The sequence below is a fragment of the Chitinophaga sp. 05T412 genome, from assembly GCF_056396465.1.
This window is the reverse complement of the sequence record NZ_JBFTLN010000007.1, coordinates 346,030-454,397: the sequence shown is the minus strand read 5'-3', so window position 1 is coordinate 454,397 and position 108,368 is coordinate 346,030. Positions and strand designations below refer to the sequence as shown.

The window sequence follows — 108,368 nt, the reverse complement described above, 5'->3', positions numbered from 1 at the left end:
GTTTATGGCTGAGGAATGGCAACAGGATTACAATATGGAGAGACCTCATAAGTCACTCGGATATCTGTCGCCTGTAAAGTATGCCCAAAAGCAGCTCGAAGCCAAAATCTCTAATCCCTAGTGGCCTAGTTTTAAGGGAAGCTTACATCACCTTTGGGGCTTAACCTAAAAGTCACATATTCTTCATTGTTGTATTCGGAATATTCTTTAGAGGTGGTAATTCTATGAAGAAAGAAAGGTTGAATCAGAAAACAAGTATCCATATGCATAGTTTTAGTTACTTAGAGTCTATTAATATGAAAAAAAATAATGTAGTGGGAAGTAAAATTAATTCTAGTTTGGTTTAGTAGTAGAGTTAATTTATTGACTAAATAGGTCCATTTGTGTAACATTTTCTTCAATACATTTCTCAATATAGTAGTCTAGCACATTTATTTCTTTAGATGTTAATGTATAGCAGAAATCACCTTGTGGTTTATTGGTCCAGGTTGCATCTCCTATTTCCACCAATTTTCCTATCGCGTTTCTTATCMAATCTTTCTTCGGGAATTCTGGTTGGCCTGATGTGTAAAGGGGGGACTGTATACATTTAAAAGAATAGGTACTACGAAGCATGTGCGTAACCTCTGTTACAGAAGAATTGATATTTATTTTTGTCTTTTTTGAAAGTTTTTTGTAGGTACCTTCTCCACATGATTTGTCAATCATGCACTCATAAATTAAATACAATAGGAATGACAAATGAGGTTCGACATCACATATTTTATTTTTGAATATTCTGAAAGGCAGCTCTCAAAGGGGATTTGCACGCCGTCATACATTTTGGAGTTTAAAGTACTTTGGCTCAGTTTTCCGTGCTCAATTCTGAAATGAAAGTATTCTTTGCCCTGGCTTGAGCGATTGAATTCAATAATAGCAAATGATTTGGTCAGTTTCTCGTCATCAGATAATGAATTTAAATAGTAATCCACTACTTTCCTCGATCGAGATTGATGGACAAGTAAAACGATATCATAGCTATCCACTTTGTCTTCTTTTGATGGCCAGCCATTTACTATGGAGTCATACTTTTTTATTTGATTGAAAATGGAACTCCAATGTTCTTGATTTGAGGGAAAGCTGTACTTAACTTCACCTAAGAGGCCAACTTTATCAGAAATTACTATGCMCAAATCAGGTGTGACGAATGTTTTCTTCTCTAAGTCAGAGAATAATTTCCTTCCTTGAAATACTACTAGTTCTTCGCCTTCTTTGTTCAATTCAAATCGGTAAGTATTCAAAAAGAAAATTATTGCGTAGACAGTTGTAAGATATTCATCATTTTTATTTTTTATGTCTTGTATTACTTCTTCTTTAGTTTTTGCTTTCATAGTTAACTATCTTTCCCTCTGCGTAATTGTCAAAAATATGAGTGATCAAACGTTTTAAGCTAATAATAGAGCATCTTAATTGAGGAGTTATCAGTATCTCATTGTGGCTTAATACCCACAAGTCAAATGAGCTGGCATCCATATAATCTATTATTGTTAAATGTATGTAAGGATTGCCATGGAGTGTAGAAATAGAAGCATTAGCCATCGTATTCAAGGATTGAATAAATTTTATATTGCTTTCTTTTTCGCTAAACACATTTGTTGAATATTCTATTTTCAATGGACGAATATCTAGTGTTTGATTGTCTCTCCTTGCTCGGTTTTGGAAAAGATTAATATATGTCTCAATTAAGCTACAGCTTGGAGCAATAAGCTTTTCATATACTCTTATGAAATTCTTCTCAGTCCTTATTGTGCCTCTTCTATCTACAAATGTTGTAGATACGACATTTCTATTTCGAGATGCTTGAAACTGAATTGATTTAAACCAGCCATTATTTTCCTGCAACCAATCATAGGCATCTTCCAGGCTTGAATTGTTCCATGTTACGGTGGACATAGTTCTCTCTTCATGGTACCTTATCCTTTGGGATRCACGTTTTATCTTAATATCGGTTGACGCGCTATAGATTTTGTAGTCATCTATTAGTTTTATTAAGTCAGTACTATTAATAAACGGGAAAATTATTTCGCTATAGAAGGATCTTATAAATGGTTTCAGGTTTTTATGGAAAAACTCACTTTCCTCTATTGTAATGATAAGATAAGTAAACTTGTACTGTGGTAGTTTAAGTAAGGCGAAGGTTCCTTTGCTTTTTAATATGCCAGTACTTCTGTCAAATGACTCTAATTCAAATATGCTTAGGTTTTCTTGTTGTTTTATTTTTTTTATAATTCTATTTGGATAATGACCGTTGGTAAATAGGGTATCTATATTATTTACACTGCCAAAAGGTATTATGCTGATCGTCTTTCCTTCATTATCAGAAATTCTATCAAGGAAAAGAAGGAGATCTGAAGAGTTTGGAATGTCAACAAGAGATGTACTAAACATGAGCTATTTTGAATATACTTAATTGTCAACTAAACCGGACAAGAGTAATTTAATATTTTTCTGCTGAAATACAAAATTGATTAGGTTCTTTATTAAGTTGTTTTTGGGGGGTAAGTTGTCCTGATAAGATGAAAATATGTGGATGTCATTTGATAATACTTCCACACATCTCTGAAATTCGCTTGATGTTCGATTGTGTCATAATTGGTTTTGGAATTTCTTGTTTGATTGAATTTTGCAAAAAACAGGTTGTACCAAAACCTGTTTTTTTGCTCTTTCCCCCTGAAGTCGGAAATCTCGTTAGCTTATTTAAAAATAGCCCATAGGGGGCAGGAGGGAAGAGTAATTCGTCAGATCATTATTGTATATCTGGTTTATTTCCTTCCGTGAAAGATAGATAGCGTCTGAGAAAGGTTGCTCCCAATGTTAAATGGTCACATTTACAAAGCCTTATCCTATCAGGATGTCTTGTTGAGGAATAATAGTCCTCTTCGGACACCTATTTAAAAAAGTTGCCCTCTGCATATAAATCGAAATCAATTTCGAGATTTAAGGCACTTATACGCTTTATGGTATTTTTATCAATCATTGGACCACCAAGCATCGTATTACCGTTATGAAAGTTAATAATTACTTGGATATGTCCATTTGCATTGTTTCCTAGATTGATGATTCCTTCTTTATCCTGTTCTAAAAGGTCCAACAAGGTTTTTAATTTAGTTTCAAACGTATTAGGATTGTCATTAACAAGAAGTTCCATGCAACTGAATTTATATGAAAGCCCTCCAAGCTTTCTTTTATCACCTTTATTCCAGCCATTAGATGGCGTCAATGTTGTCATTACACAGAGTTCTCTGTAGTCAAGAACTTCAGAGGTTGCTCTGAAATAAACGGAATAATTCGGCTCAATTTCTACCCAATTGACTGAAATTTCTGGTTTTATTTTGAGATAGATAGCTAGATGAAATTTTTGAGCAGTTATTGGGAAGTATACTATGGCCGTACCTTTTTCGTCGTCAATCTCTATTTTTTCCACCTTGGGTTTATTACCTTCATAAGTGACATCGTKAATTTCCAAGAGCTGTTTCGTGGTACCAAATTCTCTATTTTCGATTTCTTCTATTGCCTTTTGAATAAGGTTATTAGTTGTCATATTCTTTTATGGGTTAATGCTCAATATAAGAATAAATGCAAAATTGGTAACCTAATAAGTTACTATGTTTTGATTCAATATATAGTTAAAAAAATATGTTTAATTCAGCATTTTGGAACTATGTTTTTTTAGCTCTGCACAGTCGATCGCCTTTATTATGTTTTTGGATATAAAATAAGCTAATCTAATCCATAGGGATACAAATTCGGACACGGTAGCTTTTAACCCCGTTAAACGTGCTTTTGGTAGAGATTTTGATATAGTTTCAAGGGGTCACAACAAAGAATATCAAAGAAAATTAAAGCCGCTTAAATCGTACGATTTAAGCGGCTTTTCTGTTTTTGGACTCCAAAGGTTTATCACTCAAAATCAAGGTGAATGGTAACATAAAAGGTTACACCAGCAATACTTAAATTACCATAACCTTTCTCCATGTAATGCTTCACCTGCAACTATCATATTTATGCCGCGCCCACCACACAAGCTGCGATGGTACTTCTTTCATCGATCCCTCTAAAGCCCTTCACTTTCTTTACATTGAGCTCCATCTATTCTGCCATCCATCCACGTGAAACTGACAACGCCTATTGCTGCGGATAAGGCGTCGTAAAAGACAATCCACCGAAAAATTCCCCATTAGTAATTGTAACGGATTTATTCCCTGTCTCATTAAACAGTTTTCCCGAAAATGTTCCTTTGAAATAAGTAGGTGCAATATCTGTGACTTTTACGCTTCCTTGTCTTCCGGTAAAAATGTAATCGCTCGAATAGGTGGTAGTACCGTCTTTATAGGAGATATTGGCATAATCCGTATTATTTTCATTAGGAATAAAATCATATACTTTACCAATCTTCCTCACGGAATCGGTAGTTAACGCTACGGAGATTCCCTTTTTCGAATCATCTTCTGTTTGGTCATTGCTTAAACGAGCATAGACCCCGATTCCGTAACTTCTTCCATCGAATATTACCAGGTTAGGAAGGATGTTTTTATTTATCATATGCTTAACTCCGTCTACGGTAAAATTCACAAAATACGCGTCGGTATAGTCACAGCTGGTCACATCGTTGCCGGTTACCTGGTAACAGAGATTCACCGATGGGGTAGCAGCGGCCCACTGTATACCAAATAGCGAGAGGTCAGATATATTGGCCAGGAAGAAGGCCGCATTTAATCGCCCAATAAAGGTTTTTATTTTTCCAACAAAAAGATTATTAAAAGCATCACTGCTGCCTGTAGTACAAAGCACGATATCATGTGACTTATCAAGGGTCATTGTCATTGCTGTCAGAAATGCTGTCCGAACGGTTATGCCTTTGATATCGTCAATAGCAGAAACAATATCATTCACGACATTAATAAAGCAGGCCGACTTCCCCGCTTCAAGCCCATTTATTTTGGGTAAGAAGCTTTTCATGGTCATGGCGGAAATACTGAAGATATTTTGCGTCAATGCAGTCCTGTATTCCGGGCTTCCGTCGGACTTGCCAACTAATCCAGTGCTTATTCTAACGGAGTATGTTCCATCTCCTGGAAGCGTATAAGTAGTACTGGAAGATTTTTGAAATACGAATCCGGTACCGTTGATGACGTCCCCGATGGAACCAGGAAAAAGAGGAATGCCGGCCACTATACTATGATAAATGCGCTCATTATCTTTATAAATGCCGACAGCAGTATTATAGCAGGTTTTGCCTTTATTGCCGAATGTGAGGTCCTTGCCGGATTGGGAGAATTCAATAGGGTTGCTGAAGGCAGTTTTGACGTTCGATGCTTTTAGTGAATCGGGATTGAAGTTGGCAGGCGTTAAATCCTGCAAGGTTTTTCCAAGGTCTGTATAGAGCTGTTCATTGCTGTTTTCAAACAAATCGGTACGCGCAGCAAGATTACTTTTAACATCCGCAACAAGGTTCGCAAAGTGGGCGCTGCGCAGCACTTGCGGAATCACCTGCTTTTTGCCGTCTTCGGAAAGAAAAAGCATCACGGGGGTATTCATTACCAATGCCAGCGCTGTAGTTGTTATGTTGATCGTTTTATCGCTGCTGGCAGGGTTGTTATAACCCATTAACAACGCATGTCCGGCATTATCCGTTACTATTGAACTAGACATTGCCGCTGTGTCAACAACTATATTGTATTGGCTGCTGTTTACTTTGGTTACAGCATTCGATGTATTTACGGTTAGGGAATTAATATCCAGATTAATATCAGCTGGAAGCACAATGTTTCCGCTAATTGTTCCTGTTGCCTGAGGAGGCTTATCGGTGTCGGAATTTGGTTTGTCTTTTTTACATTGAACACAAAGAAAGATTGCAACAACGAGAATAATGGCTGATTTGAGTTTCATGGAGTTTTATTTACGTATGGAAGATCTAAGTAAGTATCCGGTAAAATGCATCTCGTGCGCTATTACAAAGGGGGGGATCTCTGAAAAAAACAGATGTATTTTATTGGTTGTATATTTTATATGCTACGACAAGCAAACCCCAAATAGGGTGACTAAAAACAAAAGATAAGAAAAAAAATACTTCAGTTGATTTTTTTCGTGGATTTCACGTAGGATTTTTTAAATGAAATGTATTTATATTTAATATATAAAGATTAATGCAAGTTATCTATTCTCTATAAAATCAACTAAAAGTCGCTTACTTTTGCGCAAGTAAAAGCATCGACAAATATTTATTTGGGATCACTGCTATTTGCGCCAGTTCAACATCTATACAAATGAAACTATATTCAAAATCAGTAGCAGTATCGCTGTTCTTGCTCAGCTTATTCATGCAAGTTAGTGCCCGCACCTTCTCAGATACTACAGATGTATTAATGATCTTAAAAGGCGATGTGGTGCCGGACGGTGCCAGGAAAGTGGGTAAGATAAAAGTAACCGATGGCGGTTTTAAAATCAACTGTKGTTATGAGCAAACCTTGGAGCAGGCAAAAGCCCAGGCCATAAAGGCGGGTGGCAACATCATTAAGATCACGGAACTGAAGTCTCCTGATGGATTCAGTACCTGCTACCGCTTGTTGGGGGAGACTTATTACCATCCTGATATTCCCGGCGTGAGGGCTGCCAGAATCAAGGCTTTCGATTCAACTATGCGCGTAGCCCTTCCTGACACCGCTACCTACGCTTTATTATACCTATATCGTCCGGATATGGGAGGGGGCATTTCGTACAATGTATTGTTGGATGATTCAGTAATATGCCGGATGAGAAATAGTTCCAGATATCTTATTAAAGTTAACAAAACAGGTCCTGCCAAAATATCTGTGCGGACAGAGTCCCGGGATGAGGTATCCATAAACATCCAGCCAGGAAAAGCATACTTCGTGAAATGCTCAACACTTCCTGGTGGCTTCCTCATTCGGGCGAAACTCACTATTGTTGATGCCTATGAGGGGTTTCAGGAGTTTAATTCGGTGACTGAAAAGCCTAAATCGGAGAAAACGGATGAAGTATATTAGCCATCACGGTTGTATGCTGGTATTCATTCCGTAAAAGCATAGGTATAAAATAAAGTTATAAGAATGATACATTCCTTTTTAATGATTGGTCAGTCAAATATGGCCGGTCGGGGTTATGCGAAAGATGTTCCGGTGATCTATGATGAGCATATTAAAATGCAGAGAAATGGATTATGGCAAAATATGCACGAACCTATCAATATTGACCGTCCGGGTTCGGGCGTAGGGCTGGCCGCCTCATTTGCGGCTTTATGGAGGCTGGATCATGCACAAGATGATATTGGACTGATTCCGTGTGCTGAAGGAGGAAGTAGCCTGGATGACTGGGCTGTTGGAGGCGCACTCTTTGAGAATGCGCTGTCTCAAGCCAGGCTTGCCCAGCGAACAAGTGAACTCAAAGGTATCTTATGGCATCAGGGAGAAAGTGACTGCTCTCCTGACAAGGCAAAAGAATATGCTGAAAAACTGTCTGTAATTATCAGTGCACTACGACAAGAATTAAATATTCAGGAAGTTCCTCTTATCATTGGCGGTTTAGGCGATTACTTATCAAACGGACTATTTGGGAAGTATTTTGCCGCGTATCCTTTGGTTAACCAGGCATTGAAACACTTTGCGGAGTCTCATTCAAATTGTTATTTTGTAACGGCGCAGGGACTTACTGCAAATCCTGACGGTATCCATTTCAATGCCGTGTCGCAAAGGATATTCGGGGTTAGATATTATAATGCGTATCGTGATTTAAAGCATATTTTCGACCCTATAACGGATGAAGATAATGTATTGTCTGCCATCTATGACCGGCCTTATACCAAGACAGAAAAGATCAAGCTGTTGGAACATGAATTTACGATCGGGAATATTGACGGTAATGATTATTTGCAACAATTGGGGGCACTAGGATAAGGTTAAAAGAATAATATCTCCTACTTTGAGGAGCACTGTTTCTTTGAGATTTTGTATAATTTACCGAAACTTCCATCATTAAATAGCAATCACTCAAATCGTGAAGAAGAAACTGAAAGTAGCTGTATTGGCTGATGTTTCCCGGGCTTATGACCGGGACATGTTAGCCGGTGTTACTCATTTTAACAAGATTCACGATAAATTTATTTTCTTCCCCTTTACACCTAAATATATTCAGCATAACGATCAGGCTGCATTGATAGAACGGGTAATTGCCTGGAAACCTGATGGCGTTATCACCAGAGAGATTGATGGGTTTGAGAAGCTACTCGACCTGGATGTTTCATTAATCATCGCTCCTCATACTACCTTGTATAAGAACAAAGTAAATTTATGGGGGCACCATTGTGTAATAGGCAATGTGGCTGCTGAATATTTTATATCAAAGGGCTTCCGGAACTATGCCTTTTTTGGATTTAAGAACTTTCAATGGTCTTCGGAAAGGGAGGCGGCATTTGTTAACCGGGTCAGCGAAGCCGGATATAATGTGCAGTCGCATATTTTTGACAGCAAGGCTTCTTTGTGGGAGGACTTGTCCGCTAAGTTAACGGAGTGGCTACCATTGCTGGAGAAGCCATGTGCTGTATTTTCTGTTGCTGATGAATTGAATATCCACCTGCTGGCGGCAGCAAAAGAACTGGATTTTAAAGTGCCGGATGAATTATCAGTACTGGGGGTGGATAATGATGTGCTCATTTGCGATATGGCCAATCCAACGCTGTCCAGTATTGAGCATCATGTGCGCCAGGCAGGGTTTGAAGCGGCTATGGCGCTTAGCCGGTGGATGGAATACGGCGAGAAACCTGCAGGCGATATTATTGTGGGTGGAGCAACGGTGATTACCAGGAATTCTACCAGCGGGTTGGCAATAGAAGATGAACAGACCCGCAATGCCCTTCATTATATTGCCACTACTGCTCCTTCAAATGATATATCAGTTGAGGACGTAGTTAAGGTAACGACGCTCTCCCGACGCGGGCTGGAGAAGAAGTTTCAACAGTTTCTAAAATCCTCTATCCTTGATGAAATCAGGAAAGTGAGGATCATGAGAATTAAGTTCCTACTGGAAAATTCTGATCTTACTATTCAACAAATTGCTGTTGATATGAATTTCAATAACTCCGACAATATTACCAGGTACTTCAGGCAGCACGTAGGACTAACCCCAAGGGACTACCGCAATCAATTCAGGTAAGCAGAATATATCGCTATATTCGGCTGTGCGCAAAATGACAGTTTTTATTCGCATTATGACATGCGTTGGCGGGATTGTGTTTCATAATTTGCCGTACAGATAGTTTCACGTTTATCGCATACAGGATATTAGGTTTTAATAAGGGCGCCTATGTCTCTATAAATTACGTTATGGAAAATTTAGTAACAAACAGTGCCGCCCGGGATAGTGATATGGCTGTAACAGGAAATGAGATGACCCACGGAAAAGTCAATATTCGATTCGTTCTCCTGGTAAGTATAGTGGCGGCACTCGGTGGTCTCTTGTTTGGCTTTGATACGGCGATCATATCCGGAGCAATACCCTATATCACTTCTTATTTTTCATTGGATGAGTATTGGCTGGGATGGGCTGTTGGCGCTGTATTGATAGGTTGCGCCGCCGGAGCCATGGTGGCGGGCAAGCTGGCAGATCAGTATGGCCGCCGATATACGCTCATCGTATGTTCAATATTGTTTGCCATTTCCGGTATTGGCGCGGGCTTGTCTACCAGTCTGTTTATGTTCATCATTTTTCGTCTGATCGGTGGTATTGGTGTAGGCGCGGCCGCTATGGTATCGCCCATGTACATTGCTGAAATGGCTCCGGCAAGCTGGAGAGGCCGTCTGGTGGCATGTTATCAGCTTGCCATCGTATTTGGAATATTGATCGCATATTTTTCCAACTATATTTTTGATGGAATGGGTGCCGATAACTGGAGATGGATGTTCGCCTCTCAAGCTGCTCCTGCATTGCTGTTTTTTCTGATGTTATTCCTGGTTCCTGAAACTCCCCGGTGGTTGATTATGCAGGGAAGGAGGGAGGAGGCTATAGGGGTCTTAAATAAAGTATCCGCTGCCGGGTTAGTGGAAGCGGAGGTGGAGTTAATCAGCAAAAGTTTTGGGGCCGACAATCGTGCTACGTTAAAACAATTATTCAGCAGCAACTATAGACAGGTATTGTTTGTAGGTATTCTTGTTGCCGTTTTTCAACAGGTGACCGGTATCAATTCTATCATTTACTACGCGCCTGTAATTTTTAAAGAAACGGGACTGAATAGTTCTTCTTCATTAATGCAAACAATCATTATTGGCATTGTCAACATTCTGGCAACTTTTGTTGCTATCGGGCTTGTAGATAGGATAGGGCGGAAAAAGCTGCTCCTGATAGGTGCATTGCTGATGGGGATTTCACTCGCGGCTATAGGTCTGTGTTTTCAGTACCGGTATTTTGATCATTACATTGTACTGGTGTTCATGTTATTGTATGTGGCATCTTTTGGCTGTACGTTGGGCGCAGTGGTATGGGTTTACCTGGCAGAAATATTCCCCAATTTAATCCGGGGGCTGGCACTATCTGTTGCTACGCTGGCTTTATGGTTGGCGGACTTTCTGGTTACACTCACCTTTCCCATTATGACGAAGCATCTGGGAACATCTTACACGATGTTTTGCTATGCTGTTTTATGTGTGTGTGCCTTTATTTTTATGTTTCTCCGGGTGAAGGAGACCAAAGGGCGTACACTAGAGGATATCGGGACTATGTTTACTCAAAAATAATTCAAACTATGAATAGGGATCATGCAATGGTGAACGGCGGCAAGGTAAGCCAGGAAAATATTGCATTCTATGCAACTTACGGCTTCCTGGTGGCGGATGCCTTGCTGTTTGCAGAAGAAATTGACGCATTGCGAAAGGAGACGATGGCTATTTTCCGTGGTGAACGCGGGCATGTAGAGGGACTGATGGCCGTAGATGAAGCGGAAAGTGGAGAGGATATTTTAAAAAAATATGTCGCGATTCATTTTCCACACAAGATTTCAAGCGTTATACGCGATAGTTTGTTTCATGAGCGAATCATCGGTATTCTGTCCAACATCGTCAGCCCTAATCTGAAATGCATGCAATCCATGTTGTTTGTGAAAGGGCCGGGAAAAGCAGGACAATCCTGGCACCAGGATGAATACTATATTCCCACCCGCGACAAGTCGCTGGTAGGAGCATGGATAGCCATTGATGATGCCACCATAGAAAACGGTTGCCTGTGGATTGTTCCCGGAAGACCAGGCTTCATTATGCAGCGTGTGAAAAATGACAACCATGAATATGCAGATGTAGATACGGTGGATGTGTCGGCATATAGTGATCAAATGATACCTGTGGAAGTCAGTAGTGGTGCAGTCGTTTTTTTTAATGGGTACACTTTGCACAGCTCACAGAGGAATAAGACAACGGATTGTTTTCGTACTGCTTTGGTAAACCATTATATGAGTGCAGAATCAATGTTGCCCTGGGATCAGGATGGAAAGTTGGCGTCAACAGAAGATCTCAGGGATATCATTCTTGTGGCGGGTGAAGATCCATATGCCTGGAAAGGCATCATAGATGCCAATCAACCATATTTACGACCCGAAATTTTAAGAATCAAAACAAATGATTTGTAAATGATGAAACCGGTTGAATTTTATTGTCCAAGATGGGGAAGTGAAGCACAATCTATAACTTCATTCTGTAAAAAGGCGAAAGAGGAAGGCTATGATGGCATTGAGTATGGTGTTCCGATTACCAGTACCACCGCTGAGTTGGATGAAGCCTGGAATGCAGTGGAGAAGCTGGATATGAAAATCATCATCCAGCACTACGATACTGCGGAACCTGATTTCTCCCGCCACTATGATCGCTATTGCGAATGGCTCCGGAAAATGGCGCCTTATCCGGCAGTTAAGATARATTCGCAAACCGGTAAGGACTATTATTCGTTTGAACAGAATTGTAAATTAATTGCCGCTGCTGCTACTTCGAATAAACCGGTGCTGCATGAAACGCACCGGAATAAGTTTACATTCGCCGCTCATATCACCCGCACCTACCTGGAGCAGTTACCTGAACTCCGGATTACATTGGATGCCTCGCATTGGGTATGCGTGGCGGAATCGTACCTGGAAGATCAGGAGGCAGCTATGCAGCTTGCAACAGAAAGAACAGATCACCTTCATGCCAGAGTAGGATACCCGGAAGGGCCGCAGGTACCCGATCCTAGAGTAAAGGAATGGGAGTATGCCCTGAACCGGCATTTGTACTGGTGGGATAAAGTAGTTGAAAGAAAGAGGCTGGAAAATGAAATTTTGACCATTGCACCTGAATTTGGGCCATATCCCTATATGGTTCACGATCCGGTAACAGGACGGCCCATCACAGACCAGTGGATGGTGAATGTGTACATGATGAATTTTCTAAAAGAACGCTATTGTTAGTTTAACAACATAAAGTTGTATTGTAAAATTTGATCCAAATAGGGCAAAGTATGAAAAGATTAATAGTTGTGCTGTTGTTGACTGCGATTGTAATGAATGCTGGTGCACAGCAGGCAGCTGGTCATCAGGGCAGGGAATATCATGTTGCGGTAAATGGGAACGACTCAAATGATGGTAGTATTAGTAAACCATTTAAGAGAATTATGGCGGCTGCTCGTGTGGCGATGCCAGGCGATGTTATTACCGTTCACGGAGGCGTATACCGGGAAGAAATTGCACCGCCGCGTGGTGGTAACGCAGAGAACGAGAGAATCACTTACGCGGCGGCAAAAGGAGAAAAAGTAGAAATAAAGGGATCAGAAATTGCCAAAGGTTGGAAGAAACTTACCAATGATACCTGGGAACTGAAGCTGCCCAATAACTTTTTCGGGGAATTCAATCCATTTAAGGCGCTCATCAGCGGCGACTGGTTCACGCCAACGCCAAAGGAAAGAAAATACCACAGAGGCGCCGTTTATTTAAATGGCAACTGGTTAATGGAGGCTTCGTCCGCCGACGAGGTCATGAAGGCAGCTGATAAAAAGAATCAGTTGTGGTGGGGAGATGTAGACAGTGCTACTACCACCATCCGTGCCCAATTCAAAGACGTGGACCCCAATAAGGAGATGGTAGAAATCAATGTCAGACAAACTGTATTCTACCCTGATAAACCTTTTATCAATTTCATCACAGTAAGAGGTTTTACTATGGAACAGGCAGCCACTAATTGGGCGCCACCTACCGCGGGACAAATGGGGCTGATTGGAACGCATTGGAGCAGAGGCTGGATCATAGAGGATAATACGGTGCAATATTCAAAATGCGTAGGCATTTCGCTGGGTAAGTACGGAGATGAGTTTGATAATCGTGATACCGAATCAGCGGAAGGCTACGTGGGCACTATTAAACGTGCGCTGTCCTTCGGTTGGAACAAAGGTACCATTGGTGGCCACCTGGTACGGAATAATCATATTGCCTACTGCGAGCAGGCTGGTATTGTAGGAAGCATGGGTTGCTCATTCAGTACCATTACCGGCAACAGTATTCATGATATCCATGTACGTAAGTTGTTTACCGGCGCGGAGATGGCAGCCATAAAATTTCACGGCGCAATCGACGTACAAATTTCGGGGAATCATATCTATCGCAGCTGCCTGGGACTCTGGCTGGATTGGATGGCACAGGGGGCGCAGATTAAATCAAACCTGATGCACGACAATGAAAATGATATTTTTATTGAGGTATGTCATGGACCTACTTTAGTGAGCAATAATATCCTGCTATCCAAACAGAATGTTTACCTGAATTCCAGCGGTGTGGCCTTCGCTCATAATCTCTTCAGCGGCGGGATAGGCGCTATCAGTTATGACGGAAGATTAACGCCGTATCAGCTTCCTCATTCCACCTTTATGGCAAATCTGCATGATAATCCCGGCGGAGATGTACAGTTTCTCAATAATCTGTTTGTAGGACAGGCCAATGTAAGCCAGTATTCCGACGCCTTTCTGCCAGTTGTTTTCAAAGGTAATGTGTATACTAAAGGTACGGTTCGGGCTACCGGCCTGAAAGGGGAGAATAGCAAAGGGGAGATGAATGAAAATGCAAAGCAGCTGCTGAAGCGTTATAAAGTGCAGCCAGCCGTAGAAACAGCTGCAGTGGTGAGGAACCAATTTGATTCGAAAGTGTTCCTGCAAGAGAAAGGGAAGGATTTTTTCCTTGAAATTTGGACAGATAAAGATTGGCTTTCGCAGAAGAGAACGGCTGTAACCACCACCACGCTTACAAGGGCCATTGTCCCGGGTCTTCCTTTTGAAAATACGGATGGTTCCGCACTGCGTATAGACACCGATTTTCTGGGGAAGAAGCGGAATGCCGTAAATCCATCACCCGGGCCATTTGAAATAACAGGCACAGGAAAACAAGACATAAAGGTTTGGTAAGCACGCGTCGAAGAAAGTAAGTCACGCGATCATGTTTAGATGAGCTGCTGTGGCATTTTATTTTAGTCGAATAGTCTTGATTAAAAACATTTTTTTGTATTGGGAGGGAGATGATTGACGATATTGTTTAAACTTTCTATGAAAGAATGCCATGCTTCCAAACCCGCATGAATAGGCAATTTCAGAAACAGACAAGTTACTGTCAATAAGAAGTTTGCAGGCCATCGTAAGACGGTATTCTGTAAGATAGGTAGAAAATGCCTTTTTCATTGTTTGACTAAAAAACCTGGAGAATGATTCCTCTCTCATGTTGCACAAGGCAGATACTTCTAAAAGGGTGATAGGTTCCTGATAATGGGATTTAACATAGCTGATTATTTTTTCGATTCTCTGGTTGGTTTGTGTGTTGAGCTCATCGGCGAAGCTTAGTTCGCAAATGCTTTGATATGCCGGGGATTGGGATAGTTCTCTCAACAAATCCAGCAACAAGATGTACCTGTTGAGCGGAGCCGAATGAACAATGGTAAGGAGTCGCTGTTCCAGGCCGGCGAACAAGCTGTTGTTGAATAGGATACCACGACTGGCACGCGCTAATAATTCAGTAATTGGTTGGAATTCCGGCAGATCCGGAAATAGGTCATCTTTCCACTGAATGACTATTGAATGAGCCGTATCAGGGTGGCTATCCGGATTTATCCAGCAGTGGGGTACATTCCCTTTAAGGAGTATAAAATCGCCGGCGTCAAAGGAATTTATCTGGTTCCCAACATACCTTAAACCCTTGCTGCTTTTGATGTAGGTTAATTCATGCTCTGGGTGTACATGCCAGGGGGCATCGAATGCCTTGTCCTGGTATTCAAAGGCATGGATGGAATACCCATCGGGGGGTGAGATATGTTCGAACTGCGCTTTCATATACGTGATTATTCTAATTTCTTCTGTAATGACAAAATAGGATACAATTTGGTTATAATAGTTGCCTCTTTTTAAAAGAGGGCAGGTTAATTTCGTTTTGAATAAAATTAAAAATAAAACCCGAAACATATGGACTTGTCTAGAGATCTTGCTGATTATAACTATCTGGTATCGGATTTATTTACAGCGCCAAAGTCCCTCGAAGAATGGGAGACCTACAAGCTAACAACCGAACAAGTGTCTTATTTTAACGAGTATGGCTATCTCTCAAATGTCAAATTGCTCGAGGAATGGCAGGTGGATTGGCTGAATCGGGAGTTGGCGGAGATTCAGGATACGAGACATCCCAAGCACGATTTGTTTTATGAATTTCATTCGAATGAGTCGACAGATCCTAATACAGTGATTTTTCATTCCCTGGGCCATTGGAGGATTACGCCCGGTTTTCACGATATACTTTGGAACCCAAGATTTGTCATGGCGGCAAGTCAGTTGCTGGGAAATGTAGCCGTCCGGTTTTGGCACGACCAGTTATTTTGCAAACCAGCCAAACATGGAGGTGTAGTGGCGTGGCATCAGGATTATTCCTATTGGACGAGAACCGTTCCAATGAATCATTTAACATGTTGGGTGGGCCTTGATGATGCTTCCATAGAAAATGGCTGTATGCATTATGTTCCGCGAAGCCACCATTGGGGGCTGTTGGAAAGGCCCGTCTTAACAGGGCAAATGGATGATTTGAAAGGAATGTTGAGTGAAGCGCAAAAGCAGGCATTTCATCCGGTTCCGATAGAAATGAAGAAGGGATATGCTTCGTTTCATCATCCATTGCTGGTGCACGGTTCCTATGAAAATTTTTCGGACCGTAGCCGTCGGGCATTTGTATTGAATGTTTTTGCCGATGGGGTGGTATCTGATACTGAAGAATCAGTATTAAAAGGAGTACCACCCATAGGAACAGGGCGCAAAATGGAAGGGAAATTTTTTCCGATCATCTATGATCCACTCCATTTAGCTAATGAAAACAGCAACCCTTCAATCGATATTGGTCACCGATAATTATTCCTTTTTTACTTTATCATAAAGCTAAAATCATTAATTGCATCCTTATCTTCTGCACTGTATTCCACTTCTTTGCCGTATCCATCACTTCTACAGATATGGTTGGGTTTATGGGACGAGGGGTAAAAGGTGTAAATATTGGGAATAGCCTTGGTAGCGCTCAGAGCCTGGTTTTGATCTTCAAAGAAGTATTCTGCAAATCCGTAATTATATCCTGTCTTTCCATAAAATAAAGATATAACGGAGTCTTTGTTGAAGTTGATTTTAATCCACTTTTCTAAATTGTCGAATTCCATAAACTCTCCTTCCAATATAACGGTGTACTTGTACTGAGATAACATTTCCTTTCTTGCTATATTGTCATCAGGGTCAAGATCCGAAATGCCATATTCTAAAAGCATGTCCTGAAAAGAACTGATTTTCATAGTTGTGTATTTTTAGTACGCAATATTTTTTATAGGTTTTATATATAGTTATAAGCCGTCTGTATTCAACCAGCACATGATTGGCAATTTAATGATTCATAATGCTGCAACCCCAAAAGGGCCGTTAGCACGTTTTAATTTCTATCAAATGTTTTCGGAATTACATTTCTTATTTAGGGTAACAATTTATCAATGCTATTTAATAAGTACTCCTTGTAGCTTTTCGCAATGGTGATTTTATGTTCGCCAATAATTAACTGATTATCTTCCATATAGTCTACATTTCTCAAATTCACAATATTTGAATTATGAACTCTTATAAATTTATCCGGCAAATTCTCAATAAGGTCTTTTAAAGATTTATAGTAGATATACTTTTGTTATTGCTGACAAATATCGCCACATAATTCCCCAGGCCTTTTATAAACAAGATATCGTCAAAACTTAATTTGATTAATTTTTTGTCGGCTTTTATGAGGCTAAAATAGATGAAAGCCTGGATGAGTGCAAATTACCTGTTTATTTTGATCAATGGTGTTGGTTCCAAATCAGCCCCCATTCCCGGGCCCTGTTAAGCAGCGAAACAATATTATTCACTTTTAATTTCTGCATCAGACTACGACGATGACTATCCACCGTCACTGCGCTGATGAAAATTTTTTCCCCGATCTGAGGAGAGCTGAGCCCCTGCGCAAGCCACTGTAGCACTTCTTTTTCGCGACGGGTGATAGGTGGCATCTCTGTGAGTGCATCAGCTGCCAGGCCGTTCAGCACCTGTTGTACGCCTTCTCCAAAGTAAATGCCACCGGCAGCCACAATCTGAATGGCTTTCTCCAGTTCTTCCATAGGCGCGCTTTTGAGTAAATATCCGGAAGCACCGTTGTTGAACATACGTAGTATTACGCTTCTTTCGCTATAATTGCTGAGTCCCAGAATACGCAGGTCAGGCGCAGCTTTTCGGATGTTGGCACAAAGGTCTACGCCGTTGCCGTCGGGTAGGTTCACATCGAGCAACAGCACAGATGCCGGCGTATCCTGTATCATTGCCATTGTTTGTGCTGCATTGGCAGCGGTACCGGCAATACGGAAATCGTTTTTGGTCCGCAGAAAAGAGCGGAGCCCTTCTGTAATCAGCGGATGGTCGTCTGCAATCAGTATATCTATCATAACCTGCATTCTATGTTGATCACTGTTCCTGTATTTTTTCGGGAGATGATCTCTGTTTTACCATTTAAGTAGTCCACACGTGCCCGCACATTGGCGAGTCCTGCTCCGGTATAGGCTGCGGTGGTGTCGAAGCCGGTGCCATTGTCTTCTACCGTGACGAGCAAGAGCCCATCTTCCAGGGTKACCTGTACCAGCATCTCAGTAGCAGCCGCATGGCGCACCACATTGGTGGCCAGTTCCTGGATGATCCGGTAAATCATCAGTTGTATCGTGTTGTTGGAAAGCTGTTCCAGCCCATAGTGATGGAACTGCACCACGGGGCCCGACTGGCGAACGGTCTCAAAAAAATCTTTCAGCGCTTCTGTCAGCCCATATTTTAGCAGTGTTTCCGGCATCATGTTCCTCGAAATTTGTCGCAGGTCAGCAATGGCGTTTTCCAGGCTGCGTGCGGAAGTAGCTACTGCCTCCGTGGAAGGTTGGTGGGTGATCTGGTCCAGTTGCATCTTCACCGCCGTAAGTGTGCCACCGAGGCCATCGTGCAGATCACGTGCCAGCCGAAGCCTTTCCTGTTCCTGTCCTTCCAGCATAGAGGTATAGGCCGTAATGCGTTGTTGCTGTCTGGCCCGTTCCAGTTCCTGCCGGATGATTTTTCTTTTGTTGCGGTAGTAGAAAATGAAGAAAAGGATACCGAGTAAGGCGAGGCTCATCAGACTGCCGAAGAGCAGTTGCCGGTTGCGTGCTTCTTGTAGCTTCTTTTCCCGCGCATCACCGGTGGCCTGGAGTGACAGTATTTTCTTTTCCTGCTCCAGTGTACGATGCCGGACTTCGAGGTCATTGATGCGTAGGTCCATTTCCTGCTGCTGCAAGCTATCTTTCAATGGTTGGTATTGTTTGTATAGCGAGAGTGCCTGCAAAGGATGGCCCAGCTTGTCTTCCAGTTCGGCCATATCTTTCAGGCCGCTGAGTTGAAAGTAGGGGAGCTTATCTTCTTCTCCCATATGCCGGAGTGTGGTGGCCGTTGCTAGTGCAGCCTTCCACTGGTGCTGTGCTTTTTGTTGCAGTAGCAGGGCGGTGTAATAGTTGAATAGATTGGGCCGGTCACCGGATTTGTCGATGACAGTACGGGCCTGTGCCAGCAAGGAGTCTGCGGAGTGGTAGTGGCCGGTGCGACTGGCATACATGGCGGCATAAATATMGTAGGTACCCCATTGCCGCGATGCGGGCATCTGGTCCAGCAACAGGCGTGCTTTATGGAGCCAGGGCGGCATCGCAGCGATGCTATCCATTTTGTACAACAGGGATGTCATGTCGATATATGAACCGGCAGTATTTTCTTTGGCGCCGCTTTGTTCTGCCATGGCGATGTTGCGCAGCATATAACGATAGCCCTGTTCATATCGGCCGATGTTAATTAGTTTGGAGGAGATGTTATGCAGACATACGGCCAGCGCTGCGGAATCATGCAGCGCTTCAAATTCGGGGACCAGTGAAGTAAGCAGCGCCAGCTCGCGGTCGGCGAGGCCTTTCCTGCCCAATGCCACTGACAGGTTTCCGGAAATTTTTGCGCTTGCCCTGCGGGCGATGATACTGGTGTCGTTTTCCAGTAGCTGCCGGGCTGCTTCAAAGTGGGGGATGGCTTCATCAAGGTGATTGGCGCGCATGAGGATAGTGCCCTGCATAGCGGTGGCTTTGGATTGATGCAGGTGGTTGCCGCTGCGGCGACTGACGGTTACGGCTTCCTGTACATATTGTAGTGCGCTGTCTGTGGCGCCCGCGCGGGAGCAGGCGTCTGCCAGTTGAATAAGCACACTGGTGCGGCTGGTGTCTGTGGTGGCACGACGCAGTTGGTCGGGTGCTTGCCGGCCCTCAGCAGGACTGGTTAACCATAAAAGTAGCAGGACCGTGGTTGAAAATTTTTTCATGGTCGCAGGATTGAGGGCAATAATACAAATATAGCGGGGAGGGTGCACATGCGGCGCAGAAATTCCATAAAATTAGGGAGACGAAAATCCGTACATCTACCAATTGACCTGGGAGGGGAGTTAACAGACCTTTGTAGGGCAGCTCTTAGGGCTGTTAACCCTTCAATGCAACTGATATGAAAACAACCATTCTTTCATTTGTCTACCTATGTTTACTGGTTACGCTGGTGGCTTGTTCCAAAGACAAAGGTGGTGGAGCTGCGGGAGGCGGGCCACAAGGCACGTTGTATTATGCTTCGTTTAAGGGGTTTATGAAAATGAATCTCCGCGGCGGGCAGCAGCAACAGCTGCTGGACATCGCCAGCATGTCGCATCAGGAGCGGTTCGATATCAGTCGCGATGGTAGCGAAATAGTGACTTATGAGGAAAGTCTTTCTTCCAATCAGGTGGCCTTCACTATTTACAGTACTGGTGGCCAGGTGGCGGCATCCTTTCAGGTGTCGCAGTATGTCAACGGTGTGCCGCGTATATCTCCGGATAAAAGTAAAATAGCCGTGATCTGGCAGCCTGCAAGCACCTATCCACGGAAGTATGTAGCTGTCTTTACCCGTAATGGTCAGCAGGTGGCCGGTTTTGAAGGAGCAACAGATGATGCATGGGCGCCGGATGGCCGTCTGGTACTGACGGCGCCGGGAGGCTTTTATCTCAGCAATCCGCAACTGACCAGTGCTTCCCGTATTGCAGATGTGAGCCGGTTTCCGGATGTGCCAGGGCAGTTGGATGTTAGCCCTGACGGTAGTTCCATACTCTTCACCAGCAACTATCATATCTGGACGATGAATATGGATGGTAGTGGCATCCGGCAATTGACAACCAGTGATGTGAAGGAGTGGTATCCTTCGTGGTCTGCTGATGGAAAAAAGATATTCTTTACCCTGGACTGGAGTGGTAACTGTAAAGAGGTACGGATGATGGACCTGCCAGGGCAGACTATTTCCATCGATCCGCACTCCGATGCAGTGGCGCCCCGTATTCTCTCTGGCGGTAATCGCCTTTGCAGTGCCAGCCGGCCGATGGTGAGGTGATTGCTACTTTAAAAAATTCTGCAGGTAATTCAGCAGTGTTGTTGTCTGCATCATCAGCGTAACATGCCCCTGGCCTGGTGCAATAGCCAGCTGCGATTTAGGCATTGCTCCGCTCATATCCGCGCTAACAGCTCCGCCTAATAATTTATATGTTTTGATTAATTCAATTTTATCCAGGCCATCATTATCGCCGGATATAATCAATACCGGGGCGGCAATTTTTGCAATATTGGCATCGCCTAAGTCAAATGGTACGCCGGCGGAAGCAATCATTTGTTCCAGGAACTTTGTCCAGGCTGTTTTATCGGGTGCTACGGCGTCGTATGCGGTTTGCATAGGCGAGTTGGCGAAGAGTGCCGGCTTCATGTGTTTAAAGGCATTATTTACTTCAGGCAGCCAGCCACTGCTTTTATAAGTAGCGGAGATGATGACTAATTTTTTTAATCGTTTCGGGCTTTGTATGGCGAACTGATAAGCGATGGTGCCTCCGAAACTATATCCTACCACATCGGCGCTGTCGACTTTCAGGTAATCCATTACTTTTTCTACGTCACTGGCTAAAGTGGCATGTGATAGTGGCCGGTCTGAATACGGTGTATGTCCGTGTCCCTGCATTTCAATGGCGATTACCTTCCTTGTTTTCGCCAGCTCAGGAATGAATGGCCCCCAGTTGCMACCAATGGTCATGAAGGCTCCATGAAGTAGAATGATAGGCGCACCTTCGCCATATACTTCGTAATAAACTTTGATGCCGTTAACAGGCGCATAACCACTGCTGGAGGGTTTGATGTTTTGTGCGTTTGACGGGAGTGCTGCTGACATAACGAAGAGGATTGTTAGTATTGATTTAAATAAATTTTTCATATTGTAGTTGAATTTTATTGACAAGACAAAGATGTCATTCATTTCAGAATTTTATCCGGTGTGATAGCGACAACTTTAGGGGTGAATTGCGACGGGGAGGTGTCGTCAGTGGGAGATAGTTACTGTGAGGGCATTAATCCCTAATAAAAAGGCGCCTGCTAATCAGCAGGCGCCCTTACGAGACAAGCGTTAATAGTCATGTCAGGATACTACAAATTCTTCTAACGCATTTGCCAGATCACTGGCTATCGAATTGTGGTCCCTGCTTTCAATCCGATGTTTAGGAATAAAGTAAACCAGCTCCTTATCTTTGAAAAGAGCAATGCTGGGGGAAGAAGGGGGGATGTCGGCGATATAAGTCCGGAAGCGTGCGGTAGCTTCCAGGTCTTGTCCGGCAAATACACTCACTACCCTGTCTGGTTTCTTGATAGACTCGTCTTCCATTAACTTTCTGATAGCAGGACGGGCCATGCCGGCTGCACAACCGCATACGCTGTTGATGACAACGAGAGTAATGCCATTTTGATCCATGGCTTTGTCTACATCTTCCGGAGTCAGGAGCTCCTGAACGCCAACGGATGTAATTTCTTCTCTAAATGGTTTAATTAATAATGGAGAGTAAGGCATAACATATTTTTTGAGGTGAAAAGATGGCGGATAAACCGCTGTCGGAATTACAACAACGCACAACGTCAGAATGTTTGGTGGGAGATGGAACTACGTTATCCGTCTATTTATTGACCATTATTTAATTTGGAATCCAAATAATTTTCCTATCTTAATATTCTCAAAATTAACCAGACAAGTCATGTTGATAAATTCTTCTCCCTATTTTATTTTCTCATTCAAAATACCATAAACCATGAAAACCGAAAACAGCACAAATCCGTACCAGGCTGAACTGGCGGTACAACTCTGCAACGTTGCCGGCGACATCAATCCGGTAAAAGACATCGGCCAGCTTGTGCCCGGCTGGAAAATAGTCTGGACTACCGGAGATTATACAAATCCCAATTATTCCTTTGTGGCGGTAGATCCTACAGGAAACACATACGTGTTGATCACCCGTGGCTCCGTTTCCAATGGCCAGGAGTTCTCCGACTGGGATATCTTTGTTGACTGGATACTGGAAGACCTGAATGACGTACTGGTACCGTGGGGATTTACTGAAATAAAAGGGGCGGCCATCAGCGCCGGCGTTAATATTGTATTCACCGGCATGTTGTTGGAGAGAAATGGACTGGACAATGGTAAACGCCTCCACGAATTTTTGATTGAAAATACGACTGCCAAAGGTAAGCAGCTGATCATTGCAGGCCATAGCCTGGGTGGTAATTTATCAAAAGTATATGCGTCTTATTATGTGGGAACATTGATGCTACTGCAGCTGCCAACCGATAATGTATCTCTCGTCACTTTTGCAGCACCTGCATCCGGTAACAGTGAGTTTGTCAAGGACCTGGAGAATAAAATTCCTTCCGCATGGCATTACAGGAATCTCCATGACGCAGTTCCTGCTTTCCCAACAGAGCAGGGCCTGATCGACACCAGCAATTCGTATATACCGGCACCCCTTGCTGCCGCTTGTAAAATCGGTGATACGAAGGTAACCCTGCAGGAAGTTTTCCTGGGACTGGCAGCAGAATTCAAGGATTGTGATTATCAGCAGGCAACAAAGAACTACATTACCTTCAAAACACCTTTGTTCCCTCAATTCCCGGATAGTAGTGTGAAGAGTTGGCTCGGACAGGCGGGTATGCAGCATCAGCTTTATAACTATGCTAATTACCTGGGCGTAACGTTGCCGGTGGTTCATTCGCAAAATCCTGTGGCGGTACCGCAGGCACTTTAAAACAAATTTTTCTGAAATAATGTAAGGGCGCCTGCTATGTTGATGTAACATACAACAGGCGCCTTTCTATCTACATGTTTATTTAAGCAACTGAATAGATCCTGGCTTTATTTTATGTACAGACAAATAGATCAATCCGTCGATATGTATACTTTAGTTTAATGATGCTATTATTAAAAAAATTAACTGCGGTTTTATCGCATTAGTAACTTATACTTTTGGTGACATGAAAACTTCTTTGTAGTTTAACCTTTCTTTCCACCTTTTTGAACTGCATACATTGAGATAGCGCTAACCTGGAGTTAGCGGGGCGACAGCCATACCCTCATGAATCCGTAGCACGTCTGGTCACGATCCATTTTTTTGCAGCTAAAGACATGATTTCCACCTGCATCGTGGGAGTCATGCAAACCATGCATTGTCACGATTTATTTATTCAATACCGTTTTTTATTAAAAACAAGCTTATGACAGTTAATGTTTTTGAATCATTTGAATCAAATGTGCGGAGCTATTCCAGGTCATACCCGGTAGTATTCCATAAAGCTAAAAATGCTTTTCTCTATGCACAGGACGGAAAACCTTATATTGATTTTCTGATGGGAGCAGGGGCATTGAATTATGGTTATAATAATGACTTTATTAAATCACGGCTGCTGGAATATATGCAGCATGATTATATTATGCAAGGCCTGGATATGTTTACAGTGGCCAAAAGCGAATTTATCAGTGCTTTTAATGACTTGCTGTTGAAGCCATTGGCACTCGATTACAAATTCCAGTTCTGCGGCCCTACCGGTACCAATGCGGTAGAAGCGGCGCTTAAGCTGGCGCGTAACTATACCGGCCGTTCCAATGTCATTTCTTTTATGGGAGGATATCATGGATTATCGCAGGGGAGTCTTGCGATTACCAGCAATGAGTATCACCGGAAGGCTTCCGGCATAGGACTACATAATGTGACGTTTATTCCTTATGATAGCCATCACCCGCAGCATACAGACAGCCTGGCTTATCTGAAGATGATCCTGGAAGACACACATTCCGGTATTGAGAAACCAGCTGCCGTTATTCTTGAAACGGTGCAAGCCGAAGGTGGCGTAAACGTAGCATCCGCACAGTGGTTGAAAGCATTGAAGCATATTTGTGAACAACACCAGATACTATTCATTTGTGACGACATCCAAATTGGCTGTGGCAGGTCAGGTGATTTCTTTTCCTTTCAGCGTGCGGGTATTACGCCGGATATCGTGATCCTGTCAAAATCTTTAAGTGGCTATGGCCTGCCCATGGCGATGCTGCTCATAAAACCTGAACTGGACATCTGGAAGCCTGGAGAACATAATGGTACCTTCCGTGGATATCAGCTGGCATTTGCAGGAGGTAAAGCTGCATTGGAATTCAGACAATCTACCGGGTTGGAAACAGAAGTAAAACGTAAATCTGCCTATATCCGCAATTTCCTCGGGAAGCTGGCAACAATAGATGAAAGGATTCACATCAGAGGAATTGGAATGATGTGGGGCATAGACTTTTCTTCCTTCGAGGACCCCTTACTAACTAAGAAAATTGCAAAAGACTGTTTTGAAAAGCAATTGATAGTTGAATGTGTAGGAAGAGAAGATAAAGTACTCAAACTATTGCCTGCATTGACTATTGAAGATGAGGTGCTGGATGAAGCATTGAATATAATAAAACAATCGGTTACACATCATATTGCTGTTTCCGGTAAACGGTTAAAAGGTGTTGTATTATAATTAACAGGAAGTGTTATGAATGTTATCCCTCGTTAAAGGAATATGAACATTTTGTTTTTGTTTATTCCAATTCAATATTTCATTATCTTTATCGTACATTTTTTTCGGAGCATAATTTCTCAGCGATAGTGTAATGGTTAATCCAGATGAAACCCAGGAAAACGAAAGATAGTTACTATCCGAACACTCAAATAATCAATAATTTTTTAACTGAAACCCAAATACTGATTACCCGACAATCTGCCGTATAAGGCACTTGCGCCCGGCTGCTACCTGCAGCCAGGATTCCTTTTACATTACTGATGCCGTGTGAACCAGGCCGATAGTATGGCTTGTTGTGCCGAAGCTTTGTGCCCAAAGGAGAGCGTTAGCTCTGCTGCGGATCGTTATTCGTATATACGTTATAGTTATAATACAGCTGATCGGAAAGGTCAACTGTAAACGGAGAAAACATGCCTGCTCAAATCATAATTTATTATCCATGAGTGAAAAAAAATTTTATCTAAAGCCCAACGTTGTTTTTGAACCGTTAGTTGACAGATGGTATGCCTGGAGCCATTTAATATCTCCGGCTACTACTGCCATGAATGTATTAGGAAGACATCTTTCTATTATCGATTCTTTTATCATGGCGCCATCTATCCATGTAGAAGCAGTAGCGAACCCTAAAATGAAAGGCGGTCCATTTATGGACATCGCAGCAGAAAAACTGGAAGCAGTGAAATCGCTGAAAGCTGAAACCCTCAGCCGTCAGGAAGAAGTGATTCAGTTTGCCAAAGCGGTGAAGGAGTTGGATAAGTTGCTGGTTGCGGAAGCCAGCGGGTTTGGGCTGGAAACATTATATGAAAAAGTACCGTCGTTATTAAAAGGGTTGGTAGAATTATATTATGACCGTAACAACAACGCTGATTTTCGTTTCTTTGAATCCTTGTTATATAAGAGCAAATTTTATAACAAATCAGCCCAGAGTATGGCTTTCTGGATTACGGATAATGATCACCGCCCGTTTTGCCTCAGTACTCCCCGCCTGGACGATGCCCATGTATTACATCTCCCGATACCTTTTGAACATGCAGGGATTGATGCACTGGCTAAAATGAAGCGTACCCCGCAAACCATCAGCTATATCAGAGATATATTAAATGTTGCACCGGAACAGGAAGCATTGTTTAATAGCTTCTTTACGGAAACCCCTCCGCCTGTGTATAAGAAATATACCGGCGATAAAATTCGCATGCGTTACTTCGGTCATGCATGTATCCTTGTAGAAACAAAGGATGTAAGTATCCTCGTAGATCCACTCGTAAGCTACTACGGATACGATTCGGACCTGGAGCATTTCTCCGATGCTGATTTACCAGATGTAATAGACTATGTGCTGATTACGCATAATCACCAGGACCACGTTTTATTCGAAACATTACTGCCGCTGCGGCATAAAATCAAAAACCTGATTGTACCACGTACCTGCAGTGGTAAGCTGGAAGATCCGGACCTGAAACTGATGTTTAATAACGTTGGGTTTAATAATGTAGTGGCAATAGACGAAATGGAAACCATTGAATTTGCAGATACGGCCATTACTGGTCTTCCTTTTACCGGAGAACACAGTGACTTGTGCATTCTGACAAAAGCCTGCTACCTGGTGCAGATCAGCGACTTTAAGTTGTTGTTTCTGGCGGATTCCCGGATCGTTGAATCGGCATTATATAAACACATTCACCAGCAAACCGGTGATGTGGATGTCATGTTTCTGGGAATGGAATGCGATGGGGCGCCACTTACCTGGTTGTATGGCCCGCTGATGACTAAAAAAATCACCCGCGAACAGGATGGTAGCCGCAGACTGGCTGGTTCTGATTGCTCCAAGGGGATGGCATTGGTAGATATCTTCCGCCCAAAGGAGGCATATGTATATGCGATGGGGATGGAACCCTGGTTGGAATTTATCAGCAGTATTCAGTATACAGATGAATCTAATCCTATTATTCAATCTAACAGACTCGTGAAGCTCTGTCAGGAAAAGGGAATTGTAGCGGAGCGGTTATATGGGGAGAAGGAATTACTGTACGAACGTAAGGAAGCCCTTGTTGCAGCGCAGCAATAGACCCATTCAGCGATTGCGCTATACTGTTCACAACAAAAATGTATCACAAACACAGATTATAAATTGCCGTACTTTATGGAGAATTTACCGCAACCCCAAACGTTGTCCGAGATATTATTGCGGATGAAGGATGTTAAAGAAAAAGGTGTCACTTTTATTTCGGGGAGTAATAACGAAGAGTTTCTTTCTTATCAGCAGTTGTATACAAAGGCGGTATCCTGGCTGGGGTTTTTGCAGGACAGAGGGTTGAAACCCGGTGATGAGCTGGTATTACAGGTAGAAGACCATAGAACATTTTTACAGATCTTTTGGGCCAGCATTCTGGGTGGTATTATCCCGGTGCCTGTAGCAGTAACCTACCAGGGCGAGAATGCACAGAAGCTGTTTAAAATACGCTCGTTTTTAAATAACCCGACCTTATTTATCAGTGAGGCTCACCACGAAAAATTAACCACGATTGCATTTGCAGATAATACTGTTGAAGAACATCGTTTTGAAAAAGTATTGTTTACCGAAGCGCTGGAGGGGTATACCGGCGCTGGAACCATATATCCGGCAACACCCGATAGTATTGCGTTTCTGCAATTTTCCTCCGGTTCTACCGGTAACCCCAAAGGGGTGGTGTTGACGCATAAAAATCTCGTCACCAATATTTATGCCGCGACGTCTGCTCAGCAGGTCAATGAAAACGATAGCCATCTTAGCTGGATGCCACTCACACATGATATGGGATTGATTGGTTTCCATCTTTATCCCATGGGCATCGGTGTAGATCACTATCTCATGCCTACTGATTTATTTATCAGACATCCCTTATTATGGCTGCAGAAAGTGTCTGAACATCGTGTAACGATTACTTGTTCGCCCAACTTCGGATATAAATATTACCTGAATCAGTTTACGCCTGAAAAAGGAAAAGGGTTGGATCTTTCCTGTGTAAAAGGTATGTACAATGGCGCCGAGCCTGTATCGGCCTCATTGTGTCGCACGTTCATAGATACGCTTCGGCCATTTCAACTGCATCCATTGTCGATGTGCGCTGTGTATGGACTGGCGGAGGCAACGCTGGAGGTGACCTGGCCCGGCTTACGCCAACCACTCAGAACGATCCATGTTCATCGGGATGCCCTGACACTAGGGAAATCTGTCACCATACAACGGTTGAATGAAAATTTGAAAGACAGCACGGAAATCGTAAATGTGGGACATGTGATTGATGGCGTGGCTATGCGGATTTGTAATGAGCAGGAAAGGGAGCTGGAAGATGGCCATTTGGGTATCCTATGGATAAAAGGAGATGCGGTAACCAGTCGTTACTACAACAACGATGCTGCTACCAAAGCAACCATCTCAAAGGATGGATGGCTGAATACCGGCGACACAGGATTCATCCTGGATGGTGATCTGTTCGTCATAGGCCGGGTGAAGGATATCATTTTTGTGAATGGAGGCAATGTGTATCCACATGATGTAGAAACAAAGCTTGAACAGCTGGATGGCATAGAAACCGGTAAGGTAGTAGTTTGTGGGGTACCGGATGAAGAAACAGGGTCTGAAGCGGTGGTGGTATTTCTGTTACACAAATCTTCTGTTAAGAAATTTCTACCTGTGATTGGTCAGGTAAAAAGATTTGTAGCTGCCAAACTGGGGCTCGATGTAAAACATGTGCTGCCGGTAAGAAAAGTACCTAAAACAACCAGTGGTAAAGTAAAACGTTACCTTTTTGCGGAGGACTACCGGAAAGGCGTATACGATGAAATTTTGCGCGAAATAGCGCTGGAGGATAGACAAGAGCAGGAAACCATAACACTACCGGTTGCAGCTCCGGCTGCGCCGGTTGTTAGTCAGCAGGAGGTGACTGTTATCCGTCAATGGCTGATACAGTGGCTGCAACAGCGGCTTAAGCTCACTGCCGCGGATATTGCTGCAGAAAGATCTTTTGCGGAGTATGGTGTTACCTCTATGCAGGCCGTTTTACTGGCTGCGGATCTGGAAACCTTATTAGGTGCACCTATTGACAAAACGGTCATCTATAATTATTCTACAGTAGCTACGTTGTCCCATCATCTTGCAGCTACCGGAAAAGTGCCGGTTACCGGAAAAAACGAAACGAATGATGCCCGTAAAGTAACAGACAACCGGATTGCGGTAGTAGGTATTGGTTGCCGTTTTCCCGGCGGTATAGATACGCCGGAAGCTTTCTGGGACTTATTGTATGAGCAGCGTAGTGCCATCACCATTGTTCCGCAGCAGCGCTGGAATGTGGATGATTATTTTAGTGCGGATGAAGATGCGCTGGGGAAGATGTATACCCGTACAGGTGGTTTTATAGATCAGGTAGATCAGTTTGACCCGTTGTTTTTTGGGATCTCTCCAAGAGAAGCCGCTGGTATGGACCCTCAGCAACGTTTATTGCTGGAAGTTTGCTGGGAGGCCCTGGAGCATGCCGGTATTAAGCCATCTGCTTTGAGGGGAAGCGATACCGGTATTTTCATTGGTATGGGTACCGATGATTATCAACAGATGGTTCATCATCATACGCCGCCTGCGTTATTTGAAGATGCCTTCAGTAGTCTGGGATTAGAAAGAAGTGTTGCAGCAGGGCGGTTAGCGTATGTACTGGATTTTCATGGTCCGGTGATGCAGTCAGATACCGCTTGTTCCTCTTCGTTACTTAGTATACACCAGGCTTGTCAGCACCTGTTGCTGGGCGAATGTTCGCTGGCGCTTGCCGGTGGCGTAAACCTGATGCTGACACCGGATACTACCATCCGCTTATGCCGGATGAAAGCATTGTCGCCTTCCGGTCAATGTAAAACTTTTGATGATAGTGCAGATGGTTATGTGAGAGGAGAGGGCGCCGGTATTGTTGTGTTAAAGCGCCTCGACAAGGCCGTGGCAGATGGAGATAATATTCTGGCAGTGATCAGTGGTTCGGCGGTGAATCATGATGGCGCCAGCAACGGGCTCACGGCTCCCAATGGCATCGCACAACAACAGCTGATAGAAAAAGCATTGGAGCAGGCCGGCGTTGCGGCACATACGGTGCAATATGTAGAAACACATGGTACCGGCACTAAACTAGGAGATCCGGTAGAAGTACAGGCGCTTCAAGCGGTTTATGGCCGTTCCCGTCCAGCAGACCAGCCATTGCTGGTGGGGGCGGTGAAGACAAATATCGGACACCTGGAAGCAGCTGCTGGTATTGCCGGGTTTATAAAAACGGTATTAAGCCTGCAACATCAACAGTTGCCGGCCATATTGAATTATCATACGCCTAACCGCTTTATTCCCTGGAAAGATATTTCCGTGAAAGTGGTAGATAAGCCGGTAGCCTGGGAACCCGGCAGTGATGGCAGAAGAGCCGCTGTCAGCTCATTTGGATTAAGCGGTACCAATGTACATGTGCTCCTCGAAGAAGCGGTTGTTACTACGACTGTTCAACCCGAGAAAACGCTGCGACCCGCCTATCCCTTGTTATTATCTGCTAAAACACCGGCAGCACTGAAGGAACTGGCTAACAAATACGATGCGTTCTTAGCATCGTCGGTGGCTGATATAGCTGACATCTCTTACAGCAGCGCATTCACCAGGGATGCTTTTCCTCATCGGGCTGCATTGGCGATTACCGATAGGCAACAGGCGCGGGAGCAGTTGCAGGCATTTATTGCCAGCCCTTTTACCAGTCAGGTGGTAACAGGAAATACGCTGCAGCCACAAGGGCAACTGGTATGGTTGTTTAGCGGCGGAGGCTCCCAATACTGGGGTATGGGGCGTGACCTTTATGAAAATAATTCCATCTTCAAAAATATTATTGATCACTGTGACGGCTATCTGAAAACCTGCTGGGGCATGTCTTTAACGGATCTTTTATATAAAAAAGATAAAGACGAAGCCAACAGGATTTTACTACAGATGACCTATTTCCAGCCAGCTATTTTCGCGATTTCCTGCGCATTATCTGCCGTATGGAAATCATGGGGTATCACCCCGGATATTGTAGCAGGGCATAGTGTAGGCGAATATGCTGCCGCTTATGTAGCCGGCGTATTTAGTTTGGATGACGGCCTGAAACTGGTAACAGAAAGGGCCCGGTTGATGCAGTCAGTGAAAGAACCCGGCGCAATGGCTACCATTTTTGCTGCGGAAGCGATGGTGTCAGAAGCGATCAGGCCTTACGAAAATGACCTGACTATTGCCGCTGTAAATGGTCCGGCGCTGACTGTTATTTCTGGCAAGAAAAAAGCGATTGGTGCTGCGTTGCAATCCCTGCAGGCAGCGGGCGTCAACGGCCGGGAACTGCTGATTGCACATGCTTCTCATTCTCCGTTGATGGAGCCGATGCTGAAAGAATTCCGGGAGGTAGCGGAAAAGATCACGTATCATCCGCCTTCCTTGCAGCTGATATCAAACGTAACGGGTAATGTGGTGAGCAATGAAGTCACCCATGCCGATTATTGGTGCCGGCATATTGTGTTGCCGGTGCAGTTTTTCAAGAGTATTCAAACCATTAATGCCCTGGGAGGCCAGGTGTTGATGGAGTTAGGACCACAGCCTAACCTGCTGTCGATGGTACAGTTATCAGCGGCTTATGAGGAAGATTGCCTGTTGCCTGCCATGCACATGGACAAGTCTTCCTGGAGTACCATGTTACGCTGTCTGATGTCACTCCATACAAAGGGGATACCGGTCAACTGGTCTGCGTTTTACGATAGCCCCGGTTACCAGAAAGTATCCTTACCCACTTATGCATTTCACCGGCAACCTTACTGGATTGATGTGGAAGCAACCATCCCATCTCTCCCTGCCCCTCATACACATAAATCACCGGCTATGACGGAAACAAAACAAGCACCTGCTGATCAGCGTGCAGCTATATTGGCGGATGTAGCTGGTATATTTGGTAGTCTTCTTAAAATGCCGCCAGCAGACATTAATATTTATACCCGTTTCCTGGAGCTGGGTGCAGATTCACTGATATTGGCCAGCGCGGTACGCAAAATAGAAAAGAAGTATGGCCTGAATTTTACGATCCGCCAGTTGTTCGAAACAGTGACTTCCCTGGATCTGATGGCCGTTTATATTCTGGAACATTCCACCAATTTACCTGCGCCGGAAGTAGCGGTTATAGCAGCACCTGCAGCACCTGTGGTGAGTACAGCGCCTTCAGCGGCATTGTTACCCGCAACTAACCTGCCCGTTGCCACTGTTAATGCAGATCCTTCCCTGACACAACGTCTTTTTAATATCATGGAGCAGCAGCTGCAATTGCTGTCTATGCAGCTGGGAGGTGCGCAGTCACCACCCGCAGCAGCGTTGCCGGTATCTGTTCCCGCACCCGCATTCCAGAAGAATATCCTCCCTGACAACACAAAGGGAGCATTGCCACAAAACGGGACGATCAGTGAAGCGCCTAAAAAGCATGCGTCCATCTTTCCTAAGATGGAAAAGAAGCCCGGACAAACTGGTTATACCGCCGCTCAACAGGAATACCTGGATGCTTTTATAAAGCGGTATAATGAAAAAACAAAAACATCCAAAGCTCTTACACAGCAATACCGGCCAGTGCTGGCAGATAACCGTGCTTCAGCAGGGTTCCGTTTCTCCACAAAAGAATTAGTATATCCGATTTTGGCAGCCTCCTCGCAGGGCGCTACCATTACGGATGTAGACGGTAATAAGTACATTGATCTGGCCATGGGTTTTGGGGTAGATCTGCTTGGGCATTGTCCGCCTGCAGTGATGAAATCCCTGCAGGAACAGTTGCAACAAGGGTTTCAACTGGGGCCGCAAACACCGCTGGCAGGACAAGCCGCTACGTTGGTAACAAAGCTGACCGGAATGGAGCGGGCCAGTTTCCATAACTCAGGAACAGAGGCGGTAATGACTGCCATCAGACTGGCACGTACGGTAACAGGAAGAAAGAAGATTGCGGTGTTTGCAGGCGCTTATCATGGCCATTTTGATGGTACCCTTGCTGCACCGGAAGATCTGGAAAGAACCCATGCAGGCGTGCCCATGGCGCCGGGTATTATGGAGAATATGGTGGCAGATGTGCTGGTATTTGATTATCATCATCCGGATGTAGTGGAACATATCAGGGCGCATGCACATGAGCTGGCAGCCCTGGTGGTAGAGCCGGTACAGAGCCGCCGTCCCGGATATCAGCCCAAAGCATTGCTGCATGAGTTACGCCGTATGACGGCAGCAGAAAATGTAGCCCTGATCTTTGATGAAATGATCACCGGCTTCAGGATTCACCCTGGCGGCGCTCAGGCACATTTTGGTGTACGGGCAGATCTTGCCACGTATGGAAAAATTGCCGGCGGCGGATTACCTATTGGCATTATTGCCGGCAGCAGCCGGTTTATGAGCGCATTAGACGGTGGTATATGGCAGTATGGGGATGATTCTTATCCGGCAGTAGACACTACTTTCTTTGCAGGTACTTTCTGTAAGCATCCGCTGAGTATGGCTTCCTCGCTGGCATTGCTGCAGGAGCTGGAACGGAGAGGACCGGCTTTACAGCAACAACTGAATATACGTACTACCCGTTTGGTACAGGATATATCTACCTTCTTCGAAGAAAATAACGTGCCGATACAGGTACATAGTTTTGGTTCGCTCTTCTATTTTGCCATCAACACTAACATGGATCTGTTCTTCTATCACCTCCTGGAAAAAGGGGTGTATATATGGGAAGGACGTACCTGCTTCTTATCTGATGCACATTCAGAGGAAGACATCGATTTTATTGCCAAATCTATCAAAGATAGTATCCGGGAGCTGCAACAGACGGGCTTTTTACCTACGCCTGCTGCTACCATCGAACCGGTATCTGCACAGGTAACGGCAGAGATGTTGAATAGCGGACCGTCGCCAGTGATGCTGGAACAGCGGCCGGCACGCATCCCCGTTTCGTTTAGCCAGGAACGTTTGTGGTTCGTGCATTTGCTGGAAGGCAGTGTACAATACCACGTTCCGATGTTGTTAAAGATAAAAGGCACACTGAATACAAGTGCGCTGCGTTATGCGTTGCAGGATATTGTGAACCGTCATGAGATTCTTAGAACCGTGATAGATGCCAGTGGTGATGAAGTAGCGCAACATATACTTGATAAAAACCGCTGGGGGCTAGGAATAACAGATGTAGATTTTGATCAGGAAGATGCCAGCGCTTTGTCTGCCTATATTACTCCGCTCATAGATCAACCTTTCGATTTGCAGCAGGATCATATGCTGCGCGGTGAGTTGTTGCGTTTTTCAGCAGAAGAATATCTGTTGGTGCTGACTGCACATCACATCTCTTTTGATGGATTATCAGCCGACATTATTTTATTGGAATTGCTGGAATTGTATGAAGCCTATATCAACGGCAGCAAGCCCAATTTAGCGCCACTCCGCTTTCAATACGCCGATTACGCCATATGGCTGCGTTCTCCGTTGGTGACCGGCCAGCTGGATGAAAAACTCAACTACTGGAAAGAAAGACTCGCCGGCGTGTCGCCAATAAATTTACCGCTTGACTATGTACGGCCTGCGATACAAACCACCAACGGTGATATTGTAAGATTGCCGCTGGACAAGGATTTGATCAACCAGGTATTAAAGCTTTGCCCGCAACAGGAGGTAACGTTATATATGTTATTGCTGGCCACTTTTAAAGTGCTTTTATATCGCTATACCGGTCAGGAAGATATTTGTATCGGCAGCCCTACCGCAGGCAGAATGCACGAAGACACAGAGGCGTTGGTCGGTTTCTTTGTAAATACGCTGGTGTTGCGTAGTGACCTGAGTGATAATCCTTCTTTCGCAGCATTGTTACAACAGGTAAAACAAACGTTGTTGTCGGCCTATGAATACCAGGAAGTCCCTTTTGAAAAAATAGTTGGCGCCGTAGTGAAGAACCGGGAGCAGGACAGAAACCTTTTACAGCAGGTGATATTCGGATTGGAGAAAACCCCGGACTTTACTGCATTGAAACTGGGTGATACAACGTTGTCGCAGCAGCCACTGGGCAGAACCACCACAATGGCGGACCTTAATTTTTACATACTGGAAAATCCGGATGGTTCACTGGTGGCCAATATAGAATATTGTACAGACCTGTTTAAGAAAGAAACCATTACGCGGATGCTGTTGCATTATGAACAGCTGCTGCGCGCAGTGGTGGTATCGCCGGAGGAACGGATTGGGGCATTGCCGATGTTAACGGTAGTGGAACAACAACTATTGACGGCAGGATTTAATAATACCGCCACGACTTATCCAACGGACAAAACAGCCATTGCATTATTTGAAGCACAGGCTGCCCGTATCCCGGATGCTGCTGCATTGCTGTTTGAAGATGCAGCCCTGAGCTACCGGCAGCTGAATGAACAGGCGAGTCAGCTGGCGCATCACCTGCAGCATAATGGTGTGAAAGCCGGTGCACTGGTACCGGTTTGCATAGAACGATCCCTCGGTATGATTGTCACTATACTGGCGATTATGAAAACCGGCGCCGCTTATGTGCCCATTGATCCGGACTATCCAACAGACCGTATCAGTTATATGCTGGATGATACCAGGGCGAGTGTGCTGGTCAGTTCCAGGGCTTGTGCCGCGAAGCTGCCGGTAAAAGATTTTTTGCGCATTATTATTCTGGAAGATGAGTTGGAGTTGATAACAAAGCATCCTGTTATTTCACCGGCAACCGTACTCCGGCCGGAAGATCTGGCTTATGTGATTTATACTTCCGGTTCTACCGGTAAGCCCAAAGGTGTAATGATTGAACACCGAGGTTTGGTGAACCTGGCATTGAGCCAGCAGGAAGCATTACGATTGAAAGAAGGGACCCGTTCACTGCAGTTTGCGTCATTAGGTTTTGATGCATCCTGCTATGAAATATTCAATACGTTATTAAGTGGTGGTACACTTGTACTACCTACTAAAAATGATTTGTTGTCTGCAGAAAATTTTGCAGCATTGGTAAATAAACAACAGGTAGAAGTAGTTACGCTGCCGCCTTCGTATCAGCATACTATCAAAGATGTACTGGGACCGGTTAAGACCATTGTGTCTGCCGGTGAAGCCATGATGCTGGAAGATGCAAAAGAAATGATATTGGGGGGCATCAGATTGATCAATGCTTACGGGCCCACTGAAAACACGGTGTGTACCAGTCTTACCGACCAACCTATTCTTGAAAATGATGTAGTAGTCATCGGTAAGCCCATTGCCAATGTGCAGGTGTACGTGCTGGATATCAATGATGGTCTGGCGCCGTTGGGCGTTGCGGGTGAGATATGTGTTGGCGGTGCTAACCTGGCGCGTGGTTACCTGCACCGGGAAGAGTTGACGGCAGAGAAGTTTATATCTCACCCATTCAGCAAAGTACCCGGCAGCAGATTATACCGGACAGGTGACCTTGGTCGCTGGTTACCCGATGGAAATATTGAATACCTGGGTCGTAAAGATGACCAGGTAAAGATCCGTGGCTATCGTATAGAGTTGGGTGAAATAGAAAGTGTGATGCTGAAGTGTGCCCTGATCAGCCAGGCGGTAGTATTGGCGAAAGCGGATGATACGGGCAATAAACGCCTCATCGGTTATGTAGTCCCCAATGGTGAGTTTGACAAAGCCGGTATCATTACTTACCTGAAAGATTGGTTGCCGGACTATATGATTCCGGCGTTACTGATTCCGCAGGATACATTCCCGGTAACGGTAAATGGAAAAATCGACCGGAAGGCATTGCCTGATCCGGATGTAACGGAGTCACGCAGCAGTATATACGAAGCTGCCCAGGATGAGATGCAACAAGCTATGGCGGGTATCTGGCAGGAATTGCTGGGCGTAGAACGGGTAGGGATACACGACAATTTCTTTGAGCTGGGAGGTGATTCTATTATCATCATCCAGGTAGTAAGCCGGGCCAGGCGTTTGGGATACATGCTGCAGGTAGGAGATCTGTTTACCAATCCCACTATTGCAAAAATTTCCCGGCTACTGGCATCACAACAAAGTATAGCGGAGGCGCCGGCAGAAACGGAACAGGAAGGTAGTATCGGACTATTACCCATACAGGAGTGGTATTTCGGGAAAAATAATACCGAGGCGCATTACAACCAGAGCATCTTACTGACGGTAGATAAAAAAATAGTACCTGCACGGATATCAGCCGCCATCGCGGCCCTGACGCGTTATCATGATGCGCTCCATTATACTTACCGGCATAACGGGGAGGGATGGGAGCAGCTGGATGGCGCACAGGAAGGCACTTTGGAGGTGATAGATCTGCAGGCGATAGCACCGGAGAAACTGGCAGAGCACATACAACTGCATGGAGAAAGCATACAGGGAAGTCTGGATATAAAACAGGGCAAGCTGTTACAGGCGGCGCTGCTGCTGACTCCCGCCAGTGAATCACATAACCGCTTGCTGTTGGTGATTCATCACCTGGTAGTAGACGGTGTGTCCTGGCGTATTATGCTGGATGATCTTCAGCTATTACTAAAGAAGGCCACTGTAAATAATGAGCTGGAAGTATTGGGAAGGAAGAGTAGTTCTTATCGTCAGGCTTATGAAGCCTTGCTAAAGTATAGCCGGAAAGACAGGTTGCTGAGTCAGCAAAGTTACTGGCAGCAAATAGTACAGGGATACGTTCCTTTACGCACAGCTACTGATGATGAAGGTGAGATCACGATGGCGGATACCGGTTTGCATGTAGTGCGCCTTAACGCCAGCCAAACACAACGCCTCCTGAAGGAAGTACCTGGTGCTTATCATACAGAGATCAACGATATTTTATTAGCGGCGCTGGCGCTCACCTTAGCGGAATGGAACAGCAGTGCGGCAGTATCCATTGGCCTGGAAGGACACGGGCGGGAAGATGCCCTGTTAGGTATTGATACCAGTCATACTGTGGGTTGGTTTACCAACTTATATCCGGTACTCCTGCAGCTCCCTGCAGACAGTTCACCGGGTAGCCTCCTGAAGGACGTAAAAGAACAACTCCGCAAAGTAGCCGATAAAGGGATGGGTTATGGTGTGCTGAAGTACATCAACAAAGCAGATGATCTACAGGGCAATGATCCCTGGGATATCACCTTCAACTATCTCGGGCAGCTGGATAACATCACTAACGTGAATGGCTACTTGAATATAGCGGAGGAAGCAGCCGGCAGCATGACGGGAGCGGACTATCCGGTACAGGATAAATTATTTATAAACAGCATTGTACAACAGGGTGAACTGGTGATGGAATGGGGATATAGTGTCCTGCATTTTGCACCTGCTGACATAGCAGGGCTGGCGGACAAATATTTCCATCATCTGGACATCCTGATTGCACATTGCGTGTCACAAACGGAATCTTATTTTACCCCGGGGGATTATGGATTGAGTCATGATATCAGCAATGAAGCGTTGGACAGGTTCCTGGATACACCGTACAAAGGTGCACCCAGACGCAATCAGGTAGCCGGCTTATACCGGCTCAGTGGTTTGCAGGAAGGTATGCTGTTTCATAGTCTGTATGATAAAACTGCCGGCGGATATATTGATCAGTTTACCTGCGGTGTGGGTGAAATGGATCTTAGTTTATTCCGGGAAAGCTGGGCACTCCTGTTCCGGCAGCATAGTATTCTGCGAAGCGCATTTTACTACGACGAATTCGCTATACCGGTACAATGTGTTTATCACGAAGTGAAACTGCCGCTAACGGTACTGGATTACCGTCAGTTGAGTGGATCAGCGCAGGAAGAGGCGGTGGCAGCCTATGAAGCCGCCGAACGGAATGAAGGATTTGATTTTTGGGTAGCGCCATTGCTGCGTATTGGCCTCATACGCTTAGGAGAAGGTCGCTACCGGATGGTATGCACCTTCCACCATATTTTACTGGATGGCTGGTCATTGGCCGTATTGGTGGAAGAATTACTGAATACCTATGAAGGGTTGGTAAAAGGGAAGGCGATAGCAATACCGGCAGAAGAAGATCGCTATGGAGATTACATTCAGTACATGGATCGTCGGGATAAGGAAGTGGCTACCAATTACTGGCAGCATTACCTGACGGGGATGGATACTGGCAGCCTGTTACCGTTTATTGATAGCACTGCTGACCGTAATAAAGGAATTGGTACTTATAAAAAAGAAATACTAAGCCTGGAAGGACCGCTGGCAGAAGCGATCCAACGATACGCGCTGGCGCAACGTATTACGGTAAATACCTTGATGCAGGGCGTATGGGCGTACCTGTTACACCACTACACCGCGCAACAAGCGGTTACTTATGGCGTCATTGTTTCTTGTCGCCCGGAAGATTTACCCGGAGTAGAGAAAAGGGTAGGGTTATACATCAATACCTTGCCGCTCCACGTGAAAGTACCTGAAGCAGGAAACATCGCCGGGTGGTTACAGGAGCTGCAAACAAGCCAGCACCAGAGCAGAGAGCACCAGTATACGGCGCTTAACCAGATTCAACAACTGATTGGTTTCACCGGGGATTTGTTTGACAGCATCCTCGTATTTGAAAACTACCCGATCAGTGATGAGGTGTTTGCGGGGCACTGGAGTTTGCGTATCGACAGCTTTAACACCAGCGAACAAACCAATTATCCTTTGGTGGTAATGGTTACCCCCGGTAAAAAAGCCAGCATTGAGTTTGCCTATAATGCGGCGTTGCTGGAAGTGGCGTATGTGCAGGAAATTGCCGCACATTTTGAATATGTATTACAACAAATAACCTATGCCAATATTAATCAGCTGTCGGAATTATCGGTGCTGAAAGCTTCCGAAGTATGGCAGCTGCAAACACGTGCTGCCGTTAGTTATCCGCAGGATAAAACATTCCCCGAACTGTTTGCCGCACAGGCAGCGCTGACGCCAAAGGCAACCGCTGTTGTGTTTGAAGATACACAGCTGACTTACAAGGAACTGAATGAAAAATCAAATCAGCTGGCGCATTACCTGCGTAAGAAGGGGGTAAAAGCTGGTTCATTGGTGCCGTTGTACCTGGAGCGATCTGCTGCTATGATCGTGGCTATATTAGGGATAGTGAAAGCCGGTGGGGCCTATGTACCCATTGATCCGGATTTTCCGGCAGACCGTATTGCCTTTATGCTGAAAGATACCCGTGCAGAAGTGGTGGTGAGCAACAATGCCGGTAAGGCTAAACTGCCCGCTGATATAACCGCGCATGTTGTGACACTGGATGGTGACGCCGCAGAAATTGACCGTTGGAAAGCGAAAGCAGTGCCTGTACCTCCTGCACCTGATGGAGCTTTGTATGTGATTTATACCTCGGGGAGCACCGGTAATCCGAAAGGTGTGGTGATTACCCATCGTAATCTGGTAGATTACCTGTATGGGCTGAAAGCCGCATTGCCGGTAGATGAATGCCGTTCCTTTGGGTTGCTTTCCAGCATTGCTACGGACCTGGGTAATACGGTATTGTTTACTCCCCTGATTTTGGGTGGTGCTTTACATGTGTTTTCTAAAGAGATGATCAGCGATGGAGAATTATTGTGCGATTATTTTTCTGCCCACCCGATAGATAGTATCAAGATAGTGGCTTCTCACTGGAAAGCATTGTCGGCTTCCGGCCGGTTATTGTTGCCGGAGAAATTACTCATTTTTGGAGGGGAAGCGCTGGAAGCCGCAGTGGTAAATAGTATCCGCGCTTATGGCTCCAGCTGTACCATCGTGAATCACTATGGCCCAACGGAAACGACTATAGGAAAATTATTGCATGTAGTAAATGAGACAACTGCCTATGGCCACCACATTCCAATTGGTAAACCATTTTCCAATACCAGGGTATATGTGCTGAATGCTGCCGGTAAGTTATGCCCGGCAGGGGTTCCGGGTGAATTGTATATTGGCGGTGATGGTGTATCGGCCGGTTATTTAAATAATGAGGAGTTAACAGCAGACCGCTTTATCGCAGATCCTTTCGACGAAGCGGCTGCTTCAAAATTATATCGTACTGGTGACCTGGTAAAGATTTTACCGGATGGCAATATTCTGTTTGCCGGTCGTGCAGATGACCAGGTAAAGATTCGCGGTTATCGTGTGGAACTGGGTGAAGTAGAAAAGGCGTTACTACAAACTGGCCTGGTTAGCCAGGCCGTAGTAGTGGCGCGCGGAGAAAGCAGTGGCAGCAAACGCCTGATTGGCTATGTCATCGGAGAAGGGGAGGTAGACCGGGAAGGGGTGTTGACGCATCTGGGAGAACACTTACCGGAATATATGATTCCTTCTGCATTGGTGGTATTGGATAGTTTTCCATTACTGGCCAATGGTAAAGTGGATAAAAAATCGCTGCCGGACCCGGATAATACTACTATTACAGCGGGATATACCGCGCCGGTAAGTGAGGTAGAACAAATATTGGCGGGTATCTGGTCATCTTTATTGGAGGTGGAACAGGTAGGTGTGCATGATGATTTCTTCGCATTGGGCGGTCACTCGCTGCTGGCCATACGCGTAGTATCCGCTGTTCGGAAAGCACTCGACGTAGAAGTGGCGATCGGTGATGTATTTGACTATCCTACCGTAGCATCATTGGCGGTGCGGTTAGGACAGCATTCCGATGCGGCTACCGTTCCGCCTATTGTCAGGTATGAACGTCCGGCTCGTATTCCGCTTTCGTATAGTCAGGAGCGTTTGTGGTTTATAGATCAGCTGGAAGGGAGTGTACAATATCATACGCTGGCAGTATTGCAATTAAATGGGAACCTGCAGGTAGAAGGATTAGCAAATGCCCTGCAAACAATCGTGAACCGTCATGAAGTACTGCGCACGGTCATTTTGCAGGAAGCGGGAGTACCTTACCAGCATGTGCTGGATAAGGATGGGTGGCAGTTAAAGGTGATAGATGAGGCTATCTATAAAGAAGACAACCTCGCATTGCAGACATATGTACAATCGCTGCTGGCGATTCCATTTGAGCTGCATGCAGATCATATGTTGCGTGCACATTTGATCGTCACCGGCCCTGCGGCATACCTGCTCGTGTTTACGCTGCACCATATCGCTTCCGATGGCTGGTCTACCGGCATCATCGTGAATGAGGTGGCGGCATTGTACGCTGCCTGGGTTGCGGGCCAGACGGCGGAGTTAACGCCTTTAAACATTCAGTATGCGGACTATGCCATCTGGCAACGGAATCATTTGTCCGGAACGTTGCTGGACAAAAAAATAAATTACTGGAAGGAGAAGCTGCAAGGGGTTGCCACGCTGCAATTTCCAACAGATTATCCGCGTCCGGCGATACAGAGCACCCGCGGCGCCATCAAAAGTTTCGAGCTGGACAAAGCCTTATCACAACAGTTACAGGAATTGTCGCAGCAACAGGGTACCACACTCTTTATGACTTTGCTGGCTGCTTTCAAGGTACTACTGTACCGTTATACCGGCCAGGAAGACATCTGCATAGGCAGCCCGATTGCCGGCAGAACGCAGCAGGAAGCGGAAGCACTGATAGGGTTCTTTGTGAACACGCTGGCATTACGCAGTGATCTGAGTAATGATCCATCCTTTGCTACTTTGCTGCAACAGGTGAAACGCACTACACTGGGCGCCTATGAGCACCAGGAAGTACCATTTGAAAGGGTAGTGGACGCCATCGTGAAAAAACGTGATCTCAGCAGAACACCGCTGTTCCAGGTGATGTTTGAATTGCAGCATGTGCCGGAGAGTGCAGCATTACGGTTAGAAGATCTGCAGTTATCGCTGGAAAAAACAGATCCGGCTACTACACAGTTTGATTTTACTTTTTCCATAACTGAAAGCAGTACCGGCTTAGCGGGAACGGTGATGTATTGTGAAGATCTCTTTACGGAGGGAACTATACAGCGCCTAATCAGTCATTTTGAACAATTGCTCAAGGCAGTGGTGCATGCGCCGGCCGCCAGGATCAGTACATTCGATATGCTGACACCGGCAGAGAAGGAACAACTGCTCGTAACGTTTAACGATAACATCGTTGCATGGCCGGAAGCCGAAACCATTCCGGGACTCTTTATCAGGCAGGCGGCCAATACGCCGGATGCGGTGGCGTTGGTATTTGAAGGCACTCAACTCTCCTACAGAGAGCTGGATGAGCGCTCCAATCAACTGGCGAATTATCTGCAGCATAAGGGTGTACAGGAAGATACCCTGGTGCCTGTTTGCATAGCACGTGGTCCGGAAATGATTATTGCGATACTGGGTATTATGAAGGCAGGTGGCGCTTATGTACCGGTAGATCCGGAGTATCCGGCAGAACGTATCAGCTATATGCTGGAAGATAGTAATGCCACTGTGTTAGTCACCACCAATGATCTTCGTCAGCGGATACCGGCTAGAAAAGGGTTACATATTGTTGCACTGKATGCCGACAATGTTGCGCTGCAAAATGCTCCGGTTACAGTGCCGGCCACTTTGCCTGCACCTCATCAGTTATCGTATGTGATTTATACCTCCGGATCTACCGGACAACCCAAAGGGGTGATGGTAGAACACCGTGGTATGCTGAATCATTTGTTTGCCAAAATAAATGACCTGCAGATTAATGATAAAACCAGGTTAGCCTATACTGCGTCGTACACATTTGATATTTCTGTATGGCAGATGTTTGCCGCACTTGTTTGCGGAGGCACGACCGTGATCTATACAAATCAGCTCCTTTTCCAGCCATCGGCATTTTTACAGTCTATTGCCAAAAACAATATCAGCATACTGGAAATAGTGCCTTCCTATCTGGCTATTATTTTACAGGAAGAAGCAAATATTAAGACCAGCACCCTACAATACCTGTTGGTGACTGGCGAAGCGGTGAGCCAGTCGTTACTGAAACAATGGTTTAGTCATCCCGTATTCGGTAAAATTCCGGTAGTCAACGCCTATGGCCCCACAGAGGCCTCTGATGATATCTGTCATCATATCATGTATCAGACGCCATTGAGTGCAAATGTGCCGTTAGGTAAGCCGGTGCAGAACCTGCGTATATACGTGCTGGATGCAAAAAAACAATTATGTCCGGTGGGTGTGATCGGGGAGATATGCGTATCAGGTGTAGGCGTATCGCGTGGTTATCTCAATAAAATAGCATTAACAGCAGAAAAATTCATTACAGATCCGTTTACCACTGACCCACAGGCCCGCATGTACTGTACCGGAGATCTGGGCAGATGGCTCCCTGACGGTACTGTTGAATACCTGGGCCGTATAGACGAACAGGTAAAGATCAGCGGCTTCCGTATAGAGCTGGGCGAAATAGAAAGTGTTTTACAACAATCAGCCTCCGTGCATCAGGCGGTAGTACTGGCAAAAACAGATGATGGGGGCCTTAAACGGTTGGTGGGATATATTGTCCCTACTAACACATTCGACCGGGAAGAAATGTATGCCTGGCTGATGGAACGGTTACCGGAATTTATGATTCCTGCCGTGTTGATACCGCTGGATAAACTACCACTGACAGATAATGGAAAGATTGATAAGAAAGCATTGCCGGAGCCGGATATCAGTGCATTGTCGTCCACCATATACGTGGCGCCTTCCAATGCTACTGAACAGGTGCTTACCACTATTTGTGAAGGCTTAATGAACCTGCAACGGATAGGGGTACACGATAATCTTTTTGAACTGGGTATGCATTCGCTGTTGGTAATGCGGTTGGCTGCGGCAGTACAAAAGGAGTTCGGTTTACAGGTATCTGTCAGAACATTTTTTCAACTGGCCACCATCGCGATGCTGGCTAAGTATATCGCTGTTAACCAGGAGGATACTGAACAGGAATTTGGAAAGAGTAAGACCATCACGCTGTAATCAGTTTACCGTTTCGTTTTTAAATTTTTAACTATGATCGACACTAATCTCGCCGGTATAATAGATCTGCTCAAGGAAGCCAATGACAGGGGAATCCGACTGTCTTTTGATAATGATAAACTGCTGTTGCAGATGCAGGAGGAAAAGGAGATAGATGAACTTTTGCTGAGCAGACTGAGAGATAATAAAGAATACCTGATAGCGTATTTCAGGAATCATAGACCCGTTGAGGCAGACAGGGCATTGCTCACCGGTATACAACCCTATGACCGGGAAAGTGTACGGCGTGTTCCACTTTCGTATAGCCAGGAGCGTTTGTGGTTTATTGATCAGTTGGAAGGCAGTATACAATATCATGTACCGGCTATCATAAAATTGAAAGGTGCGCTGAATACTACCGCGTTAACGCACGCATTGCGCACAATAGTGAACCGTCATGAGGTATTGCGTACGGTGCTGGCCGAAGATGAAGGGGTGGCTTATCAACGGGTGCAGCCTGTTGATGACTGGTCGTTGACCATCACAGAAGAGGCATTGTATAAAGGAAACACCGCCGCATTACAGTCTTTTATCCAAACGCTTATTGCCACACCATTTGATTTGCAGCAGGATTATATGCTGCGGGCACAACTGATTGTGCAGGGAGAAGAGGAATATACGCTGGTGGTAGTGATACATCATATTGCGTCTGATGGATGGTCTACTGGTATCATCGTAAAAGAGCTGATAGCGTTATACACCGCTTTGCTGGAAAGCCGCGCACCGAACTTGCCTCCACTCGATATTCAATATGCCGACTATGCCGTGTGGCAACGGAACTATTTATCCGGGGACGTGCTGGATCGCAAAATAAATTACTGGAAAGAAAAATTGTTGGGGGTAGCTACGTTGCAGTTACCCACAGACTTTACCAGGCCGGTGGTGCAAAGTACCAACGGCGCGGCCAGGCGGCTTACGTTGAACCGGGAATTGTCTGATGCGCTACAGGCGTTGTCGCGTCAGCAGGGAACAACCTTGTTTATGACGCTGTTGGCTGCTTTCAAGGTATTATTGTACCGTTACAGCGGACAGGAAGATATTTGTGTGGGCACCCTGATAGCCGGCAGAACGCAGCAGGAAACAGAAGGGCTGATAGGCTTCTTTTTGAACTCTCTTACGCTGCGTAGCGACCTGAATAGTCAACTTCCTTTTTTGTCGCTGCTGGAACAGGTAAAGCAAACTACTTTAAGCGCCTATGAGCACCAGGATGTTCCGTTTGAAAAGGTGGTAGAAGCCGTTGTAAAGGAACGTGATCTTAGCCGTAATCCGTTGTACCAGGTCATGTTTGTGATGCAGAATGTGCCCGATGAGCCGGCATTGCAGCTGGGTGATTTACAGCTGACGCTGGAAGAACCGGAACAGATCACGGCACCGTTTGACCTGACCCTTTCCATGGAAGAAAGTGCAGAAGGACTCAGTGGTCAGGTGGTATACTGCACCAACCTGTTCAACACCGCAACGATTGACCGGATGATGGTGCACTATGAATTGCTGTTGCAGGATATCGTAAAATCACCGGCAGAACAAATAGGTGCGCTGGGGATGCTTACGTCCAGAGAAGCGTATCAGTTACTCGTGACTTTTAATGATACGGTCAACGAATATCCGCATGAAAAAACATTACCGGCATTGTTTTCTTCCCGTGCCGGGCAAACGCCGGATGCAGCAGCGCTGGTATTCGGTGAGCGGATACTGACTTATAGAGAGCTTGAGGAGCGTTCTAATCAACTGGCGCATTATCTCCAGCGTAAAGGTGTTACAGCAGATACGCTGGTACCTGTTTGTATAGAGCGGGGACCGGAAATGGTGATCGCTATACTGGGTATCTGGAAAGCCGGAGGTGCTTATGTGCCGGTGGACCCGGAGTATCCCGCAGCCCGCATCGGCTATATGTTGGAAGACAGTAATGCAACTATTGTTGTGACCAGCAATTATGGTAAGGAGAAACTACCAGCAGGACACGATATACATATGATAGCGCTGGATGGTGGCAAACAGCTGCTGGAGCAGCAGCGCATCACGGCGCCGGTGACGGGGCCATTGCCACATCAGCTGGCTTATGTGATCTATACGTCCGGATCTACCGGTAAGCCTAAAGGGGTGATGGTAGAGCATCGTGGTATGCTCAACCATTTGTATGCGAAAATAAATGACCTGTTCATCAATGATAAAACGAAGCTGGCTTTTAATGCTTCCTATACTTTTGATATTTCCGTATGGCAAATGTTTGCGGCATTGGTTTGCGGTGGGCAAACCATTATTTATCCGGAGGAACTGATATTTCAGCCAGCGGAATTTATTCGTCGTATTGATGCAGACAGGATCACGATACTGGAATTGGTACCGTCTTACCTGACGTCTTTAATGCAGGAAGATACGGGTGTCCGGTTCTCGCAGCTGCAATACCTGATGGTGACGGGTGAAGCTGTGAGCCAGCCGTTGCTGAAGCAATGGTTTGAGCATCCGCAATTCGGTACCATTCCGGTAGTAAATGCTTATGGGCCTACAGAAGCTTCTGATGATATCTGTCATCATATAATGAGAAGTACGCCGGTGGGCTTAAACGTGCCACTGGGTAAGCCCGTACAGAATCTTCATCTCTATATATTGAATGATGTATTACAACTTTCTCCGGTAGGTATTGCGGGTGAGATCTGTGTATCCGGTGTAGGGGTATCCCGTGGATATCTTAACCGGGAGGCATTAACTGCGGAGAAGTTTATCAGGGACCCTTTCAGTCCGGATGCGGGGACGCGTATGTACCGCACCGGTGATCTGGGCAGATGGTTGCCAGATGGCACTATTGAATACCTGGGTCGTATAGATGAACAGGTGAAGATCCGCGGTTTCCGGATTGAGCTGGGAGAAATAGAAAGTGTATTGCAGCAATGTCCATTAGTAAACCAGGCGGTGGTACAGGCAAAAGCAGATCACGACGGTATTAAAAAACTAATTGGTTATGTGGTGCCCAATGGACCATTTTACAGAGATGATATTTTACATTATCTGGAAGATAAGTTGCCTGAATTTATGATTCCATCGTTGCTGATGGAAATGGAAAAGTTGCCATTGACTGCGAATGGAAAAATCAACCGGCAGGCATTGCCTGACCCGGATGCTTCGCTGTTAATGACAGCCACTTACGTAGCACCACGTAACGAAACAGAGGAGGTGGTCACCCATATCTGGCAACAGTTGCTGGGTATTGAACGGATAGGGATATACGATAATTTTTTTAACATAGGTGGTCACTCACTGCTGGCTATGCGGCTGGTAGCTGCCATTCGCCGGGAGCTGGATACGGAATTAACTATTAAATCATTATTCCTGTATCCAACTGTCGCTGGTTTGGCTGCACACGTGCAGTCATCCGGTAAAAGCGTGCAGCTACCGCCGGTAGAGGCAGTGGAAAAACCGGCGCATATTCCATTATCTTATAGCCAGGAACGTTTGTGGTTTATAGATCAGCTGGAAGAAGGCAGTGTGCAATATCATTTACCCGCCATATTACGGCTGGAAGGAAAGCTCAACAGAACAGCGCTGGCATATGCGTTACAGTCGATCGTGAGCCGCCACGAAGTATTACGGACGGCAATAGCCACCACCGGAGGAGTACCGTATCAGCTGATACAGGAGGTGGCTGACTGGGAAATGATCATTACAGATGAACTGGTATACCAGGTAGATGCGAATGCTTTGGAGGCGCTTATCAGCAATCTGGTAAATACGCCTTTTGACTTATCAGCCGGTTACATGTTGCGGGCAAATCTGATCGTGTTGGAAGATGAAGCACATCTGCTGGTGGTCGTTATTCATCATATCGCCTCCGATTTATGGTCTGCCGGTATCATCATCAAAGAACTGGCAGAGCGTTATGCTGCTTATGTGGAAGACCGTCAGCCGCTGCTGGCGCCATTGCCATTGCAATACGCCGACTATGCCATTTGGGAACGTACCTGGTTAACAGGGGACGTGTTGGAGAAAAAACTACATTATTGGAAAGATAAGCTGGCAGGCGTAACTACTTTAAACCTGCCTACAGATCATATACGCCCGGCTATTCAAAGCACCAGGGGCGCCGGCAGGAAGTTCCTGCTGGGGAAGGAATTATCGGAACAGTTAAAAGCATTTTCGTATGAGCAGGGAACCACGCTCTTTATGACTTTGCTGGCTGCATTCAAAGTATTACTATACCGCTACAGCGGACAGGGAGATATCTGCGTGGGTACACCCATTGCCGGTAGAACGCAACGGGAAACAGAAGTGTTGATTGGCTTTTTCGTGAATACACTTGCCCTGCGTAGTGACCTCCATGGTGATCCTACTTTTTTATCGCTCCTCCAACAGGTGAAGCAAACTACGTTGGGCGCCTACGATCACCAGGAAGTGCCTTTTGAAAAAGTAGTAGAAGTGGTAGTAGCGGAAAGGTCACTGAGCAGAACACCGTTGTTCCAGGTAATGTTTGACTTGCAAAGTACGCCGGAAGAGCAACACCTGCATTTGCATGATTTGCAGGTATTGCTGCAGGAAGCGGAACGCACTACCGCACAGTTTGACCTGAACTTCTCTATTAACGACAGTACAGAAGGGATAGGAGGCTACGTGACCTGGTGTGTTGACCTGTTCAACGATGATACCATTGACCGGATGGTGACCCATTACGAATCATTGCTGGCGGCCATTGTAACGTTGCCTGCGTCGCGTATCAGTGCGCTGAATATGCTTACACAGGAAGAAACCCAGCAGTTGCTGTATACGTTTAATGATACTGCCGTAGCTTATCCAACAGATAAAACGTTTGTAGATCTGTTTGCACAGCAGGTAGCAGACACCCCGGAAGCAATTGCGCTGGTATTCGAAGATACACAGCTGACTTACCGGGAGCTGGATGTATTATCCAACAAACTGGCGCATCATCTCATCAGTAAGGGGGTGAAGGCAGACACGCTGGTGCCCATTTGCATAGAACGTTCTTTGAACATGATCATTGGCGTACTGGCTATTATGAAGGCGGGCGGTGCTTACGTGCCCATTGATCCGGAGTCTCCTGCCAGCCGTATCAGTTATATGCTGACAGATAGCAATGCACAGCTGATTGTTACCAGCAGTTATGGAAAAGAAAAAATACCTGTTGGCACCACCGCTGATTTCATTTTGCTGGATGCAGATGCCGCCATCATCCATCAGCAGCCCGATACCCCGCCGGCTGTCTGGTTGTTGCCGCATCACCTGGCCTATATGATCTACACCTCAGGATCAACCGGCCGGCCAAAAGGTGTGCTGGTGGAACATCTGGGGATGCTCAATCACCTGCTGGCGATGGTAGATGAGTTCGGAATGGATAATAACGCGGTGGTAGCATTCACTGCTTCCTATACATTCGATATTTCGGTATGGCAAATGCTGAATGCATTCATTTGCGGTGGACGCACCATCATTTATCCGCAACAGCTGATCCTGCATCCTGCGGCGCTGATTGAAGATGCCGACAAACAGCAGGTTACCTTATTGCAATTGGTGCCGTCTTATCTTACCGCCGTATTGCATGATCATACAGATGTGACCTTAAGCGCGTTGCAGTATTTACTGGTTACCGGAGAAGCCGTCACCAGGCAGTTATTGCAGGAATGGTTCAGCCATCCGCGCTTCGGCAATATCCCGGTGGTAAATGCCTATGGCCCTGCGGAAGCCTCTGATGATGTGAGCTTTTATTACATGTACGAAGCACCTGCTGCAGCTAATATTCCCGTAGGCGCACCTATACAGAACTTACAGATTTATATACTTGATAAAGAAGAACAGTTATGCCCGCTGGGAATACCTGGCGAAATTTGTGTAGCTGGTATTGGCGTGGCGCGCGGTTATCTCAACCTGAAAGAATTAACCAATCAAAAATTTGTGGCTGACCCTTTCCGCGCCGGGCAAAGAATGTACAAGACCGGTGATCTGGGTAAATGGTTGCCGGATGGAAATATTGAGTTCCTGGGACGTATGGACGATCAGGTGAAAATACGTGGTCACCGGATTGAACTTGGAGAAGTAGAAAGCGTTATAGCTGCATCCGGATGGGTACAACAGGTAGTGGTCGTTGCCAAGCCTGACCATAAAGGACATCAACGGTTAGTGGGATATGTGGTGCCTGGTGAGTTATACGATAAAACAGCGATGCTGGCTTTTGTGAAAGAACAATTACCGGAGTATATGGTGCCGGTGCTAATGGAGTTGGAAAAGCTGCCATTAACGCCCAATGGTAAAATTGATAAGCACGCATTGCCGGAACCTGCTGCTGATGGACAGTTACAGCGCACCTATACAGCGCCGCGCAATAGGCTGGAGCAGGTACTTGCCAACAACTGGCAGGAATTGCTGGGCATACAACAGGTAGGGATATACGATAATTTCTTTGAACTGGGAGGGCATTCTCTGATGGCCATGCGCCTGATGTCGGTGCTTCGCCGGGAAGTCCAGGTGGAGTTGCCGGTGAAATGTTTATTCCTTTATCCTACGGTAGCAGAGCTGGCGGCCTGGTTACAGGTGCAGGTACCTGATAAAAGCACGCAGCTTCCTGTGGTGAAAGCATACAGCAGACCACCACAAATTCCGTTGTCGTATAGCCAGGAACGTTTGTGGTTTATCGACAGGCTGGAAGGAAGTATACATTATCATATTACAGAAGTATTAAGATTAAAAGGCGACCTCAATAGAGAGGCACTGGCCTACGCCCTGCAAATGATTGTGCAGCGTCATGAGGTATTACGTACCGTGATCCGGGAAGAAGGAGGAGTGCCGTATCAGCGTGTTCTGGAGCGCGACTGGCAGTTATCTGTTGTAGATGAGGCCACGTATAAAAATGATCCGGCGGTTTTACAAGCCTACGTAAAATCACTGACGGAAACACCTTTTGATTTGTCGGAGGATCATATGATGCGGGCACATTTGATTGTGCAGGCGGAAGATGAATATGTATTGGTATTGGTGATACATCATATTGCGGCGGATGCCTGGTCAGCTGCCATCATTGTAAGCGAAGTAATGGAGTGGTATGCGGCTTATACAGAAGGTCGACCTGCGCAACTCCCACCAATGGAGTTACAATTTGCCGATTATGCTATCTGGCAGCGGAATTATCTGTCGGATGCTGTGTTGGATAAAAAGCTGGACTACTGGAAAAATAAATTGGCAGGTGTTACGCCGCTGGCATTGCCAACAGATTATGTTCGCCCTGCTACGCAAACTACCCACGGGGGTAGCATTTTATTCCATATAGATCCGGTATTACAGGCGCAGCTGCTGTCATTGGCACAGCAGGAGGGCGTAACTATTTATATGTTGCTGCTGGCTGCTTTCAAGGTGTTATTGTATCGCTATAGCAACCAGACAGATATTAGCGTTGGCTGTTCTACAGCTGCACGTCCGCAGGAGGAAATAGAAAACCTGATTGGATTTTTTATTAATACGCTGACATTACGCAGCGATCTGGATAACCGTCCTGCTTTCACAACGTTGCTGCAGCAGGTGAAAGCCACTACATTGGATGCGTATGAGTACCAGGACGTACCTTTTGAAAAGGTGGTGGAAGCAGTAGCGAAAGACAGAGATCCCAGCAGAAGCCCACTATTCCAGGCGATGTTTGTGATGCAGAATGTACCGGGAGATGATGACCTGCGGTTGGGAGATATCGTATGGTCAGGAGAAGAGGTCGCCATCACCACCGCCAAGTTTGATCTTACATTTTTTGTTGCCGATGAAGCCACCGGTTTACATGTAAATGCGGTGTACAGAAGTGACCTGTTTACCGAAGATACGATTGTACGGATGGGGGCACATTATGTACAATTATTGCAGGCCATTGCCGCCAATCCTGCACAGGAAATAGATGCCTTGCCGATGTTGTCTTCTTCGGAAGAATTACAATTGCAGGCGGCGTTGACCTATCCATCTGTCAGCTATCCGCAGGATAAAACGTTCCTGGACGGATTTGCTGAGCAGGCCGCATTAACACCGCAGGCAACAGCGGTGGTATTTGAAGGCACACGTCTGACTTATCAGGAACTGGACGAACGCGCTACGCAGCTGGCGCATTACCTGCATGCGAAAGGCATCGGGAAAGGTTCGCTGGTACCGCTTTATATAGAAAGATCTGCTGAAATGATAGTGGGCATCATCGGTATTGGAAAGGCAGGTGCAGCCTATGTACCTATTGATCCTGATTTTCCATTAGATCGGGTTTCCTTTATCCTGGAAGATGCTGCTGCAAAAGTGGTGGTGAGTAGTCGTGCCGGCAAGGCGCAACTGCAGACGCGCAGCGCTGTGGAAGTGATAGCATTGGATGAGGATCAGCCACTCATCAGCCAGACCAATACCCGGCATACATTGCCTTCCGCTGCTCCGCAGGATTTGCTATATGTAATCTATACTTCCGGTAGTACCGGGAATCCTAAAGGGGTAACGGTTACCCATCGCAACCTGATAGATTACCTGTATGGACTGAAAGCCGCATTGCCGATAGCGGAATGCCGTTCCTTCGGATTGCTTTCCAGCATTGCCACAGATCTGGGTAATACGGTATTGTTTACTCCACTGATTTTGGGTGGTACGTTACATGTATTTTCTAAAGAGAGGATCAGCGATGGAGAATTGATGTATGATTATTTTTCTATTCACCCAATAGATTGTATTAAGGTGGTGGCTTCGCACTGGAAAGCCCTGTCGGCCTCCGGCAGATTATTGTTGCCGGAAAAACTACTCATTTTCGGCGGGGAAGCATTGGAAACAGCCGTCGTAAAAAGTATCCGCGCTTATGGTTCCCGTTGCACGATTGTGAATCACTATGGCCCAACGGAAACGACTATAGGAAAACTACTGCATGTGGTGAATGATTATATAGAGTACGGTCATCATATTCCTATCGGTAAACCATTTTCCAACACCCGGGTGTATGTATTGAATCCTGCCGGAAAGTTATGTCCTGTGGGCGTTCCCGGCGAATTATACATTGGAGGTGATGGAGTAGCACCGGGCTATTTGAATAATAAAGACTTAACAGATAGTCGCTTTGTAACTGCGCCGTTTGCCGGAGACATTACTTCAAAACTATATCGTACCGGCGACCTGGTGAAGATGCTGCCGGATGGCAACATACTTTTCGCTGGTCGTATCRATGATCAGGTGAAGATCCGTGGTTACCGGGTAGAGCTGGGAGAAATTGAAAAGGTATTATTGCGGAGTGAGCTGGTAAACCAGGCCGTGGTGGTAGCGCGTGGAGACGATAGTGGCAGCAAACGTCTGATCGGTTATGTGGTCACGAATGAAACATTAGATCAACATGCCATTGCTACCTGGCTGGCAGAGCATTTACCGGATTATATGATCCCTTCGGCTTTAGTGGTATTGGATAGCTTTCCGCTGATGGCCAATGGTAAAGTGGATAAGAAAGCTTTGCCTGATCCTGATTACTCCGCCACGGCAGATAGCTATGTGGCGCCTGAAACGCCCTTGCAGCAGGTGCTGACAGATATCTGGTCTACGTTGCTGGAGGTAGAGAAAGTAGGGCTTCACGACGACTTTTTTGCGCTGGGCGGCCATTCCCTGTTGGCCATACGGGTGGTATCTGCCATCCGGAAGGCGTTGGGCGTAGAGATAGCCATCGGCGATGTATTTGACTATCCCACTATTTCACTGTTATCCGTCAGGTTATCGGAGAATGCGGATGTATTGATTACACCGCCATTGGTGCCGGAATCAAGACCCGCACATATTCCACTTTCGTATAGCCAGGAGCGTTTGTGGTTTATACATCAGCTGGAAGGTAGTGTACAATATCATGTTCCCATTGTGCTGAGAATGAAGGGCGCTTTGCAGCCGGATGCGCTGGCATATGCGTTGCGTAGTACGGTGAACCGTCATGAAGTACTGCGCACGGTGATTGCACAGGAGGGAGGAACCGCCTATCAGCGGATTATAGACCAGGACCAATGGGAGCTGACAATAGTAGATGGAAAACAGTATGGAGATGATCTGCAGGAACTGAAAACATTTATTACAACACTGACAGATCAGCCTTTTGATCTGGCTGTCGACCATATGATGCGCGCGCATCTGATAACACTTCCCGGAGATGAATATATCCTGGTGTTAACCTTGCATCACCTCGTGTCGGACGAGTGGTCGCACGGTATCCTGGTGCAGGAATTTGCCGCACAATACGGCGCCTATGTGCATGGATTTGTTCCGCAACTCCCGGCGTTGCCTGTGCAATATGCCGATTATGCCATCTGGCAACGGAAGTATCTGTCTGGTGAAGTGCTGGAGAAGAAACTGGACTATTGGAAAGATAAGCTGGCCGGTGTAACCGCACTGCATCTTCCCGGGGATTTTACCAGGCCCGCTATCCAGAGTAACCGCGGCGCTTTCCTATCTTTCCATATTAATAAAAAAATAGCAGATCACCTCCTGCAGTTAAGCCAGGAGCAAGGAAGTACCTTGTTTATGACTTTGCTGACTGCCTTTAAAGTGTTGCTGTACCGCTATACCGGGCAAACGGATATTTGCGTGGGCACACCGGCATCCGGCAGAACGCAGCAGGAAGTAGAAGGTCTGATCGGATTTTTTGTAAATACACTCGCTTTACGGAGTGATCTGAGCGATAACCCTTCTTTTACCACGCTGTTGCAGGAAGTGAGAACCACGATCTTACGTGCTTACGATCACCAGGACGTACCGTTTGAAAAAATAGTAGAAACCGTGGTGAGGCACCGGGACCTCAGCAGCAATCCCATCTTCCAGAACATGTTTGTATGGGAAACAAAGGAAACTGCCAGCCCTTATCTCTCAAAAGTGCAGCTGTTGCCGGAAGCCGTAACGCATACCTCTTCTAAATTTGATCTCACCTTTTTTGCATCAGAAAGCCATGATGGTTTGCAAATAAATATTGAATACTGCACGGACCTGTTTAAAGAAGATACCATCCGTCAGTTATTCGCGCACTTTGAAGAATTGCTGCATAGCATTACAATATCGCCGGCAGCGCGTATAGATACCCTGTCGTTGATGGGTGAACAGGAGCGCGACCACCTGTTGTCATCTCTCAATGCTACTGAAGTAAAATATCCGGCTGTAAAATCGCTTATGGAGCTGTTTGCCACACAGGTAACACAACATCCGGATGCGATAGCAGTAGTAGCTGGTGGCGGGCAGCTGACTTATCGTGAACTGGATGAGCACTCCGGCAGATTAGCTACTTATCTGCGCAGCAAAGGAGTGGTGACAGGTTCACTGGTGCCGGTCTGCATAGAGCGGTCGCTAAATATGATTGTCGGCATCTGGGGGATACTGAAAGCAGGAGGTACCTATGTACCCATAGATCCGGAATATCCACCTGCCCGTATTCAATACATGATAGCAGATACCTGTGGCAGGGTCATCCTGACCAGTAGCACTTGCGCGGAAAAAGTAAGCGGGCAGCCGGGTGTAGGTATTATAGAGATAGATACGCAGTGGGACCAGATCATGGCCCAGCCAGTGCGCGAAACCGGTAATATCACACCTGCCTTTCTCGCCTACGTGATTTATACCTCGGGTACTACCGGAAATCCCAAAGGCGTGGAAATGCCTGCCAGTGCCATGGTGAACCTGTTGCGCTGGCAGCAGGGGCAAATGGATACCCCCGTCAGCAAACGGGTGTTACAATTTGCCAGTTTGAATTTTGACGTCAGCTTCCAGGAGATATTTTCATCCTTGTGTTTGGGACATACACTTTTCCTGATAGAAGAAGCCACGCGCAGGGATGCAGGTGAACTGCTGCGGCAAATCAGGCACCATCGTATCAACTACCTGTTCCTGCCTTATGTGGTATTGAAAAGTATAGCAGACTATGCAAAAGCGATGTCGCTCTATCCTGCCTCCCTGGATATTATTTTCACGGCAGGCGAGCAACTGCGCCTGAGCGATGATATCAAAGCGCTGCTGGATAATTCCGGCGCCAAATTGTATAACCATTACGGGCCTACGGAGGCGCATGTGGTCAGCTCCTATGAAGTAACTGATACCGACTTCGAAGAAAGATTACTGCCGCCTATTGGCAAGCCTATCAGCAACACGACCTTGTATATACTGGATGCCCGCGGAGAATTGTGTGGCAGGGGTATCAGTGGTGAGTTATTCATCGGCGGTGTACAGGTAGCTAACGGCTACCTGAATCAACCGGAGCTCACCGCGGCAAAATTCATGGCAGATCCTTTCAGTCATCTTCCGCAGGCAAGAATGTATCGCACCGGCGACCTCGCCAGATGGCTGCCAGATGGCAACATAGAATATCTGGGCCGTATAGATGACCAGGTGAAAATCCGTGGTTACCGCATAGAACTGGGTGAGGTAGAAAGTATCCTGCAACAGTGCGCATTGGTAAATCAGTCCGTAGTGCTGGCAAAGGCAGACAACAACGGCTTTAAACGATTGATCGCCTACATAGTGCCGGAAGGGGCTTTTGATAGAGAAGGTATTTTGTTCTATCTCAGAAGTAAACTGCCGGAGTATATGGTACCATCCCTGCTGATAAGCCTGGATAAACTACCGCTGACAGCCAATGGCAAGGTAAATAAGAAAGTATTACCTGATCCTGCGGCAGATGAACTGCTGACCAACGAATATGTAGCCCCGCGCAATCAACAGGAAGAAATACTGGCCGATATCTGGCAACGGTTGTTAAATGTGCCCCGCGTTGGGATCAAAGACAATTTCTTTGATCTGGGTGGCCATTCACTGCTCACCATGCGGCTGATCTCTGAAATACGCGAGGCATTACACATTGAAATACCGGTGGCCCTTTTCTTCCAGCTGCCTACTATTGAATCATTAAACAGACATCTGAACATTTCCCAGAATGATGTTACTGCCCCTGATAAGGATTTAAAAACGATCCGCTTATAACCCATTACACACTAAAATCATGAAACATGTCTGATCATACATTGATTAACGTAATAGCGCTGCTGGAACGCGCCAATGAGGATGGAATTAAAATATCTCTGGAGGAGAATGAGTTGATTGTGCAGGTAGAAAAAGAACGTGAAATTGACGGATTGTTTTTGGATGAGCTGAGAAATCATAAAACACATTTAATTGAATACCTGAAATCTTCCAGGCAGGGAGCCGGTGATAACGCGCCTGGCAGCAGGATAGATCCGGATCGCAGAAAAGCATTGTCCGCCATCCCGCTTTCGTTTAGCCAGGAACGTTTGTGGTTTATTGACCAGCTGGAAGGCAGTGTTCCCTATCATATACCCACCGTATTGCGGCTGAAAGGAAAGCTGGATCGTGATGCGCTGCAACATGCATTACTAACCATCGTAAACCGCCATGAGGTATTGCGTACCGTAATCCGGCAACGTGCCGGAGTAGCCTATCAGCATATCCTGGCGCCGGATTTATGGCAACTGAATATCGTAGATGAACCGGGATATATTGCTGATGAAGCAGCCTTAAAGGATCATATAAAATTACTGATTGACACCCCGTTTGATCTGGCCGAAGATCATATGCTGCGTGCGCATTTGATCATCCTGGGAACAGAAGAACATATATTGGAAGTTACGTTGCATCATATCGCGTCTGATGGCTGGTCTGCCGGCATTATCGTACAGGAACTGCTGGAGTTGTACAGTGCACACATAGAAAATCGTGCACCACAGCTGGCTGCACTGGAACTTCAATATGCAGATTTCGCGATCTGGCAGCAGGAGCATCTTTCCGGAGCCGTGTTGGAAGATCAGCTGGGCTACTGGAAACAAAAGCTCACCGGCGTAGCTGCATTACAGCTGCCGCTTGATTTTCCGCGCCCGCCTATACAAAGTGCCAGCGGTGCTGCCACCAGTTATAAACTGGAGGAAGCCCTTTTACAACAGCTGCGCACCTTATCGCGGCAGCAGGGTACTACTTTGTTTATGACGCTGCTGGCTGCTTTTAAAGTATTACTGTATCGCTACAGTGGCCAGGAAGATATTTGTGTGGGTAGCCCTATCGCCGGCAGAACACGTAAAGAAATTGAAGGGCTGATAGGCTTCTTTGTAAATACACTTGTACTGCGTGATGACCTGGGTAATAATCCGGCTTTCACCGATTTACTGCAACAGGTGAAGCAAACTACACTCAGCGCTTATGACCACCAGGATGTGCCCTTTGAGAAAATTGTGGATGCAGTCATTGAAAACAGGGACCAAAGCAGACCACCATTATTCCAGGTAGCATTCGTATTACAGAACATGCCGGAAATACCTGATTTACGGCTGGGCGATGTACAGTTCTCTCCTGTGCAAACCGCGCAGGATATGGCCCGTTATGACATGACGGTTACTACGGAAGAAGGCCATGACGGCCTTTCCATCAACGTGGAATATTGTGTGGACCTCTTCACAAAATCAACCATCGATCGGATGATGGGGCACTTTGAACAGCTGCTCCGTTCCATTACCACTGCACCAGCCACCAGGATTGGTTCTTTGCCGCTGTTAAGCGAAGCAGAAGAACATCAAGTGCTGCATGCATTCAACAATACGGCCACCGACTATCCCGATACTGAAACAGTTGCCGGAATTTTCGCTACCCATGCCGCCAATAGCCCGGATGCTACTGCCGTAGTGTATGGCAATACTTCTATGACCTATCGGGAGCTGGACGAAAGATCCAACCAGCTGGCGCACTATCTGCATGGTAAAGGCGTAAAGGCAGAAACACTGGTGCCGGTATGTATAGACCGTTCCCTGGAAATGATGGTGAGTATATTGGGTATCCTGAAGGCTGGTGGGGCGTATGTTCCCATTGATCCCGAATATCCGTTGGACAGGATTAATTATATGCTGGCGGATACCGGCGCCACCATTATTCTTACAAATGAAAATATCATTGCGAAACTGAGAAGTACCACCCATGCAGTCAGTATCGTAACACTGGATAATGATGATATCATAGGCGCTTATCCCAAAACGGCGCTGGCAACAGATATTAGCGCTACACAGCTGGCGTATGTGATCTATACTTCGGGCTCAACCGGCCACCCCAAAGGCGTGCTGGCTACACAACAGTCGCTCATCAACCTTATCCACTGCCAGAGCAAAGTATATAACATCACCAAAGAAGAGCGGGTACTGCTATTGTCTAATTATATTTTTGATGCTTCTGTAGAACAGATATTTTTTGCGCTCCTGAATGGAGTCGCATTGGTATTGGTAGATACCGCCGTGCAATTAGACATGGTGCTGTTTGAACAGTTCCTGACCGATCAACAGATTACCCACATAGAGGCTACACCCAGTTTCCTGGTAAATCTCAAGCCGGGCAAATATGGTGGTCTTAAAAGGATTGTTTCCGGAGGAGAGCTTTGCCGGAAAGTATTTGCAGAAAAGTGGATCGGGGTGGTAGAATTTTATAACATCTACGGACCTACGGAGACAACCATTTCGGCGATCGCTTATCATTATACAACAACGAATGCCGGTTATGCAGAGGCGCTGCCCATAGGCCGTCCGCTGGCGAATGTACAGGTATACCTGCTCGATAGTCATGGTAATCCTGTTCCTATTGGGGTCACCGGTGAACTGCATATTGGTGGCGCAGGCCTTACCCGTGGGTATTTAAAACGACCGGAGTTAACCAATGCAAAATTTGTCAGCAACCCATTCAGTAACCACCTGGGTGCCAGTATGTATAAAACAGGGGACCTGGCAAAATGGCTCCCGGATGGTAATATCGAATACCTGGGAAGAATAGATGACCAGGTAAAGATCCGCGGTTTCCGTATTGAATTAGGAGAAATAGAAAATATCCTGCAACAATCTGATCTCGTAGGTCAGATAGCTGTGCTGGCAAAAGGAGAGGACGGCGGTAAACGACTGGTGGCGTACGTAGTACCAGCGGATGTATTTAACCCCGATGGCATATTAGCCTACGGCAAAAAACTATTGCCGGAATATATGCTGCCCGCTTTGATAGTAGAATTGCAAAGCATGCCGCTCACCCCCGGTGGTAAGATAGACCGCAAAGCCTTACCTGACCCGGATGTAATGGGAGCGCAGAAAGGTACCTGGCTGGCGCCGCGCACGCCCGTAGAACAAAAAGTAGCAGAGATATTTGAAGCCGTGCTGGAAGTAACCGGCGTGGGCGTATACGATGATTTTTTCAAACTGGGAGGCGATTCTATTCTGGTAATTACGCTGGTAACACACCTGCGTGAGGCATTCGAACAGGATATTAAAMTGTTTGAAGTATACGGAACGCCAACGGTAGAGCAAATTGCACGGATGGTAGACCAGCCGGAAGCTGTGGTAGTTGACACAAATGATGAGTACGCAGCAGTAGAAGCAGAAATAACGACGCTGAAAAATGAAGTGCTGAAAATGCGTGCAGATGCGGCACTGATAGAAGACATCTACCCGATGAGTGATATCCAGAGTGGGATGGTATATGCTTCGTTAGTAAACCCGGAACTGGGCATCTACCATGATCAGATGGGGCATCTGCTCACAAAAGGATTAGATCCGGTGGTGCTGGAAAAAGCACTGTCTATGATGGCGCAGAAACATGCTATCCTGAGAACTACATTCGACCTGCATTCACATACAGAAGGATTACAGATTGTATATAAAGAAATACCTGTTAAAGTAGCTTATCTCGACTATGGTCATTTAACAGATGACGAAGCGAAAATACAGATCGATAATTACCTGAAAGACGAGCGTAAACGCCCCCTGCAAATGGACCAGGCGCCTACGTGGCGTGCTACGGTGTTTAATCTTCAAAATCATTCAGCGTTTTTATTCCAGTGCCATCATGCCATTATAGACGGCTGGAGTGACGCATCCTTCAACACAGAACTGAATAACCTGTATCTCCGGCTGAAAGCAGGGGAAGATGTGCCAGCATTGCAGCCGCTGAAATGTACGTACAGAGATTATGTGCTGTCACATATCGTGGAGAAGAGAAACGTGGAAAACAGGGAATTCTGGAAGAATGACCTGGACGAGTACAAACGGCTGAACATCTTCACACACGAAGCAGAAGATAAACGACTGGTTACTACATACGAACCAGCGTACCTGGAATTACTCCAGCAGCGCACCAAAGACGATGGCATCTCCCTCAAAGGCCTGTTGTTCGGCGCCATGGTATTTGCCCTGAATATGCTTACCTATGAAGATGAAGTTACCGTAGGCCTCGTAGCGAACAGCAGACCAGTGAAAGAAGATGGCGATAAGGTGATTGGCTGCTTCCTCAATTCTGTGCCCTTCCGGTTCAAACAGGATAAAACTGCTTTTACCTGGAAGAAATACTTCGGACAAATAGAAAGTAAGCTGATAGAGATGAAACAGCGGGACCGGGTAAGTCTTCCTGAAATTATAAAAATTACCGGTGAGCATTTCTCTGAAGGAAATCCCTTCTTCGATGTACTGTTCAACTTCACCAATTTCCATGTCTATAAAAACATGGAGGAGGGATTGGCAGAAGAAACACAAAGTGAGTTGAACAATGTGTTGAGCTATGGGGTAGTAAATACTTACCTCACCTGTAATCTCAGCATCACCGGCAATCAGCTGGTGGTGAACAATTCCCTGAAGCGGAAATTTAAGTCCGGTGATTCACTGTCCACCCTGCAGGGTTATTTTGATGYAGTACTCAACGGCTACCTGGATCGTTACGAGGTACCGGTTAATAGAAATGAAATTTTCTCTCTGCAGGAATTAAACCAGTTATTAAATACAGACCATACGGAGTATCCGAAGGATAAGACGATTGTTGACCTGTTTACAGAGCAGGTGTCCCGTACGCCGGAGGCAACAGCGGTGGTGTATGAAGACCAGTCGCTGACCTACCAGGAACTGAATGATCGTTCCACACAGCTGGCCCGCTATCTCCGTCACCTTGGGGTGACCACAGAAATGTTGGTGCCGGTTTGTATAGACAAGAGCCTGGAAATGATCATTGGTATACTTGCGATATTGAAAGCCGGTGGTGTATATGTACCTGTAGACCCAACGTATCCGGAAGAGCGGATCAGATACATACTGGACGACACCAACGCAACGATTGTAGTGAGCAGCAGCACCTGTATTGAAATATGTCATCAGGCGTCCCCTTCCCTGAAAGTAATAGCGGTAGACAAAGAATGGGAAAATATCAGCAAAGAATCTGCTGCACCAATGGATCATATTATCGTACCTCAGCAGCTGGCTTATGTAATTTATACTTCCGGATCTACCGGTAAGCCTAAAGGAGTATTGATAGAGCATGTTAACGTAGTGCGGTTATTTAAAACCGCTAAGCCGCTGTTTGATTTTAATGAGAAGGATGTATGGGCAATGTTCCATTCCTTCTCATTTGACTTCTCCGTTTGGGAAATGTATGGTGCCTTGTTTTTCGGCGGCCGCCTGGTGGTAGTGCCAAAGCAGGTTACCAAAGATACCGCCTTGTTTGGGGAACTATTAATCCGGGAGGGCGTAACCATCCTTAACCAAACGCCGTCTTCATTTTATGTGCTGCAGGATTTTCTGACGGCATCTGACCGTACAGGGGTTATCCGGTATGTAATTTTTGGGGGAGAAGCATTGAACCCTGCCAGGATAAAGCCATGGAGACAGGCATATCCCGATTGCCGTTTGATTAATATGTACGGCATTACTGAAACCACCGTGCACGTAACTTATCAGGAGTTAACAGATGCGCAGCTGGAAAGCAGTGTGAGCGTCATTGGTAAGCCCATACCTACCCTGCATGCTTATATCCTGAATAAGTATCAGTCGCTGGCGCCTGTGGGCGTGGCGGGTGAATTATATGTAGGTGGCATGGGGGTAGCAAGAGGTTATCTGAACCGTGCTGCATTATCTGCCGAAAAATTCATTGCGGACCCCTTTGTTTCCAGTGGCAGATTATATCGCACCGGGGATCTTGGCCGCTGGCTGCCGGATGGCACCATTGAGTACCTGGGTCGTATCGATGAGCAGGTGAAGATCCGGGGTTACCGTATTGAATTAGGAGAAGTAGAAAGTGTATTGCAGGAATCTGATGCGGTGAGTAAAGCCGTAGTGCTAAATCGGCCGGATCATGGCGGCAATAGCCGGTTGGTGGGATATGTGGTGCCACACGGTACTTTTGACAAAGCAGCTATACTCGCTTATCTGAAAGCGCGTTTGCCGGAATATATGGTACCATCGTTACTGATAGCGCTGGATCATTTACCGTTGACCATTAATGGTAAAGTAGATAAGAAAGCATTGCCGGACCCGGATGCTACCACATTGCTGGCCAATGAATATGTAGCTCCCCGGAATGACGCAGAACAGCAGCTGGCCACTATCTGGAAGGAATTGCTGGGGGTAGAACGGGTAGGCATATACGATAATTTCTTTGAGCTGGGAGGTCATTCGCTATTAGCCACCAGGTTAATATCCATTTTGCGGAACCGGTTAAATGCGGAATTATCTATCCGGTCTTTGTTCCTTTATCCTACCGTAGCAGCACAAACAGCTTACCTGCATCAACAAGAGGAAGGCTTGCAACTGCCTGCAGTGGCGGCAGCGGAAAGACCCACTTATATCCCGCTTTCGTATAGCCAGGAGCGTTTGTGGTTCATAGACCGCCTGGAAGGCACGTTAGCCTATCATATACCAGCGGTATTAAGGCTGAAGGGAGAGCTGGATGTTGCCGCACTCGAATATGCGCTGCAAACGATTATCAACCGGCATGAAGTGCTGAGAACGGTGATCAGAGAAGAGAAAGGGCAGCCTTATCAGTTGGTCCTGTCAGAAAATAGCTGGCAGCTGGATGTGAGACAGATTGCTCCCTATAAGAAAGATGTCCGCGCGCAGCAGTTTTTAATTGCCTCTTTATTCCAGATACCGTTTGATTTATCAGTAGATCATATGCTGAGAGCCCATCTGCTTGTATTGGAAAAAGGAGAATACATATTGCAGTTTACCCTGCATCACATTGCATCGGATGGTTGGTCTACCGGCATTATTGTACGGGAACTCGTCGCATTGTATAACGCCCATGTGGCGGGAGCTTCCGCTGAGTTGTCGCCGTTGCCGATCCAGTACGCGGATTACGCTATCTGGCAACGCAGGCACCTGGCCGGAGAAACACTGGCTACCCGGTTGCTTTACTGGGAAAACAAATTGGCGGGTGTTTCACCGCTACAGCTGCCGACTGATTATAAGCGCCCGGCCATACAGCCGGTGCGTGGCGCCAGCCGGGAATTTGCCTTCTCTAAAAAATTATCAGATCAACTGAAGGCATTGTCGCAACAACAAGGCACCACCTTGTTTATGACTTTACTGGCAGCCCTCAAGGTATTGCTATACCGTTACAGCGGCCAGGAAGATATCTGCATTGGTAGCCCGGTAGCTGGCAGAACACAACAGGAACTKGAGGGACTGGTGGGCTTCTTTATCAATACATTGGCATTGCGCAGTGATCTGCAGGGTAATCCCTCTTTTGTTACTTTATTACAACAGGTAAAGGAAACTACGCTGGGCGCCTATGAACACCAGGAAGTGCCCTTTGAGAGAATAGTGGAAAGGGTCATGAAGGTGCGTGACCTGAGCAGAACACCGCTTTTCCAGGTGATGTTTGTAATGCAGAATTTACCCGGACCACCGGAGCTGCGCTTAGGTGACGCCATACTTTCAGAGGAAGGCGTTGAGCATGCTACTGCGCAGCTGGATTTATCTGTGTCCATACAGGAAGAGGCGGACGGCCTGAGTGGTGAAATTGTTTATTGTGCCGACCTGTTTGATGCAACGACCATTGACCGGATGGTGTTGCATTTTGAGCAGCTGTTAGCATCAATAGTAGCTGCACCGGCAACTGCCATCAGTGAATTATCGATACTCGCACCAGCAGAAACACAACAATTGCTGACTGCATTTAATGATACGCGGAGGGCATATCCAACCGATAAAACCCTCATAGACTTTTTTGCGGCACAGGTGAAACGTACACCAGAAGCAGTTGCTCTGGTGTTTGAAAACCAACAGTTAACTTATCGCGAGCTGGATGACCGTTCTAATCAGTTAGCACATTACCTGATTGGTAAAGGGGTTGGAGAAGAAACATTGGTACCCGTTTGCCTGGAGCGATCTTTCGAAATGCTGATAGGCATATGGGGTATCCTGAAAGCAGGTGCCGCATACGTACCGGTAGATCCGGAGTATCCTGCAGACAGGATCAGGTTTATGTTATCTGACGTAAAAGCAAATTTACTGCTTACCACCGCCGCACATATTTCTTTGCTGACAGGCATAGCTGGCAATAAATACATCGTTGCGCTTGATACGCATTGGGCGGAAATTTCCAAAGAACCGATCTCTCCTGTTAAAACAGTAGTAGTACCAGAGCAGCTGGCCTATGTCATTTATACCTCCGGATCTACGGGTACACCCAAAGGAGCGATGAATGAACATAGGGGAGTGGTGAACCGGCTGTTATGGGCACAGGAATATTTTGCACTGGATAGTCAGGATGTGGTGTTACAGAAAACTACTTTCTGTTTTGATGTATCGGTATGGGAATTATTGTGGCCATCATTGGTAGGAGCGAAGTTAGTGCTGGCGTCACCTGGTGGACAGAAGGAGGTAGGATATCTGAAAAATATCATCGCGCAGCACCGTATTACGACCCTGCATTTTGTGCCTTCCATGCTGGATGTATTCCTGGAAAATGTGACTGCAGGGGAATGCGCTGGCTTGCACACTGTTATCTGTAGCGGGGAAGCGTTGAGACCTCAGCAGGTACTCACTTTTAGGGAGAAATTACCTGGCTCGGAATTGTACAATTTATACGGACCCACAGAAGCAGCGATAGATGTCACCTACTGGCATGCAGCCCGTAATAACGATGACGTAAAGATTGTACCGATTGGAAAACCAGTAGCTAATACACAACTCTATGTGTTAGACAAATTCGGGAACATAGTACCGCTGGGTGGTGCGGGAGAATTACATATTGGCGGTGTACAGGTAGCCCGTGGTTATCTGAATCGTCCGGAATTAACCGCAGAGAAATTTGTACCCGATACTTTCCATCCTGAGGCGGGCAACAGGTTATATAAAACAGGCGACCTGGTAAGATGGCTGCCAGACGGTAACCTGGAGTACCTGGGTCGCATAGATGATCAGGTGAAAATTCGTGGCTATCGTATAGAGTTGGGAGAAATAGAGAATGTGTTACAGGCATGTGAAGGCGTGAGTCAGGCGGTAGTAGTAGCGCAGAAGAACGTGGATACGGAGCAGTATCGTCTTATCGGGTATGTAGTGCCACGTGGGGAGTTTGACAGATCCGGCATATTGGAATATCTCGCCGGAAAATTACCAGAATACATGGTGCCTTCCTGGTTGATAGCGCTGGATGTTTTACCGCTCACCACAAACGGGAAAGTGGACAAACCCGCCTTACCTGCACCAGATGCCATGTCCCTCACAGGGCACGAATATGTTGCTCCCCGTGATGAAAGGGAACAGCAGCTGGCCAATATATGGCAGGCATTGCTCGGCGTAGAACGGGTAGGCATACACGATAATTTCTTCACGTTGGGCGGCCATTCTCTGTTGGCTATGCGCCTGATTGCTGAAATAAATCCGGTATTCCAGGTGGAACTGTCTGTTAGAACCATCTTCCAGCTGGCTACCGTGGAATCGCTGGCGAAATACCTGAAAGTACAACAGCAGGAAGAACCGCTGGCCGATGAAGAGGTAGATATTATAGAACTGTAGTTGCTTTTTTTCATACCTAAACTATTAAAAAATGCCTGGATTTAACCTGGTGGATATTATTGACCTGTTGGAAAAAGCAAAAGATAACGGCGTTAATGTATCTTTCGATAACGATAAACTGATTGTAAAGACCGATAAAAAGAAAGCGGTTGACAGCTCTATACTAAGTGAGCTGAAAGAAAATAAAGCACTCCTGGTAGAGTATTTTCAAAAACACCAGCATAATAAAGAGACGATATCCCAGCGGGAGAAAATAATTCCGGTTCATAGAAACGGATCGAGCCCTATTCCGTTATCCTTTAACCAGGAACGTTTATGGTTTATTGATCAGCTGGAAGGAAGTATACAATACCACATGCCGGCAGTATTGCGGCTGAAGGGGAAACTGAATCAGGAAGCATTGGTAGCCGCCTTGCAGTTGATTGTCAATCGCCACGACGTGCTGCGTACCGTTATCCGGCAAACAGATGGTGTTGCTTTTCAGCAGGTACAAGAGAAAGACAAATGGGAGCTGATGTTGAAAGACGGTAAAAACTACCGCGGAAAGGAAACGGATTTACAGGAGTATATAAAATCGCTGGTAGATATCCCATTTGATTTATCAGTAGATCACCTGTTGCGGGCACATTTGATAACGCTGGCGGAAGAAGAATTTGTGCTGGTGGTGACCCTGCATCACATCGCCGCTGATGGCTGGTCTTTGGGAATTATCGTACACGAACTGGTCGCCGGCTACCTTGCTTTTACAGAGGGTCGTACTGCCGGTCTGGAGCCACTGCCGGTACAGTACGCAGATTACGCTATCTGGCAACGTCATTATCTCTCCGGAGAAGTACTGGATAAAAAACTGGGATACTGGAGAAAACAGTTGGAAGGCGTGGCTACGCTACAGTTGCCAGCCGATTATAAAAGGCCGGCTATACAAAGTATTCGTGGCGCCCGGCGGGAGTTTAAACTGGATCAGCAACTGGCTGCCGGCTTGAAAAAATTATCGCGGCAACAGGAAACAACGATGTTCATGACGCTGCTGGCAGCGTTTAAAGTGCTATTATACCGTTATAGCGGTCAAAACGATATCTGTGTGGGTAGTCCCATCGCCGGCAGGGCTGAGCGTGAACTAAAGGACCTGGTTGGCTTCTTTATTAATACGCTGGCGTTACGCAGTCAGTTGACAGATGACCTTCTCTTCACAGATCTCCTGCAACAGGTAAAGGAAACCACGTTAGCCGCATACGAGCATCAGGATGTCCCTTTCGAAAAAATAGTGGATGCCGTGGTGAAGAACCGCGATATGAGCAGCACGCCGGTATTCCAGGTGATGTTTGCTCTGCAGAATATACCAGAAGCCACCGATCTTGAATTGGGAGAGGTGCAGCTTTTCACGGAAGAAATAAAACACGATATGGCTAAACTGGACCTCACATTAAATCTCCGGGAAGGACCGGAGGGGTTAACAGGTGTGCTGGAATACGGTGTGGATGTGTTTAGCGCAGCCACTATTGACCGGATGATCGCCAACTACGAACAGCTATTACTGGCTATTGTAAAGGCGCCGTCAACGGCTATTAATAATCTGTCTGTGATTAGTAAGGCAGAAGAACAATTGCTGCTGGATGTTTTCAACGCGACAGCGATGTCCTATCCTGCAGAAAAAACGGTACTGGAATTATTTGAAGCACAGGTGAAAAGCAGGCCTGCTGCCATCGCAGTAAGCTATGCAGGGGAACAGCTTAGCTACCAGGAATTGGATGACCGGTCCAATCAGGTAGCCCATTATTTAAGAGATCAGGGTGCCGGACAGGGGAACTATATTGGACTGTTATCTTACCGCGGTCTGGAAATGCTGGTGGCGATATGGGGAATTCTGAAAAGTGGCAACGCGTACGTGCCCATTCATATTGATTATCCTTCAGAGCGGGTGAAAGCCATATTGGAGGATGCTGGTGTGAAGCAGGTGCTGTATACAGATAGTAAATTATTTGCCGCGTTGGAATTACCGGAAGGAACGGGGTTAAATATAACTGGTGCATTGTCTTATGAGTCAGATGCGCTGGCGGTAAATATAAGTAGTGACGCGGTAGTATACGTCATGTACACCTCCGGCTCTACGGGTAAGCCAAAAGGAATTGCGGTGAATCACCGCAATATTGTAAAACTGGTATACGAGCCGGGACCTATTGCCATTGTGCCGGAAGACAAATTGCTGCAATGGTCTAACTACGCTTTTGATGGCTCTACTTATGACATTTATGGTGCGCTGTTGAAAGGCGCTGCGCTATATATGATTCCGGATGCGGCAGCAGCGGATGTGTACGAGTTAGCCGCTATTATGGAGCGGGAGCAGATCACTTTCTGTTTTATGACTACCGCGCTGTTCAACAATTTTACCGATAACAGGTTGAGTGGATTACAATCGCTGCGGAAGCTGTTGTTTGGAGGTGAACTGGTATCTGTACCACACGTAGATCGTGCCTTGTCTGTGTTGGGTCCCAACCGGATGGTGCATATGTACGGCCCCACAGAAACGACGGTATATGCTACCTGTTACCCGATCAATGAAACAGCCGGGAAGCGAACTATTCCCATCGGAGCGCCATTGGCCAACACGCAGCTGTTGGTATTGGATCATCATGGAAAACCAGTACCGGTGGGCGTAAGCGGAGAATTGTATATAGGTGGTGATGGTGTTGCCGCAGGATATGTCAATAATGAAAGCCTTACGGCGGAGAAATTTATTACGCTGGAGGGCCGCTCTGGTCGCTGGTATAAAACCGGCGACGTAGTTAGCTGGCTGGCGGACGGCACTATTGCGTACATAGGTCGTATCGATGACCAGGTGAAGATACGTGGTTACCGTATTGAGCTGGGTGAAGTAGAAAGTGTGCTGCAGGATTGCCAGTGGGTAAGCCAGGTGGTGGTAGTGGCGAAGAAAGAAGAGAATAGTCATTATAATAAATTGGTGGGATATATAGTTCCCGAAGGACCTTTTGAAAGAGAGAAAATTATTGCTTATCTCAAGGAACGACTACCTGATTACATGATTCCTTCTCTCCTTATGGAGATGAAAGAACTGCCACTGAATGTAAATGGAAAAGTAGATAAAAAAGCCTTACCGGCGCCCGATGCCACCGCGTTAACGCAACAGCAGTATGTGGCGCCCGGAAATCCGATAGAACATACCCTGGTGGGCATCTGGCAAGACTTGCTGGGAGTAGCACGGGTAGGGATATACGATAACTTTTTTGAACTCGGTGGTGATTCTATTATTACTATCCAGGTGGTTAGCCGGGTAAGACGGGCAGGATATGTATTGCAGCCGCGGGACCTGTTTGTTCATCAAACTATTGAACGGTTAGCCGTGCTGCTGCAGGGACGTAGCGATAACGCGACCGTTGGTGAGCAAGGTATACTGTCCGGAGAAAGCGGATTACTGCCGGTACAACAATGGTATTTTGATTTGGTAGAAGGAGATACCTCGGCACATTTTAACCAGCCTGTATTACTGGGAATAGATAAAAGCGTAACAGCAGATACGTTGGCAACCGCTATCAGAAAGCTGGTACAATACCATGATGCCTTACGTTTTATATTCCGTAATACCCATTCCGGCTGGACCCAGGAATATGGTACCGCCAGTGGTGAGCTGGAAGTGGTGGACCTGCAGCAAACAGCTGCGGAAGAACTGTCTGCCCGGATCACTGCGGTCGGAGAGGAACGGCAGCGAAGCCTGGATATCCATAAAGGTGGCGTGATCCGCCCGGTATTGATGTTGACACCCGACACGGAAGCGGATAACCGTTTATTGCTGGTGGTGCACCATCTTGTGGTAGATGGCGTATCCTGGCGCATATTATTGGAAGATCTGCAAATATTGTTAAAAGAAGATCCCAGTAAAAAAGCGGAAGAAGTATTAGGGGCTAAAAGCAGCTCTTATCGTCAGTGGTATAACGCGTTGACTGCGTATAGCCGGCGCCGTAGCCTGCCGGAACAGCAGGCATACTGGCAGCAGGTAGCGGCTGGTTATACACCGCTCCGGGTAGATAAAACCTATACCGGAAAGATTACCATGGCTGACATGGGGCATCATACTGCTGTATTGGCATCTGCACAAACAAAAAGTTTACTGCAGGAAGTGTCGAAGGCATATCATACGGAAATAAACGATCTGTTGCTGACCGCACTCGCACTTACTTTGTCGGAGTGGAATGGTCATTCCAGGGTGGTGATAGGCCTGGAAGGGCACGGACGCGAGGCATTGACAAAAGATATAGATACCAGTCGTACCGTTGGCTGGTTTACCAATATTTATCCGGTGTTGATCGACATACCAACAGATGAAAGGGAAGGAAAACTGATCCCGTCTGTTAAAGAACAATTACGCAAGGTCACTGATAAAGGAATAGGATATGGTGTGCTGAAATATATCAGCAAAGTGGATTATTTACAAGAAAAAGATCCATGGGAGGTCGTATTTAACTACCTCGGGCAGCTGGATAATAGCGTTAGCCGGGCAGGCGTTTTAACCGGTGTAGCTGAATCACCCGGAGTGCCCATGGGCGAAGATTTCCCTGTACACGATAAAATTGCCGTTAACAGCATGGTGGAAGGTGGTGAACTGGTGTTTAACTGGACTTTCAGTCTTCCCCATTTTGATGCCGCTACGATAGAAAAACTGGTGGCCAGCTGTTTATCTCATCTGGAAAAATTAATCGCGCACTGTATATCACAGCGGGTACCTGTTTACACTCCTTCCGACTATGGGCTGGGCATGGAGGTTACGAATGAAGCACTGGAAAGATTTTTGGATGCGCCTTACAACGGCGTGCCAAGACGCGACCAGTTAGCCGGTTTATGCCGGTTAAGCGGATTGCAGGAAGGGATGCTGTTTCTGGGATTATACAATGAGCAGTCGGGCACCTACGTAGAACAAATGAATTGTGAACTGGAGCATTTAGAACCAGCCGCATTTAAACAGGCCTGGCAAAGTTTATTGCTTCGCCATAGCATTTTAAGAAGTGCTTTTTATGTAGATGAATTGAGTATACCGGTACAGTGCATTTATAAAGCCGTGGAATTGCCAATATTGGAGCTGGACTGCCGGGGATGGAGCCCTGCAGAACAGGAACAGGCATTTCGTGAATTAGAACAGGTAGACCTGCGTCAGGGCTTCGACTTTAAAGCGGCGCCGCTGATGAGAATCACTTTAATCCAGTTGGACGAAAATCGTTACCGGTTATTGTGGACGGTGCATCACATTCTGTTGGATGGATGGTCTCAGCCGATATTGATTGGCGAATTGCTGGAGAATTATGAAGCATTGCTGGCAGGAAATGAATTGCCGGAAGTAACGGAAGACCGTTATGAAGATTATATCCGGTACCTGGAACGCCAGGATAAAGAAGCCGCTGCCGCTTACTGGCAGGAATATCTGAAGGAAATGGAAGAAGGTTGCCTGCTGCCATTTGTAGACGCTACCGCTGCACGTACCAAAGGGGTAGGTATTTACAAGGAAGAGAAGATCCGCTTAGATACTGCCCTTACGCAAAAAATAAACGACTATACGCAGCAACAGCATATCACGCCGAACACGTTGATGCAGGGCATCTGGAGTTATCTGTTGTCGGTTTATACTGGTCGCAATGACGTGGCTTTCGGTGTAACTGTTTCCGGGCGGCCGGAAGATCTGCCAGGTGTAGAACAACGCGTTGGGCTATACATCAATACATTGCCACTATACGCCAAAGCAGATGGGGCGAAAGAAATAGCGGTGTGGCTGCAGGAACTGCAGGCAACACAGTTGCAGAGCAGGGAGTACCAATATACGGCGCTGAATAACATCCTGCAATGGACCCCCGTTGGCGGAGATTTGTTCGATACCTCTATTACCTTCCAGAATTTTCCGGTAGGAGAAGTGGTGGCTTCCAGAGAGTGGCAGCTGAAAGTGACGGAAGTGGAAGTGCATCCGCATACCAATTATCCTTTAACCATTATCATTGGCATTGGTGCAGAAACAAGCCTGTTGTTCAGCTACAACAGTGATCTGCTGGATACGTTTTATGCTGTGAAAATTGCGGAGCATTTTAAGCAGGTATTATTACAGATCGTTCAGCAGGAAGCGCTTCAGCTGCAGGATATTAATCTGCATACAGCAGCGGAGTACGCACAGTTGTTGTCTTCCAATCAGGTAGCTTATCCGGCTGATAAAACGTTTATAGACCTTTTCGCTGCGCAGGCGGCGTACAGTCCAAATGCACCGGCGGTGGTATTTGATAATACCCGGCTTAGTTATCGTATGCTGGATGAAAAGTCCAGTCAGCTGGCGCATTATCTGCATGCGCAGGGGGTGAAGGCGGGTGCTCTGGTGCCATTATATATAGAAAGATCAGCGGAGATGATAGTGGGAATATTAGGCATCCTCAAAGCGGGAGCTGCTTATGTGCCGATCGATCCTGATTTCCCGGCAGATCGTATCTCCTTTATGCTGGAAGATACCCGTGCCACCATTGTGGTGAGTAATAATGCCGGCAAGGCGAAGCTGCCTGCGGGGATTACTGCCCGTGTGGTAACCCTGGATGGAGAGGAAGAAGCTATCAGTCGTTGCCCGATAGCCGAACCGGCTGCCAAGCCTGCATCGGATGCACCATTGTACGTTATTTATACGTCCGGTAGTACCGGTAACCCCAAAGGGGTGGTGGTGACTCATCGCAACCTGGTGGATTACCTGTATGGATTGAAAGCTGCGCTGCCGGTAGCCGAATGCCGTTCCTTTGGATTACTCTCCAGCATCGCTACTGACTTAGGGAATACGGTATTATTTACACCACTGATTTCAGGTGGAACGCTGCATATTTTCTCTAAAGAAATGATCAGCGATGGCGAATTATTAAGTAATTATTTTTCTGTTCATCCAATAGATTGTATCAAAATTGTGGCTTCCCACTGGAAAGCATTGTCTGCTTCCGGCAGATTACTGTTGCCGGAGAAGCTGCTCGTTTTTGGAGGAGAAGCGCTGGAAACAGCAGTGGTAAAAAGCATTCGTGCTTATGGCGCCAACTGTACCATCGTGAATCACTATGGTCCAACGGAAACGACTATAGGAAAACTACTGCATGTAGTGAATGATACTGCTGGCTATGGCCACCACATTCCAGTGGGTAAACCATTTTCCAATACCAGGGTATACATCCTGGATGCATCCCGTAAGTTATGTCCGATGGGTGTTCCCGGTGAATTATACATTGGTGGTGATGGCGTGGCGGCAGGTTATTTGAATAATGAGGTGTTAACAGAGAGCCGCTTTATCACAGATCCTTTTGCGGGAGCGGCTACTTCAAAATTATACCGTACCGGTGACCTGGTAAAGATGCTGCCGGATGGCAACATCTTGTTTGTGGGTCGTGTAGATGACCAGGTGAAGATTCGTGGTTACCGCGTGGAACTAGGGGAAGTAGAGAGGACTTTACTACAGCAGGATACCGTGCATCAGGCGGTGGTAGTAGCGCGTGGAGACAATAGTGGCAGCCGGCGGTTGATCGGGTATGTGATAGCGGCAACCGGCCAGATAGATACCTCGGCCATCATCGCCGGTATGAAAAAACACCTGCCGGAATACATGATTCCTGCTGCATTGGTGGTATTGGACAAGTTTCCGTTGCTGGCCAACGGTAAAGTAGATAAAAAGTCTTTGCCAGATCCTGACAGAGACAGCCCAGGCGCCGCTTCAGCAGCTCCGGCTACGCCAACGGAACTGGTATTGGCTGCCATCTGGTGTTCATTACTGGAATTGGAGGAGGTAGGTGTGCACGATGATTTCTTTGCACTGGGAGGCCACTCGCTGTTAGCCATACGTGTGGTATCTGCCATCCGGAAAAAGCTGGAAGTAGAAATCAGTATCGGGGATGTATTTGATTATCCAACTATTGCTTCCTTGGCCGTGAGAATTACCGGCAGCAGTGAAAAAAGCACCATGCCTCCATTGGTGGCATTGGAAAGACCTGCACATATTCCGCTTTCGTATAGCCAGGAACGTTTGTGGTTTATAGATCAGTTAGAAGGAAGTATACATTATCATACGCCGCATATCCTGCATTTGAAAGGAGAGATCAATAAACTTGCCCTGGAACAGGCATTGCAGCTGATTATCAACCGGCACGAAATATTACGTACTGTTATCGTACAGCAGGATGGAACGGCGGGACAGCAGGTATTAGATAAAGACCGCTGGCAGCTGACCATAGTGGAGAAGTTACGCTTCCGGCCAGGAACAAATGCCTGCAGGGATTACATAAAAGCACTCATTGATATTCCTTTCAATCTGCAACAGGATCATATGTTGCGCGCGCATCTGCTGGTATTTGGTGAAACAGATCACGTACTGGTACTTAACCTGCACCATATTGCTTCTGATGGCTGGTCTACCGGTATTCTGGTGAGTGAGCTGGAAGAAGGGTATGCAGCTTTTCTGGAAGAAAGGCCGGCACAGTTGCCTGTATTGCCCGTGCAGTATGCCGATTATGCCATCTGGCAGCGGAAGCACCTGAGTGGAGAAGTGTTGCAGCGGAAAACAGACTACTGGAAGGCGCAACTTACCGGCGTAGATACGTTACAGTTACCGACCGATTATATACGGCCAGCGGTGCAGAGTGTGCGTGGCAATACCCACGGATTTGAGCTGGACAAAGAGCTGTCGGACCGTTTGCTGGCCCTGTCGCAACAGGAAGGCGCTACGCTGTTTATGACTTTGCTAACGGTATTCAATGTATTGCTGAACCGATATACGGGCGCAGAAGATATTTGTGTTGGTAGCCCCATAGCAGGCAGAACACAACAGGAAGTAGAAGGATTGATAGGTTTCTTCATTAACACATTAGCGTTGCGCACAGATCTGCACGATGATCCTTCTTTTACATCATTATTGCAGCAGGTGAAGCAAACCACGCTGAGTGCCTATGAGAACCAGGAAGTGCCTTATGAAAAAATTGTAGAGCTGGTGGTGAAGGAGCGTGATATGAGCCGGCATCCTTTGTTTCAGGTAATGTTTGTATTACAGAACGTACCGGAGGCGACTTCGCTGGAAATGGGCGCATTGAAAATGTCTCAGCTGGACACGGAAGAAGTAGCTGCAAAGTTTGACCTGACCGTATACCTGCAGGAGGGACCCAATGGATTGAATGGATTCGTCGTGTACTGTTCCGACTTATTTGCTATCGGAACAATAGACCGGATGATGGAGCACTTCAAGCAATTGCTTCGCGCCGTAGTGGATGCCCCGGCTGCAAGGATCAGTGAATTACAGTTGTTAACACCTAAGGAACAGAAACAGTTACGGTGGGCATTTAATGCCACTACCAGCGCTTATCCGCAGGATAAAACCATTGCGACGCTGTTTGCCGAACAGGCCATGCTTTCTCCTGCCATGACGGCCCTGATATTTTCAGATCAGAGTTTAACCTACCGGGAGTTGGATGAACGTTCCAATCAGCTGGCGCACTATCTGCGACGTAAAGGCGTAAAAGCAGAAACCATGGTGCCTGTTTGCGTAGACCGGTCACTGGAATTAATCATCGGCATTCTGGGTATTCTGAAAGCGGGAGGCGCCTATGTGCCTATTGATACCGGCTATCCAGCCGAGCGTATTGCTTGGATGCTCACGGATACAGCTGCGCATATTGTGGTGGGGAATACCGCTGCCAAAGCTGTTTTGCTGGCCGTGAACCCTGCATTGGATATCATAGACGTGGAGGCCGACTGGTCCTTACTCAGCAAAGAGTCTATCGATGCGGTGGACAGCGGTACACAGCCGGATAGTCTGGCGTATGTGATTTACACTTCCGGCTCTACCGGTCAGCCTAAGGGAGTAATGGTAACAAATGATAACGTAGTAAGCCTTGTACGGGGAACAGATTATCTTACACTAACGCCAAAGGATATTTTGCTGTCAACAGGCTCTCCGTCTTTTGACGCCAGTACATTGGAGTATTGGGGCATGTTGTTGAACGGTGGGCAGCTGGTACTTTGTTCACTCCATACATTACTGGATAGTAGTTTACTGAAGGCGGAAATCCGCAGTCGCGGTGTTTCCACGATGTGGTTTACCGCAAGCTGGCTGAATCAACTGGTAGATACGGATATCAGTGTGTTTAAGGGATTGAAAACCATATTAGCCGGTGGAGAGAAACTATCAGAGATACACATTGAAAAGATACGGAAAGCTTATCCGGATGTAACGGTGATTAACGGATATGGCCCTACGGAAAATACTACTTTCTCGCTGACCTGTGAAATTGATGATGCGGCATTGGTGCATACCATTCCTATTGGCCGTCCATTAAACAACCGGGTGGCCTATATTCTGGACGGCCGCCGCAGGTTATGTCCGGTAGGAGTGCCAGGGGAAATATATGTTGGTGGAGCGGGCCTTTCGCGTGGGTATCTGCATCGGCCGGAATTGACGGCAGAAAAATTTGTGATGCATAGTTTTGATCATCAGGCCAGCATCCGTTTATACCGTACTGGTGATATGGGCAGATGGTTGCAGGATGGCAACATCGCTTACATGGGTCGTACAGATGACCAGGTGAAAATACGTGGCCACCGCATAGAACTGGGAGAAATAGAGAGCCTGTTGCAATCCTGTGAAGGGGTGCAGCAAAATGTAGTGATCGCCGCCAAAGATGAACACGGCAGCTATAACAGGCTGATTGCTTACGTAGTGCCTGCAGGTCTGTTCGACCGGGATAGCATCAGTCAATATCTGAGTACCCGGTTGCCGGAATACATGGTGCCATCGTTGTTGATACCGTTGGAGGAGTTACCGCTTACCACAAACGGAAAAGTAGATAAACGCGCTTTGCCGGCGCCAGATACCACCTTATTACAGGAGGAAGCCTATGTGGCGCCGCGCAATAGTACAGAGCAGCAACTGGCTGGTATCTGGCAACAGTTATTGGGCGTAGAACGGGTAGGGATATACGATAATTTCTTCGAGTTAGGAGGCCATTCTCTGCTGGCAGTACGACTGATGTCGGCCATTAAAAAGGAGATGCAGGCAGCTATACAGATCGGGGATATTTTCGATAGTCCTACTATACAGCTCCTGGCGGAGAAGGTGAAGGGAAGTGTTCGTGCAGCCGTGCCGGCCATTGTTCCGGGAGATCGTCCTGGAAAAATTCCTTTGTCGTTCAGCCAGGAACGTTTATGGTTTATAGATCAGTTTCAGGGAAGCACGCACTATCATGTGCCTTTGGTGCTGCGGTTAGCCGCAAATCCTGATAGGGATGCATTGGCATACGCGTTTCAGACCATGATCAACCGTCATGAGGTATTGCGCACCGTGATGGTGACAGAAGAAGGTATTGCGTACCAGCAGGTGAAGGAGAAGGATCGCTGGCAGCTGCAGGTGATAGAAGAGGAAAAGTATAAAAGTGATCCGGAAGCACTCGATCATTTTGTACAGGCACTCATTGCCACTCCATTCGATTTGTCGGCAGATCATATGCTGCGGGCACATCTGATTGTACTTGGCAGCGCAGAACATTTACTGGTGGTTACCTGGCATCATATTGTTTCTGATGGTTGGTCGATCAGTATTATTATGCGGGAGCTGGTAGAGTTGTATGAGGCGTATATACATAAACGTAATCCTGCCTTGCCGGCATTACCAATACAATACGCTGACTTTGCCATCTGGCAGCGGCAGTATTTATCAGGTGAGGTATTGCAGCGAAAAATAAATTACTGGAAGGAAAAACTGACGGGTGCTGCTTCGCTGCAACTACCCACAGATTTCACGCGTCCGCCTGTGCAAAGTATGCGTGGCGCCACGGGCAGGTTTGCGCTTTCCGCGGCATTGTCTGCACAACTACAGGCATTGTCCAGGCAAGAGGGAACTACCTTGTTTATGACGTTGCTGGCAGCTTTTAAAGTGTTGTTGTATCGCTATAGCGGTCAGGAAGATATTTGCATCGGCAGCCCTATTGCCGGTAGAACACAGCAGGAAACAGAAGGGTTGATCGGATTTTTTGTGAACACGCTGGCCCTGCGCTCGGATCTCAGCAACCATCCTTCTTTTATAGATCTGTTGCAACAGGTCAGAGCCACTACATTAGGCGCTTATGAACACCAGGAAGTTCCCTTTGAAAAAATAGTGGAAGAAGTGGTGAAGGAGCGTGACCTGAGCCGGCATCCGCTGTTTCAGGTGATGTTTATATTACAGAATACACCGGAGGTGCAGTCGCTTAGCCTGGGAGAAGTACCATTAGCACAGGAAGGGGTAGAGCGGGCTACCGCGCAGTTTGACATGATGGTCAGCTTCGAGGAAAGTACGGAAGGGCTGATGGGCACCGTATTGTATTGCGCCGACTTATTTACCGCCGAAACGATAAACCGGATGATGGGGCATTTTGAACAATTGCTTCATGCCATCGTGGATGCTCCCACTGCAGGGATCAGCGAATTGCAGCTGCTGACACCGCAGGAAGAAGTGCAGTTACTGGGCGCATTTAATGCCACTACCAGTGCTTATCCACAGGATAAAACAATTGCAGCGCTGTTTGCGGAGCAGGTCTTGCTTTCTCCGGACGCGATAGCCCTGAGCTTTTCCGCGCAAAGTTTAACTTACCGGGAGTTGGATGAACGTACCAACCAGTTGGCGCACTATCTGCAGCGCAACGGAGTAAAAGCGGAAACAATAGTGCCCGTTTGTGTGGACCGGTCACTGGAATTAATCATTTGCATACTGGGTATTCTGAAAGCGGGAGGCGCCTATGTGCCTGTTGATGCCGGATATCCTGCCGATCGTATTGCTTATATGCTCACGGATACGGATGCACATATTGTGCTCTGTAACACGGCTGCCAAAGCCGTTTTGCTGACCATAAACCCTGAAATGGCCGTCATAGATGTGGAGGCTGATTGGTCTTTACTCAGCAAAGAGTCTACAGGCGCGGTGGATAGCGGTACACAACCGGATCATCTTGCGTATGTGATTTATACCTCCGGCTCTACAGGCCGGCCAAAAGGTGTAATGGTGTCAAATACTAACGTAGTCAGCCTCGTACGGGGAACAGATTATCTTACACTAACGCCAACGGATATTTTGTTGGCCACTTGTTCTCCTTCTTTTGATGTAAGTACACAGGAATACTGGGGCATGTTGCTGAGCGGCGGCCAACTGGTGCTTTGCTCAAGAGATACTTTACTGGACAGTAGTTTGCTGAAGACAGAGATCCGCAGTCGGGGTGTTTCCATGATGTGGTTTACCACCAGCTGGCTGAATCAGTTGGTAGATACAGATATCAGCGTGTTTGAGGGATTGAGAACAATCATGGTGGGTGGAGAGAAATTGTCGGAGGTACACATTGAAAAGATACGGAAAGCTTATCCGGAAATAACGGTGATTAACGGCTACGKACCTACGGAAAATACCACCTTCTCGTCCACTTATGAGGTGGAGGATAGTGTATTGACGCAAACGATTCCTATTGGGCGTCCATTAAATAACCGGGTGGCCTATATTCTGGATGACCAGCGCAGATTGTGTCCGATAGGGGTACCTGGAGAAATATATGTTGGTGGAGCAGGTCTTTCGCGTGGGTATCTGCATCGGCCGGAACTGACGGTAGAAAAGTTTGTGATGCATAGTTTTGATCATCAAACCAGCCTTCGTTTATACCGTACTGGTGATGTGGGCAGATGGTTGCCGGATGGCAATATCGTTTACATGGGTCGTACGGATGACCAGGTGAAAATACGCGGCCACCGGATAGAGCTGGGCGAAATAGAGAGCCTATTGCAATCCTGTGATCTGGTGCAACAAAACGTAGTGATCGCCGGTAAAGATGAGCGTGGTAGTTATAACAGGCTGATTGCTTACGTGGTGCCTGCTGGTCCATTCAACCGGGAAGGGATCACGCAATACCTGAGTACCCGGTTGCCGGAATACATGGTGCCATCATTGCTGATACCGTTGGAGGAGTTACCGCTTACTGCCAACGGAAAAGTAGATAAACGTGCCTTGCCTGCACCGGATACTTCCTTATTACGCGTGGAAGCTTATGTGGCGCCGCGCAATAACACAGAACAGCAATTGGCTGAAATCTGGCAGCAGTTATTGGGCGTAACACGGGTAGGCATATACGATAATTTCTTTGAGCTGGGCGGGCATTCGCTGTTGGTCGTGCGCATAGTTTGGACGATCAGGAAAACGTTGCAGGCGGAAGTAGCTAACCGGGAAATATTTGAGTACCCTACAGTAGCCGCATTGGCAGCTGTACTGGATGAGCGGAGGAAATGGGAACGGAGCAACGGGCATACCGGGTTGATGGACCCATCTGCCAGTCAGCATATCGTATTGCTGAATAAAGGACCGAAAACGTTCCCGGTATTCTTATTGCCCGGGGCCATCGGACTATGCGATGCTTACGAGCAGCTGTCGGCAGCGTTGGATGATACCTGCGCGGTGTATGGATTATACATGCAGGGACTATTTGAAGGAGAGCAACCATTGGATAGTTTCGCCAGCATCGCAGCGCAGAACATAGCCTGGATGAAACAAGTACAGCCCGCAGGCCCTTATCGTTTTATGGGACACTCTTTTGGAGGATATATTGTACATGAAATGGCAAAGCAGTTGGAGGAGAGTGGCGACAAAGTAGAATTTGCAGCCATACTTGATTCCACGGCTGTACTGAAACGGAAGGTGGAGCAACAGGAACTGATAGGAGGAGAGGTATTTGAATCGCTGGTATGGATCTTTGAACAGTACAAAATCATTTCTGTACCGCATCCTGCATGGGTGGAGGCATTGGGTAAAGCATTGGAAACAGTGTCCGCCAATGAGGTGATTCCTTTTGTACTGGATTTCATAAAAGATAAGATGAATAATGATTATATAGAGTTTGTATTGCGGTTGACAGATGTACACCGGAGTAACCTGTCGATGGATTATACGATTACCGGAAAGGTGAGTACGCCGCTGATCGTAGCGAAAGCAGCAGCTAATGAATGGAGTGGGGAAGATGAATACCTGGGATGGTCAGCATATGCAGCAACCGTAACGGGAACCATTGTACCGGGGCATCACGGCTCTATGCTGGAGGCGGAAAATGCGTTGGCGTTGGCGGCCTATCTGAAAGAACAACTGAATAAATTGTAGGTTTCCCACGTATAGTAGTAATAGCAAAAAAAAGGCAGCATCGTTTTATCGGTGCTGCTTTTTTATATGCGGGACTTTCGTTTTTTGTATGCGGAACTTTCGCTTTCTATATGTGGGACTTTCGTTTTTTACATGCGGAACTTTCGCTTTTTATTGTGTGAACTGCATCTCACATAAATTCTTATACAGTCCGTAATCAATGTTTACCAGTTCATGGTGAGTACCTTCTTCTACGATGGTACCTTTGTCAATAACAATGATTTTATCAGCCTGCCGGATAGTGGCCAGGCGATGTGCGATGATGATAGACGTGCGTCCTTCCATTAGTTTATTCAATGCGTCCTGCACCAGTCTTTCAGATTCTGCATCCAATGCGGAGGTAGCTTCATCGAGGATAAGGATGCGGGGGGCTTTCAACACAGCGCGGGCAATGGCTATGCGTTGGCGCTGACCACCGGATAGCTGCATACCACGTTCACCAACGATCGTTTGCAATCCAAGTGGAAGCCGTTCAATAAATTCCCAGGCATTTGCTTTTTTTGCGGCTGCGATGAGGTCTGCTTCCGTAGCGTCTTGTTTGCCGTAGGCAATGTTTTCAGCAATGGTGCCACCAAACAGGAATACGTCTTGCGGCACGGTGGCCATTTGTGAGCGGAGCGTCGACAGTGGGAAGTAATGATTTTCTTTTTTGTCAAAATAGATATGACCACCGGAAGGATCGTATAGGCGTAACAGTAAAGATACGATGGTGCTTTTACCGGCGCCACTAGGGCCTACCAGTGCTATTTTCTGATTAGCGTTCACCTCAAAAGACATTTTACTGAGCACAGGAGTATCACTTCTTCCCGGATAGCGGAATGATACATTCCTGAAACTGATGTCACCCTGCAGCACATGTTCCGTAGCAATGCCAGTGACGGGCGATAAGGGCTCTGCAGGTTCATCCAGTATGGCAAAAAGATTTTCCGTAGCGCCAATGCTTTTCTGAAGAGAAGCATATATTTCTGTGAGGCCGCCAATGGAGCTGCCAATAAATACAGAATATAACACGAAAGAGAACAGCTGTCCTGAATCCATTCCGATAAGGACACCTCTCCATATAACCGCTACCAGTGCGCCAAAGATGCCCATAATAATGAAGGATGATAAAGCAGCCCGGTACTTTCCACTTTGGATACCTATATCCGCTGCTTCATTTGTACATTCCTTATAACGCTTCATCTCCAGGAATTCGCTGGCAAAGGCTTTTACACTAAATATTCCCTGTAACGTTTCTTCTACCACGGTACTGGAAGAGGCTACCTGGTTTTGCACTTTATTGGAGAAGTGACGGATAGACCGCCCGAATATCACAGCAATAACGACCATAACGGGGAGTATCGCCAGCATGAATATTGTCAGTTTGATTGACGTAAGCATCAGAAATGTGAGACCACCAACAATAATAATGAGTTGCCGGATAAATTCTGCCAATGTGGTAGTGAAGGTCTCCTGGAGTAGTGTAATATCAGAAGATATTCTGCTGTTGAGTTCTCCTACGCGCCGCGTAAGGAAAAAATTCATCGGTAGCTGAATCAGGTGATTATAAACACTTTGTCGTAAAGTAGCCAATGCTTTTTCCGCAGATTTCACAAACAGGATGGTTCTGAAATAGGAGCCAATAGATTGAATAGTTAGCAAGCCTAATAATTCAAGACCAATTATATTGATGTTGGATCGTGTACTTGCCTGTTTGCCTGCATCAATTAACTGACCAAGCACTTTGGGGAATGCAAGGCCCGCCAGACTGGAGATGAAAAGGAATACCATGCCTGCTGTAATAGTGGCCCAGTATGGCTGAAGGTATTTGAATAAGCGCAGTGTTTTCGCAAACTTATTTTTCTCGTTTTTTGTTAAGGAGGGCACAGTCATTGATAATTATTGGATGGTGTAAAAAGGGTTTAGTGGAGCGGCTGTCAGGGTTTTCGCTGCATCTGCGAATCAGTAAAAACCATACAGGATATGGTGCTTCGCAGAAGATGGAAAGTTATGTATATTTTTTTTGCTGGCAATGAAATTTAGTTGATTTTATCATTAATATTAATTAATTGTCATCAGGAGACTTTTTTTCTTTATCGCAGCAATCGGATGCAATGTGTCAATACTGTTTGCTGTAAAGGGTTTTGTGGGACTTGTATTTTGATAGATAAGGATTAGTTAATAGTCCTGCGTTAAAAAATTTATACTACAACGCAAGTGATTTTTTGCGGAATTAAATATGTTTGCTATTTTTGGATTATCAATATAATCTGATGGGAAGTGTTTTTATACAACGATAGATAGTTAATGGAAGCCCTCGACTAGCCTGATACCCTTAAGTAACGTCAACAAGTAAGAATAGATAAAACCCAAGCAAAGTACTATCCAAATAAATTCCTTCATAACAATTGGTTTTTTATTTTAACCCAGGTATTTATTTAAACAGGTACATTGTTTTTTATTCAAATAATGTGGAGGATTTGTATCCACATTAGCGACAGCTTTATCCTTTCGTGAAGTGTGTGTGTTTGCCATGCCCCCTGAAACGTTGATCAGATGGGGTATTAAGTGAAATGCATCTCCGTATTGTTGTGTTCTTCCCGTATGTGTCAAATCCTGATGCAGGAAGAAGTGGCTCACCTTTTATCTGTAGGAATCTGATCGGTTGCTACCGGAATATTTTTCCAGGTGCATTTTTATTTGTTTGCTGCCGGAATAATTTTTCCGGTAATGGTATCACTTTGTCAATACTGAAACGCGCGTCCTCAGCGCCGAAACCTTTATCCAATGGAGAAAATTAATCTTTTCTGCTTGCCGTTTGCCGGCGGAAGCAAATATTCGTACCGGTTGTATGAAGAAAATTTACCGTCCTTTCTCCACCTGGTGCCGCTGGAGTACCCTGGCAGAGGTACCCGGATGAGCGAACCACTGAAAGAAGATGTTGATCTGCTGGTAGCGGATTTATATGCACAAATAGAAAGCCGGTTGGAGCAGTCTCCATACGCTATATACGGTCACAGCATGGGCGGATTAATGGCTTATCTGCTAACCCGGAAGATTATTGAAAATGGTAAAACACCTCCCTTGCAGCTGTTTATTACCGGTACTCCCGGCCCGGCAGCCTCTTCGCGGACAGAACGGAAAAGGCATCTCATGGACAAGAAAACGTTCATAGAAGAAGTGAGAAGCCTGAATGGAAGCCCCGATGAAATACTGCAGAACAATGAGTTGCTGGAATATATCGAACCAATTTTGCGGGCCGATTTTAAAGTGTCGGAAAATTATAACTATCTGCAGGAGGGAATGCTTAATATACCCATAACAGTTATAACAGGTACCGGCGAAAATATAAAACAGGAAGAGATTCAGTTATGGCAGAAGGAAACCCGTATGACTGTCGACTTCAGACGTATGCCCGGCCATCACTTTTTTATATTTAAATACCCCTACGAAATCATTCAGATCATCGCTAAAAAGTTAGTTGTTCATTACAAATCATATCAATTATGAGTGAGAAAAAAGTATACCTGAAACCCAACGTAGTATTGGAACCATTGTACGACCGGTGGTATGCCTGGAGTCACCTGATATCTCCGGCAACTGCTTCCATGAATACCATTGCAAGGCATCTTACTATCATGGATTCCTATCTCGACGATCCCAGCATACACGCAGAAGCGGTCCTGAATCCGAAAATGAAAGGAGGCCCCTTCATGGACTTTGGTGGAGGTAGAGTAGCAGAGGTAAAAGCACTGAAAGATACCATTCTGAAACGCCAGGAAAAAGTGATTCAGTTTGCCCAGGCGGCTAAGGAACTGGATAAAATACTGGCCACAGAGTGTAAAGGCTTTGGATTGGAAACGGTGTATGAAAAAGTTCCGGATATATTGAAAGGCTACGTGGAGCTTTATTACGATCGTAATAATAATGCAGATTTTCGCTTCTTTGAATCCCTGTTGTATAAAAGTGAATTTTATAATAAGAAGGCCMAGAGTATTGCGCTGTGGATTACAGATAATGATCACAGGCCGTTTTGCCTCAGCACCCCCCGACTGGACGAACCAGATGTACTCCATCTCTCTATACCATTCGACCACGCCGGCATTGATGTACTCAGCCGCATGAAAAGAGCAGGTGGCTCATTACCAGAGATTAAGAAAATACTGGGCATTACCGCAGATCAGGAAGCACTGTTTGAAACCTTCTTCACGGAAACGCCTCCACCAGTATATAAGAAATATACGGGCGACAAGATCCGTATGCGTTACTTCGGACATGCCTGTATCCTTGTAGAAACAAAGGACGTTAGCATCCTGGTAGATCCGCTGATCAGTTACTACGGATACGACAGCGATATCGAACACTTCTCTGATGCTGATTTGCCGGATACAATCGATTATGTGCTGATCACCCACAATCACCAGGATCATATTTTGTTTGAAACATTGCTGCCTTTGCGCCATAAGATCAAAAATCTGATAGTGCCGCGTACCTGCAGTGGTAAGCTGGAAGATCCTGATCTGAAACTGATGTTTAAAAATATTGGCTTCAACAATGTAGTGGCAGTAGATGAAATGGAAACCATCGAATTTATTGATACCACCATTACAGGTTTGCCATTTACCGGTGAGCACAGCGATTTGAATATTCAGACCAAGTCCTGTTACCTGGTACAGATCAGCGGTTTCAAATTATTGTTCCTGGCAGATTCAAGGATCGTTGAATCCGGTCTCTATAAGCATATTCACCAACAGATTGGGGACGTGGACGTCTTGTTTCTGGGAATGGAATGTGATGGTGCGCCGCTTACCTGGCTGTATGGACCGCTGTTAACCAAAAAGATTACCAGAGATCAGGATGGCAGCCGCCGGCTGGCCGGATCTGACTGTGCGAAAGGAATGGCGTTGATCAATATTTTCAACCCGAAAGAAGCTTACGTGTATGCAATGGGAATGGAGCCCTGGCTGGAATTCATCAGTAGTATTAAGTATACCGATGAGTCCAATCCCATTATTCAATCCAATAAGCTGGTGCAGGAGTGCCAGGCTAAAGGTATTATTGCAGAACGCCTGTACGGAGAAAAAGAACTGTTGTACGACCGGAAAGAAGTATTGGCGGCTCAACTGCAATAAGTGCTGACCCCGTGGTGATTGTTTGCTTCCCCATTATTATATACCACCATCATTTGACCCACTGGATAAATTGATCTCATTGCAAATGCAGTGAGGCGGTTACATCTATATACCTGCACCCACATACGGGTGCAGGTTTCCTTCCTTTTTACACCAAAAAATTGCATATGCTAACGCAACTTGAAAAACTATCCGCTTTTATAGGGAATACTCCCCTGATGGCTCTGAGGAATACCAGCACCCCCTTATTTGCCAAGCTGGAATACAATAATTTCTCTGGTAGCTCAAAAGACCGTGCCGGGTATAGCATTGTTTATAATGGAATCAAGTCAGGACGTATCAATGAAAACACCACCATCATTGCTTCCAGTTCTGGTAACCTCGCTATTGCAGTGGCTTCCATCTGTAAAATGCTCGACCTGAAATTTATTCCTGTCATTGATCCCAATATCAACAGCGCGTATGAAGCATTACTCAACCTGTTGTCGTATAAGGTGGTGAAAATTACAGAAAGAGATAGCACCGGTGGTTATCTGTTAACCCGTATAGAAACGGTAAATAGATTACATGCTACTACGGAAAACTCATTTGTGGCCGATCAATATGGAGATCCGAATAATTACAAAGGATACTTTGGTCTCACGGAAGAGATCCTTCGTTGCCCTACGCCTATCGAATATGTTTTCGTGGCAGTAAGCTCCAGTGGCGCTATTACAGGCATCTCCAAAAGTATCAAAGAAAAGAATCCTGATATCAAAATCATCGGGGTAGATGTAGAAGGGTCTGTGATTTTTAATGCGCCGCCCGTGAAGAGATATATTTCAGGTATCGGCGCCAGCCAGGTGCCTCCTATTATAAAGAATGCGATCATCGATGATGTGGTGATTGTATCACAAACAGATATCATCCGGGGTTGTTTCGAACTGCTGAATGAGCAAGTGATTTTTGCCGGGGCTTCTTCCGGTGCCGTATATCTGGCGGCTAAAAACTATTTCAATGGGAAGTCCTGGTTAAAATCTCCTACATCGTTGTTGATCTTTCCTGACAAAGGACATACCTATCTGGATACTATCTATAACAAGCAGTGGGGAGAGCAACTTGCCGCTAAGTTGGAATCTGCCACTGTAGCTTAAAACAAAAAAAAGAGTACAACTATGTTATATCTCAATGCAGATCACATTCATGAAATAGGAATCAACTGGAAAGAGTTGACCAGCGTTATCGCCAACGCTACTGCGGCGCTTCATGAAAATGATTATTCGCAACCCATTAAACCCTATCTCCGCTACGGTGATCCAAAAAACAGGATTATTGCTATGCCGGCATACGTAGGTGGTCAGCTTCCCCTGGCTGGTATTAAATGGATCGCCAGTTTCCCCGGTAATATTTATAAGAATAAGTTAAGGGCGCACTCGGTGACTATTTTGAACGAACATGATTCGGGCATACCACTTTGTATCATCAATACCGCCACTATCAGCGGGATTCGCACTGCTGCGGTGTCTGGTGTGGTGTTGCAACAATTCCTGGCTACCAGGAATACAAACCAACAGTTCACCGTAGGCATTACCGGATTTGGCCCAATAGGAAGAATGCACCTGAAAATGGTAGCTGATATTTTGGGTAGCCGTCTCGCTAAGGTGTTGTTGTTTGATATCAATGGAGTCGACCTGTCACAGGTTGATGCTGATCTGAAAAGCAAAATAACAATAGTGGATTCCTGGCAGGATAGCTACAGCGTCGCAGATATTTTTATTACCTGCACGGTATCGGCTGCTCCATATGTAGATCTGCCGCCGGTAAAATCTTCTCTCCAACTCAATGTTTCTTTGCGTGATTATAAAGCGGAAATGATAACACATATGGATGTAGTCATTGTAGATGACTGGGAAGAAGTCTGCCGGCAGAATACGGATATAGAAAACATGCACAAGACCATGGGATTGGAAAAAAGTGATACCCTGTCTATTTCAGATATTGTTTGTAGAGATGTATTGAAAGAAAAAGAGGACGCGGTAGTCATGTTTAATCCAATGGGCATGGCTATTTTCGATATCGCCATAGGAGGATATTACTACCACGAAGCCATCAGAAAGAATGTGGGCGTAGTGATGCCGGATTAACTGTATGTTTTCAGCATAGATAATAGCACCCGCTTAATCATATCCTCTCCATCAATATAACTATTACAAGAGCACACCAGTTAATCATTCAATTCTTTTTTTACCCTTAAATGTTATTCATGAAAATCTCTAATTTATTTGCAGCCTGTATTCTTTTTTCAGCCATTGTTTCCTGTAGCAGACCGGAAACAGTGCTGAATAACGCAGGCGTGGACAACAATCCACAAGAAATACTGCCAAAATCTGCTATCAATGCGGTAGTGAACGACCAACTGCGTAAAACAGGTCGTTTCGATTGGAAAGTAGTAAGTGATAATGTCGCCTGGAGTGCACTGGTACAGGGTGATAGTATTTTATCTGTAGGGTATCAGCCTGCTGACGTGAAAAATGTTAGTCAAACGATTGATAAGATCGATATTAACAGCCAGAGCTGGGATGCAGCCAGGCAACAGGTGTTAAACATTATTCTTGAAAAGGAAAAACAAACGGGTAAATTGGCAGAGAACCTGGTTACTTACCGGTCGCAGAAGCTGCCAGTTTTTTATGTGAAAGCCAGCCATCTGGCAACGGTAAAAGCATTGCGTGCGTCCCCCCTGGTACGTTATGTTGAGCCGGTAGGATATGGAAAGTATATGAACACTAACGCAGGAGGTACTACGATGTCTTCACCTCACACCGAATCAGGTTTTCTTACATTCGGCTGCGATGATAATCTGCCTAAAACTAACCTGGTAGCTGGTGTTGATTATTTAAACATCACACCTGGTGCAAAGCAATCCTGGAATTATGCTTATCATCATATTCYGGAAGCATGGACTAAAACTACCGGCAGTAATGTAAAAGTGATGCTGATAGACACTGGTGTAAGCCCGGACCAGGCTAACCTGGGAAGCGCCTTCAATCAGGGTGCTTCAACTGGCAGAACCATAGAAAAAATAGCTACTTTCCCTGGTGGCACTCCTGCTGATGTATGTGGTCACGGAACCAAGATGGCTGGTGTTATTGCTGCACCAAGAGGTGTAAACGGCAGCAGTGCTGGTATCGCTTATAACAGTAACCTGATTACCGTACATGCGGCAGAAAATGTTATCATCCTGTCTACCGAAACCGTACAGGGAGTAGGAGATGCATATGTAGCAGGTGGTGATAATGCTGGGGTGAAAATAATCAGCATGAGCTTAGGAACCCTCTTTGCGTTCGGCCACATTACCGATGGTATCAACTATGCTTATAATAAAGGTAAGCTGATGTTCTGTGCTGCAGGTACTACCACCGCGGGTCTGGGCGCCGAGATCGGAGTAGTATATCCGGCTTATTTGCCACAGGTGCAGGCCGTAACAGGTGTAACGGATAACAGTGTCACTCCTTGCGAGGATTGCCACAGCGGTGCAGAAGTAGCGTTTGACATCATCATGGAAAAATCTGGTACAGGCATTAATCCACTTACCACTACCGCCACGGGTAATGCGCCTAATACTGTAGGAGGATCTTCGGTGGCTACCGCCAGCTGTGCAGCCATTGCAGCCCTGGTATGGAGCAAGTACCCAACTTATCCAAGAGATAGTATTGTAGCCAGAATGAAGCGCGCTTCCAGCAATTATCCTAATAGAAGTACTACGTTGGGATGGGGTGTTGTGAATGCTGACGTAGCTGTTGGAAATTAATTGCCTGGTCTTTTGTTTGTTGATGGAAATGGAGCATAAGGACGCACCCCGGCATTGGATCGGGGGCGTACTTATTGTTGTAATAATATCGTCGGTGATCCTTTATGGCCGCCAATAGTTTGTTCACCATGTATATCCAGCAGTTATCACCTGTCATTTATTATACTTATTACGATAGGCCACTTCCAGCAACACAATTTTCTCAGTTGTTGCAAAAGCTGCCGGAGGGAATGAGAGCGAAAATCTGCAAATTCAGAAGATGGGAGGATGCACATGCGAGCTTGTTAGGAAAACTATTGTTGTTACATGCATTGGCCGGGCAGCATTGTGAGCAGGCCATTAACGACGTTGCCTATACGAATTATGGCCGTCCATACATCCCAGGTATGCCTGATTTTAGTATTTCTCATGCGGGTCACCTGGTGGTTTGTGCGGTAGATCTTACTGGACGGATAGGTATTGATGTAGAGTTACACGCACCTATCCAGGTAGCTGAATTTTGTAAGCAGTTTTCTGCGGAAGAGTGGTGGAACATTCAACAAGCTCGTCATCCGGAATCGATCTTCTATAAATACTGGACAAAAAAAGAAGCTATCCTGAAGGCGGATGGCAGAGGTATTTGCTTGTCGTTATCTGCGCTGCACGTGGCGGAAAATGAGATGGCTTTTCTGGATGGTCGTAAATGGTATGTGAATACGGTGGATAGTTTCGAAAACTACAGCTGTCATTTTGCAGCAGATGCTAAGCATCACCAATATACACTCCTAAAGGTAGATTTCGTATAGGATAGATACTTGTTGTTATTAACAATTATTTTTTATGGTTTTGTTTTGCGGGATAAGTTTTTTATGCCTAGATTCACGGCGCTGAAGCTAATGACGGAACCGATTATTGCTGACCCAATGATGCTGAATACATAGTTTAACGCTTAAAATATTAGCAACCCCACGCAAGACGACCCGCTTGTTATTTATGAAGAATTGTTAATACTATCCGAACCACGTGGTGTTTAATTATATGCAGCCCGTATAATTAACGCTGTTTTGCTTAGTTAATAAAACCTAAATTTTGAAAATGATGTGTTAGAAGACCCACTCACATTGTCAACAGCTATATCTCCTCTATAGTAGCAGTGGCTCATCACACTGTTATTTAGACCCGACAGATATCTGTACTCCTTTTTGTTAGCTATTACATGATTTTAACTGTTATTAGAAAACTTTCCGTATGAAGACCCCCATTGCCGGATGGTATGTTATTTATACCAGGCCAAGACATGAGAAAAAAGTTGCTATCCAACTGTCGCAGGCAAATATTGCTTTCTTTTTGCCTACACTAAACACCGTCCGTGTATATAAGGACAGGAAAAGAAATATTGAGGCGCCACTTTTTCCTTCTTATATATTTATTTATGTAAATGACCTGGATGAGTATTACAGGGCATTAAGCATCAATGGTGCGCTTTATTATGTACGATCAGGAGACACCGTGGCGAAAGTAAGCGAAACGGTTATCCGTAATATCCGTTTATTACTGGGGCAAGGGAATGATCAGGATATAGAGGTATCTGATGCTTATTTCCAGCCAGGAAAACAGGTACTGATCAAAGACGGTATCATGGAAGGCCTTTACGGCGAAATTGTAGAAATCCAGGGAACCCGGAAAATTTTAATCAGGATCACGCTGATGCAGCGGAGCATTCTGGTAACGTTACCTTGCAATGACCTTGTCGCCAATGCGGTATAATAGCAGCCTAAGATTTCAGTAGCGTGGAACATCTCCATGCTACTACATCTCTTTTACTTTATAGGTACCTGTAATGGTGTGTTTTTTACCATTTGTCTCGGAAAATTCATACGTCACTACCATTTTACTGGCCGTTAGTTCCTTTATGGTAACTACCTGTGGCTTTTCCACGCCTATATGATGCGACGTAATTTGTTTGGTAGCAGGATCATATTTCCAGACACCGGATTCGATGACGACTGCTTCATCTTCATCACACTTTTTAGTACCATGGTGTGTTATCACCTTGCCATCTGATTTAAACATTTCTGCATCATCTTTATCACATTCCTCCATGATGGAAGCCAGGTCATTGTCAGGTTTGCCATCCAGGTTCATGTCGACCGCCGGAACAATGCTGGAGGATTCAAGCATCCAGTATTTGTCACTGAAAGCAGGTTGTTGCTTAGGAGCGTTAAAAGCAGTTATCATTAAAGTGCCCGTAACAGCAGCAATAGAGAATATAGTTTTGTTAGTTTTCATAAGATGAAAGTACAAAAAAGAAGGAAGATCTGTGTCATAAATGTTCATCTGAAAAAGCCGAATAGATGCTATCTTTACTTCATGTACGAGCAAATAGATCAATTCGCTGATAAGTGTATCCAGCTCACGCCGGAGGAGCGTGCTTATTTCCATTCGTTGCTAAAATTCAGGCGTGTCCGTAAACGTACGTTCTTATTACAAGAGGGGGACGTTTGCGATTTTGAAGCCTTTATCGTGAAAGGCTGCATAAGAACCTATTTCCTGAGTGATGATGGCACAGAAACGATTTTATCATTTGCCATAGAAAACTSGTGGGTCAGCGACTTGTATAGCTTTACCGATCAAGTACCGTCGAATATGTTTATTGAAACGCTGGAGGATTCGGAGTTGCTGATGATCGATTATAAAAGTAAAAAGGCTTTGTTTGAAAAGATCCCTAAATTTGAAACGCTGTTTCGTTTGCTGGTACAGCGTTCCCTGTTTGCCTTGCAACGCCGCTTCCATAGCCTCGTGTCACAGACCGCGGAGCAGCGGTACATCGCATTTATAGAGAAGTATCCGGAAATAGTACAACGGGTGCCACAGCATCAGATTGCCCGCTATTTAGGCGTGTCACCGGAGTTTTTAAGTAAAGTACGCGGTGCGATGAATAAAAAAAGTAAGTCCTGAAGGACTTACTTAAACACCAGTTTGTTAGCCTGGTTAATTTCTTCTCCGGTAATGGTATGGCCCATATTCGGGTAGATGGTAGCGGTAACATGAGCGCCCATGGATTGCAGCATCGCTTCGGATTCATGCACCCGGGAAACAGGTACGTGGAAGTCCGGATCACTGCTGCCAATATATACCGGGGTCTGATTAAAATTCCCTTTATAATTTTCCGTGTACAATTTATCGCCGATTAAGCCACCGGTGAAGGCTACAATGCCACCATAGTGAGCGGCGTTACGGGTGGTAAACTCCAACGTTAAACAAGCGCCTTGCGAGAACCCCAGGAAGTAAATATTTTCTCTGGAGATACCTGCTGCCAATACATCGGCTACTACCAGTGTCAGCAGCTGCAGCGCATCGCTGAGGTAAGGCTCATTTGCTGATGGTGGCGCCAGAAACGATTGTGGGTACCAGGTGTTGCCAGTGGCCTGTGGGGCTATGATGGCAAAATCAGCTACGTTGAGATGCGGCGCCAGTGAAATAATATCCCTCGCAGAACCGCCACGACCGTGGATCATGATCAATACTTTCTTCGCCTGTTCTAATGGCACGCCGGCCGTTACTATATTTTTCTGATGTGTCATATTGTTTCCTTTTTTGAAGGCGGATAGGTGGTGCTATCCGCCTTCGTTTGATAATTTACTGCAAAACCGGTAACACTTTTTCAATGTCCTGTCTGGCTGGCTCATATTGTTTAGGTAATCGTAAGCCAGAGCCCAGTTCCTGCAGGGGTTCATCTACGGTGAAGCCTGGATTATCGGTGGCTATTTCAAACAGTACGCCTCCTGGTTCTCTGAAGTAGAGAGAGAAGAAGTAGTCCCTGTCGATTTTAGGCGTAATCTGGTGTCCGGCGGAAAGTATTTTCTCGCGGAACGCCATCTGCACTTTATCATCTGCTACACGGAAGGCCACGTGGTGGTTGGTACCGCCGGCATTGTATCCGGGTGCGCCATCCGGTGTGGCCAGCAGGTCGATGATATTGGCATTATCTACTGTGTTGGTGATAAAGCGATAACGATTCTCTTCCTGTGATTGCAGGGTATATCCGAAGATGTCTGTCAGGATTTTGGCGGTAGGCTCAATATCTCTCAGGGTGAGCGTAGTGCTGTGAAATCCTTTGGTGGCGGCATCTGCGGCGATGTCTGCGGTCAGCCATGGGCGACGTGTATCCGTTGTAGTTTCTACGAAGCTGAGCTGGAGTCCATCCGGATCGGTGAAGCGGAGGTGCTTTTCTCCCAGTCGCTCGATGGTTTCTTCGAAAGGAACGTTGAATTGTTTAAAGCGTTCTTTCCAGAAGGAGATGCTCCCTGCCGGAACGGTATAGGCAATTTCCGTAGCCATACCGGTACCAGTACGACCTTTACTGATGCCTTCCCATGGGAAGAAGGTGAGGATGGTGCCGGGTGTTCCCTGTTCATTACCGAAGTAGAAGTGGTAGGTGCCCGGATCATCGAAGTTAACAGTTTTCTTTACCAGTCGTTGTCCGAGTACTTTGGTGTAGAAGTCGAAGTTGCGTTGTGCGTTACCTGCAATAGCAGTGATGTGGTGTAAGCCTAATATTTTATTATCCATAATAATTTTTTTTGTCAGATGAAAAATGCAATGCGGATTTCGTTTTCCAACAGTCCGCTACCACCGCCATAGTGACGGATAATGCGTGTATTTTGAGGTGTGATCACTTGTTTTATCTGTGCTTCGTCGGCCGTGCTCACGCCTGCGCATAACAGGATGCCATCGTACGGATGTTGCTGCAGTAGCGACAGTGCTTCCGGTAAAGAGCCTGCAGTGGTCCCTGTCCAGCCTTCGTGCTTGTTGATCAGGCGGTGTACTACCTCCATGATTTCAGCGTGATAGCCTACGGCGAGCAGTTGTAATGATGATTTATCTGTCATGGTATTACTGTTGAATGGTCATAGGTACATCAATCACGAGTACCGTAGTGTTGTTACTTTTAGCCTGGCCTTTGAAGGCGTTGGTATCACTGATGCCAAGGGCGTCGCCGGGCAATAGGGTATAACCGTCTATTTCCACGCTGCCGTCAATGAGGTATACGTAGGCGCCGTGCCCGGGCTGTTTCAGGTCGTAGCTGAACGACTGATCCACCGTGAATTTACCCATGCTGAGGTAAGCATCCTGATGGATGACTACGGCGCCAGCGGCTGCCTGGGGTGCGACGAACGTGCCAAACTGATTCACGAAAGCGGCTTCGTTCAGCGTAAGCTGTCCGTATTGCGGTGTTATATTCAGTTGGGCAGGATAAATCCATATTTGCAGGAAACGGGTCGCCTGGTCTTGTTCATGGTTATATTCACTATGAAAAACGCCGCTGCCGGTACTCATGATCTGGATGTCTCCCGTTTTGATGACGGCCTCATGGCCCAGGTTGTCTTTATGAATCAGACTTCCCTGCAGGGGAATGGAGATAATCTCCATATTATCGTGCGGGTGTCTGCCAAATCCTTTCGCTGGCTGTACAATATCGTCATTGAATACCCGCAGGGCGCCAAACTGAATCCTTTTGGGATTGTAGTAATCCGCGAAGCTGAATGTTTTCTTACTTTCCAGCCAGTCGTTGATTTCATGGTGTCTGCTGTCTTCTTTATGTAAGATATATTTGGTCATATGTGTTGTTGTTATTGATGATGTAAAATTGCAAAGAAGTGGCTGGGCGGCCAATAACCTTGTTTAAGAAACAATCTTAACATAGATTAAGTTTTTGGGGGGGGGGGCGGAACATCCTGTTTATCAGGATTTTTCCTATTTTTAGTGAGCGCTAATATTTTACCCCTGATGCATACGATACTTCCTTTTCTTCTGGCAATGATTGCGGTGATTGTATTGTTGGAAATGCTGGCCACCCGGCTAAAAATCGCGTACCCAATTTTGCTGGTGATAGCAGGGCTCTTATTGAGCTTTATTCCGGGGCTACCGCTTGTTCATATAAATCCTGACCTTATATTTTTCCTGGTGTTGCCTCCTTTGTTGTTTGAGGCGGCGTGGAGTATTTCTTTTAAAGAGATGAAAAAGTGGTGGCGTATCATTAGCAGCTTCGCTTTTCTGGTCGTGTTTTTTACGGCGCTGAGTGTGGCCCTTGCTGCCAACTACTTCATTCCAGGGTTTTCTATTGCATTGGGTTTTCTGCTGGGAGGTATTGTTTCGCCACCTGACGCCGTGAGTACCGGGGCTATTACGAAGTTTGTGAAAATTCCCCGGGGGGCTGCTACTATCCTGGAGGGGGAAAGTCTGCTGAATGATGCCTCCGCGCTCATTATCATGCGTTTTGCATTGGTGGCGGTGGGTACCGGACAATTTATCTGGCAGGATGCGGCAGTAAGCTTTATATGGATGATTTTTGGGGGCGCAGGAATTGGATTGATATTGGGGTGGATGTTTGTACAGCTGCACCGGCGACTACCTACTGATGCGGCATCAGATATCACGTTGACCATTATTGAACCCTATATGATGTACTGGGTGGCAGAACAATTACATAGTTCAGGTGTGTTGGCCGTGGTGGCGGGTGGGTTGTATCTATCCGGCAAGCGGTTACTTTTTTTAAATAGCACGAGTCGCGTCCAGGCCTATAGCGTGTGGGATAATTTTGTATTCATTTTAAACGGCGTGGTATTTTTAATTATCGGGTTAGATCTCCCCGAAATCGTTGGTGGACTACGGTCGGAGGGTATCTCTTTACGCATGGCCATGGGATATGGCCTGATAGTAACAGCCGTGCTGATTTTAGTAAGAATTTTCAGTTCGTATATCGCCATGATTGCTACGTTGATCTTTCGCCCAAAAGTGGCGCCGCGTACTACTTCGCGCAAGGGCCGTTTTGTATTGCCTTTAGTATTGGGCTGGTCAGGTATGCGAGGTGTTGTTTCATTAGCTGCTGCGTTGTCTATTCCGGTTACTTATAACCATATCGCCTTTCCGCAACGCAATCTGATCCTCTTCATCACTTTTGTGGTGATATTATTTACATTGGTGGTACAGGGACTTACGTTACCTTATCTGATCAATCGCTCCCAGGTATTTTTAGCGCCTGAGGATGAAACCGAAGAAGAAACTACCCGGAGAATAAAGCAGGGACTTAAGCAGCATATCTACAAGTTTCTCAAGGAAAATTACGAACATAAACTACCTGATCATATTGGTGTTCAAAAGATGATGCAGCACTGGGAAGAAAGAGCAAAGGCAGAAAAAGACGACTGGATGGATGATAAGATAAAAGTTATTTATCTGGAAACACTCGAAAGTCAGCGTCAATATCTTAGCGCCCTTAATAATGATCCCCTCATCAGCGAAGAGTTGATCCGCAAACAGTTGTACCAGATCGACCTGGAGGAAGTCCGTTTACGGATGATCTGAGTCGGCTTCACTTTCATAAAAGTTAATAATCCCTTAATACGGACACCAGAAAATTGCGCTTATGTTTGTTGTTGTGAAAATAGCGGCAAACTATGCGGTTACCCTTAGCTGAACAATCGGATGTATTATTGTTGGAAGAATGCAGGAATAACAATACCAGGGCTTATGATATACTGTTCGACCGATATTCCGGTAAACTCTATCATTACGCGCTGAAGTATATCCGTGACGAAGCCCGGGCCGAAGAAGCGATGATGGACCTGATGTTCTGGCTATGGGATAAACGTGAACAGCTGCCTCCGGATGTACAGTTGGCGCCTTACCTCTTTAGGGCCATGAAACATGCCGTGATTAAAGTGTTAACCCGTAACCCCTCACAAACTGTCTCCCTCGACTTTGCAGACGATACTGCCATTGAAGATGCCGGCAACCGCCTGCGTGAAATGGAACTGACTACTTTGTATCAGGAAAAGTTGAATGCTCTCAGTCAGCAACGACAAAAGGTATTTCGACTCAGCCGCCATGATAATATGAGTCATGCAGAAATTGCAAAGGAAATGAATCTCTCCCTGTTTACGGTTAAAAATCATATCAAAGCTTCCCTCACTTATTTCCGCACGGAACTGAAGGACTACATGGATATTTCCGGTGTGGTGATCTTATTCTTCTTTCTCTGAAAAAATATTTTTGTTCCCATTAGCCCTCGTACATTTTTTTAGGCCTTTATATAGTAGGTGAGTTGTTTTTCACCTGCATAACATGGCAAATATTACACGAGCACTTCTAATAAAATATCTCGATAACAACTGCACAGACGCAGAAAAAAGGATCGTAGAAACATACCTGCAACAGCCGGAAAGTAATGCTATGCTAAGTCGCCTCCTGGAAGAAAGAATGGAGCAAGACATGGCCGACAGCATGAATACACCGGTAGATCCTGATATACAGCAACAATGGGCTGCGGGTATGCGTGCCCGTATGGGGAGAGCAGAGGCCGTAAAGCCGCTGACCAAACGTTATTATATAGCTGCCGCTGTAGCGGCTTCTATATTGCTGATAACAGGATTTTTTACCTTTTTTAATAACGGGAACGCAAAAAAGGTGGCGCCCTTATTAACCCTGCAGCAAAATAAAGCAGGGGAGCGTAAGGTGATTCATTTGAGTGATGGCTCCACCATTCATCTGGGAGCTGCCAGCCAATTACAATACCCGGAACAGTTTACCGGCGCTACCAGGGAAATTACCCTGAGGGGAGAAGCATTTTTTGATATCGCTACAGATCCTGTTCATCCCTTTATCATACATACCGGTACCATTGCCACTACTGTACTGGGTACCTCTTTTAAGATTGCCGCCTTTGAAGGACAGCCACTGGTGGTAGCGGTAGCCACCGGAAAGGTAAGCGTGGCCGACAGCAGCAAAGGACAGCTGGCTATTCTCACCGCTGGCAAACAGGTGAGTTGGAATCATGAGCAGGCGTCATTGGAAAATATTCGTGCAGAAGATGTAGCCGGATGGCAGAACGGCCGCCTCGTGTTTAACAACCAAACCTTGCAGGAAGTAGCCACCACACTGGAAAGATGGTATGATGTGAAGATTGATTTCAGTCGCGCGAAAAAGGCAAAAGAAAAAGTAACGGTCACTTTGTTCGCGGGCGCAGCGCTTAAAACAACCCTGCAAACACTGGCAGTGGGCAATAATTTTACCTGGTCAGCAAAAGGCCGCGAAGTAATTATTTACTAAACCTATAATAAAAAAATATGCACTAACAGTACACCTTAAAAACAAAAAACGTCCCTGTTTGCGTTGGACCGCAGCAGGAACGCTTTAAAAGTTGAACGGTCTGCCAAAAGTTTTCTCAGGACCAGCAGCAGCCGAATTATTAACAGATTTCCCGGTATAAAACCGGGCTTAACTATCAATATTCAAAAGTATGGAAAAAGGATTAAAAAAAGATCCTTTAGGATTTTTCGTGGAACCTGTGCCCGAAAGCTTTGAATTTGTGTTAAAGCCCAGTGGTGCAGGTTCTCCTCCTGCCTCCTGTAAGCACAGACACAAAATTTACTTCCTGATGAAATGCTCATTTATTGTTTTGGCAGCACAGTTTACTTTCGTAAGCCTGTTGTTCGCTGATAACCTCAGGAGCCAGGATCTTTCCCGTCGCCTGAATCTTGATCTGAAAGATGCAGATGTAAGAGCAAGTTTGCTAAAGATAGAAAGCGAAACCGGCGTAAATTTCCTGCTGCCGGAATCACTGCTGGCTACGGTCGACAAAAAAGTAAATCTCCATAAGGCAGATATTACAGTGAAAGATGCCATCGCAGGCGTGTTGAGTGGTACTTCGCTCGAATATCATCTGCTCAATGGTTATGTGGTAGTTGCCAGGAAAAAAATACCGGTGAAACTATCCGGTCGTATACTGGAAAGCAAAACAAAAGATCCGTTACCAGGTGTATCCGTCCGTATAAAAAATAGTGCTGGCGGCGCTGCCTCTGATCTCAATGGTAATTTTACGGTAGAAATTCCTTCTGAAGGAGCGGTGCTCGTATTTTCACTGATGGGCTATGAGTCCAAAGAAGTGAAGGTAGCGGGTGGTACAGGGCCCATCACCGTACTGCTGGAAGTGAGTACACGCACCCTCGGAGAGGTACAGGTACAGGCACGCCGTAAAACCAACACAGAAATTACGGTGTTGCAGGAGAGAAGAAACGCGGCCATTGTACAGGATGCTATCTCTGCACAACAGATCGAAAGAACAGCGTCTATCACCACTACGCAGGCGTTACAGCGGGTAAGCGGGGTCACTATCACCGATGATAAATATGTGGCTATCCGTGGTTTGGGAGACAGGAGCGTGATCGGCCAGTTGAATGGGGTACGCTTAGCCTCTTCTGACCCAGACAGGTCTTCTATTCCCCTGGATCTCGTACCGGCATCTCTCCTCGATAATATCACCATCTATAAAACCGTTACGCCAGATAAGCCCGCAGATGCAGCTGCCGGTATCGTGGAACTGAAAACCAAATCAGTACCGGATAAGAGAACACTGGAAGTGATTGCACAAACCGGGTTCAACTCCAACATCGGTCCTGGTGGACGCATGAACAGCTTCTTCAACAGCGATCTGGGCTTTCTCGGTAATAAAGTCAATAATAAAAACCTGACGGGCGACTTCATGGAGCTGTCTAAGCAGTATCCTGGTGGCCTGAACCAAATTCAGAAGCTGATCTCTGAAAGTAATGGGAGTCCTGCGATACAACAGGAAGCGGCACGCATCAATAAAATCATGCATGGCTTTGATCCGGTGCTGACTACCCGTTACAAAAATGCGCCGCTCAACCAGCTGTATTCCGCTACTTATGGTAACAGCTTCAAAGTATTCCGTAATAAGACGCTGGGCCTCATTGCCGGTGCTAACTATTATCGCCGTACTACCGATGTATATGGTGGAGATCTTACCCAATACAGTATCTACCAGGGGGTGACTACTGGGAATTCCGATGTGTATAGCCCAAGAAATATTCCCAACTATATCACACCTAATAACCTGTACATGGGTAAATACCAGACCTATAAGGAAAACACAGGTACAGAAACATTGAACTATGGGATACTTACTGGTTTGACTTTCCGTTTCGATAAACGCAATGAAATCAGCATGCAATATATGGGGAGCTGGGGTAGTGAAGCGCAGGCAGTCAACATGCACGGAAGGTACGAGTACACCGGCTTACCGGGAGAGGTGAACAGCACCATTTACTCACTCAAACAAACCCGTCGTAACCTGAATACTTTCAACCTGCAGGGAGAGCATAAGTTCCTCGAAGGAAAGTATGCGCCACGGTTAAGTTATAACCTGGCTTCTTCTACCTCTGCACAAAATGATCCCGACTTCCGTTTCGTGACACTCACCGATTATATGCCTCGTGGAGGTGGTTTTTATACCCTTCCGGGTACCGGACAGAAAGCTTATTCAGAACATCTGTATGCACTGAATTCCGGCTATGTAAATGGTTATGGTACGTATGGTATCATCCAGGCAGAACCCAATGGCCGTCGCTGGCGTCAGCTGCACGAAACCAACTGGAACTACAAAGCAGACCTGGTATTTCCGTTTCCGCTGTTTGGACAGAAGCAGGAATTCAAAACCGGCTTCAACTACCTGAACCGCGACCGCACCTTCCGGGAAAATATGATGTTCCTGCCGGGTTCCAACTTCGTGCAGAATCGCTATAAAGCATTGTATGATGTGAACGGTAATCTCGATGCGCTGGTAGGGCCTAAGATCATCGGTATCCAGCAGCCAGGCGGCGGTACCGGCGAAGGCGCGGATGCTATTGGTGGTTTCCTCTACAATACGCAGAAATCTCCTAATAACTATAACGGCTTCTTCGAAACCAATGCCTACTATGGTATGCTGGATCTGCACCTGACCAGTAATCTGCGTGTAGCCGGTGGCGTGCGTTTCGAGAAAACAAATATCCAATCTGCGGTAGATACAGCGAATGTATTCCTGGACCCGTCGTTAACCGCGCAGGATGATAAGGGAAACAGTGTGCCGGTGATGATGATCAATCCGAATACGGTGTATAAAACGGCATACAAGCCATATTACGCCGTGAATATGACCTATACCTACAGAGAGGATATGAACTTCCGCCTGGCGTACAATACTACCCTGGCAAGACCGGAGCTGAGAGAGCTGACCAATGTGTTTGAATTCGATGCATTCCAGATGGGCCTGGTGGTAGGTAATCCTCATTTGATCAATCAACATACGGAGAACCTCGACTTCCGCTGGGAATGGTTCCCTAATCCTGGCGAAGTCATCTCTGTATCTGCTTTTGGTAAGCGTATCAACAACCAGCTGGTGAAGGTGTTCAGCCTGAAAACAGAGGGACTGGCAGCGAAGTATCCGGAGTATCCGACTATTCAGTTCCAGAATGATCCTAACACAGGTACCGTATGGGGACTGGAGTTAGAGTTGGTAAAAGATTTAGGAAGATTAACACCGGTGTTTAAGAACTTCTTCATCGGTTCCAACCTGTTACTCGCACAAAGCAGCATTAAGAAAACGGAGGCAAGATATCAGGCGAGTAAATCGCTGGATAGAAATACGCCGGAGAACAGTCCGCTGTTTGAACAGGCGCCTTATTCTATCAATGGTTGGCTGAACTATAAGAACACGAAGTGGGGTACTGACCTGACTGCCGCCTTCAACATGGTAGGAGAGCGTTTGGTACAGATAAACCTCACGGGAGAACCTGATCTGTATACCCGTCCTGCGCCGGTGCTGGACCTCATTTTCTCGCAACAGCTGGGTAAGAGATTACTGTTCAAAGGGTATGCGAAGAATATCCTGAACCCTGCCATTCAAACGGTGTACGCCAATCCGGGCACCGGTGGATTCTGGTATGGAGAACGCTATATCAACCGCAGCTATAAACGTGGCGCTGAGATCATGATGGGATTCACTTATAAGTTGTTCTAAAAAAAACATTAAAAAGGAAGATATGTATTATAAACGTTTTGCCGCCGGTTTGCTGTTGCTAACAATCGGGATGCTGTCGTGCAAAAAAGAGAAGGTAGATTATTCCTACGACAATCGTCCTGATAAAGCCGCTGGTGGAAACTCTACTATCCGCCTGGTGAATTTATCGGATCATAATCAGTTGTCGGTTAACGGGGAGCGTTTGACCAGTTACCTGATTCTCAATCCACCGGCTGGTCAGGAAGCATTGTACCCGGGTACGTATTGGTTTCCCACCAATGGTAAGCTGGGTGGCAGTTTTACGATTCCTCGCCAGTTTCTCACCAGTGGAAGCGCGGATGTATCTGTGGATTATTGGGTCTACTCTCAGGGGCGTGATTCTTTAGGGTTTAAGATAACAGAAGAATATAATAAGCCGAAGGATTATTTCATTATGAGAGGCTATCCTTTTACGGCTGCAAAAGTGGAAAGAATAAGGGAAGTACCCCGTGAGGTAACGGCGCCGGCAAAGGCGGGTTATTTCAAAATCCGTATTGTTAATCTGGCAGATCAGGTCAATTCCTCATGGGGCGCGCAAGATGTGGCGAAGCCACTTACGCTGGCTTATGCAGATGGTACACCGGTAAGTACCGCTACCAGTAATGTGAATCCACAAGCCTGGTCGCAATATGTGGAATTGCCATATGGCACTTACCAGTTCAAGGTGCTCACGCCGGATGGTATTGAAGTGCGGGCCAGCGGCGGAAATTCATTGGAGAACACTTTCATGTCGGAACCAGCCACTTCCAACCTGATGAAGATGGTGCAGGGCCGTCTTCCCAATGCGGTGAGCACGGGTCTTACCTATGCTCCCGTGAAAACTTACCAGCCCGGTGGTGTGTACACGGTTGTGGTGGGTATCGATCATTTAACGATGCTGAATGTATATGGTGTTCCCGGGGAAACAGCTGCTTATTTCCAGAATGATTTTCGTGTACTCGCAGACGTTAGTGAGCCGTTGAATACCGACTACTATCGCCTGCAGGGTGTACAGGCCAATGCGGAGGAAGGAGCGGTGACTTTCCGTGTAAATGGTGTAAACCTCGGTGACGCTGCTTATACAACGGGTACGGATTACGGCATATATGTAACCGGTCAGGCTACTGTGGAAGCGGTGAATGCAGCAGGAGCGGTGCTGGCAAGTGCCACACAGCGCTTCCTCGCTGGTCAAAATTACTCGGCCTGGTTCTATAAAACGCCCGAAGGCAAATCAGCTATCAGCCTGGCGGCGAATAACCTCACCGGTAGCTGGTATGATCCATTGGCTACTGGTAGCACTGGTTCCGGTCAGGATGGCTCACTCAGCAGGATGACACATAATTATCCGTTCAACTATCGTTTCCTGAACCTGTGTCCGGATTTGCCGTATGCCAGCTTTACGTATGATAATGGCCAGCCGGCAGGATCTGCCACCAGTTCCCGTAATCTTCAGCCGGGTGCAGTGGTGACGGATCAGCCGTACGCTCGCCAGGGACAGGATGCAGAACCTTATCAGTTGATGGTGTATAAATCTTCTCCCACCATATACCCCGGTAACTGGATTCCGGCGATTCCCGTGCTGAAAAGCACCGCGTTTGTTGCCCGCCCGGACCGGTATACTCGCGTGAAGCCAATACACGAACCCGGCGTGTATACGGTAGCGTTAGTAGGCCGACTGAATGCTAATCAACCGGAAGGTAAGAACGCCAAAATGATCATTATTAAACATACGAAGTAATTGTTATGACGAAGATAAAACACTTCCTGGCCGTGGCTGCGCTGGTATGGGGTTTCAGCTCCTGCAGCAAAGTGGAATATACGAAGGTCGATAAGCCCGCCTATCTGCGTGTATTCAATGATTTTAATACAAAAATCGGCATAGAAAATAAAGATGAGCGGAAGCCATTTATGTGTATGCTGATTGATCCCACTTTTGATAAAGATGGAGTCCCTATTGGTGCAAAAATTAAAGGCGATTTCCTGGATAAACGTGATCCATACGCACCGCCGTATCCATCACATATCGGAAGCAGCACCAGCACAAGAAACCCTGAGTATCCGGGGAAAGAGAATGTCCCTGCCGGGCCGGTGCTGAATGGTTTTGATTTGTCCAGTTGGGCGCAGGTGCCTTCCGGTAAACACCGCATCATCTTCTATTACAGACCTGTGAATGAAATTCCGTTCTTCGAACTGGAGCCGGCTATCCGTAAATATGTGGTGGTAGATACTACGCTGGAGTTGGGGGAGCAAGACATTTATACCATGCATGTGTTGCAAACCGATTTCAAAACAAAATCCAGGGGTATCATTGTTCGCAAAGAAAATTTCCATCTCCTTCCGCTGTCTGATTCTATGGTGTATGTGAACTTTTACAACTACAGCTCCAACGGTTTCTGGAGCGCCGACAGAAGTGAGAAGGACGGCAGTTTCATGGATGGCGTGATGCGCTACGGGATTAAGGACGACGTCAATATCTGGATGTCGCTTTGTAAACCAGGCGGATGGACCACACTGCCCGGTTACAAGTATGCTTACCTGGGGCAAATGAAAAGAAGTATTGGTAATGGGATAGCGCCTTACTATAGCTTTCCGCTGTTTGCAGATACCGCTTCCAATCGCATTACTACAGATATCTGGCAGCGTTTTACATTGCTGGTACCAGGACTTGATCCGGAAAAGATGCCTTATGGCGACCGGGATTATGATCCGGATGCGCAATATGGTTTGCTGGCCATGTATGGAAATGGTACGCGGCAAACTTTTGAACGTGGTGGCTTATTTCTGCCTAGTATGATTGTAAACATTCATTCCGGCACTTATAATCCACGTTCATTCGCTACCGTGAATACCATTGAAGTAGTGAATGGAACCGCCTACCTGACTACCATTCAGCGCAGGTATCCCAAACCGGTGTATTAATCACCGTCCTTCTTTCAATATAAAAAGTAATACAATGCTTAAATATATTAAATCATGCCTGTTCATAGCCTTACTGCCAGCGGTACTTACTACCGGCTGTAAGCATGATGAGCTGACGGTGCCTGATACCAGGGAATCTTACCGGCACGCAGGAGATTTTGTTAAAAATAATTACGACCTGCAACTGTTTAATGCCGCACTGGAGTATACTGGTTTATCTGTAGAGATGAATGGAGAAGGACCTTTCACATTGCTGGCGCCTAACAATAATGCTTTTAATGAGCTGGGCATTACCCGT

General features: G+C 46.1%; 49 protein-coding genes (1 of these 49 running past the window's edge). 32 read left to right on the top strand and 17 right to left on the bottom strand.

All coding sequences use genetic code 11. From position 1 onward, the window contains the following. The first annotated feature begins 4 nt into the window (after window positions 1–4). Window positions 5–121 carry an integrase core domain-containing protein gene (locus AC1DFM_RS18110; protein WP_477078152.1) on the top strand — a complete coding sequence of 39 codons (117 nt, stop codon included), beginning with the start codon at window positions 5–7 and terminating at the stop codon, window positions 119–121. A 598-nt stretch (window positions 122–719) separates the two neighbouring features. Here AC1DFM_RS18110 and AC1DFM_RS18105 read toward each other — a convergent pair. The 4 genes from AC1DFM_RS18105 to AC1DFM_RS18090 all read right to left on the bottom strand — a co-directional run bounded on the left by AC1DFM_RS18105 (window position 720) and on the right by AC1DFM_RS18090 (window position 5,691). Further along, window positions 720–1,370 carry a hypothetical protein gene (locus AC1DFM_RS18105; RefSeq protein WP_477078148.1) on the bottom strand — a complete coding sequence of 217 codons (651 nt, stop codon included), beginning with the start codon at window positions 1,368–1,370 and terminating at the stop codon, window positions 720–722. Beyond that, window positions 1,354–2,427 carry a hypothetical protein gene (locus tag AC1DFM_RS18100; RefSeq protein ID WP_477078147.1) on the bottom strand — a complete coding sequence of 358 codons (1,074 nt, stop codon included), beginning with the start codon at window positions 2,425–2,427 and terminating at the stop codon, window positions 1,354–1,356. The genes AC1DFM_RS18105 and AC1DFM_RS18100 overlap by 17 nt, the downstream gene beginning before the upstream one ends. Window positions 2,428–2,926: 499 nt before the next feature. Further along, entirely contained in the window at window positions 2,927–3,580 is a 654-nt protein-coding gene (locus AC1DFM_RS18095) for a DUF4279 domain-containing protein (protein ID WP_477078146.1), read from the bottom strand. Between the two features lie 584 nt (window positions 3,581–4,164). After that, a complete protein-coding gene (locus AC1DFM_RS18090; protein ID WP_477078145.1) occupies window positions 4,165–5,691 on the bottom strand; it encodes a hypothetical protein in 1,527 nt (508 codons plus the stop codon). 614 nt (window positions 5,692–6,305) lie between these two features. Here AC1DFM_RS18090 and AC1DFM_RS18085 point away from each other — a divergent pair. The 7 genes from AC1DFM_RS18085 (at window position 6,306) to AC1DFM_RS18055 (ending at window position 14,457) form a co-directional block, all read left to right on the top strand. Then, window positions 6,306–7,046, top strand: a complete 741-nt coding sequence (locus AC1DFM_RS18085; RefSeq protein ID WP_477078144.1) for a hypothetical protein — start codon at window positions 6,306–6,308, stop codon at window positions 7,044–7,046. A 63-nt stretch (window positions 7,047–7,109) separates the two neighbouring features. After that, the gene (locus tag AC1DFM_RS18080; RefSeq protein WP_477078143.1) at window positions 7,110–7,952 is read left to right on the top strand and encodes a sialate O-acetylesterase; all 843 of its coding nucleotides are present in this window, start codon (window positions 7,110–7,112) and stop codon (window positions 7,950–7,952) included. A 100-nt stretch (window positions 7,953–8,052) separates the two neighbouring features. Then, window positions 8,053–9,207: an AraC family transcriptional regulator gene (locus AC1DFM_RS18075; RefSeq protein ID WP_477078142.1), complete on the top strand. Its 1,155-nt coding sequence runs from the start codon at window positions 8,053–8,055 to the stop codon at window positions 9,205–9,207. 170 nt (window positions 9,208–9,377) lie between these two features. Then, window positions 9,378–10,784: a sugar porter family MFS transporter gene (locus AC1DFM_RS18070; protein WP_477078141.1), complete on the top strand. Its 1,407-nt coding sequence runs from the start codon at window positions 9,378–9,380 to the stop codon at window positions 10,782–10,784. Between the two features lie 8 nt (window positions 10,785–10,792). Beyond that, complete coding sequence (locus tag AC1DFM_RS18065) at window positions 10,793–11,668, top strand: phytanoyl-CoA dioxygenase family protein (protein ID WP_477078140.1); 876 nt, start codon at window positions 10,793–10,795, stop codon at window positions 11,666–11,668. Beyond that, window positions 11,669–12,478, top strand: a complete 810-nt coding sequence (locus AC1DFM_RS18060; protein ID WP_477078139.1) for a sugar phosphate isomerase/epimerase — start codon at window positions 11,669–11,671, stop codon at window positions 12,476–12,478. Window positions 12,479–12,528: 50 nt separating this feature from the next. Then, window positions 12,529–14,457: a right-handed parallel beta-helix repeat-containing protein gene (locus AC1DFM_RS18055; RefSeq protein WP_477078138.1), complete on the top strand. Its 1,929-nt coding sequence runs from the start codon at window positions 12,529–12,531 to the stop codon at window positions 14,455–14,457. Between the two features lie 57 nt (window positions 14,458–14,514). On the opposite strand, the gene AC1DFM_RS18050 is transcribed toward AC1DFM_RS18055, so the two are convergent. Continuing rightward, complete coding sequence (locus AC1DFM_RS18050; protein ID WP_477078137.1) at window positions 14,515–15,372, bottom strand: AraC family transcriptional regulator; 858 nt, start codon at window positions 15,370–15,372, stop codon at window positions 14,515–14,517. A 129-nt stretch (window positions 15,373–15,501) separates the two neighbouring features. Here AC1DFM_RS18050 and AC1DFM_RS18045 point away from each other — a divergent pair, with 129 nt between their 5' ends. Continuing rightward, window positions 15,502–16,431, top strand: a complete 930-nt coding sequence (locus tag AC1DFM_RS18045) for a phytanoyl-CoA dioxygenase family protein (RefSeq protein WP_477078136.1) — start codon at window positions 15,502–15,504, stop codon at window positions 16,429–16,431. Window positions 16,432–16,442: 11 nt separating this feature from the next. Here AC1DFM_RS18045 and AC1DFM_RS18040 read toward each other — a convergent pair whose 3' ends face one another. From AC1DFM_RS18040 to AC1DFM_RS18025, 4 genes are all read right to left on the bottom strand, one after another. Further along, window positions 16,443–16,859, bottom strand: coding sequence for a hypothetical protein (locus AC1DFM_RS18040; RefSeq protein WP_477078135.1), 417 nt, complete (start codon window positions 16,857–16,859; stop codon window positions 16,443–16,445). 173 nt (window positions 16,860–17,032) lie between these two features. After that, the gene (locus AC1DFM_RS18035) at window positions 17,033–17,230 is read right to left on the bottom strand and encodes a LytTR family transcriptional regulator DNA-binding domain-containing protein (protein ID WP_477078151.1); all 198 of its coding nucleotides are present in this window, start codon (window positions 17,228–17,230) and stop codon (window positions 17,033–17,035) included. Between the two features lie 157 nt (window positions 17,231–17,387). Then, window positions 17,388–18,026 carry a response regulator gene (locus AC1DFM_RS18030; RefSeq protein ID WP_477078134.1) on the bottom strand — a complete coding sequence of 213 codons (639 nt, stop codon included), beginning with the start codon at window positions 18,024–18,026 and terminating at the stop codon, window positions 17,388–17,390. After that, window positions 18,023–19,948 carry an ATP-binding protein gene (locus tag AC1DFM_RS18025; RefSeq protein ID WP_477078133.1) on the bottom strand — a complete coding sequence of 642 codons (1,926 nt, stop codon included), beginning with the start codon at window positions 19,946–19,948 and terminating at the stop codon, window positions 18,023–18,025. The genes AC1DFM_RS18030 and AC1DFM_RS18025 overlap by 4 nt, the downstream gene beginning before the upstream one ends. 176 nt (window positions 19,949–20,124) lie before the next feature. Between AC1DFM_RS18025 and AC1DFM_RS18020 the strand changes: the two genes are divergently transcribed. Continuing rightward, the gene (locus AC1DFM_RS18020) at window positions 20,125–21,033 is read left to right on the top strand and encodes a hypothetical protein (protein ID WP_477078132.1); all 909 of its coding nucleotides are present in this window, start codon (window positions 20,125–20,127) and stop codon (window positions 21,031–21,033) included. 3 nt (window positions 21,034–21,036) lie between these two features. Here AC1DFM_RS18020 and AC1DFM_RS18015 read toward each other — a convergent pair whose 3' ends face one another. Continuing rightward, complete coding sequence (locus AC1DFM_RS18015) at window positions 21,037–21,855, bottom strand: alpha/beta fold hydrolase (RefSeq protein ID WP_477078131.1); 819 nt, start codon at window positions 21,853–21,855, stop codon at window positions 21,037–21,039. A gap of 243 nt (window positions 21,856–22,098) precedes the next feature. Next, window positions 22,099–22,524, bottom strand: a complete 426-nt coding sequence (locus AC1DFM_RS18010) for a BrxA/BrxB family bacilliredoxin (RefSeq protein WP_477078130.1) — start codon at window positions 22,522–22,524, stop codon at window positions 22,099–22,101. Between the two features lie 235 nt (window positions 22,525–22,759). On the opposite strand from AC1DFM_RS18010, the gene AC1DFM_RS18005 reads away from it, so the two are divergent. The 7 genes from AC1DFM_RS18005 (at window position 22,760) to AC1DFM_RS17975 (ending at window position 83,358) form a co-directional block, all read left to right on the top strand. Then, window positions 22,760–23,749, top strand: a complete 990-nt coding sequence (locus AC1DFM_RS18005) for a lipase family protein (protein WP_477078129.1) — start codon at window positions 22,760–22,762, stop codon at window positions 23,747–23,749. Window positions 23,750–24,215: 466 nt separating this feature from the next. Beyond that, window positions 24,216–25,505, top strand: coding sequence for a diaminobutyrate--2-oxoglutarate transaminase (gene ectB / locus AC1DFM_RS18000; protein ID WP_477078128.1), 1,290 nt, complete (start codon window positions 24,216–24,218; stop codon window positions 25,503–25,505). Window positions 25,506–25,986: 481 nt separating this feature from the next. Continuing rightward, window positions 25,987–27,612 carry an MBL fold metallo-hydrolase gene (locus tag AC1DFM_RS17995; RefSeq protein WP_477078127.1) on the top strand — a complete coding sequence of 542 codons (1,626 nt, stop codon included), beginning with the start codon at window positions 25,987–25,989 and terminating at the stop codon, window positions 27,610–27,612. Between the two features lie 75 nt (window positions 27,613–27,687). Beyond that, the gene (locus tag AC1DFM_RS17990) at window positions 27,688–45,408 is read left to right on the top strand and encodes an amino acid adenylation domain-containing protein (protein ID WP_477078126.1); all 17,721 of its coding nucleotides are present in this window, start codon (window positions 27,688–27,690) and stop codon (window positions 45,406–45,408) included. 33 nt (window positions 45,409–45,441) lie between these two features. Further along, on the top strand, window positions 45,442–58,374 hold the full coding sequence (locus AC1DFM_RS17985; RefSeq protein WP_477078125.1) for an amino acid adenylation domain-containing protein: 12,933 nt from the start codon (window positions 45,442–45,444) through the stop codon (window positions 58,372–58,374). 26 nt (window positions 58,375–58,400) lie between these two features. Then, entirely contained in the window at window positions 58,401–68,204 is a 9,804-nt protein-coding gene (locus AC1DFM_RS17980) for a non-ribosomal peptide synthetase (RefSeq protein WP_477078124.1), read from the top strand. Window positions 68,205–68,235: 31 nt separating this feature from the next. Next, window positions 68,236–83,358 carry an amino acid adenylation domain-containing protein gene (locus tag AC1DFM_RS17975; protein WP_477078123.1) on the top strand — a complete coding sequence of 5,041 codons (15,123 nt, stop codon included), beginning with the start codon at window positions 68,236–68,238 and terminating at the stop codon, window positions 83,356–83,358. A gap of 150 nt (window positions 83,359–83,508) precedes the next feature. On the opposite strand, the gene AC1DFM_RS17970 is transcribed toward AC1DFM_RS17975, so the two are convergent. After that, window positions 83,509–85,263 (bottom strand): ABC transporter ATP-binding protein, encoded by a 1,755-nt coding sequence (locus tag AC1DFM_RS17970; protein WP_477078122.1) that lies wholly within the window; start codon window positions 85,261–85,263, stop codon window positions 83,509–83,511. Between the two features lie 900 nt (window positions 85,264–86,163). Here AC1DFM_RS17970 and AC1DFM_RS17965 point away from each other — a divergent pair. The 7 genes from AC1DFM_RS17965 to AC1DFM_RS17935 all read left to right on the top strand — a co-directional run bounded on the left by AC1DFM_RS17965 (window position 86,164) and on the right by AC1DFM_RS17935 (window position 94,041). Continuing rightward, a complete protein-coding gene (locus AC1DFM_RS17965) occupies window positions 86,164–86,886 on the top strand; it encodes a thioesterase II family protein (RefSeq protein ID WP_477078121.1) in 723 nt (240 codons plus the stop codon). Then, window positions 86,883–88,508 carry an MBL fold metallo-hydrolase gene (locus tag AC1DFM_RS17960; protein WP_477078120.1) on the top strand — a complete coding sequence of 542 codons (1,626 nt, stop codon included), beginning with the start codon at window positions 86,883–86,885 and terminating at the stop codon, window positions 88,506–88,508. Before AC1DFM_RS17965 ends, AC1DFM_RS17960 begins: the two co-directional genes overlap by 4 nt. A 167-nt stretch (window positions 88,509–88,675) precedes the next feature. Then, window positions 88,676–89,641 carry a pyridoxal-phosphate dependent enzyme gene (locus AC1DFM_RS17955; protein ID WP_477078119.1) on the top strand — a complete coding sequence of 322 codons (966 nt, stop codon included), beginning with the start codon at window positions 88,676–88,678 and terminating at the stop codon, window positions 89,639–89,641. A 21-nt stretch (window positions 89,642–89,662) separates the two neighbouring features. Next, complete coding sequence (locus tag AC1DFM_RS17950; protein ID WP_477078118.1) at window positions 89,663–90,631, top strand: 2,3-diaminopropionate biosynthesis protein SbnB; 969 nt, start codon at window positions 89,663–89,665, stop codon at window positions 90,629–90,631. Between the two features lie 119 nt (window positions 90,632–90,750). Continuing rightward, complete coding sequence (locus tag AC1DFM_RS17945) at window positions 90,751–92,295, top strand: S8 family serine peptidase (RefSeq protein WP_477078117.1); 1,545 nt, start codon at window positions 90,751–90,753, stop codon at window positions 92,293–92,295. A 104-nt stretch (window positions 92,296–92,399) separates the two neighbouring features. Then, window positions 92,400–93,080, top strand: a complete 681-nt coding sequence (locus AC1DFM_RS17940) for a 4'-phosphopantetheinyl transferase family protein (RefSeq protein ID WP_477078116.1) — start codon at window positions 92,400–92,402, stop codon at window positions 93,078–93,080. A gap of 442 nt (window positions 93,081–93,522) precedes the next feature. Then, window positions 93,523–94,041 (top strand): UpxY family transcription antiterminator, encoded by a 519-nt coding sequence (locus AC1DFM_RS17935; protein ID WP_477078115.1) that lies wholly within the window; start codon window positions 93,523–93,525, stop codon window positions 94,039–94,041. Between the two features lie 42 nt (window positions 94,042–94,083). Here the strand turns inward: AC1DFM_RS17935 and AC1DFM_RS17930 are convergent, their stop codons facing one another. After that, window positions 94,084–94,563 carry a lipocalin family protein gene (locus AC1DFM_RS17930; RefSeq protein WP_477078114.1) on the bottom strand — a complete coding sequence of 160 codons (480 nt, stop codon included), beginning with the start codon at window positions 94,561–94,563 and terminating at the stop codon, window positions 94,084–94,086. Between the two features lie 81 nt (window positions 94,564–94,644). Here AC1DFM_RS17930 and AC1DFM_RS17925 point away from each other — a divergent pair, with 81 nt between their 5' ends. Further along, a complete protein-coding gene (locus AC1DFM_RS17925) occupies window positions 94,645–95,232 on the top strand; it encodes a Crp/Fnr family transcriptional regulator (protein ID WP_477078113.1) in 588 nt (195 codons plus the stop codon). 5 nt (window positions 95,233–95,237) lie between these two features. Here AC1DFM_RS17925 and AC1DFM_RS17920 read toward each other — a convergent pair whose 3' ends face one another. From AC1DFM_RS17920 to AC1DFM_RS17905, 4 genes are read right to left on the bottom strand one after another with little or no spacing between them, the layout of a single operon-like run. Further along, window positions 95,238–95,858, bottom strand: a complete 621-nt coding sequence (locus AC1DFM_RS17920) for an alpha/beta hydrolase (RefSeq protein ID WP_477078112.1) — start codon at window positions 95,856–95,858, stop codon at window positions 95,238–95,240. 55 nt (window positions 95,859–95,913) lie between these two features. Further along, window positions 95,914–96,846 carry a ring-cleaving dioxygenase gene (locus AC1DFM_RS17915; protein WP_477078111.1) on the bottom strand — a complete coding sequence of 311 codons (933 nt, stop codon included), beginning with the start codon at window positions 96,844–96,846 and terminating at the stop codon, window positions 95,914–95,916. 14 nt (window positions 96,847–96,860) lie between these two features. Continuing rightward, complete coding sequence (locus tag AC1DFM_RS17910; RefSeq protein WP_477078110.1) at window positions 96,861–97,166, bottom strand: hypothetical protein; 306 nt, start codon at window positions 97,164–97,166, stop codon at window positions 96,861–96,863. A gap of 4 nt (window positions 97,167–97,170) precedes the next feature. Further along, the gene (locus tag AC1DFM_RS17905; RefSeq protein ID WP_477078109.1) at window positions 97,171–97,896 is read right to left on the bottom strand and encodes a pirin family protein; all 726 of its coding nucleotides are present in this window, start codon (window positions 97,894–97,896) and stop codon (window positions 97,171–97,173) included. 168 nt (window positions 97,897–98,064) lie between these two features. On the opposite strand from AC1DFM_RS17905, the gene AC1DFM_RS17900 reads away from it, so the two are divergent. The 7 genes from AC1DFM_RS17900 to AC1DFM_RS17870 all read left to right on the top strand — a co-directional run. Continuing rightward, a complete protein-coding gene (locus tag AC1DFM_RS17900; RefSeq protein ID WP_477078108.1) occupies window positions 98,065–99,642 on the top strand; it encodes a Na+/H+ antiporter in 1,578 nt (525 codons plus the stop codon). Between the two features lie 92 nt (window positions 99,643–99,734). After that, window positions 99,735–100,319, top strand: coding sequence for a sigma-70 family RNA polymerase sigma factor (locus AC1DFM_RS17895; RefSeq protein ID WP_477078107.1), 585 nt, complete (start codon window positions 99,735–99,737; stop codon window positions 100,317–100,319). Window positions 100,320–100,401: 82 nt separating this feature from the next. Next, window positions 100,402–101,385: a FecR family protein gene (locus tag AC1DFM_RS17890; RefSeq protein ID WP_477078106.1), complete on the top strand. Its 984-nt coding sequence runs from the start codon at window positions 100,402–100,404 to the stop codon at window positions 101,383–101,385. Between the two features lie 190 nt (window positions 101,386–101,575). Continuing rightward, window positions 101,576–105,133 carry a TonB-dependent receptor gene (locus AC1DFM_RS17885; RefSeq protein WP_477078105.1) on the top strand — a complete coding sequence of 1,186 codons (3,558 nt, stop codon included), beginning with the start codon at window positions 101,576–101,578 and terminating at the stop codon, window positions 105,131–105,133. A gap of 22 nt (window positions 105,134–105,155) precedes the next feature. Then, window positions 105,156–106,889 carry a hypothetical protein gene (locus AC1DFM_RS17880; RefSeq protein ID WP_477078104.1) on the top strand — a complete coding sequence of 578 codons (1,734 nt, stop codon included), beginning with the start codon at window positions 105,156–105,158 and terminating at the stop codon, window positions 106,887–106,889. A 5-nt stretch (window positions 106,890–106,894) separates the two neighbouring features. Beyond that, on the top strand, window positions 106,895–108,070 hold the full coding sequence (locus AC1DFM_RS17875; protein WP_477078103.1) for a hypothetical protein: 1,176 nt from the start codon (window positions 106,895–106,897) through the stop codon (window positions 108,068–108,070). 34 nt (window positions 108,071–108,104) lie between these two features. Then, window positions 108,105–108,368 carry the 5' end (the start) of a fasciclin domain-containing protein gene (locus AC1DFM_RS17870; protein ID WP_477078102.1) on the top strand. 789 nt of this gene lie beyond the right edge of the window, so 264 of the gene's 1,053 nt are visible here — the first part of the coding sequence; its start codon is at window positions 108,105–108,107; its stop codon lies beyond the right edge, outside the window.

Bases quoted from the DNA above. Each gene is read 5' to 3' on its own strand.
- AC1DFM_RS17915 (WP_477078111.1), bottom strand. From the start codon at position 96,846: ATGGATAATAAAATATTAGGCTTACACCACATCACTGCTATTGCAGGT.
- AC1DFM_RS17930 (WP_477078114.1), bottom strand. From the start codon at position 94,563: ATGAAAACTAACAAAACTATATTCTCTATTGCTGCTGTTACGGGCACT.
- AC1DFM_RS17910 (WP_477078110.1), bottom strand. From the start codon at position 97,166: ATGACAGATAAATCATCATTACAACTGCTCGCCGTAGGCTATCACGCT.
- AC1DFM_RS18020 (WP_477078132.1), top strand. From the start codon at position 20,125: ATGAAAACAACCATTCTTTCATTTGTCTACCTATGTTTACTGGTTACG.
- AC1DFM_RS17895 (WP_477078107.1), top strand. From the start codon at position 99,735: ATGCGGTTACCCTTAGCTGAACAATCGGATGTATTATTGTTGGAAGAA.
- AC1DFM_RS17900 (WP_477078108.1), top strand. From the start codon at position 98,065: ATGCATACGATACTTCCTTTTCTTCTGGCAATGATTGCGGTGATTGTA.
- AC1DFM_RS17950 (WP_477078118.1), top strand. From the start codon at position 89,663: ATGTTATATCTCAATGCAGATCACATTCATGAAATAGGAATCAACTGG.
- AC1DFM_RS18010 (WP_477078130.1), bottom strand. From the start codon at position 22,524: ATGCCTTACTCTCCATTATTAATTAAACCATTTAGAGAAGAAATTACA.
- AC1DFM_RS18005 (WP_477078129.1), top strand. From the start codon at position 22,760: ATGAAAACCGAAAACAGCACAAATCCGTACCAGGCTGAACTGGCGGTA.
- AC1DFM_RS18030 (WP_477078134.1), bottom strand. From the start codon at position 18,026: ATGATAGATATACTGATTGCAGACGACCATCCGCTGATTACAGAAGGG.
- ectB (WP_477078128.1), top strand. From the start codon at position 24,216: ATGACAGTTAATGTTTTTGAATCATTTGAATCAAATGTGCGGAGCTAT.
- AC1DFM_RS17965 (WP_477078121.1), top strand. From the start codon at position 86,164: ATGGAGAAAATTAATCTTTTCTGCTTGCCGTTTGCCGGCGGAAGCAAA.
- AC1DFM_RS17955 (WP_477078119.1), top strand. From the start codon at position 88,676: ATGCTAACGCAACTTGAAAAACTATCCGCTTTTATAGGGAATACTCCC.
- AC1DFM_RS17885 (WP_477078105.1), top strand. From the start codon at position 101,576: ATGGAAAAAGGATTAAAAAAAGATCCTTTAGGATTTTTCGTGGAACCT.
- AC1DFM_RS18090 (WP_477078145.1), bottom strand. From the start codon at position 5,691: ATGTCTAGTTCAATAGTAACGGATAATGCCGGACATGCGTTGTTAATG.
- AC1DFM_RS18080 (WP_477078143.1), top strand. From the start codon at position 7,110: ATGATACATTCCTTTTTAATGATTGGTCAGTCAAATATGGCCGGTCGG.
- AC1DFM_RS18055 (WP_477078138.1), top strand. From the start codon at position 12,529: ATGAAAAGATTAATAGTTGTGCTGTTGTTGACTGCGATTGTAATGAAT.
- AC1DFM_RS17935 (WP_477078115.1), top strand. From the start codon at position 93,523: ATGAAGACCCCCATTGCCGGATGGTATGTTATTTATACCAGGCCAAGA.
- AC1DFM_RS17920 (WP_477078112.1), bottom strand. From the start codon at position 95,858: ATGACACATCAGAAAAATATAGTAACGGCCGGCGTGCCATTAGAACAG.
- AC1DFM_RS18045 (WP_477078136.1), top strand. From the start codon at position 15,502: ATGGACTTGTCTAGAGATCTTGCTGATTATAACTATCTGGTATCGGAT.
- AC1DFM_RS17890 (WP_477078106.1), top strand. From the start codon at position 100,402: ATGGCAAATATTACACGAGCACTTCTAATAAAATATCTCGATAACAAC.
- AC1DFM_RS18070 (WP_477078141.1), top strand. From the start codon at position 9,378: ATGGAAAATTTAGTAACAAACAGTGCCGCCCGGGATAGTGATATGGCT.
- AC1DFM_RS17940 (WP_477078116.1), top strand. From the start codon at position 92,400: ATGGCCGCCAATAGTTTGTTCACCATGTATATCCAGCAGTTATCACCT.
- AC1DFM_RS18065 (WP_477078140.1), top strand. From the start codon at position 10,793: ATGAATAGGGATCATGCAATGGTGAACGGCGGCAAGGTAAGCCAGGAA.
- AC1DFM_RS18110 (WP_477078152.1), top strand. From the start codon at position 5: ATGGCTGAGGAATGGCAACAGGATTACAATATGGAGAGACCTCATAAG.
- AC1DFM_RS17995 (WP_477078127.1), top strand. From the start codon at position 25,987: ATGAGTGAAAAAAAATTTTATCTAAAGCCCAACGTTGTTTTTGAACCG.
- AC1DFM_RS17880 (WP_477078104.1), top strand. From the start codon at position 105,156: ATGTATTATAAACGTTTTGCCGCCGGTTTGCTGTTGCTAACAATCGGG.
- AC1DFM_RS17875 (WP_477078103.1), top strand. From the start codon at position 106,895: ATGACGAAGATAAAACACTTCCTGGCCGTGGCTGCGCTGGTATGGGGT.
- AC1DFM_RS18040 (WP_477078135.1), bottom strand. From the start codon at position 16,859: ATGAAAATCAGTTCTTTTCAGGACATGCTTTTAGAATATGGCATTTCG.
- AC1DFM_RS18050 (WP_477078137.1), bottom strand. From the start codon at position 15,372: ATGAAAGCGCAGTTCGAACATATCTCACCCCCCGATGGGTATTCCATC.
- AC1DFM_RS17905 (WP_477078109.1), bottom strand. From the start codon at position 97,896: ATGACCAAATATATCTTACATAAAGAAGACAGCAGACACCATGAAATC.